The sequence below is a fragment of the Enterobacter sp. C4G1 genome (assembly GCF_052886895.1).
On sequence record NZ_JBQVVV010000001.1, the window covers coordinates 2531821 to 2645697 of the forward strand.

The 113877-nt window shown below is 53.4% G+C and carries 117 protein-coding genes and 1 pseudogene (1 of these 118 only partly in view); 83 read left to right on the plus strand and 35 right to left on the minus strand.

Translation table 11 applies throughout. The features are described from left to right. Positions 1–45: 45 nt before the first annotated feature. Positions 46–2478, minus strand: coding sequence for a formate C-acetyltransferase/glycerol dehydratase family glycyl radical enzyme (locus ACT9TW_RS12165; RefSeq protein ID WP_446492491.1), 2433 nt, complete (start codon positions 2476–2478; stop codon positions 46–48). Between the two features lie 4 nt (positions 2479–2482). Further along, a complete protein-coding gene (locus ACT9TW_RS12170) occupies positions 2483–3382 on the minus strand; it encodes a glycyl-radical enzyme activating protein (RefSeq protein WP_446492492.1) in 900 nt (299 codons plus the stop codon). A gap of 128 nt (positions 3383–3510) precedes the next feature. On the opposite strand from ACT9TW_RS12170, the gene fsa reads away from it, so the two are divergent. After that, positions 3511–4173, plus strand: coding sequence for a fructose-6-phosphate aldolase (fsa, locus tag ACT9TW_RS12175; protein ID WP_446492493.1), 663 nt, complete (start codon positions 3511–3513; stop codon positions 4171–4173). 89 nt (positions 4174–4262) lie between these two features. On the opposite strand, the gene moeB is transcribed toward fsa, so the two are convergent. Further along, on the minus strand, positions 4263–5015 hold the full coding sequence (gene moeB / locus ACT9TW_RS12180) for a molybdopterin-synthase adenylyltransferase MoeB (protein WP_446492494.1): 753 nt from the start codon (positions 5013–5015) through the stop codon (positions 4263–4265). Between the two features lie 2 nt (positions 5016–5017). Further along, positions 5018–6250, minus strand: a complete 1233-nt coding sequence (gene moeA / locus ACT9TW_RS12185; RefSeq protein ID WP_446492495.1) for a molybdopterin molybdotransferase MoeA — start codon at positions 6248–6250, stop codon at positions 5018–5020. A gap of 189 nt (positions 6251–6439) precedes the next feature. Between moeA and iaaA the strand changes: the two genes are divergently transcribed. Genes iaaA through gsiD form a run of 5 tightly spaced genes read left to right on the plus strand, consistent with a single transcriptional unit; the run spans position 6440 to position 12704 of the window. Continuing rightward, complete coding sequence (gene iaaA / locus ACT9TW_RS12190) at positions 6440–7378, plus strand: beta-aspartyl-peptidase (protein ID WP_446492496.1); 939 nt, start codon at positions 6440–6442, stop codon at positions 7376–7378. Positions 7379–7389: 11 nt separating this feature from the next. Continuing rightward, on the plus strand, positions 7390–9261 hold the full coding sequence (gsiA, locus tag ACT9TW_RS12195) for a glutathione ABC transporter ATP-binding protein GsiA (RefSeq protein ID WP_315688195.1): 1872 nt from the start codon (positions 7390–7392) through the stop codon (positions 9259–9261). 23 nt (positions 9262–9284) lie between these two features. After that, positions 9285–10823: a glutathione ABC transporter substrate-binding protein GsiB gene (gene gsiB / locus ACT9TW_RS12200; RefSeq protein ID WP_446492497.1), complete on the plus strand. Its 1539-nt coding sequence runs from the start codon at positions 9285–9287 to the stop codon at positions 10821–10823. Positions 10824–10870: 47 nt separating this feature from the next. Next, the gene (gsiC, locus tag ACT9TW_RS12205) at positions 10871–11791 is read left to right on the plus strand and encodes a glutathione ABC transporter permease GsiC (RefSeq protein WP_014069487.1); all 921 of its coding nucleotides are present in this window, start codon (positions 10871–10873) and stop codon (positions 11789–11791) included. Between the two features lies 1 nt (position 11792). Next, complete coding sequence (gene gsiD / locus ACT9TW_RS12210) at positions 11793–12704, plus strand: glutathione ABC transporter permease GsiD (protein ID WP_217186061.1); 912 nt, start codon at positions 11793–11795, stop codon at positions 12702–12704. Positions 12705–12769: 65 nt separating this feature from the next. Here gsiD and rimO read toward each other — a convergent pair whose 3' ends face one another. Then, on the minus strand, positions 12770–14095 hold the full coding sequence (gene rimO, locus ACT9TW_RS12215) for a 30S ribosomal protein S12 methylthiotransferase RimO (protein WP_014069489.1): 1326 nt from the start codon (positions 14093–14095) through the stop codon (positions 12770–12772). Positions 14096–14326: 231 nt separating this feature from the next. Here rimO and ACT9TW_RS12220 point away from each other — a divergent pair, with 231 nt between their 5' ends. Both ACT9TW_RS12220 and glgP read left to right on the plus strand, forming a co-directional pair. Next, positions 14327–14491: a hypothetical protein gene (locus ACT9TW_RS12220; protein ID WP_315688199.1), complete on the plus strand. Its 165-nt coding sequence runs from the start codon at positions 14327–14329 to the stop codon at positions 14489–14491. Positions 14492–14566: 75 nt separating this feature from the next. Then, a complete protein-coding gene (gene glgP, locus ACT9TW_RS12225) occupies positions 14567–17014 on the plus strand; it encodes a glycogen/starch/alpha-glucan family phosphorylase (protein ID WP_446492498.1) in 2448 nt (815 codons plus the stop codon). 30 nt (positions 17015–17044) lie between these two features. Here glgP and ACT9TW_RS12230 read toward each other — a convergent pair whose 3' ends face one another. Then, entirely contained in the window at positions 17045–17953 is a 909-nt protein-coding gene (locus ACT9TW_RS12230; RefSeq protein ID WP_446492499.1) for a LysR family transcriptional regulator, read from the minus strand. Between the two features lie 205 nt (positions 17954–18158). Here ACT9TW_RS12230 and bssR point away from each other — a divergent pair, with 205 nt between their 5' ends. Both bssR and ACT9TW_RS12240 read left to right on the plus strand, forming a co-directional pair. Further along, positions 18159–18542 carry a biofilm formation regulator BssR gene (bssR, locus tag ACT9TW_RS12235; protein WP_446492500.1) on the plus strand — a complete coding sequence of 128 codons (384 nt, stop codon included), beginning with the start codon at positions 18159–18161 and terminating at the stop codon, positions 18540–18542. 107 nt (positions 18543–18649) lie between these two features. Next, complete coding sequence (locus ACT9TW_RS12240) at positions 18650–19768, plus strand: PQQ-dependent sugar dehydrogenase (protein ID WP_446492501.1); 1119 nt, start codon at positions 18650–18652, stop codon at positions 19766–19768. Here ACT9TW_RS12240 and ACT9TW_RS12245 read toward each other — a convergent pair whose 3' ends face one another. After that, positions 19769–20395, minus strand: a complete 627-nt coding sequence (locus ACT9TW_RS12245) for a glutathione S-transferase family protein (RefSeq protein ID WP_446492502.1) — start codon at positions 20393–20395, stop codon at positions 19769–19771. Positions 20396–20652: 257 nt separating this feature from the next. Between ACT9TW_RS12245 and dacC the strand changes: the two genes are divergently transcribed. After that, positions 20653–21855, plus strand: a complete 1203-nt coding sequence (dacC, locus tag ACT9TW_RS12250; RefSeq protein ID WP_014069493.1) for a serine-type D-Ala-D-Ala carboxypeptidase — start codon at positions 20653–20655, stop codon at positions 21853–21855. Positions 21856–21923: 68 nt separating this feature from the next. On the opposite strand, the gene deoR is transcribed toward dacC, so the two are convergent. The 3 genes from deoR to ACT9TW_RS12265 form a co-directional block, all read right to left on the minus strand. Further along, positions 21924–22682: a DNA-binding transcriptional repressor DeoR gene (gene deoR / locus ACT9TW_RS12255; protein WP_446492503.1), complete on the minus strand. Its 759-nt coding sequence runs from the start codon at positions 22680–22682 to the stop codon at positions 21924–21926. 67 nt (positions 22683–22749) lie between these two features. Beyond that, positions 22750–23358, minus strand: coding sequence for an undecaprenyl-diphosphate phosphatase (ybjG, locus tag ACT9TW_RS12260; protein WP_446492504.1), 609 nt, complete (start codon positions 23356–23358; stop codon positions 22750–22752). Between the two features lie 7 nt (positions 23359–23365). Beyond that, positions 23366–24094 (minus strand): phosphatase PAP2 family protein, encoded by a 729-nt coding sequence (locus tag ACT9TW_RS12265; RefSeq protein WP_446492505.1) that lies wholly within the window; start codon positions 24092–24094, stop codon positions 23366–23368. 233 nt (positions 24095–24327) lie between these two features. On the opposite strand from ACT9TW_RS12265, the gene ACT9TW_RS12270 reads away from it, so the two are divergent. Further along, the gene (locus tag ACT9TW_RS12270; protein ID WP_446492506.1) at positions 24328–25560 is read left to right on the plus strand and encodes an MdfA family multidrug efflux MFS transporter; all 1233 of its coding nucleotides are present in this window, start codon (positions 24328–24330) and stop codon (positions 25558–25560) included. Positions 25561–26033: 473 nt separating this feature from the next. On the opposite strand, the gene ACT9TW_RS12275 is transcribed toward ACT9TW_RS12270, so the two are convergent. Further along, positions 26034–26846 carry a Cof-type HAD-IIB family hydrolase gene (locus tag ACT9TW_RS12275; RefSeq protein ID WP_446492507.1) on the minus strand — a complete coding sequence of 271 codons (813 nt, stop codon included), beginning with the start codon at positions 26844–26846 and terminating at the stop codon, positions 26034–26036. After that, on the minus strand, positions 26836–28050 hold the full coding sequence (locus ACT9TW_RS12280) for an MFS transporter (RefSeq protein WP_446492508.1): 1215 nt from the start codon (positions 28048–28050) through the stop codon (positions 26836–26838). Before ACT9TW_RS12280 ends, ACT9TW_RS12275 begins: the two co-directional genes overlap by 11 nt. A gap of 82 nt (positions 28051–28132) precedes the next feature. On the opposite strand from ACT9TW_RS12280, the gene ACT9TW_RS12285 reads away from it, so the two are divergent. Next, on the plus strand, positions 28133–28684 hold the full coding sequence (locus ACT9TW_RS12285; protein WP_446492509.1) for a TetR/AcrR family transcriptional regulator: 552 nt from the start codon (positions 28133–28135) through the stop codon (positions 28682–28684). On the opposite strand, the gene ACT9TW_RS12290 is transcribed toward ACT9TW_RS12285, so the two are convergent. From ACT9TW_RS12290 to ACT9TW_RS12310, 5 genes are all read right to left on the minus strand, one after another. Continuing rightward, entirely contained in the window at positions 28681–29457 is a 777-nt protein-coding gene (locus tag ACT9TW_RS12290; protein WP_446492510.1) for an SDR family NAD(P)-dependent oxidoreductase, read from the minus strand. The genes ACT9TW_RS12285 and ACT9TW_RS12290 overlap by 4 nt on opposite strands. Before the next feature lie 387 nt (positions 29458–29844). Beyond that, positions 29845–30705: a pentapeptide repeat-containing protein gene (locus ACT9TW_RS12295; protein WP_446492511.1), complete on the minus strand. Its 861-nt coding sequence runs from the start codon at positions 30703–30705 to the stop codon at positions 29845–29847. Positions 30706–30822: 117 nt separating this feature from the next. Continuing rightward, complete coding sequence (locus ACT9TW_RS12300) at positions 30823–31857, minus strand: phage integrase (RefSeq protein ID WP_446492512.1); 1035 nt, start codon at positions 31855–31857, stop codon at positions 30823–30825. Between the two features lie 82 nt (positions 31858–31939). Then, on the minus strand, positions 31940–33616 hold the full coding sequence (locus tag ACT9TW_RS12305; RefSeq protein ID WP_446492513.1) for a DUF4041 domain-containing protein: 1677 nt from the start codon (positions 33614–33616) through the stop codon (positions 31940–31942). A 20-nt stretch (positions 33617–33636) separates the two neighbouring features. Then, on the minus strand, positions 33637–34233 hold the full coding sequence (locus ACT9TW_RS12310; RefSeq protein WP_446492514.1) for a phage repressor protein CI: 597 nt from the start codon (positions 34231–34233) through the stop codon (positions 33637–33639). Between the two features lie 95 nt (positions 34234–34328). Here ACT9TW_RS12310 and ACT9TW_RS12315 point away from each other — a divergent pair, with 95 nt between their 5' ends. The 10 genes from ACT9TW_RS12315 to ACT9TW_RS12360 all read left to right on the plus strand — a co-directional run bounded on the left by ACT9TW_RS12315 (position 34329) and on the right by ACT9TW_RS12360 (position 42491). Continuing rightward, complete coding sequence (locus ACT9TW_RS12315; RefSeq protein WP_012016743.1) at positions 34329–34550, plus strand: hypothetical protein; 222 nt, start codon at positions 34329–34331, stop codon at positions 34548–34550. Between the two features lie 32 nt (positions 34551–34582). Further along, positions 34583–35092 (plus strand): phage regulatory CII family protein, encoded by a 510-nt coding sequence (locus ACT9TW_RS12320; RefSeq protein ID WP_446492515.1) that lies wholly within the window; start codon positions 34583–34585, stop codon positions 35090–35092. Between the two features lie 7 nt (positions 35093–35099). After that, on the plus strand, positions 35100–35300 hold the full coding sequence (locus ACT9TW_RS12325; RefSeq protein ID WP_446492516.1) for a phage filamentation protein Fil family protein: 201 nt from the start codon (positions 35100–35102) through the stop codon (positions 35298–35300). Further along, entirely contained in the window at positions 35264–35605 is a 342-nt protein-coding gene (locus tag ACT9TW_RS12330) for a DUF5347 domain-containing protein (protein WP_446492517.1), read from the plus strand. The genes ACT9TW_RS12325 and ACT9TW_RS12330 overlap by 37 nt, the downstream gene beginning before the upstream one ends. Before the next feature lie 67 nt (positions 35606–35672). Continuing rightward, positions 35673–35909, plus strand: coding sequence for a DUF2732 family protein (locus ACT9TW_RS12335; protein ID WP_224253545.1), 237 nt, complete (start codon positions 35673–35675; stop codon positions 35907–35909). Next, a complete protein-coding gene (locus tag ACT9TW_RS12340; RefSeq protein WP_446492518.1) occupies positions 35909–36136 on the plus strand; it encodes a TraR/DksA family transcriptional regulator in 228 nt (75 codons plus the stop codon). The genes ACT9TW_RS12335 and ACT9TW_RS12340 overlap by 1 nt, the downstream gene beginning before the upstream one ends. A 19-nt stretch (positions 36137–36155) precedes the next feature. Continuing rightward, complete coding sequence (locus ACT9TW_RS12345) at positions 36156–38537, plus strand: replication endonuclease (protein ID WP_446492519.1); 2382 nt, start codon at positions 36156–36158, stop codon at positions 38535–38537. A 385-nt stretch (positions 38538–38922) separates the two neighbouring features. Then, positions 38923–39213: a hypothetical protein gene (locus ACT9TW_RS12350; RefSeq protein WP_446492520.1), complete on the plus strand. Its 291-nt coding sequence runs from the start codon at positions 38923–38925 to the stop codon at positions 39211–39213. 10 nt (positions 39214–39223) lie between these two features. Continuing rightward, positions 39224–40306 carry an AAA family ATPase gene (locus ACT9TW_RS12355; protein WP_446492521.1) on the plus strand — a complete coding sequence of 361 codons (1083 nt, stop codon included), beginning with the start codon at positions 39224–39226 and terminating at the stop codon, positions 40304–40306. Beyond that, positions 40299–42491, plus strand: coding sequence for a S8 family peptidase (locus tag ACT9TW_RS12360; protein WP_446492522.1), 2193 nt, complete (start codon positions 40299–40301; stop codon positions 42489–42491). Before ACT9TW_RS12355 ends, ACT9TW_RS12360 begins: the two co-directional genes overlap by 8 nt. A gap of 47 nt (positions 42492–42538) precedes the next feature. On the opposite strand, the gene ACT9TW_RS12365 is transcribed toward ACT9TW_RS12360, so the two are convergent. Both ACT9TW_RS12365 and ACT9TW_RS12370 read right to left on the minus strand, forming a co-directional pair. Next, positions 42539–43579: a phage portal protein gene (locus tag ACT9TW_RS12365; RefSeq protein ID WP_446492523.1), complete on the minus strand. Its 1041-nt coding sequence runs from the start codon at positions 43577–43579 to the stop codon at positions 42539–42541. Beyond that, positions 43579–45345, minus strand: a complete 1767-nt coding sequence (locus ACT9TW_RS12370) for a terminase ATPase subunit family protein (protein WP_446492524.1) — start codon at positions 45343–45345, stop codon at positions 43579–43581. Before ACT9TW_RS12370 ends, ACT9TW_RS12365 begins: the two co-directional genes overlap by 1 nt. A 140-nt stretch (positions 45346–45485) precedes the next feature. Between ACT9TW_RS12370 and ACT9TW_RS12375 the strand changes: the two genes are divergently transcribed. The 11 genes from ACT9TW_RS12375 to ACT9TW_RS12425 all read left to right on the plus strand — a co-directional run bounded on the left by ACT9TW_RS12375 (position 45486) and on the right by ACT9TW_RS12425 (position 50918). Continuing rightward, entirely contained in the window at positions 45486–46319 is an 834-nt protein-coding gene (locus tag ACT9TW_RS12375) for a GPO family capsid scaffolding protein (protein ID WP_446492525.1), read from the plus strand. Between the two features lie 15 nt (positions 46320–46334). Beyond that, positions 46335–47399, plus strand: coding sequence for a phage major capsid protein, P2 family (locus ACT9TW_RS12380; protein ID WP_446492526.1), 1065 nt, complete (start codon positions 46335–46337; stop codon positions 47397–47399). A 3-nt stretch (positions 47400–47402) separates the two neighbouring features. After that, entirely contained in the window at positions 47403–48050 is a 648-nt protein-coding gene (locus ACT9TW_RS12385) for a phage terminase small subunit (RefSeq protein WP_446492527.1), read from the plus strand. 94 nt (positions 48051–48144) lie between these two features. After that, positions 48145–48609, plus strand: coding sequence for a head completion/stabilization protein (locus tag ACT9TW_RS12390; RefSeq protein ID WP_446492709.1), 465 nt, complete (start codon positions 48145–48147; stop codon positions 48607–48609). Then, on the plus strand, positions 48609–48812 hold the full coding sequence (locus tag ACT9TW_RS12395) for a tail protein X (RefSeq protein WP_446492528.1): 204 nt from the start codon (positions 48609–48611) through the stop codon (positions 48810–48812). The genes ACT9TW_RS12390 and ACT9TW_RS12395 overlap by 1 nt, the downstream gene beginning before the upstream one ends. 3 nt (positions 48813–48815) lie before the next feature. After that, complete coding sequence (locus tag ACT9TW_RS12400; protein ID WP_446492529.1) at positions 48816–49031, plus strand: HP1 family phage holin; 216 nt, start codon at positions 48816–48818, stop codon at positions 49029–49031. Next, positions 49012–49527 (plus strand): lysozyme, encoded by a 516-nt coding sequence (locus tag ACT9TW_RS12405; RefSeq protein WP_446492530.1) that lies wholly within the window; start codon positions 49012–49014, stop codon positions 49525–49527. The genes ACT9TW_RS12400 and ACT9TW_RS12405 overlap by 20 nt, the downstream gene beginning before the upstream one ends. Next, a complete protein-coding gene (lysB, locus tag ACT9TW_RS12410) occupies positions 49524–49952 on the plus strand; it encodes an Rz-like lysis system protein LysB (protein WP_446492710.1) in 429 nt (142 codons plus the stop codon). The genes ACT9TW_RS12405 and lysB overlap by 4 nt, the downstream gene beginning before the upstream one ends. Next, on the plus strand, positions 49837–50085 hold the full coding sequence (gene lysC / locus ACT9TW_RS12415) for an Rz1-like lysis system protein LysC (protein WP_446492711.1): 249 nt from the start codon (positions 49837–49839) through the stop codon (positions 50083–50085). Before lysB ends, lysC begins: the two co-directional genes overlap by 116 nt. After that, complete coding sequence (locus ACT9TW_RS12420; protein ID WP_446492531.1) at positions 50048–50479, plus strand: phage tail protein; 432 nt, start codon at positions 50048–50050, stop codon at positions 50477–50479. Before lysC ends, ACT9TW_RS12420 begins: the two co-directional genes overlap by 38 nt. Then, entirely contained in the window at positions 50472–50918 is a 447-nt protein-coding gene (locus ACT9TW_RS12425; protein WP_446492532.1) for a phage virion morphogenesis protein, read from the plus strand. The genes ACT9TW_RS12420 and ACT9TW_RS12425 overlap by 8 nt, the downstream gene beginning before the upstream one ends. A 10-nt stretch (positions 50919–50928) precedes the next feature. Here the strand turns inward: ACT9TW_RS12425 and ACT9TW_RS12430 are convergent, their stop codons facing one another. Next, complete coding sequence (locus ACT9TW_RS12430; RefSeq protein WP_446492533.1) at positions 50929–51798, minus strand: DUF2971 domain-containing protein; 870 nt, start codon at positions 51796–51798, stop codon at positions 50929–50931. 41 nt (positions 51799–51839) lie between these two features. Continuing rightward, positions 51840–52394 (minus strand): hypothetical protein, encoded by a 555-nt coding sequence (locus tag ACT9TW_RS12435; RefSeq protein WP_446492534.1) that lies wholly within the window; start codon positions 52392–52394, stop codon positions 51840–51842. Between the two features lie 76 nt (positions 52395–52470). On the opposite strand from ACT9TW_RS12435, the gene ACT9TW_RS12440 reads away from it, so the two are divergent. From ACT9TW_RS12440 to ACT9TW_RS12505, 14 genes are all read left to right on the plus strand, one after another. Further along, complete coding sequence (locus ACT9TW_RS12440; RefSeq protein ID WP_446492535.1) at positions 52471–53049, plus strand: phage baseplate assembly protein V; 579 nt, start codon at positions 52471–52473, stop codon at positions 53047–53049. Beyond that, on the plus strand, positions 53046–53405 hold the full coding sequence (locus ACT9TW_RS12445; RefSeq protein ID WP_446492536.1) for a GPW/gp25 family protein: 360 nt from the start codon (positions 53046–53048) through the stop codon (positions 53403–53405). The genes ACT9TW_RS12440 and ACT9TW_RS12445 overlap by 4 nt, the downstream gene beginning before the upstream one ends. Further along, entirely contained in the window at positions 53392–54300 is a 909-nt protein-coding gene (locus ACT9TW_RS12450) for a baseplate assembly protein (protein ID WP_446492537.1), read from the plus strand. The genes ACT9TW_RS12445 and ACT9TW_RS12450 overlap by 14 nt, the downstream gene beginning before the upstream one ends. Further along, positions 54293–54898 (plus strand): phage tail protein I, encoded by a 606-nt coding sequence (locus ACT9TW_RS12455; RefSeq protein ID WP_446492538.1) that lies wholly within the window; start codon positions 54293–54295, stop codon positions 54896–54898. The genes ACT9TW_RS12450 and ACT9TW_RS12455 overlap by 8 nt, the downstream gene beginning before the upstream one ends. Then, a complete protein-coding gene (locus ACT9TW_RS12460) occupies positions 54895–56295 on the plus strand; it encodes a phage tail protein (RefSeq protein ID WP_446492539.1) in 1401 nt (466 codons plus the stop codon). The genes ACT9TW_RS12455 and ACT9TW_RS12460 overlap by 4 nt, the downstream gene beginning before the upstream one ends. A gap of 2 nt (positions 56296–56297) precedes the next feature. Further along, positions 56298–56732 carry a tail fiber assembly protein gene (locus tag ACT9TW_RS12465; RefSeq protein WP_446492540.1) on the plus strand — a complete coding sequence of 145 codons (435 nt, stop codon included), beginning with the start codon at positions 56298–56300 and terminating at the stop codon, positions 56730–56732. Between the two features lie 132 nt (positions 56733–56864). Beyond that, positions 56865–58037, plus strand: a complete 1173-nt coding sequence (locus tag ACT9TW_RS12470) for a phage tail sheath protein (RefSeq protein ID WP_446492541.1) — start codon at positions 56865–56867, stop codon at positions 58035–58037. Positions 58038–58046: 9 nt separating this feature from the next. Further along, on the plus strand, positions 58047–58562 hold the full coding sequence (locus tag ACT9TW_RS12475) for a phage major tail tube protein (RefSeq protein WP_446492542.1): 516 nt from the start codon (positions 58047–58049) through the stop codon (positions 58560–58562). Between the two features lie 54 nt (positions 58563–58616). Continuing rightward, positions 58617–58919, plus strand: coding sequence for a phage tail assembly protein (locus ACT9TW_RS12480; protein ID WP_063135363.1), 303 nt, complete (start codon positions 58617–58619; stop codon positions 58917–58919). A gap of 14 nt (positions 58920–58933) precedes the next feature. Further along, a complete protein-coding gene (locus ACT9TW_RS12485; RefSeq protein WP_446492543.1) occupies positions 58934–59053 on the plus strand; it encodes a GpE family phage tail protein in 120 nt (39 codons plus the stop codon). Further along, positions 59046–62348 (plus strand): phage tail tape measure protein, encoded by a 3303-nt coding sequence (locus ACT9TW_RS12490; protein WP_446492544.1) that lies wholly within the window; start codon positions 59046–59048, stop codon positions 62346–62348. The genes ACT9TW_RS12485 and ACT9TW_RS12490 overlap by 8 nt, the downstream gene beginning before the upstream one ends. Further along, positions 62348–62833, plus strand: coding sequence for a phage tail protein (locus ACT9TW_RS12495; protein WP_154052041.1), 486 nt, complete (start codon positions 62348–62350; stop codon positions 62831–62833). Before ACT9TW_RS12490 ends, ACT9TW_RS12495 begins: the two co-directional genes overlap by 1 nt. Beyond that, positions 62830–63930, plus strand: coding sequence for a phage late control D family protein (locus ACT9TW_RS12500; RefSeq protein WP_446492545.1), 1101 nt, complete (start codon positions 62830–62832; stop codon positions 63928–63930). The genes ACT9TW_RS12495 and ACT9TW_RS12500 overlap by 4 nt, the downstream gene beginning before the upstream one ends. A gap of 67 nt (positions 63931–63997) precedes the next feature. Further along, positions 63998–64213 carry an ogr/Delta-like zinc finger family protein gene (locus ACT9TW_RS12505; protein WP_012016760.1) on the plus strand — a complete coding sequence of 72 codons (216 nt, stop codon included), beginning with the start codon at positions 63998–64000 and terminating at the stop codon, positions 64211–64213. A 288-nt stretch (positions 64214–64501) separates the two neighbouring features. Here the strand turns inward: ACT9TW_RS12505 and ACT9TW_RS12510 are convergent, their stop codons facing one another. After that, a complete protein-coding gene (locus tag ACT9TW_RS12510; protein ID WP_182060160.1) occupies positions 64502–66187 on the minus strand; it encodes an aspartate:alanine antiporter in 1686 nt (561 codons plus the stop codon). Positions 66188–66461: 274 nt separating this feature from the next. Here ACT9TW_RS12510 and ACT9TW_RS12515 point away from each other — a divergent pair, with 274 nt between their 5' ends. Further along, the gene (locus ACT9TW_RS12515) at positions 66462–66836 is read left to right on the plus strand and encodes an inner membrane protein YbjM (protein ID WP_182060161.1); all 375 of its coding nucleotides are present in this window, start codon (positions 66462–66464) and stop codon (positions 66834–66836) included. A gap of 30 nt (positions 66837–66866) precedes the next feature. On the opposite strand, the gene ACT9TW_RS12520 is transcribed toward ACT9TW_RS12515, so the two are convergent. Next, positions 66867–67136 carry a GrxA family glutaredoxin gene (locus tag ACT9TW_RS12520; protein ID WP_014069504.1) on the minus strand — a complete coding sequence of 90 codons (270 nt, stop codon included), beginning with the start codon at positions 67134–67136 and terminating at the stop codon, positions 66867–66869. A gap of 187 nt (positions 67137–67323) precedes the next feature. Here ACT9TW_RS12520 and nfsA point away from each other — a divergent pair, with 187 nt between their 5' ends. The 14 genes from nfsA to ACT9TW_RS12590 all read left to right on the plus strand — a co-directional run bounded on the left by nfsA (position 67324) and on the right by ACT9TW_RS12590 (position 82176). Beyond that, a complete protein-coding gene (gene nfsA / locus ACT9TW_RS12525) occupies positions 67324–68046 on the plus strand; it encodes an oxygen-insensitive NADPH nitroreductase (RefSeq protein ID WP_446492546.1) in 723 nt (240 codons plus the stop codon). 121 nt (positions 68047–68167) lie between these two features. Further along, complete coding sequence (rimK, locus tag ACT9TW_RS12530; protein WP_446492547.1) at positions 68168–69070, plus strand: 30S ribosomal protein S6--L-glutamate ligase; 903 nt, start codon at positions 68168–68170, stop codon at positions 69068–69070. A gap of 63 nt (positions 69071–69133) precedes the next feature. Further along, positions 69134–69610, plus strand: a complete 477-nt coding sequence (locus ACT9TW_RS12535) for a YbjN domain-containing protein (protein ID WP_182060164.1) — start codon at positions 69134–69136, stop codon at positions 69608–69610. 351 nt (positions 69611–69961) lie between these two features. After that, positions 69962–71074 (plus strand): spermidine/putrescine ABC transporter substrate-binding protein PotF, encoded by a 1113-nt coding sequence (gene potF, locus ACT9TW_RS12540; RefSeq protein ID WP_446492548.1) that lies wholly within the window; start codon positions 69962–69964, stop codon positions 71072–71074. Between the two features lie 106 nt (positions 71075–71180). After that, entirely contained in the window at positions 71181–72314 is a 1134-nt protein-coding gene (gene potG / locus ACT9TW_RS12545; RefSeq protein ID WP_182060166.1) for a putrescine ABC transporter ATP-binding subunit PotG, read from the plus strand. Positions 72315–72324: 10 nt separating this feature from the next. Next, complete coding sequence (gene potH / locus ACT9TW_RS12550) at positions 72325–73278, plus strand: putrescine ABC transporter permease PotH (protein WP_166717117.1); 954 nt, start codon at positions 72325–72327, stop codon at positions 73276–73278. Next, positions 73275–74120 carry a putrescine ABC transporter permease PotI gene (potI, locus tag ACT9TW_RS12555; protein ID WP_446492549.1) on the plus strand — a complete coding sequence of 282 codons (846 nt, stop codon included), beginning with the start codon at positions 73275–73277 and terminating at the stop codon, positions 74118–74120. Before potH ends, potI begins: the two co-directional genes overlap by 4 nt. Before the next feature lie 65 nt (positions 74121–74185). After that, positions 74186–74659, plus strand: a complete 474-nt coding sequence (locus ACT9TW_RS12560; RefSeq protein ID WP_446492550.1) for a YbjO family protein — start codon at positions 74186–74188, stop codon at positions 74657–74659. 40 nt (positions 74660–74699) lie between these two features. After that, positions 74700–75827: a 23S rRNA (uracil(747)-C(5))-methyltransferase RlmC gene (gene rlmC / locus ACT9TW_RS12565; RefSeq protein WP_446492551.1), complete on the plus strand. Its 1128-nt coding sequence runs from the start codon at positions 74700–74702 to the stop codon at positions 75825–75827. 72 nt (positions 75828–75899) lie between these two features. Beyond that, positions 75900–76607: a response regulator transcription factor gene (locus tag ACT9TW_RS12570; RefSeq protein ID WP_182060170.1), complete on the plus strand. Its 708-nt coding sequence runs from the start codon at positions 75900–75902 to the stop codon at positions 76605–76607. Then, positions 76591–78063 carry a sensor histidine kinase gene (locus ACT9TW_RS12575; protein ID WP_446492552.1) on the plus strand — a complete coding sequence of 491 codons (1473 nt, stop codon included), beginning with the start codon at positions 76591–76593 and terminating at the stop codon, positions 78061–78063. Before ACT9TW_RS12570 ends, ACT9TW_RS12575 begins: the two co-directional genes overlap by 17 nt. A gap of 58 nt (positions 78064–78121) precedes the next feature. Further along, complete coding sequence (locus ACT9TW_RS12580; RefSeq protein WP_446492553.1) at positions 78122–80380, plus strand: hypothetical protein; 2259 nt, start codon at positions 78122–78124, stop codon at positions 80378–80380. Then, the gene (locus ACT9TW_RS12585; RefSeq protein WP_446492554.1) at positions 80377–81267 is read left to right on the plus strand and encodes a formylglycine-generating enzyme family protein; all 891 of its coding nucleotides are present in this window, start codon (positions 80377–80379) and stop codon (positions 81265–81267) included. Before ACT9TW_RS12580 ends, ACT9TW_RS12585 begins: the two co-directional genes overlap by 4 nt. A 27-nt stretch (positions 81268–81294) precedes the next feature. Next, the gene (locus ACT9TW_RS12590; RefSeq protein WP_446492555.1) at positions 81295–82176 is read left to right on the plus strand and encodes a formylglycine-generating enzyme family protein; all 882 of its coding nucleotides are present in this window, start codon (positions 81295–81297) and stop codon (positions 82174–82176) included. 59 nt (positions 82177–82235) lie between these two features. Here the strand turns inward: ACT9TW_RS12590 and artJ are convergent, their stop codons facing one another. The 6 genes from artJ to ACT9TW_RS12620 form a co-directional block, all read right to left on the minus strand. Continuing rightward, positions 82236–82967: an arginine ABC transporter substrate-binding protein ArtJ gene (gene artJ / locus ACT9TW_RS12595; protein ID WP_446492556.1), complete on the minus strand. Its 732-nt coding sequence runs from the start codon at positions 82965–82967 to the stop codon at positions 82236–82238. A 177-nt stretch (positions 82968–83144) separates the two neighbouring features. Next, a complete protein-coding gene (gene artM, locus ACT9TW_RS12600; RefSeq protein WP_182060173.1) occupies positions 83145–83813 on the minus strand; it encodes an arginine ABC transporter permease ArtM in 669 nt (222 codons plus the stop codon). Next, a complete protein-coding gene (gene artQ, locus ACT9TW_RS12605) occupies positions 83813–84529 on the minus strand; it encodes an arginine ABC transporter permease ArtQ (RefSeq protein ID WP_182060174.1) in 717 nt (238 codons plus the stop codon). The genes artM and artQ overlap by 1 nt, the downstream gene beginning before the upstream one ends. A 6-nt stretch (positions 84530–84535) precedes the next feature. Then, complete coding sequence (gene artI, locus ACT9TW_RS12610; RefSeq protein WP_182060175.1) at positions 84536–85267, minus strand: arginine ABC transporter substrate-binding protein ArtI; 732 nt, start codon at positions 85265–85267, stop codon at positions 84536–84538. Between the two features lie 19 nt (positions 85268–85286). Then, the gene (gene artP / locus ACT9TW_RS12615) at positions 85287–86015 is read right to left on the minus strand and encodes an arginine ABC transporter ATP-binding protein ArtP (RefSeq protein WP_014069520.1); all 729 of its coding nucleotides are present in this window, start codon (positions 86013–86015) and stop codon (positions 85287–85289) included. 226 nt (positions 86016–86241) lie between these two features. After that, positions 86242–86760 carry a lipoprotein gene (locus ACT9TW_RS12620; protein ID WP_182060177.1) on the minus strand — a complete coding sequence of 173 codons (519 nt, stop codon included), beginning with the start codon at positions 86758–86760 and terminating at the stop codon, positions 86242–86244. Positions 86761–86867: 107 nt separating this feature from the next. On the opposite strand from ACT9TW_RS12620, the gene ACT9TW_RS12625 reads away from it, so the two are divergent. From ACT9TW_RS12625 to ACT9TW_RS12635, 3 genes are all read left to right on the plus strand, one after another. Next, complete coding sequence (locus tag ACT9TW_RS12625; protein ID WP_112012253.1) at positions 86868–87191, plus strand: heavy metal-binding domain-containing protein; 324 nt, start codon at positions 86868–86870, stop codon at positions 87189–87191. Beyond that, positions 87188–88018, plus strand: a complete 831-nt coding sequence (locus tag ACT9TW_RS12630) for an N-acetylmuramoyl-L-alanine amidase (RefSeq protein ID WP_446492557.1) — start codon at positions 87188–87190, stop codon at positions 88016–88018. Before ACT9TW_RS12625 ends, ACT9TW_RS12630 begins: the two co-directional genes overlap by 4 nt. A 274-nt stretch (positions 88019–88292) precedes the next feature. Next, a complete protein-coding gene (locus ACT9TW_RS12635) occupies positions 88293–88916 on the plus strand; it encodes a helix-turn-helix domain-containing protein (protein WP_182060179.1) in 624 nt (207 codons plus the stop codon). Here the strand turns inward: ACT9TW_RS12635 and ACT9TW_RS12640 are convergent, their stop codons facing one another. Beyond that, a complete protein-coding gene (locus ACT9TW_RS12640) occupies positions 88917–89543 on the minus strand; it encodes a hypothetical protein (protein ID WP_182060180.1) in 627 nt (208 codons plus the stop codon). Continuing rightward, positions 89543–91120 carry a peptidoglycan-binding protein gene (locus ACT9TW_RS12645; RefSeq protein ID WP_446492558.1) on the minus strand — a complete coding sequence of 526 codons (1578 nt, stop codon included), beginning with the start codon at positions 91118–91120 and terminating at the stop codon, positions 89543–89545. Before ACT9TW_RS12645 ends, ACT9TW_RS12640 begins: the two co-directional genes overlap by 1 nt. A 300-nt stretch (positions 91121–91420) precedes the next feature. Between ACT9TW_RS12645 and gspC the strand changes: the two genes are divergently transcribed. From gspC to ACT9TW_RS12720, 15 genes are all read left to right on the plus strand, one after another. Continuing rightward, the gene (gspC, locus tag ACT9TW_RS12650) at positions 91421–92152 is read left to right on the plus strand and encodes a type II secretion system protein GspC (RefSeq protein ID WP_446492559.1); all 732 of its coding nucleotides are present in this window, start codon (positions 91421–91423) and stop codon (positions 92150–92152) included. A gap of 13 nt (positions 92153–92165) precedes the next feature. Further along, entirely contained in the window at positions 92166–94094 is a 1929-nt protein-coding gene (gspD, locus tag ACT9TW_RS12655) for a type II secretion system secretin GspD (RefSeq protein WP_446492560.1), read from the plus strand. Between the two features lie 14 nt (positions 94095–94108). Further along, complete coding sequence (gene gspE / locus ACT9TW_RS12660; protein WP_446492561.1) at positions 94109–95587, plus strand: type II secretion system ATPase GspE; 1479 nt, start codon at positions 94109–94111, stop codon at positions 95585–95587. Continuing rightward, positions 95587–96795 (plus strand): type II secretion system inner membrane protein GspF, encoded by a 1209-nt coding sequence (gene gspF, locus ACT9TW_RS12665; protein ID WP_446492562.1) that lies wholly within the window; start codon positions 95587–95589, stop codon positions 96793–96795. The genes gspE and gspF overlap by 1 nt, the downstream gene beginning before the upstream one ends. A 4-nt stretch (positions 96796–96799) precedes the next feature. Continuing rightward, entirely contained in the window at positions 96800–97249 is a 450-nt protein-coding gene (gene gspG / locus ACT9TW_RS12670) for a type II secretion system major pseudopilin GspG (RefSeq protein ID WP_182060187.1), read from the plus strand. Continuing rightward, positions 97249–97734: a type II secretion system minor pseudopilin GspH gene (gspH, locus tag ACT9TW_RS12675; RefSeq protein WP_259836099.1), complete on the plus strand. Its 486-nt coding sequence runs from the start codon at positions 97249–97251 to the stop codon at positions 97732–97734. The genes gspG and gspH overlap by 1 nt, the downstream gene beginning before the upstream one ends. Then, complete coding sequence (gene gspI, locus ACT9TW_RS12680; protein ID WP_446492563.1) at positions 97727–98107, plus strand: type II secretion system minor pseudopilin GspI; 381 nt, start codon at positions 97727–97729, stop codon at positions 98105–98107. The genes gspH and gspI overlap by 8 nt, the downstream gene beginning before the upstream one ends. Beyond that, positions 98104–98766, plus strand: a complete 663-nt coding sequence (gene gspJ, locus ACT9TW_RS12685; protein WP_446492564.1) for a type II secretion system minor pseudopilin GspJ — start codon at positions 98104–98106, stop codon at positions 98764–98766. Before gspI ends, gspJ begins: the two co-directional genes overlap by 4 nt. After that, positions 98763–99773, plus strand: coding sequence for a type II secretion system minor pseudopilin GspK (gene gspK, locus ACT9TW_RS12690; protein WP_446492565.1), 1011 nt, complete (start codon positions 98763–98765; stop codon positions 99771–99773). Before gspJ ends, gspK begins: the two co-directional genes overlap by 4 nt. Before the next feature lie 15 nt (positions 99774–99788). After that, complete coding sequence (gene gspL / locus ACT9TW_RS12695) at positions 99789–100934, plus strand: type II secretion system protein GspL (protein WP_446492566.1); 1146 nt, start codon at positions 99789–99791, stop codon at positions 100932–100934. Next, entirely contained in the window at positions 100931–101416 is a 486-nt protein-coding gene (gene gspM, locus ACT9TW_RS12700; protein ID WP_182060193.1) for a type II secretion system protein GspM, read from the plus strand. The genes gspL and gspM overlap by 4 nt, the downstream gene beginning before the upstream one ends. Beyond that, entirely contained in the window at positions 101413–102210 is a 798-nt protein-coding gene (locus ACT9TW_RS12705) for a prepilin peptidase (protein WP_446492567.1), read from the plus strand. Before gspM ends, ACT9TW_RS12705 begins: the two co-directional genes overlap by 4 nt. Positions 102211–102466: 256 nt before the next feature. Further along, the gene (locus tag ACT9TW_RS12710; protein ID WP_446492568.1) at positions 102467–105196 is read left to right on the plus strand and encodes a glycosyl hydrolase family 18 protein; all 2730 of its coding nucleotides are present in this window, start codon (positions 102467–102469) and stop codon (positions 105194–105196) included. A 138-nt stretch (positions 105197–105334) separates the two neighbouring features. Continuing rightward, the gene (iagB, locus tag ACT9TW_RS12715; RefSeq protein WP_446492569.1) at positions 105335–105787 is read left to right on the plus strand and encodes a type III secretion system invasion protein IagB; all 453 of its coding nucleotides are present in this window, start codon (positions 105335–105337) and stop codon (positions 105785–105787) included. Between the two features lie 137 nt (positions 105788–105924). Beyond that, the gene (locus ACT9TW_RS12720) at positions 105925–107748 is read left to right on the plus strand and encodes a glycoside hydrolase family 19 protein (RefSeq protein WP_446492570.1); all 1824 of its coding nucleotides are present in this window, start codon (positions 105925–105927) and stop codon (positions 107746–107748) included. An 84-nt stretch (positions 107749–107832) separates the two neighbouring features. Here ACT9TW_RS12720 and ACT9TW_RS12725 read toward each other — a convergent pair whose 3' ends face one another. The 4 genes and pseudogenes from ACT9TW_RS12725 to poxB form a co-directional block, all read right to left on the minus strand. After that, complete coding sequence (locus ACT9TW_RS12725; RefSeq protein WP_446492571.1) at positions 107833–108846, minus strand: NAD-dependent epimerase/dehydratase family protein; 1014 nt, start codon at positions 108844–108846, stop codon at positions 107833–107835. A gap of 93 nt (positions 108847–108939) precedes the next feature. Continuing rightward, positions 108940–110376 carry a DUF2867 domain-containing protein gene (locus tag ACT9TW_RS12730; RefSeq protein WP_446492572.1) on the minus strand — a complete coding sequence of 479 codons (1437 nt, stop codon included), beginning with the start codon at positions 110374–110376 and terminating at the stop codon, positions 108940–108942. Between the two features lie 14 nt (positions 110377–110390). Continuing rightward, on the minus strand, positions 110391–111392 hold the full coding sequence (gene ltaE, locus ACT9TW_RS12735) for a low-specificity L-threonine aldolase (protein ID WP_446492573.1): 1002 nt from the start codon (positions 111390–111392) through the stop codon (positions 110391–110393). Between the two features lie 38 nt (positions 111393–111430). Then, positions 111431–113147 (minus strand): annotated as a pseudogene (gene poxB, locus ACT9TW_RS12740) (ubiquinone-dependent pyruvate dehydrogenase). A 152-nt stretch (positions 113148–113299) separates the two neighbouring features. On the opposite strand from poxB, the gene ACT9TW_RS12745 reads away from it, so the two are divergent. Continuing rightward, on the plus strand, positions 113300–113734 hold the full coding sequence (locus ACT9TW_RS12745) for a DoxX family protein (RefSeq protein ID WP_217186016.1): 435 nt from the start codon (positions 113300–113302) through the stop codon (positions 113732–113734). Positions 113735–113850: 116 nt separating this feature from the next. Next, on the plus strand, positions 113851–113877 hold the 5' portion of the coding sequence (locus ACT9TW_RS12750; RefSeq protein ID WP_315685889.1) for a DDE-type integrase/transposase/recombinase. The gene runs 1131 nt beyond the window's last position; the window shows 27 of its 1158 coding nt (coding positions 1–27); its start codon is at positions 113851–113853; the stop codon falls past the right edge of the window.

Below are 113877 nucleotides of genomic sequence, written 5' to 3' on the forward strand. Positions count from 1 at the left end.
GGAGAAGATGTAGGCCCGGTAAGCGCAGCGCCACCGGGCATTTTTTTACAGCGTATGTTCCGTACGCGCAATAATATCGTCCTGCGCATCCGGCGACAGGGCGGTAAAGAACGCCGAGTAACCGGCGACACGCACCACCAGGTCACGGTACTGATCTGGGTGTTTCTTCGCTTCCATCAGCGTTTCGCGCGACACGATGTTGTACTGAATATGCCAGCCTTTATGCACCTCGAAGAAGGTACGCAGCAGGACCATCAGTTTCTGGCGGTCGCTATCGTTTTCCAGCGTTGCCGGGTTCAGCTTCTGGTTTAACAGTACCCCGCCCAGAATCGCTTCAGTCGGCAGCTTGCCTACGGAGCCAATCACCGCCGTTGGGCCAAGATGGTCAGTGCCGGAAGCCGGGCTTGCGCCTTCCGCCAGTGGCGTATGCGCTTTACGACCATCAGGCGTTGCCATCGTCGCCGCGCCGAACGGTACGTTAGCCGAAATGGAAGATGTCCCGGCGTAGTAGTTACCGCCAATTGGGCCGCGGCCGTAGCGCGGGTTGTGGTACTGCTTAAGTTCCGCAATGTAGGTTTCATACGCACGGGTTAACAGTAAATCGACGCTGTCATCGTCGTTACCGTATTTCGGCGCACCGTTGATCAGGCGCTGGCGCAACTGCTCGTGGGTTAACCCTTCGTAATCGTCTGCAAGTGCTGCCGCCAGTTGCTGCTGGCCGATGACACCCTGCTCGAAGACCAGCTTTTTAACGGCTGACAGGCTGTTGCCGAGGTTGGCAATACCCACCTGTAGACCGGAAACCCAGTCGTACTTCGCACCGCCTTGCTTAATGCTTTTCGCGCGCTCGATACAGTCATCCACCAGGGCAGAACAGAGAATATCGTGGACGTTCTCCTCCAGCATGGTGTCTACCACATACTCAATCTCGATGGATTTACGGGTGTAGTAACGAATCTGGGTATCCCAGGCGGCCATCACTTCGTCGAAGTTGTTGAAGTTACCGGCGGAAAGCGCTTTTTCCTGCGGCAGGAATACTTTACCGCTGGTGGCATCACGACCGCCTTCCAGCGCGGCCAGCATCACGCGCGCAAAGTTAATAAAGCTCATCCCGGTGCAGCGATAGCCCCATTTGCCACCGACGGCGGTTTCGATACAGCCAATCGCTGCATAATCGTAGGCATCGTCTTTTTCAACGCCGAGTTTGATGAATTCCGGGATCACGATTTCATCGTTGTTAAAGGCTGGCATCCCGAAACCACAGCGGATCACCTGCACGCAGGCGTCGAGGAAATCGTTGCTCATCCCCGCATGGTAACGCACGCTCAGGTTAGGCTGGGTAGAGCGCAGACGGCCGCAGGATTCGAGAATGGCGTAAGAGAGCGGGTTCACCGCATCCATCGGCTCGCCGTTCACCAGTTTCTGACCACCGATGGTGACGTTCTGGTACAGCGGGCTGCCCGCAGACGCTTTCGAGTGCGAGCCAGAGCGGATCTTGTTCACTTCCAGCAGCTTCAGCCAGCAGCTGTGCAGCAGCTCAATGGCGTGCTCGCGATCGAGAGACTGGTTCAGTTCGACATCGCGACGATAGTAAGGGTACAGATACTGATCCATACGGGCGAACGACACGGAGTGGCCGTTGGACTCAATTTGCTGGATAAGCTGGATGAAATAGCACAGTTGCAGCGCCTGCCAGAAGGTTTTTGGCGGTTCGTGGGCAATCACATCGCAGTTTTCAGCCATTGCCAGCAGTTCGTCGCGGCGGCTTTCACGGGTTTCGGTTGACGCCATTTCACGTGCCAGCGCGGCAAAACGTGCAATGTGCAGGCTGACCGCTTCCAGAACAATATCAATCGCTTTCAGGAACTGATCGCCATGCAGATCGTCCAGTACGGTCAGGTTAATGCGGGTGCGGCGTTCGGCAACTTTGGCACGCATCCCGTCCAGGCCTTTCTCCAGCACCAGCGGGAAGTTCACGGCCAGGTGCGCGTCACCGGATGTCATATTGCCTTCTGCCTTGATGATGCCGGTTTCCAGCAAGCCTTTTTGCTCGTCGGTGAACATGCCGTAGCAGCGATCCTGCACCGTCTGCCCACGCCACCATGGGCAAATTTCATGCAGCACGCGTTTGTTCTCTTCGCTTACCGCAAAACCTGCCCCCGGACGATCCGCCAGGTCATCAATCTCTTTTTCAATCCAGGAAACGGTGTATTCCGGGAAGATTGGCGCCGCGCGGACTTCACTTGCCTGGTTACCGATGATCAGCTCATCGTGTTTGATCCAGATGGTGCGTTGCGCCAGGTGATGCGCCAGCGCCAGCGCACGACGTACCGGGATCGGCTTGTCCATGTGCTGCTGATATATCTCGGTGTAGTGCTGTGCGCGCTCGGTACAGACCGGCGGCTTAACAATGTGCACCAGTGCGGTTTTGTGTGCCTTAATACGGTCATTGAGGGTGTTGAGATTCAGGGTAGTCATAAGTTTATCCTCGTAAGGTCGCGGTTAACCCTTTCCGGCAGGCGTACTGTTGCGCGAAATCCAGCAGCGCAGGGTTATCCAGCGGTTTATCAGGGGCAGAGTAGGGTTGGCTGAGCAGGGTGTATTTGTTCATGCCCAGCGTGTGATACGGCAGAAAATGAATATCGCGGACGTTCAGTTCATCGGCGGCGAAATTTGTGATGGCGGTGATGGAGGCCTCATCGGCGTTAAAGCCCTGGATCAGCGGCACGCGAATGGTGAGCTGTTTTCCGGCAGCGGCAAGGCGCTTAAGGTTATCCAGCACGCGTTTGGCCGAGCCGTCCGTCCACTGTCTGAAGACCTCGCCATCCACGTGCTTCAGGTCAGCCAGGAACAGATCGACATAGGGTAAGGATGGCTCGATATAGTGCCAGGGCACGTGAAGACAGGTTTCAACCGCGGTATGAATTCCCTGTTCGTGGCTGGCTTTAAACAGTGTGTGCGCCAGCTCCGGGCTCATAAAGGGTTCGCCGCCAGAGAGAGTGAGCCCGCCACCGCTGCGGTCGTAAAAGGGTTTATCGCGCAGCACGGTCGCCATAATCTCCTCGACCTGCTGTTCTTCACCGCAGACGGTGAGAGCCTGAGTCGGGCAGCAATCGGTGAGGGCGTCCAGCGTTTCTGCGTTCAGTTTTTCGCGGTGAATGAGCAGCCCATTTAATGCCCGCTCAATATACCCCGGGGCAGCCTGCTGACACAGGTCGCAGCCGTCCAGGCACAGACGAGCGTCGAACAGCACGTCCCGGGTACGGGAGCGGCTTTCCGGGTTCTGACACCAGCGGCAGCCCAGGGAGCAGCCTTTCAGGAACACCACGGTACGAATACCAGGGCCATCGTGGGTAGAATAACGCTGTATATTGAAGATCATTGCTTCACCTCTCATCTTGCATATGAAGATTAAATTACTTTCGAATGAAAGTTATCTTGATGCAGGTCAACTCTTGAGCGGGTTTTGCCGTGGTAGGGTAAATGCAGGCTAATTTTGAGGGTTACATCATGGAACTTTATCTCGACACATCCGACGTTGCGGCAGTCAAAAAACTGGCCCGCATCTTCCCGCTGGCTGGCGTAACCACTAACCCGAGCATTGTCGCGGCAGGTAAAACACCGCTGGATGTTTTACTGCCCGAGCTGCACGACGCGCTGGGTGGCAAAGGTCGCCTGTTTGCACAGGTAATGGCGACTACCGCAGAAGGCATGGTGGAAGATGCGCGTAAACTGCGTGCCATTATTAATGATCTGGTGGTAAAAGTGCCGGTGACGGCAGAAGGGCTGGCGGCAATCAAAATGCTTAAAGCTGAAGGTATTCCAACGCTTGGCACGGCGGTATACGGTGCCGCACAGGGGATGTTGTCCGCGCTGGCGGGTGCTGAGTATGTTGCGCCTTACGTTAACCGTGTGGATGCGCAGGGCGGGGACGGTATCCAGACTGTTGTGGAGTTACAGCAGTTGCTGTCGCTTCATGCTCCACAGTCCAAAGTGCTGGCCGCCAGTTTCAAAACGCCGCGTCAGGCGCTGGACTGCCTGCTGGCGGGTTGCGAGTCAATTACGCTGCCGCTGGATGTGGCGCAGCAGTTTATCGCATCACCGGCTGTAGATGCGGCGATTGTGAAGTTTGAGCAGGACTGGCAGGGGGCATTTGGACGGACGTCTATCTGACGGGTGCGGCCTGATGCCCTCACCCCAACCCTCTCCCACAGGGAGAGGGAGCAAACATTAAAACGGCAACCTGAAGGTTGCCGTTTGCTTTAACCTCCGCAAACCTCACACCCCGGATTACGCATCAGCTTCATCTCGCGGAACTGGCAGGTCATCGCGTCATACATCACGATTTTGCCTGCCGCAGGCGTGCCGTAGCGGGTCAGTACCTTGATCACTTCCATCGCCTGCATTGAGCCAATTACACCCACTAACGGTGCCATCACTCCCGCTTCCACACAGGTGAGTGCATTCTCACCAAACAAGCGACTCAGGCAGCGGTAGCAGGGCTCGCCTTCGGCGTAAGTGAACACGCTGATTTGCCCTTCCATACGGATTGCCGCCCCGGAAACCAGCGGTGTTTTATGGGCAAAACAGCCCGCATTGAGCTGATTACGGATCGTCACGTTATCGGTGCAGTCCAGCACCAGGTCATGCCGGGCGATTTGCGCGAACAGCGCGTCTTCATCCAGCATGGCGTTAATAAGGGTGAACTGAACGTGGGGATTGATGCGTGTAAGTGCCGTTTTTGCTGATTCGACTTTGGCTTCGCCGAGCGTGGCATCGCTGTGCAGCGTCTGGCGTTGCAGATTTGACAGCGATACGGTGTCAAAATCCAGCAGCGTCATGTTGCCGACACCTGCTGCGGCAAGATACTGTGCGGCGGCACAGCCCAGACCACCCAGCCCCACTACCAGCACACTGGCGGCTTTAAGCGCTTCCTGGCCGTCGAAATCAAAACCGCGCAGCACAATCTGGCGGTTGTAGCGCAGCATCTCCTGATCGCTCAGTTCCATCGTCATGATTAGCCCCCGAACAGGTGGTTAAAGGTTTCCACCTCGACCCATTCACCCGCTTCCACATGACCGCGTTCGCTCTCGAGCACGATAAAGCAGTTGCCCTGGCTAAAGGAGCTGAAAATATGCGAACCCTGATGCCCCGTGGTGCTCACTTCCAGCTCGCCATCAGCGTTACGTGCCAGAATACCACGCTGGAAATCAAGACGACCCGGTGACTTCTTCAGACGGGTCGCCGCACGCACGCGCAGGCGTGCCGGAAGCGGGCTGGCGTTATTGCCCGACAGTTTTGCCAGCAGCGGCTGCACCAGCTGATAGAAGGTCAGGGCTGCGGATACCGGGTTACCCGGCAGGCCGCAGAACCAGCTGCGCTCCAGCTTGCCAAAGGCGAAGGGTTTACCCGGTTTGATGGCCAGTTTCCAGAAGCCGATTTCGCCCAGCTCTTCAAGAATGGTTTTGGTGTAATCCGCTTCGCCAACAGACACACCGCCGGAACTTATCACCACATCCGCGCATTTATCCGCTTCAATAAAAGCGGCTCGTAGCTTTTCGGGATCGTCAGGAATAATGCCCAGGTTGACTACTTCACAGCCAAGCTGTTCCAGCATCAGGTGCACCGCCAGGCGGTTGGTGTCGTAGATCTGCCCCTCCTGCAGCGGCTGACCTGGCAGTTGCAGCTCATCGCCGGTGGAAAAGACTGCAACGCGCACGCGACGGATAACGTCGATGTCGGCGATACCCAGTGACGCCAGCACGGGCAGCTCCGCTACCGTCAGTTTTTGCCCGGTGCTGAAAACGGTCGCGCCAAGCGTAATATCTTCACCCGTGCGGCGGATGTTCTGGCCTGCCTTGACGCTGGCGGTAAAACGCACGCCCTCGTCGGTTTGTTCTGTCTCTTCCTGCATCACCACAGCATCGCAACTGGCTGGCACTGGCGCGCCGGTCATGATCCGGATGCAGCTCCCGGCAGGCCATTCACCGTTAAACGGCTGGCCCGCAAAGGCTTTACCCGCCACCGGAAGCGCCAGACCCGTCTGGATATCCGCCAGGCGTACCGCGTAACCGTCCATCGCGGAGTTATCGAATCCCGGCACATTGAGCGGAGAAACGATATCGCGCGCCGCAATGCGACCGAAACAGCGTACTAAGGGCAGCGTTTCGTGGTCTTGCAGCGGGGAAATGCGGTCGAGCATCTGGGTCAGTGCCGTGTCGAGCGGCATCAGTCCGGCGGTAAAATCCATGGGTGGCTCCTGCGGAGTAACAACGAAAGCGCTCATTATGGCAGAAAAGTGCCACTAACTGTATGACCCGATGGGTGTACCCTTTACATCACCGTGGCGTCTTTCTATATTCAAAAATTATCTGAAGAATCAGCAACGATAATGATATTTATAGAAAAAGCCGCTGGTCAGGCGAGTGGGTGAGGCGAAATGGTTAATGCGGTAATCGCAATTCATGGCGGCGCAGGGGCAATCACCCGTGCGCAGCTCAGTCCCGAGCAGGAAAAGCGTTATATTGACGCGCTTTATAATATTGTGGAAACAGGGCAGCGAATGCTGGAAGCGGGCGAGAGCGCGCTGGATGTTGTGACCGAAGCTGTTCGTCTGCTGGAGGAGTGTCCGCTGTTTAATGCCGGGATTGGTTCGGTGTTTACCCGCGACGAAACGCACGAGCTTGATGCCTGTGTGATGGACGGCATCACCCTTAAAGCCGGCGCGGTTACCGGGGTAAGCCATCTGCGCAACCCTGTTCTGGCGGCGCGTCTGGTGATGGATAACAGCCCTCATGTCCTGCTGACAGGCGCAGGAGCTGAACAATTCGCTTTTTCGCACGGGATGGAATCGGTATCGCCTGACCTGTTTTCGACCCCGGAACGCTATCAGCAACTGCTGGATGCCCGCTCAGAGGGGATTACACAGCTTGACCATACCGCGCCGCTGGATGAGAACACCAAAATGGGTACGGTAGGCGCGGTTGCGCTGGATAAAGCCGGCAACCTTGCGGCTGCAACCTCTACAGGTGGCATGACCAATAAGCTGCCAGGGCGGGTAGGCGACAGCCCACTCCCTGGTGCGGGATGCTATGCCAATAACGCCACGGCGGCAGTCTCCTGTACCGGAACCGGTGAGGTGTTTATTCGCGCACTGGCAGCGTATGACATTACTGCGTTGATGGATTACGGCGGCTTGAGTCTGGCGGAAGCCTGTGAGCGTGTGGTGATGGAAAAACTCCCGGCGCTGGGCGGTGTGGGTGGGTTAATCGCTGTGGATCATGAGGGGAACGTGGCGTTGCCCTTTAACAGTGAAGGCATGTACCGTGCCTGGGGCTATGCCGGAGATGCACCCAGTACGGGGATTTATCGTGAATAAGGGGGTTATGCGTGCCGCACAGTGAAAAGCTGGACAGCCGCGAGGTTCTGGCGGTTCAACAACTGAATATTGCGTTTCAGGAAGAGCGGCAGTTCGTCCCCGCAGTAAAAAATCTATCGTTTTCACTTAATCGTGGTGAAACGCTGGCGATTGTAGGCGAGTCCGGTTCGGGTAAGTCGGTCACGGCGCTGTCATTAATGCGCCTGCTCGAACAGTCGGGCGGGAAGGTGGAGTGCGACACGATGCTGCTGCGTCGTCGCAATCGACAGGTTATTGATTTAACTGAACTCAGCGCATCGCAAATGCAGGGGGTACGCGGCGCGGATATCGCGATGATTTTCCAGGAGCCGATGACTTCCCTGAACCCGGTTTTCCCGGTAGGTGAGCAGATTGCAGAGTCTATCCGCCTGCATCAGGGCCTAAGCGGTGATGAAGCGCTGGCTGAAGCCAAACGGATGCTGGAGCAGGTGCGTATTCCGGAGGCTCAGGCTATTTTGTCGCGCTATCCGCATCAGCTTTCGGGCGGGATGCGCCAGCGCGTGATGATTGCGATGGCGCTGTCGTGTCGCCCTGCGGTGCTGATTGCCGACGAACCGACCACCGCGCTGGATGTGACTATTCAGGCACAGATCCTGCAACTGATTAAAGTGCTGCAACAGGAAATGGACATGGGGGTGATTTTTATCACTCATGACATGGGCGTTGTGGCGGACGTCGCCGATCGTGTGCTGGTGATGCACCAGGGCGTTGCCGTTGAAATGGGCAGTGTAGAGCAGATATTCCATGCCCCGGAACATCCCTATACCAAAGCGTTACTGGCTGCCGTGCCGCGTCTGGGCGCAATGAACGGCAGCGCATTACCGCGGCGTTTTCCGCTGATTTCGCCAGGGGATACCGGGCGTCAGGAGGCTGAAACAGAGCAGGACACGGTTGTGCCGGGTCAACCTGTTTTGCAGGTACGCAATCTTGTGACCCGCTTCCCGTTGCGCAGTGGGCTGTTTAACCGCGTGAAGCGTGAAGTTCATGCCGTAGAGAACGTTAGTTTTGATCTCTGGCCGGGTGAAACGCTGGCGCTGGTTGGGGAATCGGGCTGCGGTAAATCCACCACCGGGCGGGCGCTGCTGCGGCTGGTGGAGTCTCAGGAAGGGAGTATCACCTTTAACGGGGAACGTATTGATACCCTGCCTTCCAGTAAGCTCCAGCCGCTGCGTCGGGATATTCAGTTTATTTTTCAGGATCCCTACGCCTCGCTCGACCCGCGTCATACCGTTGGCTATTCGATAATGGAGCCACTGCGGGTGCATAACCTGCTCGATGGTGATGCGGCCCAGCGGCGGGTGGCCTGGTTACTGGAACGTGTTGGCTTGCTGCCTGAACACGCCTGGCGGTATCCGCATGAGTTTTCCGGTGGTCAGCGGCAGCGAATCTGTATTGCACGCGCGCTGGCGCTGAACCCGAAAGTAGTGATTGCCGATGAATCGGTGTCGGCGCTGGATGTCTCTATTCGCGCGCAAATCATTAACTTATTGCTCGATCTACAGCGGGATATGGGCATCGCTTTTTTATTTATCTCGCACGATATGGCCGTTGTTGAGCGCATCAGCCACCGGGTCGCGGTGATGTTACAGGGGCAGATTGTTGAGATTGGCCCTCGTCAGGCAGTATTTGAAAACCCGCAGCATCCCTATACCCGTAAGCTGATAGCGGCTGTACCGGTTGCTGATCCTACCCATCGCCACGCCCAGCGTGTGCTGTTGCAGGATGAGATGCCGGGCAATATTCGTAAACCTGGGGAATCGGTGGAGCGCGTGACGCTTCGCGAAGTCAGTCCGGGTCATTTTGTGGCACCTCCGCGTCAGGACAATGCATTCTCGCGGTTATAACTTACAACAGGCAGGAGAACACAATGGTTAAATTTGTTGCTCGTACATGGCTGTTAGCCGCGAGCGTGACGGCAGCCCTGGCCGCAGCCCCCGCGTTCGCTGCCAAAGATGTGGTTGTTGCGGTTGGCTCTAATTTCACGACCCTGGATCCGTATGACGCCAACGACACCTTATCGCAGGCGGTCGCCAAGTCCTTCTATCAGGGCCTTTTTGGCCTCGATAAAGAGATGAAGCTGAAAAACGTGCTGGCCGAAAGCTACACCGTATCGGACAACGGACTGGTGTATACGATAAAGCTCAAAACCGGCGTGAAGTTCCAGGATGGCACCGATTTCAATGCTGAAGCCGTCAAAGTTAACCTCGATCGTGCCAGCGATCCGGAAAATAGCCTCAAACGCTATAATCTGTTTAAAACCATCGCCAGCACAGAGGTCGTTGACCCTTCGACGGTGAAAATCACCCTGAAAGAACCGTTCTCCGCGTTTATCAATATTCTGGCGCACCCGGCAACGGCGATGATCTCCCCGGCAGCGCTGAAAAAATACGGTAAAGAGATTGGCTTCCATCCTGTTGGCACCGGGCCTTACGAACTGGTCACCTGGAATCAGATCGATTTTGTGAAGGTGAAAAAATTCGACGGTTACTGGCAGAAAGGATTGCCGAATCTGGACACCATTACCTGGCGTCCTGTTGTTGATAACAACACCCGTGCGGCGATGCTGCAAACGGGTGAGGCGCAGTTTGCCTTCCCCATTCCCTACGAGCAGGCGGCAATCCTTGTAAAAAACAGCAAGCTTGAGCTGGTGGCCAGCCCGTCTATCATGCAACGCTACATCAGCATGAACGTCACGCAAAAACCGTTTGATAACCCGAAAGTGCGTGAAGCCATCAACTACGCGATTAACCGCCAGGCGCTGGTGAAAGTGGCGTTTGCCGGTTATGCAACCCCCGCAACCGGCGTGTTGCCGCCAGCCATTGCTTATGCGCAAAGTTATCAGCCGTGGCCGTACGATCCGGCCAAAGCACGCGAGCTGCTGAAAGAAGCGGGTTACCCGAATGGCTTTAGCACTACGCTGTGGTCGTCGCATAATCACAGTACTGCGCAAAAAGTGTTGCAGTTCACCCAACAGCAGCTGGCGCAGGTGGGGATCAAAGCGCAGGTCACGGCGATGGATGCCGGGCAGCGCGCCGCAGAGGTGGAAGGTAAAGGGCAAAAAGAGAGCGGCGTGAGAATGTTCTACACCGGCTGGACGGCATCGACCGGCGAAGCAGACTGGGCGCTATCGCCGCTGTTTGCCTCCCAGAACTGGCCGCCGACGCTGTTTAACACCGCGTTCTACAGCAATCCGCAGGTGGACAAAGACCTGGCGGATGCCCTGAAAACCACAAAACCAGAAGAGAAAGCACGTCTCTATAAAGATGCGCAGGACGTTATCTGGAAAGAGTCTCCGTGGGTACCGCTGGTGGTAGAAAAGCTGGTTTCGGCGCATAACAAAGCGCTGACCGGGTTCTACATCATGCCGGATACGGGCTTTAGTTTTGATGACGCTGATTTGAAATAAAAGACTCATTCCCGCAGGCGACGGCCTGTGGGATGAGAGGGAAAGGCATGTTGAATTATGTATTTAAACGCCTGCTGGGGCTTATCCCGACGCTGCTGATTGTGGCGGTGCTGGTGTTTTTGTTCGTCCATATGCTGCCGGGCGATCCCGCGCGGCTAATCGCAGGGCCAGAAGCGGATGCGTCAGTGATTGAGCTGGTCCGCAAGCAGCTGGGGCTCGATCAGCCGTTGTATAAGCAGTTCCTGCACTATATCGGCAACGTGTTGCAGGGCGATTTTGGCATGTCGATGGTGTCGCGCCGCCCGGTATCGGAAGAGATTGCCAGCCGCTTTATGCCGACGTTCTGGCTCACTATCGCCAGCATGACCTGGGCGGTGCTGTTTGGCCTGGTGGCCGGGATTGTCGCGGCCGTGTGGCGTAACCGCTGGCCGGATAAACTGGGAATGGCGCTGGCCGTGACCGGTATCTCCTTCCCGGCGTTTGCGCTTGGGATGCTGCTGATGCAGGTTTTCTCCGTTGAGCTTGGCTGGCTGCCGACCGTAGGGGCGGATACCTGGAAACACTACATTCTGCCATCGCTCACGCTGGGGGCTGCCGTGGCGGCGGTGATGGCGCGGTTTACGCGTGCGTCGTTTGTCGATGTGCTGAGCGAAGACTATATCCGCACCGCGCGGGCGAAAGGGGTAAGCGAGAAGTGGGTCATCCTCAAGCATGGTTTTCGCAATGCGATGATCCCGGTCGTCACGATGATGGGGCTTCAGTTCGGCTTTTTGCTGGGCGGCTCGATTGTGGTGGAAAAGGTGTTCAACTGGCCAGGGCTAGGGCGCTTGCTGGTTGATTCCGTCGACATGCGTGATTACCCGGTTATTCAGGCCGAAGTGCTGCTGTTTTCGCTGGAGTTTATTCTTATCAACTTAGTGGTGGATGTGCTCTACGCCGCCATTAACCCGGCTATCAGGTATAAGTAAGATGCGATTGTTGAACTGGCGTCGTCAGGCCGTTTTGAACGCCATGCCGGGGTTAAAGCCGGACCATATCAGAACCCCGTGGCTGGAATTCTGGCGGCGGTTTCGCCGTCAGCCGGTCGCCATGACGGCAGGGTTGTTTGTGTTGCTGCTGATTGTGGTGGCGATCCTCGCCCCGTGGATAGCCCCCTTTGATGCGGAAAACTACTTTGATTACGACCGCCTGAATGACGGCCCCTCGATGCTGCACTGGTTTGGGGTAGATTCGCTCGGGCGTGATATTTTTAGCCGTGTGCTGGTGGGGACCCGTATCTCACTGGCGGCCGGGGTATTTGCCGTGTTGATAGGCGCAGCCATAGGCACGGTGCTCGGCCTGCTGGCGGGGTACTACGAAGGCTGGTGGGACAGAATCATCATGCGCATTTGCGATGTGTTATTCGCGTTTCCTGGCATCCTGCTGGCCATCGCTGTCGTGGCCATTATGGGTAGCGGGATGGCGAACGTGATTATCGCCGTAGCGGTCTTTTCCATCCCCGCGTTTGCCCGCCTGGTTCGCGGAAATACGCTGGTGCTTAAGCAGCAGACCTTTATCGAGTCGGCGCGCAGTATGGGGGCCAGCGATACCACCATTCTGTTCAGCCATATTCTGCCGGGTACGGTGTCATCCATCGTGGTCTATTTCACGATGCGTATTGGCGTGTCGATTATCTCTGCAGCGAGTCTGTCGTTTCTGGGGTTAGGGGCGCAGCCGCCAACACCGGAGTGGGGGGCAATGCTCAACGAGGCAAGGGCGGATATGGTGATAGCGCCGCACGTGGCGATATTTCCGAGTCTGGCGATTTTCCTGACCGTGCTGGCGTTTAACCTGCTGGGTGATGGGTTGCGTGATGCGCTGGATCCGCGGATTAAAGGGTAGTGCAGTGAAATGTGCCGGGTGGCGGCTATACGCCTTACCCGGCCTATAAAAGAGGAGTCGGGAGATTAAACCCGGCTACCCCACAGGTCATACTCGTCTGCGTTTTCGACTTTCACACGTACGATATCACCCGGCTTCACGTTGGTTTCACCGTTCAGGTATACCGCGCCGTCGATTTCCGGGGCATCTGCCATGCTACGGCCAATCGCGCCTTCTTCGTCCACTTCATCGATAATGACCAGAACTTCGCGGCCCACTTTTTCCTGCAAGCGTTCAGCAGAGATCTGCTGTTGCAGCTGCATAAAGCGGTTCCAGCGCTCTTCTTTCACTTCTTCCGGCACCTGATCGGCCAGTTCGTTTGCCGTCGCGCCTTCTACCGGGCTGTATTTGAAGCAGCCTACGCGATCCAGACGCGCTTCTTTCAGGAAGTCGAGAAGCATCTGGAAATCTTCTTCCGTCTCACCCGGGAAGCCAACGATAAACGTTGAACGCAGGGTCAGGTCCGGGCAGATTTCACGCCACTGTTTGATGCGCGCCAGCTGGCGATCAACAGAGCCTGGGCGTTTCATCAGCTTAAGGATTCGCGGGCTTGCGTGCTGAAGCGGGATATCCAGGTATGGCAGGATCTTGCCTTCAGCCATCAATGGGATCACGTCATCAACGTGCGGATAAGGGTAGACGTAGTGCAGACGCGTCCAGATACCCAGTTTAGAAAGCTGCTCGCACAGGCCAACCATGCTGGTTTTCACCGGCTCGCCGTTGTGGAAGCCGGAACGGTGCTTCACGTCAACGCCGTAGGCAGAGGTATCCTGAGAGATCACCAGCAGCTCTTTCACGCCAGCATCAGCCAGACGTTTGGCTTCCGCCAGCACTTCGCCAATTGGGCGGCTCACCAGGTCACCACGCATAGACGGGATGATGCAGAAGGTGCAGCGATGGTTGCAGCCTTCAGAAATTTTCAGGTACGCATAGTGGCGCGGAGTCAGTTTTACACCCTGTTCTGGCACCAGGCTCAGGAACGGGTTGTGCTTTGGTTTTGGCACATAGTGGTGCACGTGCTCCAGCACTTGCTCATAGCTGTGCGGGCCGGTGATCTCCAGTACTTTTGGGTGCACTTCGCGGATTTGATCCACTTTGGCACCCAGGCAGCCGGTAACGATCACTTTGCCGTTTTCAGTCAGGGCTTCACCAATGGCTTCCAGAGACTCCTGAACCGCGCTGTCGATAAAACCACAGGTGTTTACGATCACCATGTCGGCGTTGTCGTAGCTTGGCACCACGTCATAGCCTTCGGTGCGAAGTTCGGTCAGGATACGTTCGGAATCCACCAGGTTTTTCGGGCAGCCCAGGGAGACGAAGCCGATTTTCGGCTGGTGCGTAACATTGCTCATAGGTTAAAAATTCATCAATTATGGAGTTATCAGGGCGGGATTTTACAGCGTTCCGCGGGGGATTTATACAGATCTGTGTGCTGAAGTGGCCTTGTCTGTCTGCCGCAGGTTAACTGCTTTACTGCTGAACACTGTTTAGAATTACTTATCCCGGCTTTAAGCGTTGCTAATTGGCTAAAAAGTCACCAGACGATATCTTTCACCACATCAACTACACCTGTGAGGTTCTCAATGAAAGATATCTATGTTCAGTCAAAATTAGCAATGGCCAAAACGCTTCACTCTCATGGCGTCTCCGTTCCTTATATCGCTGTCGCGACCGGATTAACTCAGCGCAGAATTCGGGCTGAATTAAAAACAGCGGTCAAAAATCATATTAAAAAACATCAGGCGTAATATTTTAGTTTTATTTTAAATAACATTTTACCTGTTTATTTCTATAATTATTCAGATACCTGAAGAGGGTCGCTTATGCAAAATATCATCACACACACATCACACCATTGTGATATTGAAGCACTGAAAAAAACGATTATTGATAAACTGCTTTATACCGTCGGGAAAGATCCTGTTATCGCAACCAATCGCGAATGGCTTAATGCCACCCTCTATGCCGTGCGTGACCAACTGGTTGAGCGCTGGCATCGCTCCAACCGGGCGCAGTTCTCCCAGGACGAGCGCCAGGTCTATTATCTCTCGATGGAGTTTTTAATCGGCCGCACATTGTCTAATGCAATGTTATCACTGGGTATTTACGACGAAGTGAAAAGCGCGCTGGATGCTATGGGACTGGATCTCGAAGAATTAATTGATGAAGAAAATGACCCCGGTCTGGGGAATGGCGGTTTAGGTCGTCTGGCGGCCTGTTTCCTCGACTCTCTGGCGACACAAGGTCTGCCGGGCTGTGGTTACGGTATCCGATATAATTACGGTATGTTTAGGCAAAATATTATTGATGGGCGACAGAAAGAGACGCCTGACTATTGGCTGGAATATGGCAATCCGTGGGAATTTAAACGCCATAATACGCATTATAAAGTGCGCTTTGGTGGCCGGATCCAGCAGGAAGGTAATATTTCGCGCTGGATTGATACCGAAGAGATCCTGGCGGTGGCGCACGACCAAATTATTCCCGGTTATAAAATCGATACCACGAATACGCTGCGCCTGTGGAATGTGCAGGTGAATAGCGAAATTAATGCTGCACGCCTGGCGCAGGAAGAGGTGTCAGAGTCGGGAGAAAACACCTATCACTACGACAAGATCTCGCGCGTGCTCTATCCCGATGATTCAACGGAAGCCGGGCGCGAACTGCGTCTGCGGCAGGCCTATTTCCTGGCTTCGGCAACCATTCAGGACATCCTGAATCGCCATTATATGTTGCACAAAACCTATGACAATCTGGCTGAGAAGATTGCTATTCACCTCAACGACACCCATCCGGTGCTCTCAATCCCGGAACTGATGCGGGTATTGATTGATGACCATAATTTCAGCTGGGATAAAGCCTGGGACGTGACATGCCAGATCTTCTCCTACACCAACCATACATTGATGAGTGAAGCGCTGGAAACCTGGCCTGTGGCGATGCTGAGCCGCATTCTGCCACGCCATCTGCAAATTATTTTCGACATCAACGAGCGCTTCCTGAACAAGGTGCGTGAACAACATGGCAATGATGGTGACCTGCTGCGCCGCGTGTCGCTGGTGGATGAATCACATGGCCGCGTCGTGCGCATGGCCTGGCTGGCGGTTGTGATGAGCTATAAGGTGAACGGTGTGTCGGAGCTGCATTCCGATTTAATGTCACAGTCGTTATTTGCTGATTTTGCGCGAATTTTCCCAACACGCTTTACCAACGTCACCAACGGTGTCACCGCGCGTCGCTGGCTGGCGCTTGCCAACCCGTCGCTTGCCACAGTGCTGGACACGAATATTGGCCCGGCATGGCGAACGGACTTAAACCAGCTCAGCGAGCTGAAATGGTATATCGATTACCCGTCCGCGAATTCGGCAATTTACCGGGCGAAGCGGGCGAATAAAAAACGTCTTGCTGATTACATCGCCACGCAATTTAACATTGTCGTGAACCCGGGGGCATTGTTCGATGTGCAAGTGAAACGTATTCATGAATACAAACGTCAGTTGATGAATGTGCTGCACATTATCTCACGCTATAACCGCATTAAGGCAAACCCGGAGGCGAACTGGGTTCCACGGGTAAATATTTTCGCGGGTAAGGCGGCGTCGTCGTACTACATGGCCAAGCAGATCATCCACCTGATTAACGATGTGGCGCAGGTGGTGAATAACGATCCGCAAATTGGCGGCAAGCTCAAGGTAGTGTTTATCCCTGATTACAGCGTCAGCCTTGCGCAGATGATTATTCCGGCGGCCGATCTCTCAGAACAGATTTCACTGGCGGGGACAGAAGCCTCAGGGACCAGCAATATGAAATTTGCCCTGAACGGCGCGCTGACCATAGGGACGCTGGATGGTGCCAATATCGAAATGCGGGAGCACGTTGGCGCGAAGCATTTCTTCATCTTCGGGAATACGGCGCAGCAGGTTGAAGCATTGCGTTGCGGTGGTTATAACCCGCACAAAATCTTCGAACAGGATGAGGAACTGCGTCAGATACTGACGCAAATTGGCACCGGGCACTTTAGCCCGCAGGAGCCTGAGCGTTATCGTAACCTGCTGGATTCGCTGATTAACTTCGGTGATCACTACCAGGTACTGGCTGATTACCGTAGCTACGTTGAGTGCCAGAATAAAGTGGATCAGCTGTACCGTCATCCGGCGGAGTGGACATCCAGCGCGATGCATAATATTGCCAACATGGGGTATTTCTCGTCTGACCGCGCCATTCAGGAGTATGCCGACAACATCTGGCATATCGGTAAAACCCGGCTGTAAGCGCGTAACCCCCGACCTTCAGGAAGGGGGTTATTGCAACAAACCATCCAGTACAGAGGAGAGCAACGTGTTGTTCTCCTTTCTGTATGAGGAGTAAATGCTGAACTGTGGCAGCGGGAAATGCGTTTCGATTCGTTTGAGTTTATACATTTCCGAATAGGTGGCGAACGCCCGCTCAGGAATAATGCCCAGACATTCGGTTCTGGCAATGATGATTAAAATCGAGGCAAACGAGGTGGTCAGCAGACATCTCTCGCTGGAGCGAAATTTTTTATCCACGATGCTGCGATAATAAATAATCTTCTCATTGCGCGTGTTGTACCCCACCAGACTGGCATCGCGGAATAACGCCTCGGTGATCGTATCGCCATAACGAGGGTTATCCTGCGCCGCGACCAGTACCAGCTTCATATCGCACACTTTTTGACAGGCAATATTGCTGTTTTCAATGGCAAAGGTGGAGAACACCACGTCTGCCTGGCGCATATTCAGCAACTCTATTATTTTTTGCTCATTGAGGTCGGCGGTGCGGTGTAACAGGCTGATGTCGGAATTGGCCAGCAGCAGTTTTTCTGTTAGTTCAGGCACTACCAGTGGGGAGATAAAGGATTCGGTATACAGGGTCAGGCGCTTTTTGAGTGTCGGTGTCGAGCCTGGCAGTAGCGTCGAGAGACGGTCGATAATAGAGATGGTGTTGTCGTAAAGTTCATCTGAAAACACCGTAGGCAGCAGTATGTTCCCGCTGCGGACAAACAGGTTATCGCCCATCATTTCACGCAGTTTTCTCAGTGACTGACTCACCGCGGATGGTGAGATATTCAGCATGTCGGCCACTTTGGAAATACTTCCCACGCTATAAATTAAGCAAAAGATGGTCAGCAGGTTCAGGTCAATCTTTGATAATGAACATATTTTTTCTGACACTGGAATTGTCGACATATTCCCCTCAAGGTCTGCATGGTGACAGACAAAACAATCCTGTTAAAAAAATAGCATAGGCCTGATTGAAGCGCCTTACGGGGGGAGAAGTTGTAACATTGTAAATGATGTTAATCAGTTGCGTTTTATTGATCTGAGGCAGTAAATTGAACAAAAATTGTACTTATCCTGAAGGTGCACAAAGGCTGACAGAGGAGGAAATAGCATGTCCGTTGACAGACTGAAACGCGATCTGCTGAACAAGCTGATCAACGCCCGAATCGATCTTGCGGCTTACCTGCAACTGAGGACGGCGAAAGGGTATATGTCAGTCAGCGAAAGCGAACATCTGCGTGATAATTTCTTTGAACTTTGCAACTTCATGCGTGAAAAAGCACCCATCCTGAAAGCGGAGTACGCTGAAAGTGAGCTGTTGGCTCTGCGTCGTGCCGCCGAGGTGCTCTCCATCGCAGGGGTATGTTTGATGACCGGACGCCACGACTGCCCAACGTTTATTACCGTCAACGCGGAGAAGCTCGAACACTGCCTGACTACGATCTCTCTTTGCATCATGTGTCTGAACGAGCACGCCCAGCTCGAACAGCACTAAGCCCTGGGGGAGGCAACTCCCCCATCTGATTAAGCTTTTGTAAAAGTGATAACGCGCGCGGGCTGAGTAGCTAACCTTTATGCCATCTGCTGATAAAGGAGCGCGTTATGCATCGATCCTCGCTGATTTTCCTACCTGCATTGTTATTTCCCATTTCTCTGTTTGCTGCGCCCGGTGTGGTCAAGGTCGAGGTGTTGCAGAACAGGCTCGATCACCCCTGGTCGCTGGCATTTTTACCCAACAACAATGGCCTGCTGGTGACCTTACGTGGCGGGCAGCTCAGGCACTGGCAGGCAGGGAAGGGGCTTTCCGATCCGATTATTGGCGTCCCTAAGGTGTGGGCGAGCGGGCAGGGCGGCTTGTTGGATGTGGTACTGGCACCTGATTTCGCACAATCGCGGCGAGTCTGGCTAAGCTATGCCGAAGTGGGCCACGACGGGAAAGCCGGTACTGCGGTGGGGTATGGCCGCCTGAGCGACAATGTATCACGGATTGAAGGGTTCCAGGTGGTATTCCGCCAGATGCCAAAACTCTCGACGGGGAATCACTTCGGCGGAAGGCTGGTGTTCGACAACAAAGGGTATCTGTTTATCGGCCTTGGCGAAAACAACCAGCGACCGACCGCGCAGGCGCTGGACAAGCTACAGGGGAAAGTGGTGCGTCTGACGCAGGACGGAAAAGTCCCGCCAGATAACCCTTTTGTGAATACGCCCGGTGCGCGGCCTGAAATCTGGTCTTACGGCATTCGTAACCCGCAGGGCATGGCGATGAACCCCTGGAGCAACACGCTGTGGCTCAATGAACACGGCCCGCGCGGCGGGGATGAAATCAATATCCCGGAAAAAGGCAAAAACTACGGCTGGCCGCTGGCGACATACGGTATCAACTACAGCGGCCTGAAGATCCCGGAATCACAAGGCGAACAAGTTAAAGGTACTGAGCCACCGCTGTTTTACTGGAAAGTTTCGCCCGCCGTGAGCGGAATGGCGTTCTATAACAGCGATGTACACCCGCAGTGGAAGAACAAACTCTTTATTGGGGCGTTAAAGGAAAAGGCGGTGATTGTGCTGAGCGTTAAAAGCAACAGCGTAACCGAGGATGGCCGAATGCTGGAGGACAGAGGGCAGCGTATTCGCGATGTCCGCGTGGGGCCAGACGGGGCGCTGTATGTCCTGACGGACGAATCGGACGGGCAACTGCTGAAAGTCAGCCCGTCCGGGGGATAATCAGGAGACGGGCGTCATTACTGCATGTTGATAGGCCGGGCGCTCACTGAGCTGTTTGATCCAGCGTTCAAGGTGAGGACGTGGCGTCCACTTCAGCCCCATGTTGGTCAGATTCCAGACAAATGGTGCGACGGCAATATCGCCCACACCGAACGCGTCACCCGAGAACCATTTATGTTTCGCCAGTTCATCGTCCATTAACGCAAACAGTGTTTCGCAGGCGTCCTGCGCGGCGTGAATGGCCGGGTAATCACGTTCTGCTTCCGGGGTTCTGATAAGCCCCATCAGGATAACCCGGTGAGTTGGAGAGAGCGTCTGGTTCGCCCAGTCCATCCATTTTTCACCCTGGGCGCGTTTTGCCGGGCTTTCCACCCACAGGCGGCTCTGACCGTACTGGGCGGCAAGGTAACGCACGATGGTGTTGGATTCCCAGAGCGTAATGTTCGTTTCATCATCACGCAGCAGTGGCACCAGGCCGTTCGGGTTCATGGCCAGGTATTCAGCCTCTTTGTTCACCCCATACTGCAAACCCGCCATAATCTGCTTAAACGGTAAATCCAGCTCTTCCAGCGTCCAGAGGACTTTCTTAACGTTGGTTGAGTTGTTCCTGCCCCACAGCGTAATCATATTAACTCCCGAAATAGTCAAACAACCTGAGATGTGAATCAGAGCCAGCAATTCGACATGGTGAGATAAACCTAACAATTACGCAACAGAAGACAAAAAAATCACGCTGATCAAAGCGTATCCGGATGTTATTGCATAAACTTTAAAAACTTTACCTGGTTTAGGTTTCTTTAACAGATTTAGTGCGCTATTACTCATCGCTTCTTGCGACACGGTGATGTGACGTAATTTTTTGAATGGACACTCGGGTGGCATTTATGACGCAAAAAACTTCTTCTCTGCGCAGCCTGGCGGCAGGCTCTGCGCTTCTTTTTCTTTTTGCACCGACACTCTACGCAGCTGAGCAGGCGGCTCCTGAAGCCCCGCCTGTTGATGCGCGTGCCTGGATCTTAATGGATTACGCCAGCGGCAAAGTGCTGGCGGAAGGCAACGCCGACGAGCAGCTTGACCCGGCCAGCCTGACCAAAATAATGACCAGTTACGTGGTCGGTCAGGCGTTAAAAGCCGGTAAGATCAAGCTGGAAGATATGGTCACCATCGGGAAAGATGCCTGGGCGACCGGTAACCCCGCGCTGCGAGGCTCTTCGGTGATGTTCCTGAAGCCTGGCGATCAGGTTTCAGTCTCAGATTTAAATAAAGGGGTGATTATTCAGTCAGGTAACGATGCCTGTATCGCCCTGGCTGATTATGTCGCGGGCAGCCAGGACTCCTTCATTGGCCTGATGAACGGCTATGCCCAGAAGCTCGGGCTGAGCAATACCACCTTTAAAACCGTGCACGGCCTTGATGCGCCGGGTCAGTTCAGTACCGCGCGTGACATGGCGTTGTTAGGGAAGGCGCTTATCCACGACGTGCCGGACGAATACGCCATCCACAAAGAAAAAGAGTTTACCTTCAATAAGATCCGCCAGCCGAACCGCAACCGCCTGCTGTGGAGCAGCAACGTTAACGTTGATGGCATGAAGACCGGGACAACGGCAGGCGCGGGTTACAACCTTGTCGCTTCTGCAACTCAGGGCGATATGCGCCTGATTTCAGTGGTGCTGGGTACTAAAACCGACCGTATTCGCTTTAACGAATCGGAAAAACTGCTGACCTGGGGCTTCCGTTTCTTCGAAACCGTTACCCCTATCAAACCTGATGCCACCTTCATTAGCCAGCGAGTCTGGTTTGGCGACAAGAGCGAGGTCAACCTTGGCGCAGGCGAGGGTGGATCGGTAACCATTCCGCGTGGTCAGCTGAAAAACCTGAAAGCCAGCTATACCCTGACCGACAGCCAACTCACTGCGCCGCTGAAAAAAGGCCAGGTGGTCGGCACAATTGATTTCCAGCTTAATGGCAAATCGATTGAACAGCGTCCGCTGATTGTGATGGAAGCAGTAGAAGAGGGCGGGTTCTTTAGCCGGATGTGGGACTTCGTGATGATGAAATTCCACGGTTGGTTTGGTAGCTGGTTCTGATTTTTTTGCCGGGTGGCGGCTTCGCCTTACCCGGCCTACACTCTTCGCCCTTTCGCTGTGGGAGAGGGCTAATACATCAACCTAATCTGCTGTGCCTTCGCGTGGGCGACCAGCTCATCATCCGGGCGACAATCGCTTGCGATCGCGTCAAAGCGTGCCAGCTCGGCCATTCGCGCTGAACGGACCTTGCCAAACTTACTGTGATCAACCACCAGGACATGATACTGCGCTGCGTTTAACGCCCAGTGCTTCACCGGTAACTCTTCCAGGTTAAAACAGGTTGCCCCCTGCTGCACATTGACCCCGGCCGCGGAATAAAAGGCGATATCCGGGCACAGGTTACTGAGCGTGTCCTGGAGATTAAGCGGCTTGAAGATAGCATTGCTGGCGTGGAACTCACCGCCGCAGAGAATCACCCGACACTCGGGTTTTTCCTGCAAGGCAAGGAAGGTGTTCAGCGAATAGCAAACGGCGGTAAAAGGCAGGCTGCTGTCGATGGCTTCGATTATCCACGGGGTTGTTGTCCCGCAATCAAAGAATAACGTCTGATGAGGCTGTACCAGAGAGGCGGCCTGACGCGCGGCTTTACGCTTTTCTTCGACCAGACGCGTCTTTTGGTCGCTTATCAGATAATGGCTGGCGCTGCGGGGCTCAAGAACAATATACCCGCCCAGCAGCACGACGGGCGCGCTGTCGCTGTTCAGGTCACGACGAATGGTCATCTCAGAAACGCCAAGCAGGTTTGCGGCTTCTTTAAGATGCAGCTTATCACTGCGCTTCAGCGCCTGAAGCAGCTGAGCAATGCGGTCATCGCGACGTGTTTCCATAATTCCTCGGGGTAAAAAAGTGAGCCCCCGCAATGCGGGGGCTCAAGTGTAACCTGTTGGACTGGGGTTAGTCACGCACCCAACCCTTGCGGATCGGGATGGCAAAAAGCGTGCGATAAAGCTGCGACAGCCCGTTATAAAGCGCCTGACCAAACAGACTCCACAGGATCGCCGCGCTCACGCAGCCAATCAATCCAACGAGGAAACCGCCCACCATATCCAGCGGCCAGTGCACGCCCAGATAGATGCGCGACCAGGCGATAGCGACGGCAACAACCATCAGCACAGCGCCAGACCAGATGCGGTGCCAGAACAGGAACGCCAGCGCGAAGGTAAAGATCACAGTACCGTGATCGCTTGGGAAGGAGTCATCCGGCGCATGGTGCAGGAAGGTATAACCCACATGATCAACGAAAGGACGATCGTGAGGAAAAATATGCCCAAGCGCAAAGCTTGCCAGCACGCTCACCCCAAGCGCCATGGCAACTTTGATCACCAGTTGACGCTGGGAGTTGACCTGGCTGCGCGGGCCCCACAGCCAGAGGATCGCGGCAAGGAGTGGAACAATGCTAATCAGATCCTTTGCAAAAAAGGTGGCGATATCGATAGACCACTCCGGGGAAGCCGGTGTGGCGTTGATCAGATAAAACAGCCCGTAATTCAGATGTTCTAACATAGTGTCGTTACTCTTTAGCAAACCGGGTGGAAACAAGTCCGTAGACCACCACCTGAGAAAACCAGACCCACCACCCAGCCCACAGGTTGTGAGAGAAGAAATGCGCCCCGCGCATGACCTGGCCGTAACCCATTGCCAGACCTAACACAACGCCCAGCACAACGAAGCTCCATGCCAGACGAGGGCGCTCGCGCCAGAAGGCAAAAAACAGACCCATGACCATAAAACCGCTGGAGGCGTGTCCACCCGGGAAGCAGCGACCCGGGCCACTGTCTGCCGGAGCAGCGCTGAACAGGGGATAAGAGACTGCCTTACCGCCATATTCCACCAGATCCCACGGACAACTGTGATGGCTAACGCTTTTCAGCACGCCAACGACCAGTGCACCAAGCCCCATCAACAGCGCGGCGGTAACCAGCCTCGTGTTACGCTTGTACGCGCCGTAAAACAATGCCACCGCGCCTAAGGCAATGGCGATGTACTTCGCCAGCCGATGATTTAATAAATCCAGCAGCGGGTTTTGCTGCAACGGGAAGCGCTGCGCTGCGGCGTCATACCAAAAGCCTGTTATCCATCTGTCGAGCGTTTCATCGCGAGATAGCCAGGTAAACAAAACGGCAAGGACTATCAGCACGAAAAGCTGATAACCATAAAAGCGGCCCGGCAAACGGTAAAGTCGTTTTGTCTTATTTGTCGGTAACTTAGATAATTCTGAACGGCTGGAGGTTTGTGCCATAATTAAGGTCAGTGACGTGAAATGTGGCTATCATATTAGTGTCAACTTAAGGAAACCTTAAACAACGACGATATACTCGCCATACTCCAGGTTGCCTGTGCATCGCCGCCTTTATGCAATCTGAATTATTCAGGATAGAGGTGCTTTATTTCTGTTTCTCCTCGATAAATGACTATCTCAGGAAGCAGCATTTCATTACACTCACCGCGATTTTTTCATCATAAAGAGACTGCATGTTAAACCGTTCTTCTTCCGGTAATCGTCTGGGACGTCAGGCGTTACTTTTCCCTCTGTGTCTGGTGCTCTACGAATTCTCAACCTACATCGGCAACGATATGATCCAGCCGGGTATGTTGGCTGTTGTCGAACAGTACAACGCAGGTATTGAGTGGGTACCGACCTCCATGACCGCTTATCTGGCTGGCGGCATGTTTTTACAGTGGCTGTTAGGCCCGCTGTCAGATCGTATTGGCCGTCGCCCGGTGATGCTGACGGGCGTGGTGTGGTTTATCGTGACCTGCCTTGCCACGCTACTGGCGCAAAACATTGAGCAATTTACGCTGCTGCGTTTCCTGCAAGGGGTGAGCCTGTGCTTTATCGGTGCGGTGGGCTATGCGGCGATTCAGGAATCCTTTGAAGAAGCGGTGTGCATCAAAATTACTGCGCTGATGGCGAACGTCGCGCTGATTGCTCCCTTGCTTGGGCCGCTGGTGGGGGCTGCATGGGTGCATGTCGCGCCGTGGGAGGGGATGTTTATTCTCTTTGCAGTGCTTGCGGCTATCTCCTTCTTTGGCCTGCATCGGGCGATGCCGGAAACCGCCACCCGGTTGGGTGAAAAGCTGTCCCTTAAAGAGCTGGGACGCGATTACAAAGAAGTGCTGAAAAACGTCCGTTTTGTGGCGGGCGCGCTGGCAACGGGTTTTGTCAGCCTGCCATTGCTGGCGTGGATTGCGCAGTCACCGGTCATTATCATCAGCGGCGAGCAGCTCAGCAGCTATGAGTATGGCCTGCTACAGGTGCCGATTTTTGGCGCGCTGATTATCGGTAACCTGGTGCTGGCGCGTCTGACTTCGCGTCGTACCGTACGTTCGTTGATTATCATGGGCGGCTGGCCGATTGCGGCAGGGCTGATTGTAGCAGCTGTGGCGACTGTGGCGTCATCACACGCTTACCTGTGGATGACCGCCGGGCTGAGTCTTTATGCTTTTGGCATTGGGCTGGCGAACGCCGGGCTGGTTCGCCTGACGCTGTTTGCCAGTGATATGAGTAAAGGTACGGTGTCTGCCGCAATGGGCATGTTACAGATGCTGATTTTTACTGTCGGTATCGAGGTGAGCAAGCACGCTTACGCGTTGGGTGGCAATGGGTTGTTCAGCCTGTTTAACCTCGCCAACGGCGTGCTGTGGGTTGCCCTGATGGTAGTGTTCCTGAAGGATAAACGTGTCGGGAATGCGTTGCAGCCGTAATTTGTTGATTCCCTCTCCCTGAGGAAGAGGAGCCCCAGTTATTTTTTCGATATAAAGCGGTTAAATGATGTCATTAGATTAAACATCTTACAGCGGCTCCATGGTCCGGCTGAAAATCGCCGAAGCGTTTCCTGTAGGCCGGGGCGAGGCGCATGGATGCGCCGAGAGGGCGCGACTTGCATGGACGCTTCATCGCGCCCGACCCGAAAGCCGAAAGGAATAAGCTGAGGGTATCGCACAGCGACGATTTTCTTGCCGGGAGCCCGGGTCGCCAGGGTAGCGGCGGTGAGCTACCCTGGCACGTTCACCGGTATTGTGGTGACAGAGTAGCAAGGAACATAAAGTGAACGGAATAACCACCACAGCCGTATGTTCCCCCTCACCCCAGCCCTCTCCCCAAAAAGGAGAGGGAGCCGTCCGTGCTCGTATTTTTTGTGGTGATCCCTCAACCCTTTGGGAGAGGGAACATCAACTCAATTAAATGGCGCTTCGCCGTTCAACACTTTCTCAATCACATCCAGCACACCTTCATCGTTGTTGTGCGGCGCTTCAAACCGGGCGACCTCTTTAATGTGAGGTCTTGCATTGGCCATCGCAAAGCTAAAGCCCGACTGACGCAGCATTTCCACGTCGTTTCCGCTGTCGCCAAAGGCCACTACCTCACCGTTTTCGATACCCCAGTGCCGCTGTAAAATCCGCAGGCCATTGGCTTTATGCACGCCGGGGATAATCAGGTCGATACTGCCGTGGCCCGTGGTGACGGGCACCATGATATCGCCCAGCTTCTCATGCAGCATCGGCTGGATGCGCGGGATTTCGTCATCTGAAACATTAAGCCCAAATTTGAAGAAGATATCGTTCAGATTGTCGAAGTTATCAACCATTTCAAGTCGGTGGTAGTACTGGGCGGCAATCGCCTTGAAGCCGTCATTGTAGGATTTCAGTGTATAGGCGCTGCCTTTCCCGCAGGCGATGATCTCCACTTCCGGGACATCGCTTAACACGGCTGCCACGGTGGCGAAGTCGGCTTTCGACAGTTCACCGTTAAACACGTCTTCACCGGCATTCACCACCCAGCCGCCGTTTTCGGCCACAAAGGCTATCTCGCGCGCGATTTCCGGGAAGAATGAAATCAACTGGTAATACTGGTTTCCGCTGGCGACAACAAAGCGAATGCCTTGTTCTTTCATGCGCGCATATTGCGCCAGAAAACGCTCACGATTGTAGGTTTTCGCATCGCTCAGGAAGGTGCCATCCATGTCGACTGCAATCAGTTTAACGCTCATATCCCTTCTCCAGTGTCGTGTGTTCTGCTTCCGGTTTTGCCACCGCGCGCGCCACCAGCGCCGCAATCATGACCAACCCTAACACCACCAGCATGGCGCTACGCAACCCGTAGTGCTCACCCAGGAAACCGAGCAGTGGCGGGCCCACCAGGAAGGCGAGGTAACCTGTCGTGGCAACCACGCTGACGCGCGTTGGGGCATCCGGACCGGTGTCGCTGGCGGCGGAAATGGTCAGCGGGAAGCCCAGCGATGCGCCAAGCCCCCATAAAATCACCGAGACGCCGGCAATCCAGTCGACATCCACAAAGATGATCATCGCAATTCCCAGCCCGCCCAGCAGGGCACTGGCACGAACCACCGTCACGCGGCTGTAGCGGTCGATGAACCAGCCGCCGGTAAAGCGACCAACGGTCATACCCAGCGTAAACCCGGCGTAAATCAGCGAGCCGGAGGTTGGACTAAATCCGTGGCCATCTACCATCAGCAGCGGTAGCCAGTCATTTGCGGAGCCTTCGGCAAAAGCCATGGCCAGCACCACCACGCCTATCAGCATCAGCTGCATGTCGCGGTAAAACGGCAATCCTTTCTCCGCCGATTTTTGCTCGTCAGCGGTGTTTTTGCCCGTCCCACCAGGGATTGCTCTGATCCCGGTAAGAATGGGCACAATGCAGACCAGCGCAGCCAGTACAATATGCAGACTGGCGGCGATCCCGAACGCCGTGAGCGCCATCCCGACGCCAGCGCCTGCCAGCGTGCCGAGGCTGTAAAAGCCATGCATCATTGGCAGCACGGTTTTGTTCATTTCACGCTCAACGGCTGCCCCTTCAACGTTTATCGCCACTTCGGCTGCACCAAAACTGCCGCCAAACACCGTCAGACCCAGGGCAAACAGTACCGGGGAGGCGAACCACAACGCCAGGCTCAGTACCATCATCCCGAATACCGCGCAGCACATGGTGGTGCGAATGACTGCGCGCGTACCAAAACGCTTCACCAGCCATGCGGAGCAGAGAATACCGCTCATTGAGCCTACCGACAGGCCAAACAGCACAATGCCCATTTCCGCGGTTGATACCGACAAAATGTCGCGGATGGCGGGCGTGCGGGTCGCCCAGGATGCCATAAGCAGCCCGGGGATAAAGAAGAACATAAAGAGTGCCCACATGCGCAGTCGCAGGGCTTTACGGGGTGAGGTCACTGTCATTGAGGTAAGCACCAGAAGTACAACAATAGCGACAACACTACCAAGTTTGTGTACATTTGTACATAAACGAGATGAGGATTTTATGAGCAGACCACCGAACGATCCCAACCGCCGGGAGAAGATACTCCGGGCCACGCTGGATACCATTGCAGAACACGGGATCCATGCGGTTACGCACCGTAAAATTGCCAGTTGTGCAGGTGTGCCGCTGGGATCAATGACCTACTATTTTGACGGTAAGGAATCGCTGCTTGAAGAGGCGTTCACGTGGTTTACGCAGCAGATGTCGCAGCAGTATCGCGACTACTTTGCAGGCGTTAACGGCCCGGAAATGGCCTGTGAATCTATCACCACCTTAATCCACAGTTCGGAAGTCACCACGCCGCACAATATGGAGCTGATGTATCAACTGTATGCCTTTATGAACCGCAGCCCTGCGCTCAAAACGGTGATGCAGGACTGGATGAAAATGAGCCAGAACACGCTTGAGCAGTGGTTTGACCCGGTCACTGCCCGCGCGCTGGATGCGTTTATTGAAGGCATGACGCTGCACTTTGTAACAGACCGACAGCCGTTATCACGGGAAGAGATCCGTATGATGGTGGGGAGGATTGCGGGTGAGGGCAGGCGCTAGTAAGTGGTTGCGCCGGCCGTCATATTCACCACCGCGCCCGTCATCGCATTCGCTTCATCCGAGGCCAGAAACGCGATGGTGTTTGCCACCTGTGCCAGTGTCGGCAGGCGTTTTAGCATGGTGCCTTGTGCCGCACCACCTAAAAACGCATCCACCGAAATGCCCATTCCCTTTGCCTTTAGGGCAAACAATTCACCCACATACGAACCCGCCTGAACCGCATCGACAATGGCGTGGGAGCGTACGCACAGCACCCGGATATTTTTCGGCCCCAACTCACCGGCGAGCGCCCGTGTAAAAGCCTCTATTCCCGCACACCCCACGATATGCCCGAGATGGCCCGGCATGGACATATTCGCAGCCGGTGCGACGACAGTGATGATACAGCCTGCACGCTCGGTGCCCATTTTCGGTGAAACGGCTTTTGCGATGTTGAAGTACGCGGTGAGGAAAGGATCGAATCCCTGTCTGAATTCGGACAGAGTTAATTCATCGATGCGTTTACCCTGATCGTGCATAAAACCGGTGGCGTTAACCACCACGTCGATGCTGGTGATGGCCGGAAGCGGGTCGGAGCCATGGAGAGCATCGAAGATAAATGTACTGGCCGTGCCGCCTGCGGCGCGGATGCTTTCTGCTGTGGCGTCCAGTCTGGCCTGGTCACGCGCGCCGAGGTATACGTGCGCTCCTTCGCGTGCCAGAGCATGTGCCACCGCGCTGCCGATTGCGCCGCTGCCGCCAAAGATGAGCGCGGTCTGGTGTTTGAGTTGCATGTGTCCACCTTTGTCAGTCCGGGTGAACCAAAAGTATGTACGATGGGCGGTAAATTGACGAGGGAAGGGGAATTTCAGGCAACAAAAAACCCATTTATGTAAACGGGTTAGTGAAAACAACGACTTGCAATACTATCAATGAGTTAGGTTGGTGATAAGGAGTGGCGATTATGGGGCAATGCCAACCGCTGCCGCCACTTTGTCGCCATTTTCAAATGGGGGGGGAAGCACTAACTCTTGAAGCTGTTAAGTATGTCTCATCCGTTACTTAATCATCGAAACATTATTGACATCCAGAGAGCTTTATCATCAAATAGAAGACAGAGGAGATGTTGGTCAACTGAAGCTTGCTTCAGCCACGGGGTTCAATTCCCCCACTTCCTCATATCATTTGGAAAATTTTACATCTGGCCTCATTGTTTTAATTTGACTAATTATGCTTTGTTCCGCAATTATGTAATGTAGATCGGACGCCTTACATAGTTCAGTAATATCTATATTCGTAGCGTTTTTTAAGTTAGTACGACTTAAATTGCAACCTTCAAAATTTACACCTTCAAAACTCGAACCTGCAAAAATAGAACTTTTAAAGTTACTGTTTTTGAAGTTTGCATTTTTAAAATCACAATTATTGAATTTATTACCCACAGATATCGTTTTTTCAAAATTAGTATTTCTAAAGTTACAAGAGTCAAACCTTGCGTTTCTAATTTTGCTTTCTGAAAAGTCTGATGACCTTAACGAAGTTTCAATTACAGAAAGTGTGTTTATATATACTTTTTTCGCATTCAAAGCAGTAAAATCCGATTTTCTTATCTTAACATCACGAATTTCAACGCCAGCGCCTCCAATTGCGATTCGATGTAGTGTATATATATCATGACCAAGTGATGACAGCCTTTTTAATATTCCGACTTTCCTTAAATTTAGCTGGATGTCGTCGTACTTAGCAATGTCACTTAATTCATTAAGCATCGAGGATATAATCGAATTGCTCTCTCCCTTTTTGTGGAAATAGAATAAGATTACCCCAAACACAAAAAAGTCAACTACTGATGAGTTTAGGTTGACTAAAACCCCTTCCCAGAATTGTTTATTATAAAGGCCGGCGAAGGTATTTGGTAGTATATGAATGCTTAACCAAGGAAAGAAAGCTGTTAATAAAAATACTATCAATAAATAAATACTGAATGTACTTAATGCAGCGAACACGGGACGTTCATAAAAGTAGGCAAGAACTTTTTTCATAAATCGATGGTCCAGTTCCATTTAAAACTTTGTTTGATCACTATTATTGATAGCGTAAATGTAACAGTTAGTTGTGTGTTTTTAAATTGAAAATTAATTTCAATAAGAATTGTTTTTTCATATGCTTAGCACATCACTGGCCTTAAGGGTTGCCAAGGGATTGAAGCGTAAAGCGGTTTCAAGGTGGTCAGGTGCCAGGTGAGCATAGCGCATGGTCATTTTTATGTCGTGATGGCCCAGGATTTTCTGCAGGGCAAGGATGTTTCCACCGGACATCATAAAGTGTGCTGCGAACGTATGGCGCAGAACGTGGGTGAGCTGGCCACGCGGAAGGACGATGGAGGTTTTCTCCATCACGGATAGAAACTGGAAGTAGCAGTCAGTAAAGAACTTGAAGCCGTCCAGGGCAATTATTTCCTCGTACAGTTCTTTGCTAATTGGAATACTGCGGTTCTTCTTGCCTTTCGTTCTGACAAACGTGATTCGATACTTTGTAACCTGTGAGCGGGTGAGGTTCACCGCTTCACGCCAGCGCGCGCCGGTACTCAGGCAGATCTTAACGACCAGAGCGAGGAGGGCACTTTGGCGTTGGCAGTCGTACAAAAGCTCGGTGATCTGTTTATGCGTCAGCCAGGCCATTTCCTTCTCGGCAATGGTGAACTTGCGCATGTTCTCTAGCGGGTTCGGTGCTGTCCATTCGCCGAGACGGGCCAGTTCGCTAAAAACTCCGCTGAGATAGCTTTGCTCAAGGTTAATAGTTACCGGGCTGGCACCTTTCTTCCATTTCTCACTGAAATAGATTTCACCCGTCAGGCGTTTGTCACGATAATGCGCGAACAATTTCGAGCTGAGATCAGTAGCAAGAGGGTTTCCGAGTGCAGCTACCATCAGGACCAGCTTGTCGTAAACATGCTCGCCAGCGGTAAGGGATTTGCCATGCAGTTTGAACCAGAGTTCAACAACGTCTTTCAGAGTTCGACGGTCTACCGATTCACCCAGCCAAGGCTTAGCTTCTGCCTCATCCATCGTGTGACGCTCAAAAGCCAGAGCTTCGCCTTTGGTGGCAAACTGCTTACGCACACGACGCCCATTACGCCCGGCGGGGTAGCATTCGCAAATCCATTTTCCTGAGTCGAGTTTTCGTACTGCCATAAAAAAGCCCTCATGTCTGAGGGCTAAATTTAACTGTATATACAAACAGTGGTCAATGTATGATTACGTGAAATCACCTATGTCAGGCAACAACGAGTTCTTCGTTTGCAACCTGCGCGGCTGAGCGTTCATTCTCAATTGCGAGAGACTCTCTATATTCTTTGGCATCTGCAAACATCGTCCAATGTGCATCGATATTCAAATTGGCTACAGTTGATTTAATATCTTTAATTCCGACATTAAAGAATTCTTTCCGAGAATTAACCTTGTTAACCTGTTTTTCATTAAATACTTTATGCAAGTGATTCTCTAATGATGGTGCATCATCACTGTAGATCATTGCATGTACATCAAAGGCGAATGGAACACTGGCATCACCAAGTTCACGAACACGGTCTAGAGGTTCGAGGCGTCGCGTCATGCCAATTTTATAAACATTTTCGCCGAACGAGCCTATGTTACTAATTACATAGACATGACCTGAGCGTGTTTGTTGAGCCATTGAAATAGCACGCTGGTTTTTGGCCTCAGCCTCTTCGAATTTAATTTGTAATTCAGCCAGTTTCTGCTCAAGGGCGAGTCGTTGCTCTTCACCTGCAAGCATCAGCTCTTTAGTAGCCTTGTCTATAGCCTGCTGAATTGTTTTCTCTTCTTTCTCGGCTTCTTTTATCGCTCTTTCGTATTCTCGACGTGCTTTTTCTTCTTCGCGCAACTGCTCTTTGATGCGCCTTTGTTCTTCTTTTTCTTCGAGCATAATTTCATTAACTGCAACGCCCCATTTCAGTTCGTTGAGTCGGGCTTGTAAGAATATATCAGTAATCTTTGCCGACCTAAAAGCTGAGCCGTTATAATTCACAAGCTGAAATGCGTCTTTAATTTCCTGGGAAAGTTTACCGTAATTGTTATGTTTGATTTTAGAAAGTGTACTATCAACTTTGCCATTGAACGCATCTAATACAAATTTTATCGCAGTATTACGTCTATTAGGTTCGACATAATCACAACTTGCCGCTTTGCTCGTTTTGATTAGAGATTTTGTTAACTCTCTGGCTTTTTGTAGCTCTCTGCCTGCATCAGTAAATTCATAATTCTCTGCAAGTTCATCCAGGACGCTTCGGTTTGGAACAATCCATTCATCACCGTACCCTTCAATTTTATTTTTCATTGACTTGGCTACAGCTTGATAGGTTTCTGCAAATTCTTTTGCTTCATAAGCAGAGCCGGCGATTTCTTTTGCTCTAATCTCTGCATCAGCGACTATTTTCATTGCATTATCATTAGCATTGGAGATTAGCTCATCGGCCCTACTATTGGCGCTATCCAATCGTTCCTTGGCTTTTAAACGAGCATCGCGAGCATCTTTAGTTATTACAACTGCTTCGTTATTTGCATTACTTATCGTTAGTCGGGCTTGGTTATTTGCTTCAAAAACGATGTTGGATGCTAAAAGTTGTGCTTCATTCACTGTGCTTTTAGCAATCGAGTCTGCTGTTTTTATCGTCTTTTCTGCATCCAGAACGGCACTATGCAGTTCTTCATATTGCCACAAAGGAGCAGCTCTTCCTTCCAGCTCTGAGTGCTCTCTTATAGCGTTCGCTAAATGTTCTTGGCTTTCACTTAATTCATTCGAAAGAACTATCTTTTGATGATTAAGTGCCTCGATCTCTGTCTTATGTTGTTTGCTCTTCTTGAGCAAAATAACAGTAAGGATGGGGGCGAGTAAGGCCAACAGCAAAACTACAACAAGAAACAAATCCATTTCTAAATCCTTTTACCTAATCAGTGTGAAACTGTTGTGCTTCTTATACATGCAATAACTTCTATATCTGAAAAAGCACACTCAAAACTATTTTCTGCAGTAGAAACTTTAATCATGCCTTTCGGCAGCCTTGTAATCAGTCTAACGGAATAGGTCCCATCAATATTGATCAACCAGTGCCCATCTAACACTTCCGTGAAGTTTTGATCACAGATATATGTGGTACGGCCATCGCGAACAACCATGGGAGATGAAAGATTGGTGGGAAGAAATGATGTGTCAAAAACGCAAGAACCATCTTCAACCATTTTGCCAGCAGTGAAAGAAAACCGCGCCAGCTCTTCAGTAGTCGCTGTTTTCGAGCTTTGCTTTAGACCCTGCCCGGTGGTTAACCAATTGAGAGATACACCAGTTTCGAGGGCGCATTGGATTATCCAGTCAGCAGGGAACGTGTCCCGCATATACCGGTTAGCCAAAGTGCTTTTTGAGACATCTAGGTGATCGGCTAATGCCTGTCGTGTTGTAAAACCATACGCCTCTACCAATCGTTCAATCGCAGCTTTGCCACCCTGATTGGGATTTATCCTGGTCTCACTTGGGTACTTTGATGTTGACATATCTCTTATGCGATCCTAGTATCAGTTCTGTTCCCATTTGGGGACTTGTCACGATTACAAACGGCTCACCACAAGCCAATAGGAGATGTTGCATCATGACCCCTAATATTTCAATCACTCTGAACACACCGCACGTCACAATTGAACGCTATAGCGAGCTTACTGGGCTACCTGTTGACACCATTAACGACATGCTTGCAGATGGTCGGTTGCCTCGTCACCGCCTGCGCAAAGATAAGAAGCGTGAAAAGGTAATGATTAATATCGTTGCTTTAACCGTTGATGCACTCTCAGATTGCAACGTGACTATCAATTAGTTCCATTTTGAGACTTCACGGAGCAACTGACTATGTTTGACTATCGCATATCAAAACATCCCCATTTCAATGAGGCCTGCCGTGCTTTCGCGCTGCGCCACAATATGGCGAAGCTGGCTGAACGTGCAGGTATGAACGTTCAGACCCTGCGTAACAAGCTTAACCCTGAACAACCACACCAGCTCACAGCGCCAGATATATGGCTACTCACTGATCTCACCGAAGACTCAACGCTGGTTGATGGTTTTCTTGCGCAGATCCATTGCTTGCCATGCGTACCAACCAATGAAGTCGCGCGGGAGAAAGTGCCCCAGTATGTCCTGAAAGCTACCGCCGAGATCGGCCGTGTCGCTGCAAGTGCGGTTTCTGGAGTTCAGCTAAATGCGACCACCCGCCGTCAGGTTGTCGAAAGCGTCAACTCTGTTACTCGTCTGATGGCTTTAACTGCTATTTCACTGCAGGCGCGTTTACAGGCTAACCCCGCAATGGCAAGTGTCGTCGATACCGTAACGGGCGTTGGCTCCTCGTTTGGGCTGAGCTGAGGTGTTTATGCTGAACAATGAACCTTCATTTGCGTCTCTTCTCGTTAAGCAAAGCCCGGCAATGCACTGCGGCCATGGTTGGATCATCGGGAAAGATGGTAAGCGCTGGCATCCGTGCCGCTCGCAGGATGCACTTTTGGCCGACCTGTCCACTATTCAACAGGGGAAACCATGGCTATTGAAGGTCCTGCTGCGACTGTTCCGCTGAGTACCGGTCAGCGCCTGAATGGGCTGAACCATATTGCGGAGCTGAGAGCAAAAGTGTTTGGCCTGAATATTGAGCACGAGCTGGAACGGTTTATTAATGATATGCGCGATCCACGCGACATTAACCACAAACAGAATGAGAGGGCACTGGCCGCCATATTCTTCATGGCAAAAATTCCGGCAGAACGTCACAGCGTCAATATTAATGAGCTGACCACTGACGAAACGCGGGAGCTGATTAAAGCAATGAATCATTTTCGTGCAGTGGTGAGCTTATTTCCTAAACGGCTAACCATGCCGAATTAACCCAAAACAGAAATTAATGGCGTAAACCCGCCGGGCATTCTTTTGCCCAAATTCAGGAGAAATGATGATGCGAAATAGTGAAACCCGTACCACTAAAACCGGTCCAGATGATGCCGGTTTATTCCAGCTGTTTAACGAGACTCGTCTGGATGAGCGTAAAAGCTGTGCCTTTGCCGTTTCTATCCGCATGGAGGCACTGGCGCTCCATATCCTCCAGAAGGAAATGACCGGAATTGAGGCGGCGGAATTGCTACGCCGTGAAGTTACCCGTTATGAAGCTGAATCACGCGGGGACTGGCACTGATGGCTGATTCCATGGATCTCGTACAGCAGCGCGTCGAAGAAAATCTGCAGCGCCATATTCACAACGCCCGAAATAGAAAGCCGGGCGTTGCCCGCGTTCTTTGTATCGACTGTGATACGCCAATCCCTGCGGCTCGCAGACAAGCCATTCCAGGCGTGCAGTGCTGCGTCACATGCCAGGAAATCGCAGAGTTGAAAGGGAAGCACTACACCCGAGGCGCGCTGTGAGCTTCGGAGACTGTCAGTGATGTCTGAATTAACAAACGACAAAGGCGGCCTGAATGAGGCCGCCGGGGCTTTCCCATGGAACGCCCCGAAAAAAGCAGTAAACCCCTATCTGGACCCGGCGGATGTTGCGCCGGTGTCTGCGCTTTCAAGCCTGATCACTCTTTACGCTGCGGATAGCGAGCAGGAACAACTGCGCCGCGAGGCCCTGAGTGATGAGGTCTGGGAACGCTATTTCTTCAATGAGTCCCGCGATCCTGTTCAACGTGAACTTGAACAGGACCAACTCATCAGCCGTGCCAAAATGGCCCGTGAGCAGCAGCGCTTTAATCCCGATCTGGTCATTCTGGCTAACGTTAGCGCCGAACCCGCCCACGTCAGCAAACCACTGCTGGAAAGAATTAAATTCTTCCAGGGGCTGGGAAGGGCGAAGGCTTATTCCCGCTATCTGCGTGAAACAATCAGGCCGTGCCTTGATCGACTGGAACGCGTGCGTGAAAGTCAGGTGTCTGCCTCTTTCCGGTTTATGGCGAGCCATGAAGGACTGGAGGGGCTGCTGATTCTGCCCGAAATGAATCAGGAGCAGGTCAAGCGCCTGTCTACACTGGTTGCGGCACATATGAGCATGTGTCTCGATGCCGCCTGCAGCGATCTGTTTGTGACTGATAATGTGAAGCCGGAACAAATCCACCAGTCATGGGAAAAGGTGGCCGATGAAGCAATGCGCCTTGATGTGATCCCACCTGCCTTTGAACAGCTGCGCCGCAAGAAACGCCGTCGCAAGCCAGTGCCCTATGACCTTATTCCGGGTTCGCTGGCGCGAATGCTGTGTGCCGACTGGTGGTATCGCAAGCTGTGGCAGACGCGTTGCGAGTGGCGGGAGGAACAGCTGCGTGCTGTTTGCCTGGTCAACAAGAAAGCGTCCCCATATGTCAGCTATGAAGCCGTGATCCACAAACGCGAGCAGCGGCGCAAATCGCTGGAGTTTTTCCAGTCGCACGAGCTGGTGAATGCCGACGGTGACACGCTGGATATGGAAGACGTGGTGAACGCCAGCAGCAGCAACCCGGCGCACCGGCGCAATGAAATGATGGCGTGCGTGAAAGGCCTGGAGCTGATCGCAGAAATGCGCGGCGACTGCGCCGTGTTCTATACCATCACCTGTCCGTCACGTTTCCACGCCACCCTTAACAACGGCAGGCCCAATCCGAAGTGGACAAGCGAAACGGTCCGGCAGAGCAGTGACTATCTGGTCGATACCTTCGCCGCATTCCGCAAAGCCATGCACAAAGCCGGGCTGCGCTGGTATGGCGTGCGCGTTGCTGAGCCGCATCACGACGGCACCGTGCACTGGCACATGCTGTGCTTCATGCGCAAAAAAGACCGTCGCACCCTTACTGCACTGCTGCGTAAATTCGCCATTCGTGAAGACCGCGCCGAGCTGGGCAACAACACCGGCCCGCGCTTCAAATCTGAGCTTATCAACCCACGTAAAGGCACGCCGACCAGCTATATCGCCAAATACATCAGCAAGAACATCGACGGGCGCGGACTGGCGAAAGAGATTAGCAAAGAAACCGGCAAATCACTGCGCGACAGCGCCGAGCACGTTAGCGCCTGGGCATCCCTGCACCGCGTTCAGCAATTCCGCTTCTTCGGTATTCCAGGACGTCAGGCTTATCGCGAGCTCCGTTTGCTGGCCGGACAGGCCGCGAAAGCGCAGGGCGATAAAAAAACCGGTGCGCCGGTGCTGGAAAATGCGCGACTGGATGCGGTACTGGCCGCCGCTGATGTGGGCTGTTTTGCCACCTACATCATGAAGCAGGGCGGCGTACTGGTTCCCCGCAAAAACCACCTTATCCGAACCGCATACGAGCTTAACGACGAGCCGGGCACCTACGGCGATCACGGCATCCGCATCTATGGTATCTGGTCCCCGATTGTTGAGGGCCGGATCTGCACGCACGCGATGAAGTGGAAAATGGTTCGTAAGGCCGTTGAAGTTCAGGAGGCGACAGCCGACCAGGGCGCTCGCGCCCCTTGGACTCGTGGCAATAACTGTCCCCCTGTTGATAAAACGTACCAGACAGGGGGCGAACTACCGGGCAGCGAAGAACCTGCAGCGCTGCCGGACTTCGAAAACATGAGCAAAAAGGAACTGCGCGAGCTGACGGCAAGGCTGCGGCTGGTTAAACCGAAGCGCCGAAAAGGCTACAAACAGGAAATTACGGAACACCAACGGCTACAGCTCGATGTGGAGTTGCTGTCCAGAGGCTTTGACGCCAGTGAAACGGAAGTGGATCTGCTTCTGCGTGGCGGCAGCCTGCCATCTGGAGCCGGGCTGCGCCTGTTCTACCGGAACCAGCGCCTACAGGAGGATGACAAATGGCGTCAGTGGTACTGACGGCTCAGAGAAATAGCATATCTATTAATCAAAGAGTTAGCTGAGTAAAAAACTATTTCAGCTTTAAAATCATATGATGTACTGTATATATAAACAGTAATATTGGGAGGGAGTTGTGAACGATTTGTTCATGGAGTCACTTGCACTGCAGCGGATAGAACTTATGGCCCGGCTGGTTGCCAGCTCAGATTGTAGCGATGACGACAAGGAGGTTGCGATTTCGTGGCTTTCGGAGCTGACGAGCGACCTGGTTACCAGGCTGAATGAGTATGGAGTGAGGCAAGATGAAAGTACGCATTAGTGATTCCGCACCATGGGAAACTCCCTCCCATACGGCATCCTGCGGTTTGAGAACGCAGTGCATGTCTATGGTGCATGGATTCGCATGATCCAAAAAGGATCGCAACGGGTCGGAGCCGCCAGAACTGGTGCGCTTTCCGGCCTGTCATGCACCTGCATGAAAACCACTACACAAAGCGGGCAGGCGTGGCGGGGATACGAGCGCGCGGTGGTGGTAATAATTGAGGGCAATTTTCAAACCATTCTCGATGCATCTGTGATGTGGTTCGGTTTTTGGTCAAACTGGTTCAATTATTCGGTTTTTTGGGTATGTTGTGGCTGCTATTTAGCATTATTGGTGTATGATTGTTTTCATTGTGGTTGGTGTTTGCCGTAAAGGTGGTTGAATGATTAATGTGACGAATGAAATGCTCATTGATGTAGTCAGTGATGCACTTGCAGGGAAGAGAGAAAGTCTTCTCATGCGACTGAGAGTTATGGCAAAAAAACTCAAGAAAGAATCTCCTGAGTTAGCGAACAAACTTGAAAGCCTGCTTCTGCATACCAGCGGTGCTGTCGCTGTTGAGCGCGCCCAGCCTCTGATACCTAAAGCAGCTCCAGTTGATGCTGACAGTAGGCAAAAGTTGTTAGTTGAAACTTATCCTGTGGTTATTGATGTAGAACCTGTTTGGCCAAGCAAAACTGATGTGCAATTAAATCGATTTGTGATCGAATGGGAAATGAAAGAACGTCTTTATAAGGAGGGGCTTCACCCTTCCAGGTCTCTTCTTATGGGGGGGCCTCCGGGAGTTGGAAAGACGTTAGCTGCAAAATGGCTGGCTAGTAAGCTTGATATGCCGCTTCTTACACTGGATCTTGCGAGTGTAATGAGCAGCTATTTAGGTAAAACGGGAAATAACATAAAAGCGGTTCTTAACTATGCTTCGTCATTTCCATGTGTGCTGTTACTTGATGAATTTGATGCAATTGCTAAAAAAAGAGATGATGCAACGGATGTAGGAGAACTCAAGCGATTAGTTACTGTGCTTTTACAAGCTATTGATGAGTGGCCTAATACCTCTGTACTAATTGCTGCTACAAACCATTCAGAATTACTCGATCCTGCTGCATGGAGACGATTTGATAGGGTGATTGATTTTGACTATCCAACAAAAGATCTAATTCAAAAATATTTAATATCTAAAGATATTGGCGATGATTTGGCTGGGTATATTTCGGCCAGATTGGATAAGGTATCTTATGCTGTAATTGAAAGAGCTATCAATCAGGCTAAGCGTAATTCTATTATAGAAAACTCTCCTTTAAGTTCATCGTTGATTGATGAGTTATTAGAAGGGGAGTCTATTGAAGATGTTATTAGAACAATGTTAGCTGAAAATGTTGCGCAAAGGAAAATTTCACGCGACCTAGGCATACCTAGAACTCAGGTCAGTAAATTTGTGAAGACAGAGGACGAAGGAAATGAATGACAAGAATATGTTGCTCGGATATGGGGAAACTCTTACTGGTTCAATAAAATTGAATCGGGGTGGCGGTGGTAAAAATAAACCTTATACCTACTCTGAAAATAAACCTGTTATTTCCGAGCAGTTGAGTGAGTTAATTGCTGAAATCAATAAAATCCCGCTTTCAGCAATGCCTGAGGGCAAGGCTGTGGCAAAATTTGTACTGCATCCAACATTTCTAGCTAAAAGCTATTTCCCTGTAGGACTGCTGGATAGATTTTCTCTTGGTAGTATCGGTAGTAAAGCTATTAAAATTAAGCCTAGAAAGGATATCAAAAAGAAAGGCCGGAAAGATGAATATACAACGGCCTGTATTTATGTTTCTGGTAAGCAGGAAAGCTTTCAGCAATTCCTTGATGCTGTCAATAAAGATGCGCTAACGAAAGGACAGCAGGATGACTTTATTACGCTGGAAAGCATTTCAATGCTTGAAGTGTCTGATAAAGTAAAATCAATCAATAATCATGAAATGATGAATATTGAGGTGGCGCTTCATACTCCAGAAAACACCTCAAACGTAATTGATACTTTTGAATCCTTCGCTTTGCAAAACGGTGCTGTCATTGATACAGCAAGAAGTATAAAGGTTAAAGGCTTAACCTTTATGCCAATTAAGGCAAGTAAAGATGTTGCTTTAAAATTGGCTGAGTTTTCTTTCCTTAGAACGCTTAGAGAGCTTCCTGAATTAAGATTAAGCGAACCAGTTATAGCGCGCTCTGTGGCACAAACTTCGCATCTTAGTTTGCCTACTGAGGGGGCTGTGAATCCACATTTAAAGGTAGCTATATTCGACGGCGGTCTAGGTGTGGATGATTTCAGCCCATGGGTTACTGAGTACACCTTTAATGGCAACTCTGCCACAAGTGCTAAGCTGCTTTCTCACGGGCAGGATGTAACGTCCACAGTTCTGTTTGGCGTTCTGGGTGCGGACACCGAGAAATTGATGGTGCCCTTTTGCAATATAGATCATTACCGTGTTTTGGATTCGAATGTTAATAATACGGATGTTGATCTCTTTGATGTTTTGATTCGAATTAAAAGTGTTTTAGAACAAAATCATTATGATTATGTGAATTTAAGTTTGGGGCCAAGATTACCAGTTGATGATGATGATGTTCATGTGTGGACTTCTACGCTAGAGGAAATTCTTGCAACTGGTGAAACGCTTTGCACTATTGCAGTAGGCAATGATGGTCATCTCCCTGCTCAATTAAACAGAATCCAGCCTCCAGCAGACTTGGTTAATGGGTTGTCTGTCGGTGCGGCGACATCTTTATCTGAAGACTGGGAGCGGTGCTCCTACAGTTGCATTGGGCCAGGACGAAGCCCCGGTTTTGTAAAACCAGATGGGGTCGCATTTGGTGGGAATGAGGATGAACCTTTTCAGGTATACAGTCCAATGCTGAATGGGCTTGCCAGCACTGCCGGAACGAGTTTTTCAGCACCGTTGGTATTGCGACAGGCGATAGCGTTAAGTTCATCGCTGCAATATAACATCACGCCTCTGACTGCTAAGGCACTCCTTATACATCACGCTGAATGTAAAAAACTTAACCGTCACGAGGTAGGTTGGGGTCGTTTCCCTCATGAGTTGAGTGAAGTGATATTCTGCGGGGATGATGAGGTAAAAGTTATCTATCAGGGAAAACTGAAGCCATCCCAACACATGCGAGCGCTTATTCCTGTTCCCGAAATTCTGATGAAAGGTCGTGTGAATTTGAGGGCAACATTCTGCTTCTCAAGTCCAGTAGATGCTGAGCATCCTTTAAACTACACCAGAAGTGGATTGGAAGTGACTATGCGTAAGGGCATATCGGATAGTGATGGACTCACGTTCCCTCTTTTCAACCTGAAAAATGTTTATGCTGATGAAAATGAGCAGCGCATTGATGCCCATAAATGGGAGACGACGCTAAGAAGCGAACATACCTTTAAAGAAGGTGAGTTAACTAATCCTTGCTTTGACATCGCTTATTATGGTCGCGATTGCGGGATGCCTGTTGATGTGGATGAGTTAGATGAATTGCCTTATGTTCTTATTGTAACTTTATCAGCTGAGGAAATGCCTGATTTATATAACCTGATAAGGCAAAAATATCAGACATTGCAGCCTATCCAGGTTCAGCAGCAAATTATTTTGCGTGCTTAATGTAAAAGGGGCTTATGCCCCTCTTTTTTAATGTCGATTGTTTTTTATCATTCGCTCTGAATGTCCAAGGTATAAGGCTCAAAGCGGAGTACCTCCTCCCCAATCCAGTCATTCAGCCCCTGCAGCCGTTTCTGTAATGGCATCAGTTCGTTCCTTACAAAAACCTTACTTGCCTTCTCAACGTCCCCAAACCCCCCTACATTACTCGGCATGATACCCATCATCTGTGGCGGAACGCGGTGCGCTGCCATCATGTCGTCCCGGCTCACGTTCTTGATGTTCAAAAACTCATCCTTTGCCGCTACCTCTGACAGCGGGATAATTTGAATCCCGTCCTTTTTGCCGTTGGGAGAATACATAAATAGGTTGCGGAAGTTGCCCGGCCCTTTGGCGCTTTTCATGGCCTGACGGATATTGTTCACGTCCTCCTGATTCTGCGCGGCGTCGGTCATGTACATGATAAAACCCGCATGGCTGCCGTTGATGTAATACTTGCGACGGAACAGCGTGGCTGACTCGTTCAGCAGGGCGGAAGGGATAGCGGAAAGGTATTCCGGCAGGCCGTAAATCTCCTGGTTAAGATCCGGCTCCATCAGGTGAAAGATACTGCCTCTGGTGAATTCATACGGCTGCGTGGTCATGCCGTACTGCACAAACCAGTAAGTATCCAGATCCACACCGCGACGGGTGTATTTCGCCAGCGATGGCTCCAGTGAAAGAATGCCGCCGAGCCGGTTGGTGCGTTTCTCCAGATAGGCGTTACCAAACACAAGATAGTCCTGCACAAAACGGCTGAACGCCTGCTGGCTCAGCAGTGGATGCGGGATAAAGGTGCTGGTCAGAATGTTGCGCTTCACGGCAATCGGCGAGCTGTGGTGTACGGCGGCGCGGTAGGTGCGCGCGAGTCCGTCAAAACTGACCGGCGGCTCATACCAGCGGTCCATCTGCACGCATTCCACGTAATCCAGCAGCTCGCGGCGGTCCAGTACTGGGATCGGGTCGCCAAAGCTGAAGGCTTCTGCTCTTGTCGCGCCGCTGTGCTGAACGCTTTGCGCGGCTGCGGCACGGTTTTTCTTGCTCTTGCCCATCAAAAAATCTCCACAATATTGCTGGTATTGGCGGATTCGCCCTGCAGCGGTTCGTTAAACAGCGCGTGCATCGTCGCCCACGCCAGATCGGCATGGCTGGCTTCTTCACTGCGGCTGGCTTCGTAGGTTGGGCGGTTGCCGCTGGCGGTGGTGGTGCGGCGGATTGCCATAAAGGACTGCGCGATGTCGGTGTGCCCGGCGTCGAACTCCAGGCGGCGGTGGCTGATAATGTCGTACGCCTTGAGCACTAGGGCGTTTTTGACGTTGGGGTTGTAAACGAACTCGCGAACGGCAGGGAAGAACGCCTTCACATTCTCATACACACCGTGGCCGACGCCGGTGGAGTCGATGCCGATATAGGTCACGTTGTACTGCTGCGTCAGCTTTTTGATGGCGTCGGCCTGGGCGCGGAAGTCCATGCCGCGCCACTGGTGACGCTCCAGAATGCGGAACTTGCCTCCCGGCACCGTTGGCGGAGCCATGACCACGCAGCCCGCGCTGTCACCGTTCTGGGTGCCCTTCGCAGGGTCGTAGCCGATCCACACTTCGCGCCAGCCAAACGGACGCAACGCCAGCGCGTGAAAATCTGACCAGACTTCCCAGCTGTCTACCATGCACGCCTGCAACTCGCTGAGCGGAAACACGGACGCCAGATCATCGATAAACTCACACATCAGCAGGTTCTGGTACTCGTCCGGGCTGTACTCCATGCGCAGCTGGTCGATATCGAACAGGTTACACCCGCCGCGCACCGCGTCTTCCACGGTGACAATCTGGCGGTATTGCCCGTCCGGGCAGAGCAGGCCGGGGGCCAGGCTGCCGTGAGTCAGGTCGATATCCACCTTGTCCGCTTTCGCGCGGCCCCGGTTAAACAGCGCACCGGACCAGAACGGATACGCGCTGTGGGTCAGGCTGGACGGCGTGGAGAAGTAGGTCTGTCGCCATTTTTTGTGGATGGCCATCCCGGAGGCGACCTTGCGCAGCTCCTGGAATTTCGGTATCCAGAAATATTCATCCAGGTACAGGTTGCCGTGGTAGCTCTGCGCCGTGCGGGCGTTGGTGCCGAGAAAGTACAGACACGCGCCGTTGCTGAGCGTCATCGGGTCGCCTTTCAGCTCCACATCGACCTCTTTGGCAAAGTCGATGATGTACTGCTTGAAGACGTGCGCCTGCGCCTTGCTGGCGGAGAGGAAAATCTGGTTTCGCCCGGTGGTGATGGCGTCAATCAGCGCCTCGCGGGCAAAGAAGAAGGTCGCCCCAATCTGGCGTGACTTGAGCAGGTTGCGGATACGATGCCGGTTGCCTGCCTCCCACCAGTGGCGCTGGTAGGCAAACATCGACTCGTGGAAGACCTCCTGCAGTTTCTCGATCTGCTCGTCGGTAAACAGGTTCTTTTCCGGTGGCTTACGCGGGCCTTTGTTGCGGTTAGCAACGTTGGGGTTGAGGTCGGCTTCGTTGCCGCCGTCGTTGAATTTGCCGATCCGGGCGTGGCGCTCTGACTGGCGCGCCAGCAGGTCAATCTCCTTGAAGTCTTTCCCTTCTTTCTGCTCCTTCATGATGAGCTGGCAGTAGCGCGCGGCGGTGGTGAGCTGCATCTGATCCAGAGGACCGTACTCGCCCCATTTGTCGCGCTTCTTCCAGCTGTGAACGGTTGCAACTTTCTCGCCCAGCATTTCAGCAATGCGGGCTACGCGGTATCCCTGGAAGTACAGCAGCATGGCCTGCCGACGGGGATCGAGGTCTGCGGGGGTCAGTGTCATATCCATGGCACAAGCCTACGGCCTTGACTGACCTCTTTCTTCGGCTTCGTTTTGTATGGCGAAAGGCACAAGCGCCGCGCGTTGTCTCACTCCCCCCATCCCCGCAACCATAAGGCTCCAGACAGTTTTCTAACGGAGCACGGCTCATGACAGTGAAAGCAAAGCGTTTCCGCATCGGGGTGGAAGGTGCCACCACCGACGGACGCGAAATCCAGCGTGAATGGCTGGAACAGATGGCGGCGAGCTACAACCCGACGGTCTACACCGCGCTGATTAACCTTGAGCACATCAAGTCTTACTCCCCGGACAGCGCCTTTAACCGCTACGGCCAGGTGACGGCGCTGGTTGCCGAAGAAATCAAGGACGGACCGCTGGCAGGAAAAATGGCGCTGTACGCCGATGTGGAGCCGACCAGCTCCCTGGTGGAACTCGTCAAAAAAGGCCAGAAACTGTTCACCTCCATGGAGGTCAGCCCGAAATTTGCCGACACCGGCAAAGCCTATCTTGTTGGTCTGGCCGCAACCGACGATCCGGCGAGCCTCGGCACGGAAATGCTGGCGTTCAGCGCCAGTGCTGCCCACAACCCGCTGGCGAACCGTAAGCAGAAACCGGACAACCTGTTTTCTGCCGCTGAAGAAACGCTGATCGAGCTGGAAGAAATCCAGGACGACAAACCCTCCCTGTTTGCCCGTGTCTCCGCACTGTTTACCAAAAAAGAGCAGACCGACGATGTGCGTTTCTCTGACGTGCATCAGGCCGTGGAACTGGTCGCCACCGAGCAGCAGAACCTGAGCGAGCGCACCGCGAAATCCCTTTCTGAAAATGGCGAACGTCTGTCCGCGCTGGAATCTTCCCTGCAGGAGCAGCAGGCCGCCTTTGCCGAACTGGAGCAAAGGCTCAACCGCGAAGACAGCCGCAAGGATTACCGCCAGCGTGCGCCGGGCGGTGACGCACCGGCAGGCACCGTGACCAATTGCTGAGGAGCAAACCAACACATGAAACAGAAAACCCGCTTTGCCTTTAATGCCTACCTGCAGCAGCTGGCGCGCCTGAACGGTGTGGCCGTGACCGAGCTTGCCAGCAAGTTCACCGTCGAGCCGTCGGTATCCCAGACGCTGGAAGATGAGATCCAGCAGTCCGCCGCGTTTCTGACGCTGGTTAACGTAATGGGCGTAGCTGAACAGTCCGGCCAACTGCTTGGCCTGGGCGTCGGCAGCACCATTGCTGGAACGACGGACACCACCACCAAAGAGCGCGAACCGACTGATCCGACGCTGATGGCCGACGTGGAATACAAATGCGAGCAGACCAACTTCGACACGGTGCTGACCTACGCGAAGCTGGACCTGTGGGCTAAGTTTCAGGACTTCCAGGTGCGTATCCGCAACGCCATCGTGAAGCGCCAGGCGCTGGACCGCATCATGATCGGCTTCAACGGCGTGAAGCGCGCCAAAACCTCCAACCGTGGCGAGAACGTGCTGCTGCAGGACGTGAACAAGGGCTGGCTGCAGAAAATCCGCGAAGACGCGCCGGACAACGTGCTGGGCACTAAAACCGCAGACGATGGCACCGTGACCGTTGAACCGGTGAAAGTTGGGAAGGGTGGTCTTTACGCCAACCTCGACGCGCTAGTGATGGATGCGGTCAACGAGCTTATCGATCCGATTTTCCAGGACGATGATGAGCTGGTTGTGGTCTGCGGCCGCGAGCTTCTGTCTGACAAGTATTTCCCGCTGGTCAACAAAGAGCAGGAGAACAGCGAGAAAATCGCCGCCGATCTGATCATCAGCCAGAAACGCATGGGCGGCCTGCAGGCCGTGCGCGCGCCTTACTTCCCGGCGAACGCCGTGCTGATCACCCGCCTGGATAACTTGTCCATCTATTGGCAGGAAGACACCCGCCGCCGCTCGGTTATCGACAACCCGAAACGTGACCGCATCGAAAACTTCGAATCGGTAAACGAGGCCTATGTGGTTGAGGATTACCGCTGCGCGGCTCTGGTGGAAAACATCGAAATCGGTGATTTCAGCGCGCCAGCTGCACCGGACACCGGGGAGTAACCCATGAGCCTGAGTCCCGCACGGCAGCACCGCCTGCGCATTCAGGCTGAACAGGCCGCCCGCGAGGGCGGCAGTGTTCGCCATGCCTCGGGCTATGACCTGATGCTGTTGCAGCTGGCAGAAGATCGCCGCCGCCTTAAGGGCATCCAGTCCACGGTGAAAAAGGCGCAAATCAAGGTGGAGCTGCTGCCGAAATATTCCACCTGGGCGGACGGCGTGCTGGCGGCCGGAGGCGCGCAGCAGGATGACGTCCTGATGTACGTGATGTTGTGGCGTATCGACGCCGGTGACTATGACGGTGCGCTGGAAATAGGACGACATGCTCTGCGCCATGGCTGGGTGATGCCGCTCGGTAACCGCAACGTGCAGACCGTGCTGGCCGAGGAAATGGCCGACGCGGCGCAAAGCGCGATGCTGGCGGCAGCCCCATTTGATGCGGATCTTCTGCTGCAGGCGCTGGACCTGACCACCGGGCAGGATATGCCGGACCAGTCACGGGCGCGCCTGCACAAGGCCATCGGCGCGGTGCTAAGCGATAGTCATCCGGCATCGGCCCTGAATCACCTCACTCATGCGCTCCAGCTGGATTCCCGCTGCGGTGTGAAGAAAGACAAAGAGCGGCTGGAGCGCAGACTGCGCAACGACCGCTGACGGAACGTGCCCCGCGCACGGGCGGCACGGGATGGCGACAGGCATGGCCTCATCAAAATCCCGTCCACCGCCCACTTATTCAGGAGAACACCGCATGAAGTTTGTTGCGCCCGAACCGGCACCGGAACAGGCGGAGGTCATCAAAAATACGCCGTTCTGGCCGGACGCGGATCTGTCGGAGTTTCGCAGCGTGATGCGCACTGATGGCACGGTGACGCAGCCGCGCTTAAAGCAGGTGCTGCTGACCGCTATTTCCGAAGTGAACGCCGAGCTGTTCGACTTCCGCAACCGCCAGCGAATGCTCGGCTTTCAGGCACTGGCTGACGTACCGGCGGACGTACTCGACGGCAAAAACGAGCGTATCCAGCACTATCACAACGCCGTCTATTGCTGGGCGCGCGCCGTGCTCAACGAACGCTATCAGGACTATGACGCCACGGCGTCCGGCGTGAAGCGCGGGGAAGAGCTGGCGGAGGCCAGCGGCGACCTGTGGCGTGATGCCCGCTGGGCCATCAGCCGGGTGCAGGATGCGCCGCACTGCACGGTGGAGCTTATCTGATGAAAGTGCGTGCGCACCAGTATGACACGGTGGATGCCCTGTGCTGGCGTCACTACGGGCGCACGCAGGGTGTCACAGAGCAGGTATTACGTGCCAATCCAGGGCTGGCTGAACACGGCCCCTTTTTACCGCACGGGCTGCAGGTGGAACTGCCGAATCTCCCGGCATCGACCACCGCGCAGACCGTCCAGCTATGGGACTGAATCATGACGCTTGAGAGAGTCAGCGCCTTTATCACTTACTGCATCGCCGTGCTGCTGGCCTGGTTGGGTGACCTGTCGCTCAAGGATGCCTCCACGGTCGGCGGCGTGCTCATTGGTGTGCTGATGCTGGCGATCAACTGGTACTACAAACACCAGTCTTTCAAATTGCTGCGCGGCGGCAAAATCTCGCGGGGGGAATATGAATCCTTCAATCATTAAGCGCTGCCTGGTCGGAGCGGTGCTGGCTATCGCCGCCACGCTGCCCGGCTTTCAGTCTCTCCACACCTCAGTGGAAGGGCTGAAACTGATTGCCGATTATGAAGGCTGTCGCCTGCAGCCGTACCAGTGCAGCGCGGGCGTCTGGACCGACGGGATCGGCAACACGTCCGGCGTGACGCCCGGCAAAACCATCACCGAACGGCAGGCTGCGCAGGGACTTATTACTAACGTGCTGCAGGTTGAGAGGGCGCTGGAGAAGTGCGTGGTGCCATCCGTACCGCAAAAGGTCTATGACGCTGCGGTGTCGTTCGCCTTCAACGTCGGCAGCAATAATGCCTGCAGCTCCACGCTGGTGAAACTGCTCAATCAAAAGCGCTGGGCGGATGCCTGCCGCCAGCTGCCGCGCTGGGTGTACGTCAAAGGCGTGTTTAATCGGGGACTGGACAACCGCCGCGCGCGGGAAATGGTCTGGTGCCTGAAAGGGGCTGGGGAATGACGCGCACGCTGGCGGTCATGCTCGTGGTTGTACTGGCGGCGCTGGCCTGGCAGTCGTGGCGGCTGAACAACGCCCGCCACACCATCGATACACAGGGCGAACAGCTGGCGACCAGCGCCCAGGCACTGGCGAAGAAAAACAGCCAGCTGATCGGCCTGTCCATTCTGACCGAAACCAACAGCCGGGAGCAGATGCGGCTTTATGCTGCAGCGGAGAAGACCGCCGCGCTGTTGCGTCACCGGCAGCACCGGATCGAGGAACTGAAACGTGAGAACGAAGATTTACGCCGCTGGGCTGACACTCCTTTGCCTGCTGACATTATCCGGCTGCGGGAACGTCCGGCCCTCACCGGAGGTGTATCTTACCGTGAATGGCTGTCCCAGAGTGACGCCGTGCAGTCTGAACCCGTCAGCGCCAGACACTAACGGCGACCTGAACGCGATGCTGGATGAAACCGAGGCCGCCTGGGCGGTCTGCGCTGACAAAGTGGACACGATAGTGGCGTGCCAGGAGCGAAACAGTGAACAAGCCGCAGTCCCTACGCAGCGCCCTGAATAAGGCGGTGCCCTATGTGCGCGATAATCCGGACAAGCTGCACCTGTTCGTGGATAACGGCTCACTGGTGGCAACCGGTGCGCTATCGATGTCGTGGGAATATCGTTACACCCTGAACGTGGTGATCGAGGATTTCAGCGGTGACCAGAACCTGCTGATGGCCCCGGTCCTGCTGTGGCTGAAAGCGAATCAGGCGGATGCCATCAACAATCCGCAGCTGCGTGAAAAGCTGTTTACCTTTGAGGTAGATATTCTGCGCAACGACGTGTGTGATATCAGCCTGAACTTGCAGCTGACGGAGCGCGTGCTGGTCAGCACCGAGGGTGGTATCTCGACGGTTGAGGCGGAGCCAGAACCTTACGAGCCAGAAGAAATGTGGACGGTGAAACGTGGATAATCTGCACAAGGTCGATGAATGGTTAGCAGCACTGCTGGCAAATCTGGAGCCAGCGGCACGCAAGCGCATGATGCGGGAGCTGGCGCAGGAGCTGCGCCGGAATCAGCAGCAGAACATCCGCCTGCAGCGCAACCCTGACGGCAGCGGATACGATCCGCGAAAGGTCACTGCCCGGACTAAAAAGGGACGCATTAAGCGGCAGATGTTCTCCAAACTACGCACGGCGAAATACCTGAAAACTGCAGCCAGCGCGGATTCTGCCAGCGTGCAGTTTGTGGGGAAGGTGCAGCGCATTGCGCGGGTGCATCATTATGGATTGCGCGATCGGGTTAGTCACAAAGGACCTCAAATTCGGTATGCGCAACGTCGTTTAATAGGTAAAAATAAAGCTCTAAATAATGCCATGCAAGATATATTGTTGGATTCATTAATACCTTAATAGTGTAATTTCAATAAAGGCTCATCAATGATTTATCTACTTGCAATAACTTTGAGGTTTCAATGATATCTTTATTAAGGCCGAATTTTTCTGCAATAGAGTTTACGGCATTTGGAAATGGTTGGGAAACATAAGGTGAAATATAAATTTTTTCTATTAACTTTAGAGGGTCAATCTTTACTCTAACTCCAATTGGTTTGTGGCTTTCAACGTTCTTATGATCAAATGGCGGTGATATTGTCATTCTAACTTCATTTTCGTGTGCAAAAGACAGTCTCTTTAAGTAAGGGCCAAAATTGCCATTAACAATACAGTCTTGAGGTGTGAGATTTGGATCTAAGTAGTCTATATATTTGACTTCGCTTATAACAATGTAATTGTCTGAGATAATTGATTCTGTGAGTTTTGCTAAGTTGGTTTGTATTGCTATGCCTTTATTTAAATCGGAATATAAGCGCCACATACCTTCTGATTCGGTTTCATTTTTATGCCAGCAGTTAACAGTCACGGATTTCATTATAGCAAAATAAACTTTCTCCATCATTGGAAGATATGCGTTTATTTTTTCATTGAGTATTTCTAAATCACGTCGTGCATTTTCTTGATTAGGGCCTTGGCTAACATTACTGGCGTTGACCATTATCTTTAGTGGTTTAATCGCTTCATTGAAATCTTCAACACTATCTTTGAATATGCCAGCCATTGCACTTTGAGCAACTTTAGGCAAAAGTCCTTCGAAGGGATCTGAGTTTATATATGAACTTACAGGGGTAAAATAAAGTTCTCCAGTAGAAAGTAAATCTATAAATTTATCTAAGGACATGTAGCGCCATAACATTGTATCAGGTTGTAAATTTGGACTTATTCTAAAGTTATCCATGACTGTCTCCTCGGGGATTGTTTTTGGCGAGTTTGATATTTTTATTTGTTGAGTTTTTTTGAAAGATAAAATAAAGCCCCAATGCATCCTATCAGCACGGCTACTGAGAGAGAGTTATCAACACTCCACTTTTGAGGTTCTACCGCGGAAAGCATTAGTAAAATAACCGAAGCAATACCTAGCATTATAGGTTCTATTGCTTCATCTGGACCTTTGGTAATAAGCATAAACGCTAATTGAAATCCACATGATATTGCTAAGGCATTTGCAACATAACTTAATGTTTTAATTCCTTTTAAATGCGTTACAAAATGGTTGGTTGTGTCTTTTAAAATTGAGAGGCTATCGGCTAACTCAATTAAACCTTTTAATAATAGGAGTGTGGTAAGTGAGGCGAAAACTAATCGCTGGCAAAAGAACTGAATTCTATCAGCAGCAGACTCACTATTTTCTTCACTTTCATCTCCTTTTTTCTCTTTGGCTTCATATCTAAATATATTTGCTAAATCACCTCTGAAACGATGATTGAATATACAGAATATCGAAATCAGCAAGAACAATGATATAGAACTTTTGATTATTAAGTAGATATCCATTTCTCGATGATTTGTGTGAGTGAGTAAACAATGGATTCAGCTTACAACAGATAAGAAGCGTTGACATCATAAATTCATGAATGCACAACTCACAGAAATCATGCGCCTTATCACCAACCTGATCCGCACCGGCACCGTGACTGTAGTGGACCGGGAGAACTGGCTGTGCCGGGTAAAGGTTGGCGAGCTCGAAACCAACTGGATTAACTGGCTGACGCTGCGCGCCGGTGGTGCCCGCACATGGTGGTGCCCATCGCCGGATGAGCAGGTGGTGGTCATTAGCATGGGCGGCAATCTCGAAACTGCGTTTGCGTTGCCTGCCATTTACTCCAGCCAGTTTGCACCGCCGTCGGATTCTATGGATGGGTGTGTGACGCAGTACCCGGACGGGGGCTGGTTTGAGTATGAACCCGCCACCGGGCGCTGGCACGTCAGGGGTATCAAATCCATGGTGATTGAGGCGGCTGACCATATCACCCTCAAAACCTCTCAGTTTGTCGTAGAAGCCGACACCACGCGCATCAACAGTAACGTTGTGATCAACGGTGCAGTCACCCAGGGCGGCGGCCCGATGAGTTCCAACGGGATCGTGGTGGATGACCACGCGCACAACAAAGTTAAATCAGGCGGCGACACGTCGGGAGGCCCGGTATGACGCTGTATATCGGTATGAGTCAGCGCAACGGCAAGACCATCACGGACACGGACCATCTTCGCCAGTCGGTACGCGATATTCTTGTTACCCCGCAGGGCAGCCGCATTGCCCGCCGGGAGTATGGTTCCCTGCTGTCCGTCCTGATTGACCAGCCGCAGAACCCGGCGCTGCGCCTACAGATCATGTCGGCGGTGTATATGGCCCTGAGCCGCTGGGAGCCACGCCTGACGCTGGACTCCATCACCATCAGCAGCAATTTTGACGGCTCCATGGTGGTTGACCTTACCGGGCTGCGTAACAACGGCGCGCCGGTTTCCCTTTCCGTATCAACAGGAGCAGACAATGGCGGTCATTGACCTTTCACAGCTCCCCGCGCCGCAGATTGTGGACGTGCCGGATTTTGAGACTCTGCTGGCCGAGCGCAAGGCCGCCTTTGTGACGCTGTATCCGGCGGATGAGCAGGCTGCCGTCACGCGCACGCTGGCGCTGGAGTCTGAACCCATCACTAAACAGCTGCAGGAAAGCACGTACCGCGAGGTACTCTTGCGCCAGCGTATCAACGAGGCCGCGCAGGCAGTCATGGTGGCGTATGCCCTCGGTGGCGATCTGGACCAACTCGCCGCCAATTACAACGTCAACCGCCTGACGGTTACGCCTGCCGATAACGACGCGGTGCCACCGGTTGCTGCTGTGATGGAAAGCGACGACGCTCTGCGTCTACGTGTGCCTGCTGCATTTGAGGGGCTGTCGGTAGCCGGTCCGACGGCGGCGTATGAGTTTCACGCCAGAAGTGCGGACGGGCGCGTGGCGGATGCCAGTGCAACCAGCCCGGCCCCGGCGGAAGTGGTTCTGACTGTACTGAGCCGCGAGGGTGATGGTGCGGCAGAAAATGACCTGCTGGCAGTGGTCGAAAAGGCGCTGAACAACGAGAGCGTGCGACCGGTAGCGGATCGTCTGACGGTCCGTAGCGCCGAAATTATCCCGTACAGCGTGGAAGCAAACATCTTTCTCTATCCTGGACCGGAGGCTGAGCCGGTAATGGCGGCCGCAAAAGCCAGCCTGCAGAAATACATCGCCAGCCAGACACGGCTCGGACGCGATATCCGCCGCAGTGCCATCTATGCTGCGCTACATGTCGAAGGTGTGCAGCGTGTGGAGCTGGCATCCCCGATGAATGATGTGGTGCTGGACAAAACGCAGGCTGCATCCTGCACGCAGTGGAATGTGACCAACGGGGGCACGGATGAATAGCTTGCTGCCGCCTGGCTCAACACCGCTTGAGCGCCGACTGGCGCAGACCTGCAGCGGGATTTCCGATCTGCAGGTGCCGCTACGCGATTTGTGGAACCCGGCAACCTGTCCGGTCAGTTTACTGCCGTATCTGGCGTGGGCGTTTTCTGTGGACCGCTGGGACGAGAGCTGGACGGAAAGCGTTAAGCGCCGGGTGGTGCAGGATGCGTTCTATATCCATCAGCACAAAGGGACAACCAGCGCGGTGCGTCGGGTAGTGGAGCCGTTCGGCTTCCTGATCCGCATTATCGAATGGTGGCAGACCGGTGAACAGCCAGGCACGTTCCGCCTGGATATCGGCGTGCAGGACCAGGGCATCACGGAAGAAACCTATCTGGAGTTGGAGCGCCTCATCAGTGACGCCAAGCCCTGCAGCCGTCATCTGATCGGCATGTCCATCAACCTGCAGACCGGCGGGCCGTATTTCGTCGGCGCAGTCATCTACACCGGCGAAGAAATCACGATTTACCCGTATATCAACGACACCATTATTTCTGGCGGCAGCGCTTATGAAGGCGGTGCCGTCCATGTTATTGACACAATGAGAGTGAACCCATGAGCGCAAAATTTTATACCCTGCTGACGGATATCGGCGCGGCGAAACTGGCAAGCTCCGCCGCGCTCGGTGTGCCACTGAAAATTACCCAGATGGCTGTAGGGGATGGTGGCGGTGTGCTGCCAACACCAAACGCTCAACAGACAAAGCTGGTTGCCGAAAAGCGCCGCGCTGACCTCAACATGCTGTATATCGATCCGCAGAACAGCAGCCAGATTATTGCTGAACAGGTGATCCCCGAAACCGAGGGCGGTTGGTGGATTCGTGAGGTCGGTCTGTTCGATGAAACCGGCGCGCTGATTGCTGTGGGCAACTGCCCGGAGAGCTACAAGCCGCAGCTGGCGGAGGGGAGCGGTCGCACACAGACCGTGCGCGTGGTGCTGATTACCAGCAGTACCGATAATATCACCCTGAAAATTGACCCTTCGGTAGTTCTGGCAACCCGCAAGTATGTCGATGACAAGGTGCTTGAGCTTAAGGTGTACGTGGATGACCTGATGGCGGCGCATATTGCTGCAGCTGATCCCCATACGCAGTATGCGCCAAAGGCAAGCCCGACGTTCACCGGCACGCCGAAAGCACCGACAGCGGCGGCAGGTAACAATACCACTCAGCTTGCTAACACTGCTTTTGTGCAGGCGGCGCTGGTTGCCCTGGTTGGTGGTGCGCCCGCTACACTGGACACTCTGAAAGAAATTTCAGCAGCAATCAGCAATGACCCCAATTTCAGCACCACCATTAATAACGCGCTGGCGCTGAAAGCACCACTTGCGAGCCCGGCCCTTACCGGAACGCCAACGGCACCTACTGCGTCACAGACGGTGAACAACACCCAGGTTGCCACCACGGCATTTGTTAAATCAGCCATCGCGGCGCTGGTAGCATCATCCCCGGCAGCGCTGGATACGCTGAATGAACTGGCTGCGGCGCTGGGTAACGATCCGAACTTTGCCACCACTGTGATGAATGCGCTGGCGGGAAAGCAGCCTCTGGATTCAACACTTACTGCTCTGGCGGGTAAGAACATTGCCGGACTTCTCGCCTATCTTGGTCTGACGGATATTGTGCAGTCAGGTGTAGGGACTGGCCTGCTTGGCCCGGCAGGCTATATCAAAATCCCGTTAATCATTGATGGCGGGAAACAGATATTTATTATGCAGTGGGGTTTAGTTACGGATAACTCACAGGCAACCGTAAACTACCCGACAGCGTTCCCAACCAGGGTGGCTTTGGCTCTGGCTACCCCGCTAACATCATTTACTGCCGGGGTTGCCTCCGTCTCGATGGCAAACGTGGACACTATTAGTCTTACACAGTTAAACATCATTGTTGCCAAAACGGTGAGCGGATCGCAGGTAGCATTTCCCCGCTCTGTGTTATGGCTGGCTTTAGGATACTAACGATGAATGCATACTTTTTTAGCGCCTCTGCACCTGGATTTTTCGCGCAGGATTTGAAAGATGTTTATGATTCTGCCGGAACCTGGCCTGACGATGCAGTGAGCATTGACAATGACACCTGGCGACAATTTATCTTCACGCAGCCCCCGGGAAAACAACTGGGTGCGGACGTACAGGGGATGCCTGTCTGGATTGATAATCCTGAGCCTTCGGCAGAAGAGCTTATAGCTGCTGCCAGTAAGGAAAAACAAGAGCGCATAGAGCAGGCGAATTTTTACATCAATAGCAGGCAGTGGCCTTCAAAGCTTTCATTGCAGCGTTTATCTGATGATGAAAAGGCGGCCTTTAATACCTGGCTTGATTACCTTGATGCACTGGATGCTTTAGATATCTCAGCAGCGCCGAATATTCACTGGCCGGAAAAACCCGCTGAATAACCAATCCCCCGCAATTGCGGGGATTTTTATACCTTTCCATTGTGTCATTTTCCTCACATCTTGCAGCACGTGCGCCAGGCGCATATCACCCTGAACATAGGCATACCCCCTGTAAACCGGAGAGACTGCCTTATGGCTCAGGATTACCACCACGGAGTGCGCGTTGAAGAAATCAACGATGGCACCCGGTCCATTACCACGGTTAGTACCGCTATCGTCGGCATGGTCTGCACCGGCGATGATGCCGATGCATCCATGTTTCCCCTCAATAAACCGGTCCTGCTCACCGACGTGCTGACCGCCAGCGGTAAAGCAGGCGAGTCCGGCACGCTGGCCCGCTCGCTGGATGCCATTGCCGACCAGGCTAAACCCGTGACCGTCGTTGTGCGTGTTGCCCAGGGTGAAACCGAAGCGGAAACCACCGCGAATATTATCGGCGGCGTGACAGCCGACGGCAAAAAAACAGGCATGAAAGCACTGTTATCTGCGCAGTCCCAGCTCGGCGTTAAGCCGCGTATTCTTGGCGTGCCGGGGCACGACACGCAGGCGGTTGCCACTGAGCTGCTGAGCGTGGCGCAGAGTCTGCGAGGATTCGCCTATCTGTCAGCCTACGGCTGCAAAACGGTAGAGGAGGCCATTGCCTACCGCGATAACTTCAGCCAGCGCGAGGGGATGCTGATCTGGCCTGACTTCATCAAGTTTGACACGGTGCTTAACGCAGACGCGACTGCCTATGCATCCGCCCGTGCGCTTGGCCTGCGTGCCAAAATTGACGAGCAGACCGGCTGGCACAAAACCCTGTCCAACGTGGGTGTGAACGGCGTCACCGGCATTTCTGCTGATGTGTTCTGGGATTTGCAGGACCCGGCAACCGATGCGGGGCTGCTGAACCAGAACGATGTCACCACGCTGATCCGAAAAGACGGCTTCCGCTTCTGGGGTTCGCGCTGCCTCAGTGACGATCCGCTATTTGCCTTTGAGAACTACACTCGCACGGCGCAGGTGCTGGCTGACACCATCGCTGAAGCGCATATGTGGGCGGTGGATAAGCCGCTCAACCCTTCACTGGCCCGCGACATTATTGAAGGCATTCGCGCCAAAATTCGCAGCCTGGTGAGCCAGGGTTACCTCATTGGCGGTGACTGCTGGCTGGATGAGTCCGTGAATGATAAGGACACGCTCAAGGCCGGGAAGCTGCTGATCGATTACGACTACACGCCAGTACCACCGCTGGAAAATCTGCTGCTTCGCCAGCGTATCACCGATCAGTATCTGATTAATTTCGCCAGCCAGGTCAGCGCATAAGGGGGCAGCATGGCTTTACCACGCAAGTTAAAACACCTGAACCTGTTCAATGACGGGAACAACTGGCAGGGGATCATTGAATCTCTGACCCTGCCTAAATTTGGTCGAAAGTTTGAAAAGTATCGCGGCGGCGGTATGCCCGGTTCGGCGGATGTTGATCTGGGGCTGGATGATGGCGCGCTGGACACGGAATTTTCAATCGGTGGCACCGAACTGCTGTTATTCAAGCAGATGGGAAAAGCCACCGTCGATGGTATCCAGCTGCGTTTCACCGGCTCCATTCAGCGTGACGATACCGGCGAAGTGCAGGCCGTGGAGCTGGTTGTGCGCGGGCGACATAAAGAAGTCGATTCCGGCGAATGGAAAACCGGAGAGAGCAACACCACAAAAGTCAGCAGCACCAACAGCTACGCGAAGCTGACCATCAACGGCGAAGTGCTCTATGAGGTTGATGTAATCAACATGATTGAAATCGTTGATGGCGTGGACCTGATGGAAGAGCACCGCAACGCCCTGGGCCTCTGACCTACTTTAAAGGCGCGGGCAGCCGCGCCAGTCCATTATTAACAGGAAATGACAATGAGCGAACAACTGACTGAAAAAACCGTACAGCTGGACACCCCAATCAAGCGTGGTAAAACCGAAATTGCCGAAATTGTGCTGCGCAAGCCGCAGTCCGGCGCGCTGCGTGGCACCCGCCTGCAGGCGATCATGGATATGGACGTCGGCGCGATGATGACGATTATTCCCCGCATCTCCACGCCCGCGTTGACCGCTCAGGAGATGGCAGAACTGGACCCTGCCGATCTCACCGCATTGTCTGTAGAGGTGGTGACTTTTTTGTTGAAGAAGTCGGTGCTTGCCGGTTTGCCGACAGCCTGACGGTAGAAGATCTGGTGGCTGATATCGCCACCATTTTTCACTGGCCGCCGTCCGTCACTGACATTATGCCTCTGACTGAAGTGCTGGAGTGGCGGCACAAAGCGATACAGAGAAGCGGGGCCAGCGATGAGTGATAACAACCTGCGCCTGCAGGTAATTCTAAATGCGGTTGATAAGCTCACCCGCCCATTCCGAACAGCGCAGGCCAGTTCAAAAGAGCTGGCTACCGCCATTCAGCAAAGCCGCGCAAGATTAAAAGAACTGGACGCCCAGGCGGGTCGTATTGATGGCTTCCGCAAGGCAAGCGCGCAGCTGGCCGTCACCGGCAACAGTCTTAAAGCCGCACGCGAAGAAGCGGCGAAGCTTGCCACGCAGTTCTCGGCCACTAACCGCCCGACGGCGGCACAGGCTCGTCTGCTTGAGCAGGCAAAAAACCGCGTTAACGAGCTGCAGAGCAAATACAACGGCCTGCGTCAGTCGGTACAGCGTCAGCGTCTTGCGCTCAATGAGGCCGGACTGGACACCAAAAAGCTGAGCAGTGCGCAGCGGGAGCTGCGGCAGAATACCGACGAAACCCGGCAGGCGCTGGACCGACAGCAGAAATCCCTTAAGCGCCTGGGCGAGCAGCAGGCCCGAATGAACGCCATCCGCGATCAGTATTCGCGGCGCCTTGAGGTGCGGGATCGTATCGCGGGCGCCGGAGCAACGACTACTGCCGCCGGGCTGGCGATGGGCGCGCCGGTGATGGCTGCCGTTAAAAGCTATGCCAGCATGGAAGATGCGATGAAAGGCGTGGCAAAGCAGGTTAACGGGCTGCGGGACGACAACGGCAACCGCACAAAACAGTTTTACGACATGCAGGATGCCATCAAGGCCGCCAGTGAACAGCTGCCGATGGAGAATGGCGCCATCGACTATGCCGCGCTGGTTGAAGGTGGCGCCCGCATGGGCGTGACAAACCAGAACGATTCTTACGAAGACCAGAAGCGTGACCTGCTGGCCTTTGCATCCACTGCAGCAAAGGCCGCAACGGCATTCGAGCTGCCCGCTGATGAGCTGGCGGAGGGGCTGGGGAAAATCGCGCAGCTGTATAAAGTGCCGACCCGCAATATTGAACAGCTTGGCGATGCCCTGAATTACCTGGACGATAACGCCATGTCTAAGGGCGGCGATATCATCAATGTGCTGCAGCGCATGGGGGGCGTGGCAGACCGGCTTGATTTCCGAAAGGCTGCCGCGCTGGGTTCCACCTTCCTGTCTCTGGGCGCCGCGCCTGAAATCGCCGCCAGCGCATCAAATGCGATGGTGCGCGAACTGTCGATTGCGACCATGCAGAGCAAGCGGTTCATGGAAGGTATGGATCTGCTTAAACTCAATCCAGAAGAGATTGAAAAGCAGATGACAAAGGACGCAATGGGAACCATTCAGCGCGTGCTGGAGAAGGTCAACAAGCTGCCGCAGGATAAACGCCTGTCCGCCATGACGATGATATTTGGCAAAGAGTTTGGCGATGATGCAGCGAAGCTTGCAAACAACCTGCCGGAGCTGCAGCGACAGCTGAAACTCACCTCAGGCACTGAGGCTAACGGCTCCATGCAGAAAGAATCCGATATCAATAAGGATTCACTTTCCGCGCAGTGGTTGCTTGTTAAAACGGGCGCGCAGAACGCTTTCAGTAGCCTGGGGGAAACACTGCGCCAGCCGCTGATGGATATCATGGGGTACGTCAAAAACGTGACCGGGGCACTGCGTCGATGGGTTGAGGCTAACCCGCAGCTGGCGGGCACGCTGATGAAAGTGGCGGCGGCCACTGCCGCGATCACCGTTGTGCTCGGCACGCTGGCTGTGGCCGTGGCTGCCGTGCTGGGGCCACTGGCGGTGATCCGTTTAGGCCTGTCCGTACTGGGTGTAAAAACACTCCCCTCCGTTATGTCTGCAGTGACCCGCACCGGCGGCGCGCTGTCCTGGCTGGTAAATGCGCCGCTTTCCCTGTTGCGCCGTGGCATGGCGGCATCCGGCAGTAGCGCCGGATTGCTGGCATCTCCCCTTAACTCCCTTCGCCGTTCTGCCGGGCTGGCTGGCAATGCGCTGAAAGCGCTGGCCGGTGCTCCGGTTGCTGTCCTTCGCAGCGGAATGTCTGGTATTCGCAACATTATCGGCATGGTAATGAATCCGCTGGCCGCGTTGCGCGGGGGGTTATCCGCAGCCGGTGGCGTGCTTCGTTTTCTGGCGTCCGGCCCGCTGGCCCTCCTTCGCGTCGCGCTGTACGGGATTTCTGGATTGCTGGGCGCCCTGCTTAGTCCGATAGGGCTGGTTGTGGCGGCTCTGGCTGGCGTGGCGCTGGTTGTCTGGAAATACTGGCAGCCGATAAGCGCATTTTTAGGCGGAGTGGTTGAAGGGTTCAAAGCTGCAACTGCGCCTGTCAGTGCGGCTTTTGAGCCACTGCAGCCTGTTTTCCAGTGGATAGGTGACAAGGTCCAGGCGTTGTGGGGCTGGTTTACTGATCTGCTGACGCCGGTTAAGTCCACATCTGCAGAGCTGCAAAGCGCGGCATCGATGGGGCGGCAGTTTGGCGAAGCGCTGGCAGAAGGGCTGAACATGGTCATGCACCCGCTTGATTCGCTTAAATCGGGCGTGTCCTGGCTGCTTGAAAAACTCGGCATTGTCAGCAAGGAGGCGGCAAAAGCGAAGCTTCCTGAGAAGGTCACGCGGCAGCAGCCAGCCACTGTAAACACAGACGGTAAAGTGGTGCTGCCCCCTGGCGGATTCCCGACGATGGGTTTTGCTGGCATGTACGACAGCGGCGGTACCATTCCGCGCGGCCAGTTCGGCATCGTGGGCGAGAATGGCCCTGAGATTGTTAACGGGCCTGCCAATGTCACCGGCAGGAAACGGACTGCTGATCTGGCAAGGGTGGCGGCAACGCTCAATCCTTCCCGGACGGAACCGGCCAGCGCTAAACAACGTCCTGAGCGCGGGATTATTCTGCCACCTGAGATTGTTAACGCCCCGGTAAATCTTCCAGGTCGGGAGCGTGCTGCGGAGCTGGCAGATATCGCTGCAGCCGTCATGCCAGCACCGGCCATTACGCAAACCACGGATAACAGGGCTGACCCGATGGCTATGCGCCAGAAGGTGTTCGCTTCCGTCGTCGCTGGCGTAATGGGCCTTGCGGCAACCCCGGCAGAAGCCGCACCACTTCATCCGTACAGTGTACCTGTCAGGACGCAACCGGCGCAGTCGGCGAAGGCAGAGAGACAGCCGCAGGTAATTCAGTACGAGATAAGCGCGCCAATTCATATCGTCGCCCAGCCAGGGCAAAGCGCACAGGATATCGCCCGCGAGGTGGCCCGGCAGCTTGATGAGCGTGAGCGCAGGGCCAGGGCAAAAACACGCAGTAATTTCAGTGACCAGGGGGGATACGAATAATGATGATGGTGCTGGGGTTGTACGTATTCATGCTGCGCACCGTGCCCTATCAGGAGCTGCAGTATCAGCGCAGCTGGCGGCACGCAGCCAACAGCCGGGTTAACCGGCGCCCGGCAACGCAGTTTCTTGGGCCGGATAACGATTCGCTTACGCTGTCCGGCGTCCTGCTGCCGGAGATTACCGGCGGCAGGCTGTCTTTGCTGGCGCTGGAGCAGATGGCGGAGCTGGGTAAAGCCTGGCCTTTGATTGAGGGGAGCGGGACGATTTACGGCATGTTTGTGATCGAGAGTCTGAGCCAGACAAAAACAGAATTTTTTGAAAGCGGTATGCCCCGACGCATTGAATTTTCGCTGAGCCTAAAACGGGTGGATGAATCGCTGTCTGATATGTTCGGCAGCCTCAGCGATCAGCTCAGTAATTTGCAGGACTCCGCCACTTCTGCGATAGGCAATATGAAAAATACGGTTGGAGGGTTACTGCAGTGAATTTCAGCTCTGATCTCCTGAACCTGAACAGCAAAACCCCCGGTTTCAGCATCATCATTGAAGGTAAAGATGTGACTACCGTGCTGGATGCGCGCCTGATGAGTCTGACGCTGACGGATAACCGGGGCTTTGAAGCGGACCAGCTTGATCTGGAGCTGGACGACTCGGACGGGCAAATCGTTCTGCCGCGTCGGGGGGCAATTATTCAGTTTGCGCTGGGGTGGAAAGGTCAGCCGCTTTTTCCGAAAGGGGCTTTTACTGTCGATGAGATTGAGCACAGCGGCGCGCCAGACCGTCTCACAATTCGCGCGCGTAGTGCAGATTTCCGTGAAACCCTGAACACGCGGCGTGAAAAGTCCTGGCACCAGACAACTGTGGGCCAGGTGGTGCAGGATATTGCCGCCCGCCATAATCTGAAACTGGCGCTGGGCAAAGACTTGACGGAAAAGACGCTGGATCATCTGGACCAGACCAACGAAAGTGATGCGAGTTTCCTGGTAAAGCTGGCGCGCCAGTTTGGGGCGATTGCCTCCGTGAAGGACGGGAACCTGCTGTTTATCCGCCAGGGACAGGGTAGAACGGCCAGCGGCAAGCTGCTGCCGGTCATCACCATCACCCGCCAGGCCGGTGACGGTCATCGTTTTACCCTGGCTGATCGCGATGCCTATACGGGGGTAATTGCCAGCTGGCTGCATACCCGTGAGCCAAAGAAAAAAGAGACAGCAAAGGTTAAGCGCCGTCGAAAGAAAACAACCGCGGCAAAGGAGCCGGAAGCAAAACAGGGAGATTACCTGGTTGGAACGGATGAAAACGTGCTGGTACTCAACAGAACTTATGCAAACCGCAGCAATGCAGAGCGAGCGGCAAAGATGCAGTGGGAACGCCTGCAGCGCGGGGTTGCAACATTCTCCCTGCAGCTCGCAGAAGGCCGGGCAGATCTCTACACTGAAATGCCGGTGAAGGTTAGCGGCTTCAAGCAGCCTATTGATGATGCGGAATGGACCATCACCACGCTAACGCATACCGTCAGCCCGGATAACGGATTTACGACCAGTCTGGATCTCGAAGTGAAAATAGATGAGTTCGAAATTGAATGATTAGTTCCAAATTGAGAACAATGATGTATCATTATTGCGAACTGGTTAAGAGTGAGGGCTAAACGAAATGATGAATTGTCCGATGTGTGGTCAGGCCGCGCATACACGCAGTAGCTTTCAGGTTTCCAGTGAAACCAAAGAACGATACAACCAGTGCACCAACATTGAGTGTGGGCATACGTTCGTGACACATGAGACTTTTGTTCGATCTGTCTGCCGCCCGCAAAAAATCAGCGCCGCACCGCCTCATCCGAAGGGAATGCAGGAACAATTAGCTTACTGATACTGACCCGCCGCTGGCGGGTTTTTTATTGCAAGTTGTCGCCATAGCAAAAGCGCTGTCGCCACTTTGTCGCCATGTATGGATAATTAGTGTTGTAAGTGATTGATTTTATGGGTGGTAAATTTCAGGCAACAAAAAACCCATCAACCTTGAACCAAAACGGCGGGGTTGATGGGCTCCACAAATTGGGGACATCAAAGAAAAGCAGTGGCACTAATTATGACTACCCCCTGAAAGAAAAGTTCTGCGCATATCTAAAATATTTTCGACTATGCGCAAATTTTCTCTTTATCCCAGTCCTGGCCAGATGATGATGATGAGTGTACCGGCGAGTGTCAGCAGGACGTTGGCGATAGCGTAGGTGCCCGCGTAACCCAGCGCCGGGATGTTGCTGCGCGCGGTGTCGCTGATGATTTCCATCGCCGGGGCGCAGGTACGCGCACCCATCATGGCGCCGAACAGCAGGGCGCGGTTCATGCGCAGCACGTAAGCACCAAACAGGAAACAAATCACCACCGGCACCAGGCTGACGATAAGTCCGGAAACCAACATTTGCCAGCCGACAGAGCCCAGGCTGTGGCCAATGCCACTACCGGCGCTTAAACCCACGCCGGCCATAAACACCATCAGACCAAACTCTTTCACCATGTTCAGCGCACCCTGTGGGATATAACCGAAGGTCGGGTGGTTAGCTCGCAGGAAGCCAAGCATAATCCCGGCGAACAGCAGACCTGCAGCGTTACCGATGCCAAAACTAAAGTTGCTGAACTGGAAGGTGATCATCCCGATCATCAGGCCAACAATAAAGAAGGCGCAAAATGCCAGCAGGTCGGTCACCTGGCTGTGAATGGAGATAAAGCCGATGCGGTCAGCAACGGTTTTCACGCGACGCGCATCACCGCTCACTTGCAGCACATCACCTTTGTTCAGTACCACGTTATCGTCGATTGGCATCTCAATCTGGCTGCGGATCACGCGGTTTAAGAAACAACCGTGATCGGTCAGCTTCAGCTGCGCCAGGCGGCGGCCAACGGCATTATGGTTTTTCACCACAATCTCTTCGGTGACGATACGCATGTCGAGCAGATCGCGGTCGAACACCTCTTTACCGTTACGGAAGCTGGGGTCGAGGCGCGCGTGGGCATCAGGGTAGCCTACCAGAGCGATATCATCGCCCATCTGTAATACGGCATCGCCGTCGGGGTTTGCCAGAATGCCGTTACGGCGGATACGTTCGATGTAACAACCTGTCTGGCGGTAAATGCCCAGCTCGCGCAGATTTTTACCGTCGGCCCAGGCAACCAGCTCTGGCCCCACGCGATAGGCGCGAATAACCGGGAGATAGACTTTACGTTTGCTGTCGGTGTCCAGACCGCGCTCGCGGGCAATTTGCTGCGCGCTGGTCTGCAAATCCTGGTGCTGGAGTTTTGGCAGGTAACGCGCGCCAACAATCAGGCTCACCAGGCCAATCAGATAGGTCAGGGCATAGCCCAGGCTCAGGTGATCGAGTGCGGTTGAAAGGGAATCGCCCGCCATACCGGAGTGGCGAAGGGTATCGCCCGCACCCACCAGCACCGGCGTGGAGGTCATGGAGCCTGCCAGCATACCGGCCGTTAAGCCGATATCCCAGCCAAACAGTTTACCCAGACCTAACGCTATCAGTAGCGCGCTGCCGACCATCACCAGGGCCAGCATCAGGTAATTCTTACCGTCACGGAAGAAAATTGAAAAAAAGTTCGGGCCTGCTTCCACGCCAACACAAAAAATAAACAGCATAAAACCTAAGTTGAGCGCGTCCGTGTTAATGCTGAAATGCTGCTGACCTAATAATAAAGAAACGACTAAAACGCCAATCGAATTACCAAGTTGAACTGAACCCAGGCGTAATTTACCCAGGCAAAGGCCCAGTGCCAGTACCACAAATAATAACAGGATGTAATTCCCGTTTAACAAGTCTGCGACGTTTATATTCACGGAGGCTAACTTCTTGTTTACCAGTAAGTTGTTGAATGAAGAGGCTATTTGGGCTACTGTTTTGGGCGTCAGGGAAAAATCCTAAATCCCATACACCCTTAATTAATTCCGTAAAACAATAGCCGCGGGTTAGTTTAATCGTATTAACGACAGGCGGCTACCTATTATCGCATTACCCTGTGCGGGCTTCGGCAAGGATTGCCACACTGCTTTATCTGACTGGGCGTCCACTGGACGAAAGTGTATTTGATAGAGAAGAAGTCAGGAGGATAGTTTGAACATTAAACGAAACTGGGCGGGCGTGATCAGCTGTTTTTTGCTCTTCACGGTGGTTTGCCTGTCTTTGGCCTTTAATGTGAAAGGGGCATTCAGGGCCTCAGGCCATCCGGAACTGGGTTTGCTCTTCTTCACCCTTCCGGGGGCGGCGGCCAGTTTTCTCTCTCGCCGGGGAGAGGTGGTCAAGCCGTTGTTGGGGGCAATGCTGGCCGCACCGTTGTGCCTGTTACTGATGCGTCTGCTGTTTGTCACGACAAGAAGCTTCTGGCAGGAGCTGGCCTGGTTACTGAGCGGGGTTTTCTGGTGTGCGTTGGGCGCGCTGTGTTTCTTATTTGTTCGCAGCCTGATGCGCCAGCGGCGTCACCACAAATAAAAACGCCCTCGCGCTGAGGGCGTCTTACCATTACTGGGCGGCAAACAGGCCCAGGTTTTCTTTGGCGTAAGCTTCGAAATCAGTGCAGCCGCCAATGTGTTTCTGATCGAGGAAAATCTGCGGTACGGTTTCAACCGGTTTACCTACGGTTTTTTCCAGATCGGCTTTGCTGATCCCTTCCGCATGGATATCGACATAACGGAAGTTAAAGTCATCACGCTCTTCGGTCAGTTTTTCTGCCAGTTCTTTAGCGCGCACACAGTAAGGGCATCCTGGACGACCAAAAATTACTGCAAACATTTCTCTCTCCTCAAAAAACAAGCCTGACGGCGAATGACGCTTATATTGCACGATAACCTGCCGGAATGAAAAGAAGGTTTCACCTGTCGCTTTAATATCTTCAGGCTATGTTTGGCCAATTACATGCCCGGCATCTTTGCCTATACTGGCTGCCATACCGCGTACAGACCGACCAAAGAGAGACACCATGACGCCAACGATTGACCTGCTGCGTTCCCACCGCTCAATTCGCCATTTTACTGATGAACCCATTACCCAGGCGCAGCGCGAGGCGATCCTCGACAGTGCAAGAGGCACCTCAAGCTCCAGTTTTTTGCAGTGCTCCACCATTATCCGCATCACCGATGCACAACTGCGTGAACAACTGGTCACGCTGACGGGCGGGCAGAAGCACGTCGCCCAGGCGGCGGAGTTCTGGATCTTCTGCGCTGATTTCAACCGCCACCTGCAAATCTGCCCGGAGGCCGAACTGGGTCTTGCCGAACAACTGTTGCTGGGCGTGGTGGATACTGCGCTGATGGCGCAAAACGCGCTGACGGCGGCTGAGTCTTTAGGGCTTGGCGGCGTGTACATCGGCGGCCTGCGCAATAACATTGAGGCCGTCACTGAACTGCTACATCTGCCAAAACATGTGTTACCGCTGTTTGGCCTGTGCCTTGGCTGGCCTGCTGATAACCCGGATGTGAAGCCACGCTTGCCTGCAGCCATGATCATGCATGAAAACCGCTACCAGCCTGTCGCTCAGGAATTACTGGCGCAATATGATGAAGAGCTGGCGCACTACTACATGACGCGCGGCAGCAATACGCGTCGTGATACCTGGAGCGACCATATTCGCCGCACGATCATCAAAGAAAACCGCCCGTTTATTCTCGATTATTTGCATAAACAGGGTTGGGCGACGCGCTAGCACATTCATCCTGTGCCTCTCTGCCGCTATACACGTCATCCTTCAGGCTGCCTTGATTCAACTTGAATGATTTTGTGTATATGATACGCAGGCTTTTCCCATGTCTTTAGAGAGGTGCAGGGTGAAAATTGCCATTTTGTCCCGGGATGGAACGCTCTATTCATGCAAACGTCTGCGAGAAGCAGCGTCAATGCGGGGCCATCAGGTTGAAATCCTCGATCCGCTGTCCTGTTATATGAACATCGATCCGGCGGCGTCGTCCATTCACTATAAAGGCCGTCAGCTCCCGCTTTTCGATGCGGTGATCCCGCGCATTGGATCTCAGATTACCTATTACGGCACCGCTGCGCTTCGCCAGTTCGAAATACTCGGCAGCTACCCGCTTAACGAATCCGTCGCGATTTCCCGCGCCCGCGATAAGTTGCGTTCTCTGCAACTGCTGGCCCGCCAGGGCATCGATCTGCCCGTTACCGGGATTGCCCACTCGCCGGACGATACCAGCGACCTGATCGACATGGTGGGCGGCGCGCCGCTGGTGATCAAGCTGGTGGAAGGTACTCAGGGTATTGGCGTGGTATTGGCCGAAACGCGGCAGGCGGCGGAAAGCGTGATTGATGCGTTTCGCGGCCTCAATGCGCATATTCTGGTGCAGGAATATATTGAAGAAGCCAAAGGTTGCGACATCCGCTGTCTGGTGGTTGGCGATGAAGTGGTTGCGGCCATCGAGCGCCAGGCGAAAAACGGGGACTTCCGTTCAAACCTGCACCGTGGTGGCGTAGCGCGGGTAGCCAACATCAGCGAACGTGAACGTGAAATCGCCGTTAAAGCGGCGCAGACGTTAGGTCTGGACGTAGCCGGTGTCGATATTCTGCGTGCCTCACGCGGCCCGTTGGTGATGGAGGTGAATGCATCCCCTGGGCTGGAAGGCATTGAGAAAACCACTGGCATTGATATCGCCGGGAAAATGATCGCCTGGATCGAACGCCACGCGACCCCTGGGTATTGCCTGAAAACGGGCGGTTAAATGGATTCGCACGCACTTTTTGCGTACTCTATGCGAAGTTATTTTTAAAGAGGCTGCACAGCTATGGATTTACAGGTCGTTCCTACACTGGATACGTTACGTCAATGGCTTGATGATGCGGGTATCACGTACTTTGAGTGCGATTCCTGCCAGGCACTGCATCTGCCGCATATGCAAAATTTCGACGGCGTGTTCGATGCCAAAATCGATCTGATCAACGACGTGATTCTTTTCTCGGCCCTTGCTGAAGTTAAACCTTCTGCGCTACTGGCGCTGGCTTCCGATCTTTCGGCGATCAATGCCAGTTCTTTGACGGTGAAAGCATTTCTCGATATTCAGGATGATAATCTGCCAAAACTGGTTGTTTGCCAGTCTTTATTCTCCGGGGCAGGGGTGTCCTTCAAGCAATTTTCCTGGTTTATGCGCCTGAGTGAAGAGCAGATCTCTATGGTCATGCTGGAAGCCAGCGCACATCATCTGCTCTTTAGCAGTGAAGAGGAATCAGAGAATGATGATGCATCTCCCAATTTTCTCCACTAGTGCTGTCTGACTTTTGCGCAGTCGCTGCCAGAGCGGCTGCATAACACCATTTTTTCTGCTGCCATTAACCTTTTTTTAAAGAATATTTCACCTCCCCGAAGGCCATTTCGGCTTATCACGTAGACATAACCTGCATAAAAAATTGATAAAAGGCGTTTTTTCGTCTGGGCTATAGCCGGAGACACGGGCTACAGTTATTCTTGCGATGCTTAAAAAAGCGAGCGGAATCTGCCGGGTAAAGAGATTTCTTTTTATTTTGAGCAGAGCGACAAACTATGCATGATTATTGCATATCTTCAGATTGCACAGTTTTAGTTCGTTTGTTAACGAGCTTTCAGAAGGAATAAAGATATGATCGCCTTGAATAAAAAATGGTTATCGGGTCTGGTTGCGGGTGCTCTGATGGCCATCTCTGCCGGCACGCTCGCTGCGGAACAAAAAACGCTGCACGTTTACAACTGGTCTGACTATATTGCGCCAGACACGGTCGCGAATTTTGAAAAAGAGACCGGCATTAAAGTGGTCTACGACGTTTTCGATTCCAACGAGGTGCTGGAAGGAAAACTGATGGCGGGCAGCACCGGTTTTGACCTGGTGGTTCCTTCTGCAAGCTTCCTGGAGCGTCAGCTGACGGCAGGCGTCTTCCAGCCACTGGATAAGAGCAAGTTACCGAACTGGAAAAATCTCGATCCAGAAGTCCTGAAACTGGTGGCCAAACACGACCCGGACAACAAATACGCGATGCCATATCTGTGGGCGACTACCGGTATCGGCTTTAACGTTGATAAAGTCAAAGCGGCGCTGGGCCCGGACGTCAAGCTGGACAGCTGGGACGTGGTGCTGAAGCCGGAAAACCTTGAGAAGCTGAAAAGCTGCGGCGTTTCTTTCCTCGATGCACCGGAAGAGATTTTCGCCACCGTGCTGAACTATCTGGGCAAAGATCCTAACAGCAGTAAGGCTGATGACTACACCGGCCCGGCAACCGATCTGCTGCTGAAACTGCGTCCAAATATTCGCTACTTCCACTCCTCTCAGTACATCAACGACCTGGCAAATGGTGACATCTGTGTGGCAATTGGCTGGGCAGGGGACGTGTGGCAGGCGGCTAACCGCGCGAAAGAGGCGAAAAACGGTGTGAACGTGTCTTACTTCATTCCGAAAGAGGGGGCGCTGGCCTTCTTTGACGTCTTCGCGATGCCGGCTGATGCAAAAAACAAAGACGAAGCGTATCAGTTCCTCAACTACCTGATGCGTCCTGACGTGATCGCCCACATCAGCGACCACGTTTATTACGCTAACGGTAACAAGGCTTCTGTGCCGCTGGTGAGTGAAGCGATCCGCAATAACCCGGCTATCTATCCGCCAGCGGATGTCTTCGCCAAGCTCTTCACCCTGAAAGTCCAGGATCCAAAAATTGACCGCGTACGTACCCGTGCGTGGACCAAGGTGAAAAGCGGTAAATAACATTTAGCGCGTCTGATGTAAGCCGGGCAAGCGTAGCGCGCCCGGCAACCGGCGCACCGATATGGTGCGCCTGCACCATGATTTGATTTATGCCGGAGAGCACCCCGTGAATGATGTGATCCCCCGCCCGCAGGCGAAAGTCCGTAAAGCGCTGACCCCGCTTCTTGAAATCCGCAACCTCACCAAATCCTTTGACGGCCAACATGCCGTAGACGATGTCAGCCTGACTATCTATAAAGGCGAAATTTTTGCTCTGCTCGGTGCATCCGGCTGCGGTAAATCTACGCTGCTGCGAATGCTGGCGGGTTTCGAGCAACCCACTGCCGGGCAGATTATGCTCGATGGTGTCGACCTCTCCAGCGTGCCGCCGTACCAGCGCCCAATCAACATGATGTTCCAGTCTTACGCCCTGTTCCCGCATATGACGGTAGAGCAGAATATCGCGTTCGGCCTGAAGCAGGACAAACTGCCTAAAGCCGAAATTACCGCGCGTGTGGCCGAAATGCTGAGCCTCGTACACATGCAGGAGTTCGCGAAGCGTAAACCGCATCAGCTCTCTGGCGGGCAACGTCAGCGTGTGGCGCTGGCGAGAAGCCTGGCGAAACGTCCGAAACTGCTGCTGCTCGATGAGCCAATGGGGGCACTGGATAAAAAACTGCGCGACCGGATGCAGCTCGAAGTGGTGGATATCCTTGAACGTGTGGGCGTGACCTGCGTAATGGTGACCCACGACCAGGAAGAGGCGATGACCATGGCCGGGCGTATCGCGATCATGAATCGCGGTAAGTTCGTGCAGATTGGCGAGCCGGAGGAGATTTACGAACACCCGACTACCCGCTACAGCGCGGAGTTTATCGGTTCGGTCAACGTCTTTGAAGGGCTGCTGAAAGAGCGCCAGGAAGATGGCCTGGTCATCGAATCGCCTGGGTTGCAGCATCCGCTTAAGGTCGACCCGGATAACTCCGTCGTGGATAACGTGCCGGTGTATGTCGCGCTGCGTCCTGAGAAGATTATGCTCTGTGAAGACCCACCAGCCGATGGCTATAACTTTGCCGTGGGTGAAGTGGTGCACATTGCCTATCTGGGTGATCTCTCCATCTACCATGTTCGTCTGAAGAGTGGACAGATGCTCAGTGCCCAGTTGCAAAACGAACATCGCTACCGCAAAGGGTTGCCGACCTGGGGCGACGAAGTGCGTCTTTGCTGGGATGCGGATAGCTGCGTCGTGCTGACGGTATAAGGAGCGGACAATGAGTACACTTGAACCTCCAGCCCGCGTACAAAAACCGGGTGGTTTTGCGCACGGACTGACGCGCTTTAAGATGGCGCATGGGCGCAAGCTGGTGATCGCCATGCCTTATATCTGGCTGATCCTGCTGTTCCTGATGCCGTTTTTGATCGTTTTCAAAATCAGCCTGGCAGAGATGGCGCGGGCGATCCCGCCTTACACCAATCTGATGGATTGGGCTGACGGGCAACTGACCCTGACGCTGAATCTTGGCAACTTCCTGCAACTTACCGACGATCCGCTCTACTTTGAGGCCTATTTGCAGTCATTGCAGGTGGCGGCGATCTCGACGATCTGTTGCCTGTTGTTGGGGTACCCGCTCGCGTGGGCAGTGGCGCACAGTAAGCCATCGACGCGTAATATTCTGCTGTTGCTGGTGATTTTACCGTCGTGGACCTCGTTCCTGATCCGCGTGTATGCGTGGATGGGGATCCTGAAAAACAACGGTGTCCTGAACAACGTCCTGATGTGGCTTGGGGTTATCGATCAGCCGCTGACCATTCTGCATACCAACCTCGCGGTCTATATCGGGATTGTCTACGCCTACCTGCCATTTATGGTGTTGCCAATTTATACCGCGCTGACGCGTATTGATTACTCGCTGGTGGAAGCCTCCCTTGATTTGGGCGCTCGTCCGCTGAAAACCTTCTTTAGCGTGATTGTGCCGCTCACCAAAGGCGGGATTATTGCCGGTTCGATGCTGGTGTTTATCCCGGCGGTAGGGGAGTTTGTTATCCCTGAACTGCTCGGTGGCCCGGACAGCATCATGATTGGTCGCGTGCTGTGGCAGGAGTTCTTCAATAACCGTGACTGGCCGGTGGCGTCTGCGGTGGCGATTGTGATGTTGCTGCTGCTGATTGTGCCTATCATGTGGTTCCACAAGTATCAGCAAAAACAGATGGGGGATCACGGATGAACAACTTACCGGTAGTACGCTCCCCGTGGCGAATTCTGATCCTGGTGATCGGGTTTACCTTCCTGTATGCGCCGATGCTGATGCTGGTTATTTACTCCTTCAATAGCTCGAAGCTGGTGACGGTGTGGGCGGGCTGGTCGACGCGCTGGTACAGCGAGTTGTTCCACGATGATGCAATGATGAGCGCGGTGGGGTTAAGCCTGACCATTGCGGCGTGCGCCGCCACAATGGCCTCGATCCTCGGCACTATTGCCGCAATGGTGATGGTTCGCTTTGGGCGTTTTCGTGGGTCCAACGGCTTTGCGTTTATGATAACCGCGCCGCTGGTTATGCCAGACGTGATAACTGGCCTGTCGTTGTTACTGCTGTTCGTTGCACTGGCTCATGCAATTGGCTGGCCTGCGGACCGTGGAATGCTGACTATCTGGCTGGCTCACGTCACCTTCTGTACCGCCTACGTGGCCGTGGTTATCTCCTCGCGCCTGCGGGAACTGGATCATTCTATTGAAGAGGCAGCCATGGATCTTGGCGCCACGCCGCTGAAGGTATTTTTCATCATTACCTTGCCGATGATTATGCCTGCGGTGATCTCCGGCTGGCTGCTGGCGTTTACCCTGTCTCTGGACGATCTGGTGATTGCCAGCTTTGTTTCCGGGCCGGGGGCGACAACCCTGCCGATGCTGGTCTTCTCCAGCGTGCGTATGGGGGTTAACCCCGAGATTAACGCCCTGGCTTCTATCATCCTCGGTGTGGTCGGTGTTGTCGGTTTTATCGCCTGGTATCTGATGGCGCGTGCTGAAAAACAACGCGTGCGTGATATCCAGCGTGCAAGACGCAGCTGAAGCATTTAAAATTTCCAGTGAAGTGCCGCGCGTGTCGCGGCACTGTTTTTCAGGGAAGTAAAACATTGGGATTCTTAAAAAAGTCACGTCAAACGCACGCCCGTCTGAACGTCCCTGCGCTAGTGCAGGTGGCGGCGCTCGCCATTATTATGATCCGCTGTCTTGATGTGCTGATGATTCTGAATACGCTGGGTGCGCGTGGTATCGGTGAGTTCATCCACCGCAGCGTGCAGACGTGGAACCTGACGCTGGTTTTTATGAGCAGTCTGGTGCTGGTGTTTGTTGAGATTTACTGTGCGTTTTCTCTGGTTAAAGGGCGTAACTGGGCGCGCTGGGTTTACCTGCTGACGCAAGTGGTGGCCACGGGTTACCTGTGGGCGGCCTCTCTGGGTTATGGCTACCCGGAGCTGTTCAGCATCGCAGGGGAATCCAAACGCGAGATTTTACGCGCGCTGTTTATGCAAAAACTGCCGGATATGCTGGTGCTCTGTTTACTCTTCGTTCCGGCCTCCAGTCGACGGTTCTTCCGCCTGCAATAATGTGTATAATCGCAGCCCTCGTTATTCTTAAGGTTTTCATATGCAGTGCGCACTCTATGACGCGGGTCGCTGTCGCTCCTGTCAGTGGATAGAACAGCCCGTCTCTCAACAACTCACCGCCAAAATGACCGATCTGCAACAGCTACTGGCTGAACACGCGGTGGGCGAGTGGTGCGCACCGGTCAGCGGGCCGGAACAGGGTTTTCGCAATAAAGCCAAAATGGTGGTCAGCGGCAGTGTCGAAAAGCCGCTGCTGGGGATGCTGCACCGCGACGGTACGCCGGAAGATTTGACCGATTGCCCGCTCTATCCTGCTTCGTTTGAACCGGTTTTCGCCGCGCTGAAGCCTTTTATCGCCCGTGCCGGATTAACGCCCTATAACGTGGCCCGCAAGCGCGGCGAACTGAAATACCTCTTACTCACTGAAAGCCAGCGTGATGGCGGCATGATGCTGCGTTTTGTGCTGCGCTCAGAAGCCAAGCTGGAACAGCTGCGCACGACGCTGCCGTGGCTTCAGGAACAGTTACCGCAGCTTAAGGTGATTACGGCAAATATTCAGTCGGTGCATATGGCAATCATGGAAGGGGACAAAGAAATCTTCTTCACCGAACAGCTCGCACTGGCCGAAAGCTTTAACGATGTACCGCTGTGGATCCGCCCGCAGAGTTTCTTCCAGACTAACCCGGTAGTGGCGAGCGCCCTGTACGCCACCGCCCGCGACTGGGTACGGGCGCTGAACATCAACCATATGTGGGATCTGTTCTGCGGGGTAGGCGGGTTTGGCCTGCACTGCGCTACGCCAGAGATGACGCTGACCGGGATTGAGATCTCCGCTGAGGCTATCGCCTGTGCAACGCAATCGGCGGCCGAGCTTGGGTTAACGAATCTTCATTTCCAGGCACTGGACTCCACGCAGTTTGCCACCGGCCAGGGCAAGGTGCCGGAGCTGGTGCTGGTGAATCCTCCGCGTCGTGGCATTGGTAAAGCGCTGTGCGACTACCTGAGCCAGATGGCGCCGGATTACATTGTCTATTCCAGCTGCAACGCACAGACCATGGCGAAAGACATTGCTCATCTGCCGGGTTACCGCGTTGAACGCGTTCAGCTTTTCGATATGTTCCCGCACACCGCGCACTATGAAGTGCTGACGTTGCTCGTTAAATCTTAAACAAAATGTGAACTCTTCCTCCCCGCGAAATCAGGTAAGCTTAAGTCATCAGAATTAAATAAAGGCTTACCGATGAAGCAGATCCTGCTGGTGGAAGATGACCACGATATCGCCGCGCTCCTGCGCCTGAATCTGGAAGATGAAGGTTACGCCATTACCCACGAGCCGGACGGGGGGAAGGCGTTGCTGCGCCTGGAACAAACGCCCTGGGATGCCGTTATCCTCGATCTGATGCTCCCGACGGTCGACGGCCTTGAGATTTGCCGCCGCATTCGCCAGATGACCCGCTACCTGCCCATTATTATCATCAGCGCCCGCAGCAGTGAAACTGACCGTATTACCGGGCTTGAAACCGGGGCGGATGATTACCTCGCCAAACCGTTTTCGGTGCAGGAGCTGATTGCACGTATTAAAGCGCTGTTTCGTCGCCAGCAGGCGATGGGCCAGGCGCAAACCACCGGCAACATTCAGGCGCACGGCCTGACGCTCGAACCACTCAGCCGCAGTGTGCGTCTGCACGGGCAGGAGGTCGATCTCACACCACGCGAATTCGAGCTGCTGTACTTTTTTGCCCGTCATCCGGGGGAGGTATTCTCGCGACTGGCGTTGCTGGAGCAGGTCTGGGGATATCAGCACGAAGGCTACGAGCATACCGTTAACACCCATATCAACCGCTTGCGGATCAAGATTGAAAAAGATGCCGCAGAGCCGGAGATAATCCGAACGGTCTGGGGCAAAGGCTATAAATTTGCGGAGCAAAACGATGATGCGACGTTTTAGCCTGGGTCAGCGCCTGACGCTGCTGTTTGTTTTGCTCTTGCTGCTCTGTGCGGCGGTGGCCTGTCTGGTGCAAATGTACAGTAGCCAGCAATATGGCAACGCCATGGTACAGCGTCTTTCCAGCGGCCTGGCGCAACAGATTGTGCAGCGTGAGCCGATTCTGGATGCGCAGGGTAGGGTTGACCGCCGGGCGCTGAAACCCCTGTTTGACCGGCTGATGACTTTTAACCCGAGCGTAGAGCTGTATGTGGTTTCACCTGAGGGAGAGTTGCTGGCAGATGCTGCGCCTGCGGGACATATCCAGCGGCAAAAAATCGACATCGCGCCGGTGCAAACCTTTCTTAGCGGGGCCGTGATGCCGGTGTATGGCGATGATCCGCGCAGTACCGATAAACAGAAAGTCTTCAGTGCGGTGCCGCTGCGTCAGGACGGGGAGTTACGCGGTTATCTGTACATTATCTTGCAGGGCGAAGAGTCGAACATTCTGGCGGATATTGCCTGGCATAAGGCGTTGTGGAGCACAGCGCTGTGGTCGTTGTTGCTGGTGGCGCTGTTTGGCCTGCTGGCGGGATTACTGGTCTGGTATTGGGTGACGCGCCCGGTGAAGCGCCTGACGGTGGAAGTAGCCGGGCTGGAGCAGGACAGTATCAGTGCGATTAAACAGCTTGCTGCGCAGCCGCTGGCGCCGGCCACGGGTGATGAAGTGGCGACACTGCGTAATACCTTTATCGAACTGGCACGCAAAATCACCTCCCAGTGGGATCAACTGGCCGACAGCGACCGCCAGCGTCGGGAGTTTATCGCCAATATCTCTCATGATTTACGCACGCCGCTGACCTCGCTCCTGGGCTACCTGGAAACGTTGTCGCTGAAATCCGCCACCCTGACCCCGCAGGAACATCAGCAGTATCTGACGACCGCGTTGCGTCAGGGGCAGAAAGTGCGCCATCTCTCTCAGCAGCTGTTTGAACTGGCGCGTCTGGAGCATGGTGGCATCAGGCCACAGCGCGAGCGCTTCGCAATGGGGGAGCTTATTTCTGATGTCGCGCAAAAGTTTGAGCTGACTGCGCGAACCCGTGCGCTTCAGCTGCATATTGATGTGCCAGGCCCCTTGCCGCTGGTGAACGCCGACGTGTCGATGATTGAGCGCGTGGTGACCAATCTGCTGGATAACGCTATCCGCCATACGCCAACTGGCGGGGAAATTCGCCTGGCGGTTTGGCAAGAAAATGAACAGTTGCAGGTTGAAGTGGCGGATAGCGGCATGGGTGTGGATGCAGCGTTGCGTGATGATCTGTTTGTACGGCCTTCGGCGTTAAACACGCAGGCATCGCGGGATAACCGTGGCGGGCTGGGGTTGTTGATTGTTAAGCGAATGCTGGAGCTACACGGGGGGGGGATCAGGCTGATGGAAGCAAAGAAAGGGGCGATATTTCGCTTTTATGTACCGCTTTGAGATGGTGTTTGTAAGAAGTATGATAGAGAAGAATAACCACTCAATTTAAAAGGATTTAATGATGACTGTAAAAGTCATACCCTGGGATGGGTGCTACAGCGTGATGACACGCCCCGGAGGGGTCTGCAAAGAAGTTGTTGCCCCCTCTTATCCCCGTCTTTATTTTCACCCCGACAGTGAAACCCTTTTAGCAATTGACCAATGCGACTGGCACGATCTTGAGCAGGAAAGTAACCGACTCACTCACTGTCTGGCGCAGAGAGCGGACGCGTTACAGCGTATTGAACAACTCCAGAAAGACGTGACTACTCTGGGCTGGAGCGATGTACCAGAGCGTAATCGCTTTCAGAATCTGTTAAAGGAAGAGTATCGACATCTTGATGAAGCCTGTAAGACCTTACGTGCTGAACTGGCAGAATTGACCCCTACAGAAAACCTCCCCGCCGCAACATTACTGGATGAAAATAGCAAAAAGAATGCACTTGGGCTGATGGAGCTTGTAGAGGTTAAGGGTGGGAAAAGCGGAGCCAAATTTGTCTACGTTCGTTCAGATAAAATTCGTAGCCACTGGCGTCGATACAGGTTGAACAGCGCGGAAACGAAAAGCGGCAATAAAAGCTTTTTGAAGGTGGTTGAATATACCGGCAAAGATGGCCAGACGCATACCCGCCATGAAATCGATCCGGAAAAACTGAAAGGACAGCTGGCAAAGCTGAAGCCGTCAATGAAAGCGTGGGAAGTGAAACTGCTGGATGACAACTCTGGCGTCTGGAGCGTATGGGCACAAGAATTTAACCGAAGTCTGGAACTCTCACCCTTGAAAGATCCCCGCATGAAATTTGATGCACAGGCCCAGTTATTGCGTTGGGCATATGGTGCGAGCATGAAAGGCGTATTGAATCCGTTCGAAATTGACATCCGCACCGGACAATACAAGCCAAAAGCAGAGTTGCAAGGTAAGACTAGCGTTTACGCCAACCTTTCGCTTGCAGAGGCAAAAAGCAGCGGCAAGCTTCACCTGCCGGATAATGTCGGTGTAAAAATTTGCTATCCGTTAGATCCGGCAAAAATCCCCGGTGGAGGCATGGGGATACTGGGTACGTTCCGTTTTGATATTGAGCTGATATTGTCGGGGAGCGTTGGTGCAAGTCTGGGCATAGAGGCGGGGGTTAGTATCTCCAACAATCGGGCTAAAGGACTACCAGTAAAAGCCATGCCGGATGAAGGCTACGGATTTTGGCGGCAGATAGATGTCACTAAAGAAGGACATATGCCCTTAGGCGGCGGTGCGGAGTTGGGCGTATTTGTCGGGGCAGAAGCCGGGGCTAATGTGTCTGGTGCACTGGTTTGGCTCAATCCTGATCACGACGGCAAGTACAGTGCGCTGGCGAAGGTAGGGGTGGGTGCTGCAGTTCAGGCTGGTGGTGGTCTTAGCGGGCAGCTTAAGTTTAGATGGCAAGATGGTAGGGTTCGTATAGAGGTTAGCGGCGGGTTGTGCTGGGGGACGGGTGGTAAAGGCTCGATGAGCTTTGAGGTTGACGGACCCGCGATTATGTCTGAGTTTATGCCTTGCCTGATCTACATGTTACGTAATGCGGATTATGTCCGGCTGATGCAGATTATGATGGCTGACGATTATTATGCTTTCTGTGCGATTCCATTACTGGTGGGGATGTATGGGATTAATAGTGTGATTGATGCAGGGGGAAATATAGCCGCTGAACTTAAAAAAAGTTGGGATGAAAAAGAATCCCGTGTGGCGCTGATGGCTAACATCCTGAACACAAAAGGAGATTGTTTAAAGTTTGCTCCGCCAGAGAGCAAGGGCGCAGTCATTGCCGCACTGATAGAAACAAACCTGTGGGATAATGTCGCCAGTCCAGTGAGCCATGAAGAGACGACCTGTGAGGGGGGAACTGTTTTTAGCGCCCGTAAACGAGCCATTATTTATGCTCTTCGCTGGGTACAGTCTCAGCGAGAGTATGAAAATGTGATGCAACATCTCTCGAAAATGCCTGGAGAAGGAAAAAGTGACTGGCAGTTTAACGAAAAAAAAGTCATCGCTTTTCTGGCCCAGGGTGAAACACCCAAAACCTATGGTTACGCAGGCTCCCTGGTTCCCAGTGCTCTGAACATCACGATTGAACCCAGCCATTATGCCGATAATCTCAGAAACCTCTATCTCCACCTGCCTGAAGCCCCGGCAATTCCTCCTGGGCACGTCAATATGTCTACTTTGCCATTGAGAGAAGTGCTGCCAATGTATCTCTATAGCTGTACACGGCTTATTCACTCCATGCACGGAGATACAGCATGACGCACACAGGTTATGGTGTGACAGGATTGCTGATTACTGTGGCGCTGACTGGCTGCCGGGATGAGCAAAAAATAAAGGCTGAACAGACCGATTTGGTTAACACGACGCTGGAAAATATGGTCACAGTAAAAGGTGGCCGTTTTCAGATGGGAGATTTTGGTGCTCTTATCGGCGAGAAACTGTCATTCAGCGCAGACGCGGACAATAAACCGCTGCATTGGGTAACGTTGTCTGATTACCGTATCAGTAAGTACCGCGTCACATGGGGAGAATTTAACCGCTGGCTGGAGATCCAGGGGCGTGAGCCAAATGATTATTTTCAGGAGACGGTAAGTGATAGCGATCCTGATTATGCCTCACTAAAAATTGCGCTTGGTGACAATTATCCGGCATCAGCTAACTGGCAGGATGCGCAGGCCTACTGCCAGTGGCTGGGGCAGGTCAGCAAGCGCAATATTGACCTGCCAACAGAAGCCCAATGGGAGTACGCGGCACGCAGCGGGGGACAGTTTCTGATTATGGCGAACAGTGATAACCACTGGTATTACGAAGATAATAAAGCCAGCAATTTCGCCCCGTCGGCAGAGAATCGCCCGGTGGGAAGTTACCCCCCGAATCCATTGGGACTCTACGATATGCTGGGAAATGGTACTGATTGGGTCAGGGACTGGTATACGGCAGATTATTACCGCCACTCCCGGGAAAAAGACCCTCAGGGACCAGAGGGAGGGGCAAATAAGGTGATTAGAGGCTGGCTGGGAGCACCCTCGGATTCACTCACTGTGACCCGGGACTCCCTGAAACCAGATACCGTTCAGGGCCCGCCCTCACGTTCAACTGGCTTTCGCTGTGTTGAAAACACTCCACTCGCAAACACTAACGGATAGTTAAAAAATCAGGTAAAGGACTATGGCATGACGCTGACAGGTTATTGCGTAACGGGTGTTCTGGTGTTGCTGGCACTGACGGGCTGCCGGGATGAACAGAAGAGACAGGCAGAGCAGGATGCTCTTGTTAACAGCGCGTTGGAGAATCTGGTCACGGTAAAGGGCGGGCGTTTTCAGATGGGGGATTTTGGTCCTCTCATTGGTGAAAAACTGCCGTTCAGCGCAGACGCGGACAATAAACCGCTGCACTGGGTGAGGTTGTCTGATTTCCGTATCAGTAAGTACCGCGTCACATGGGGAGAATTTAACCGCTGGCTGGAAATTCAGGGGCGAGAGACGAATGATTATTTTCAGGAGACGGCGAATGATAGCGATCCTGATTACGCCTCACTAAAAATTGCGCTTGGTGACAATTATCCGGCATCAGCTAGCTGGCAGGATGCGCGGGCCTACTGCCAGTGGGTGGGGCAGGTCAGCAAACGCAATATTGACCTGCCAACAGAAGCCCAATGGGAGTACGCAGCACGCAGCAGAGGTCAGTTCCTGATTTTTGGCAACAGTGATAACTGGTATCACTACGAAAATGACATCGCACGTAATATCGCTCCCTCTACGGAAAACCGTCCGGTGGGGAGCTATGCCCCGAATCCGCTTGGGTTATATGATATTCAGGGAAATGGGGCTGACTGGGTCCAGGACTGGTACGCGGCGGATTACTACAGTGATTCTCCTGAGCAAGATCCTCAGGGGCCAGAGAAAGGTGATAAACGGGTTATCCGGGGACTACCCAGAGATGCCGGAGAGGGTTACACCATTACCAGAGGAAGCATGAGACCTGAAACCGTTCAGGGCCCACCCTCGCGCTCAACGGGTTTTCGCTGTGTTGAAAACAGTCCGTTAGTTAAATAAAAAAAGACTACGCCGGAGGCGTAGTCTTTGTAGGTGTTTGTTAACAAACCATTCTGAGATTACTGCGGGAACCACTGCTCGCTGATTTTCTGATAAGTGCCGTCAGCTTTAATCGCTTTCAGGGCGCCGTTCAGTTTTTCCAGCAACGCTTTGTTATCCGGGCGAACTGCGATACCCAGACCGGTGCCGAAGTATTGTGGATCGGTCACTTTCTCGGTTGCGGTGCCCAGTTGCGGGTTGGTTTTCAGCCACTCGTTTACCACGGCGGTGTCACCAAACACGCCATCAATACGGCCGTTTTTCAGGTCGATAATCGCATTCTGGTAGCTGTCATAGGCCACGGTTTTCACTTCAGGATGTTTGTCCTGAAGGTATTTCTGGTGCGTGGTGCCGTTTTCCATACCGATGCGTTTGCCTTTCAGCTCGTCAAAGGATTTATAAGCGCCTTTCTTCGCAATCACCACGGCGGAGTTCGCGTAGTACGGGTCGGTAAAGGAAACCTGCTTGCTACGCTCTGGCGTGATATCCATACCGGAGATCACCGCGTCGTATTTTTTGAATTTCAGCGACGGGATCAGGCTGTCAAAGGCGTGGTTAGTGAAAGTGCAGTTGGCCTGCATCTGTTTGCACAGCGCTTTTGCCAGGTCGATATCGAAACCGACGATCTGGTTGCTGGCATCCAGTGATTCAAAAGGTGGGTAAGTGGCAGATACGCCGAAATTGATTTTATCTGCGGCTGCTGCGCCAGCGGCGAAAGTTGCCAGTAATGCGGCCAGAACTAACTTTTTCATTTTAATACTCCCGTCTGTCAATCTGTCTTATGCGCCGTGTCTGCGGCATGGACGTACAATGCCAGTGATTGAATTTATATGCAATAAAAATGATTAAATATTATTTTATAAATAAAAAAAGACGGGCAGTGTTTAGACTTGCCCGTCTTCTTGATTTGTGATTATGCAAAAGTTGATTTAATTGCGGCGTTCAAACGCCAGCGCTTTGCGCTCGATTAAACGCATCATCAACGTCAGCAAACCATTCACCACCAGATACACCAGGCCCGCTGCGCCAAACACCATGACATCGTAAGTGCGTCCATACAGGAGCTGCCCGTGGCCCATCACTTCCATCAGCGTGATGGTGTAGGCCAGAGAGGTACTCTTGAATACCAGCACCACTTCGTTGGAATACGACGAGAGCGCACGTTTAAACGCATACGGCAGCAGGATAGCCAGCGTGTCTTTCTTGCTCATCCCCAGCGCACCGCAGGATTGCCATTGTCCTTCCGGGATCGCACGGATCGCACCGTAAAACAGCTGCGTGGTATAGGCCGCGCTGTTCAGCGAAAGTGCAATCAGGGCGCACAGCCACGGTTCGGAGAGCAGATGCCAGATAACCGGATAGTCCTGTAATGACGGGAACTGCCCTGGCCCGTAGTAAATCAGGAAGATCTGCACCAGCAGCGGCGTACCGGTAAACAGGGTGATGTAGCCGCGCACAATCCACACCAGCACTGGCGTTTTCAGCGTCAGGATGATGGTAAAAATAAGCGCCAGGATCAGCGCCACGATGATGGACGCCACCGTCAGCGTCAGGCTGGTGTGCAGCCCTTTCATCAGCTCGGGTAAATATTCAAGCATCAGCCTGGTCTCCGTTCAAAACGCGTTGCACGCAGGTCAATACGCTTAAGGATGTACTGACTCAGCAACGTGATCACCAGGTAGATAGCGGCGGCCACAATGTACCAGGTAAACGGCTCCTGGGTACGGGTCGCGATACTTTTGGTTTGCAGCATCAAATCGTTCACGCTGATAAGGCTCACCAGCGCCGTATCTTTCAGCAGAACCAGCCACTGATTACCCAGCCCCGGCAGGGCATGGCGCCACATCTGCGGCATCACCAGACGGAAGAAGATGGCGGATTTCGACAACCCCAGTGCCTGGCCGGATTCCCACTGCCCCTGAGGCACCGCTTTTAGCGCACCGCGCAGCGTCTGCGACGCATAGGCAGAGTAGAGCAGGGAGAGCGCGATCACGCCGCACAGGAACGGGCTGACGTCAAAATTCTCAATCTGCATCTGAATCGGGATCTGTACCACACCAAGATTGATGGTGAAGCCATCTGACAGCATCAGCAGCAGTTGCGAGGAGCCGAAATAGATGAACAGGACCACCAGAATCTCGGGTAGTCCACGCAGCACGGTCACCAGCGCTGAGCCCGTCCAGGCGACGGGGAACCATTTAGCTGATTCCCACACCGCGAAGAACATCGCCAGCACCAGGCCGATAATGAGTGCGCAAACGGCAAGGCCGACGGTCATCCCGGCGGCGCTTGCTAAAGGAAAAATTTCATTCATCAGGAATTACTTCTGGAACCATTTTTTGTAGATGGTTTCGTAAGTGCCGTCTTTTTTCACTTTTTCCAGAGCGGCGTTGAATTTCTGCTGCAATTCGGTGTTGCCCTGGCGAACTGCGATACCCAGGCCGGTGCCGAAGTAATCTTTATCCGTCACTTTGTCGCCCACAGAGGCCAGCTTGTCGTTCGCTTTCAGCCACTCAGTTACCACGGCGGTATCACCAAATACGCCATCGATGCGGCCATTTTGCAGATCCAGCTTCGCGTTCTGATAGCTATCGTAAGGAACGGTGGTGATTTCCGGATGTTTATCCATGATGAATTTCTGGTGAGTTGTGCCGTTCTGCACGCCCACTTTCTTGCCTTTCAGCTGATCAACGGAGGTGTATTTTCCTTTTTGACCAATGAACAGGGCAGAGTTGTCATAGTAAGGGGTAGAAAACAGAACCTGTTTTTCACGCTCAGGGGTGATGTCCATGCCCGCCATTACGGCATCAATACGGCGGAACTTCAGGCTTGGGATCAGGCTGTCGAACGCCTGGTTGCTGAAGGTGCAGGTTGCGTCGATCTCTTTACACAGGGCGTTAGCCAGATCGACATCGAAGCCAACAATTTTGTTGTTCGCATCGATGGATTCAAACGGAGGATAAGACGCTTCAGTGGCGAAACGAATAGTCTGGGCTGCGGTAGCGGAAAGGCTGACGCTCGCAAGCAGTGCTGCAATCAATACTTTTTTCATTATCATTTTCCCTAACACATCAGTGAGATAAGTAATTTTTAAAGGCATCGGTTTGCGGATTTGTGAAGCAGCTCGCATCGCCTTGCTCGACGATAAATCCGTTTTCCATGTAGACCACGCGGCTGGCGGTTTTGCGCGCCACTTCCACTTCATGGGTTACGATAACCTGCGTAATGTTGGTTTCCGCCAGTTCACGGATGATGCTCACGATCTGGGCGGTGATTTCCGGGTCGAGTGCCGCCGTCGGCTCATCAAACAGCAGCACGGCCGGTTCCATCATCAGTGCGCGGGCAATGGCCACACGCTGCTGCTGACCACCGGAAAGGTGCAGTGGATAACGATCGCTGTATGGCTTAAGACGCAGACGTTCCAGCAGTTTTTCGGCACGAGCCATCGCCTGATCTTTGCTTAAACCGAGCACGCGACAAGGCGCTTCAATCAGGTTTTGCAGTACGGTCAGGTGCGGCCAAAGATTGTATTGCTGAAACACCATTCCCACGTTCTGACGCAGTTCGCGAATGGCTTTATCAGACGGCGTTTTTGCGAAATCAAAGTGGTTACCGGCAATCGCCAGCGTACCTGAACGAGGCATTTCAAGCAGATTGAGGACACGCAGAAGGGAGCTTTTGCCTGCGCCGCTTGGGCCGAGCAAAACCAGCGTTTCGCCCTCTGGGCAGTTCAGCGTGATGTCGAACAGCGCCTGGTGTGCGCCGTAGAAGCAGTTAATGCCGTTTAGTTTAATACTCATCGGGGCAGTCTTTACTCATCCAGGCAATCTATAGCAATTGAGGCCGCAGATAGTACCGTTGACAGAATAGTTATGCAATATTTATGCGTTAAAAGTTAAATATAACCCGTAATGCCTTCTAAACATAGCACAAAATAGCGAAGGGCAATGGCGGCGAGTATAAATGTCGGCATTCCGCATGAAATGCCGCACATTTTACGGGGTTAACAATTTTGTAACGGATGGTTTAGCGGTTCTCAATCGACTGGCGCAGCGTGCCTGCCGGGGCATGAACACTGCCGCCCACGTAGCGTACGTCGTCGATAGCCCAGCACTGTCCTTCGCGGATCATCAGCACTTCATCCTGCCAGGATTGGGTTCCCTGGGTAAGTTTCACGCGCAGAGGAATGTTTCGTGCATCGGTATTAGGAATGGTGGATGCGCTGGCGACTTCGGCGCTGTCAGGGAGCGTTGTGCGGCTGGAGAACGGATCGTCTTTCAGCAATGTATTATGCTGTGGATCGCGACTTGCATCATTCAGCAGTTTCGCCAGACCATCGCTCAGATACGGGCGCAGCGCGGTAATGTCATTATTGCGGTGCTGAATACGATAATCATAGAACTGCTGTGCCACAGTATCCGGACCACCGTCTATGCAGGGGCCGCTGCGCGTTCCGATATCCTTAAAAGCCGGTGTAACCGTCGTGGTGCAGGCGCTGAGCACCAGCGCGCATGGCACTAAAAGCGTTAAAGCAGAGTAGCGCATGTTGATTTCCTTATTTATTAACTATCCTTTCAATCATAGCGTAACGAACCGATAATGCTGGCTGAGTTGCACCCTAAGGCATTGAACGCTAAAGAAGGAGAGAAAAGATGCAGTTTTCAACAACGCCAACCCTGGAAGGGCAGCCGATTATCGAGTATTGCGGTGTGGTAACGGGCGAAGCCATTCTGGGCGCGAATATCTTCCGCGACTTTTTTGCCGGTATCCGCGACATCGTCGGCGGGCGCTCTGGCGCATATGAAAAAGAGCTGCGTAAAGCGCGCGAAATTGCGTTCAAAGAGCTGGGCGAGCAGGCCAAAGCGCTGGGCGCTGATGCGGTTGTCGGGATTGATATCGACTACGAAACGGTAGGCAAAGATGCCAGTATGCTGATGGTGAGCGTCAGCGGCACGGCGGTGAAAACCCGTCGATGAAGCGTTTGCTATCCACGCTCCTGCTGGCGCTGTTGCTGGCAGGGTGTGCCACGGAAAAAGGCATTGTCGATAAAGGCGCATATGAGCTGGATACCCGCCACCAGGCGCAGGCCGCGTATCCGCGTATTAAGGTGTTGGTTATTCACTACACCGCCGATGATTTTGACAGCTCGCTGGCAACACTGACGGATAAAAACGTCAGCTCACATTATTTGATCCCCGCACATCCTCCCGCACCTGACGGTAAACCGCGCATCTGGCAACTGGTGCCGGAGAGTGAGCTTGCCTGGCACGCGGGTATTAGCTTCTGGCGTGGCACGAACCGTATAAATGATACCTCTGTGGGGATTGAGCTGGAAAACCGCGGCTGGCAGAAAACGGGCGGAAATAAAACGTTCACGCCGTTTGAACCGGCGCAAATTGCCGCGCTTATCCCGCTTGCGAAAGACATTATTGCCCGTTACCACATCAAACCGGAAAACGTGGTCGCGCATTCCGATATCGCCCCACAGCGCAAAGACGACCCAGGCCCGCTGTTCCCGTGGCGTGAGCTCGCGCAGCAGGGTATTGGCGCATGGCCCGATCCGGCGCGCGTCGCGTTCTATATCAATGGGCGGCCACCTTCTCAGCCAGTGGAAACTACCGCATTGCTGGATGTACTCGCGCGTTACGGTTATGAGGTCCCGGAAAATAGTACCGAGGCTCAGCAAAAACGGGTGATTACGGTATTTCAGATGCATTTCCGCCCACAACGCTGGGATGGTGTAGCTGATATAGAAACAATGGCTATTGCCGAAGCGCTTTTAGAGAAATACGGGCAGGTGTGATCCTTCGGTATCACCCGAATTCTTACACTTTTCCATCACTTGCTTGAGATTAATCTTAAGTTCAATCTCAATTAATTTATAGTTAATTGACTTAAAATTACCCGAGTTTAATATAGACACATAGCTTGCTAAGCATCTTCAGGGATTACGTTAATACTGATTGTCTATTTTCAGTAACTGATCCTGGTTTTGATTCAATAATACGCCGGGTAATTTAATTCACTGGCATGTGTATTCTATATTAATAATTTAATCATCTTAAACGGGTATAACAATGTTAAGCATTTACGGTAAAAAACTGCGTCCACACGATGAAATGGAAACCATTATTTCTGCAACGTCATCGTATGAAGAAAAAACGTTAAAGAAATGGCAGAAAATCTCGACGGTAGATTCTGAGTATATTCATGTTATCGTCAGCGGTGAAGTTGAGTTCCGCCGTGCATCTGACGAGCTGTGCATGTTTACATTACAAGGGCAGTGCATTTTTGGTCTGTCAGCTATTTTTTATAACTCCTCTCATATGTACGGCCTGGTGCGAGCAAACACGGTAGTGCGCTCTATCAAAAAAGACGATTTTGCACGCCTGATGACAGAGAAAAACCTGTGGCCTGAGCTTACCAAAGTGCTCTCATGGTATATCTGCCTGCTGAGCAAGCGCGATGACGTGCTGGTTGCCCGCAGTGCCTATTCCGTTGTCCGCGAATTTTTACTTGAGATCAATGAACTGATTGTAAATCATCAACGTGATATCAACGTTTATGATTACATTCAGGAATACACCAACCTGGCGCGGAGTACCATTATTAAAATCCTCTCAGACCTGAAAAAAGGACAATATATTGTTGTCGAGAAAGGTCGCCTGATTAATATGACATCATTGCCAGAAAAATATTGATTATTCCAGCCGATCTCCTTTCTTAACTAAAGGAGACTGTTTTATCTCTTTATTAATGCTGTGTTTTTGTGAAATATCCTGCGTTTCGTCAACGGGCGGCGCGGGAATTTTCCCCTGCGAGTAATCCTGCTGTTGTTCCTGCAATGCCTGCTTAAATAATTCTTTTAATGATGCATCGTTATTATCCGCACTGTCGGAGGCAATATCATGCGCTTCTGTTCCTGGCAAGGTATCCCGTGAAGTGTCATGAGCAACATTGCCATCCGGTGCTTGTTGCCAGTCGGCATCATCGCTATTGAGCGGCAGATCCTGCATTGCCGGCAGATGCGCACTTTCATGCTGAGGTGCCGGTTTCGGTTGCGGGAACGGTTTGCTTACATACACATAATGCATATCTGAAAGTTGGGTTTCCGGCTTTGCGATGCTCACTTTTACCGGCTCAGGTGCCGGGTGTCGCAGGTTCCAGTAAGTGTGGGCATAAAGCCCGGTTATCAGCATGGCGCACAAACCCACTATCCATAACAGGAACAGGCCAGCGATCTTTTTAACGTCGGGGAAACGATACGAAAACCAGACGGCTTCCCCGGTGGTGTAACTGCGCTGGGCCGCAAGACATATCGTGGACATTATGATTGTTTCTCCTGCGTTTTCGCCCCGGCGGCTGGCTGAGATGCCTGAATAAGTACGCTTGGGGTCGTGTTGGTCACACGCATCAGTTGCATCAGCGTGTCTTCACCTGGAATACCATCTACGTGCAGGTTCATTTGTTGCTGGAAAATACGGGTGCGTTGCATTAGTTCTGCCGTCCAGCTTTGGGCTTGTGTTTCCGGGCGGGAAAGCGCCTGGCTCAGCTGGCTGTCGAGCCACGCAATATCTTTATTGCTGCTGGCCGCGCTGATCTCATCTTTACCTGCGGGCGTCAGACGATGCAGCTGGGTGTAATTCCCGGTGGCATGTTGGTTGAACCAGCTGCGGCTCACCTGCCAGGTGCGGTTATTCATTAACAGATCCATGGAGTCATTCCCGGCGCGGGCAACAACGGCATAGTTAAGATGATTGCCGGTTTTCAGTTCGCTCACCCACGGGTAACCTTCCTGTGCCAGCTCTGCCACCGGGGCACTACCTTGTTTGCACATCAGATTCACCTTCGCCGCGTTCTGGCAAAGCGCATCCTCCGCCGAGGCATCGTAACCCCACATGAGATACAGCTGATGCATGGCATCCGGTTGGTTAACCATTTCGTCATCAATAGCAGGTATCACAGGTGCCTTCACCTGCGGTTTTTGCTGTTTCCAGCTTGCCGGAACCGGCAACTGAACAGGCAGTTTTGCGCTAAGGGTGGAGGTCAGATACCAGCCGCAGGCGGCAAACAGCACTGAGGCAAACAATCCAACGGTGGCCAGCTGTTTACGGTGGCTCACTGGCGGAAGGACTTCGCCTGCCGCGAGGCGTAAATGGCGCGGCCCAACCATCGGAGCGCGTTCTGTCCATGCGGCCAGCATCGACAGATGGGCAAGTTCATTCAGTTTACTGATGTTGCCTTTGGTCAACGCGTGTAGTTTACGCACGCGGGCAGGAGCCAAAGGGGATGTTTCAGCGCCATGCTCTTCACACTGAGCCTGCACATAACTGAGAAATTCGCGGCAGGTCAGCGCCCGGATAGCGTGGTGCGTATGCACATATTCCCGAAGACCGGACTGCGACAGCAGGTGAGCTTCCTGTTCGGCTGCACCCATCAGTACCACTGACAACGAAATCTCGCGCTCCTGAGCACGGGTCAGCAACATAGCGAGCAGGTCATGACAGCTCTCTTTCATTGCTTCGATATGCGAAATCACCAACACCTGATGCGTTGCTCTGCGCGAGGATGACGCCTGCTGCCAGTGGCCCAGTACCGTATCAATCGCCTGAATACGGGACGCACTCTCTTTGGTGCCAGGGTTGAGTTTATACAGCAGGCTGCTGGCGCTCAGTTTCGGGAAGGCATTAATTGCCAGGACTGTCTGGTCACCTTTCTTTAAGGCATCACCAAACTGACGGGTCAGTTGAGCATCGTTGCAAAAGAGTCCAGTTACCCCCACCTGCCGGGTTTTTTCTTTCAACAGGTTAAATACATCCTGGTGATAGGGAACGAAAAAGTCGCCTGACAGGCGAGTGACTTTTCTGAATGGCGGAGTGTGAAAGTTGAAATGACTCTGATACATAACGTCTTACCGGCTCTTTATATGAATAGCAATGGTGCGAAAAGTAAGATAAGCCAGGATTTTGGGCAATGAATATACAGGGTAAAAATAACCTCCCGCCACGCCTTAACATCTGGTTTTTTAACGGTCAATATTTTTCTGTATGAAAGTTAATGGCAACGCCAGTAGTCGATAACGAACCGCCTGACTATTATTTGCATCACATATTGGCGCAGCACGCTGCTGCTTATTTTCGCTTTGCTAAAGGCCAGATGAATAATGAGGTTCTCATTTCTTTCCCGGTTGATTACGCCCTGTATTATGTTTGTATTGCTGATTTTTTGTGGTCAGCAAGGGTATGTCATCATTAAAGATTATAAAAAAGTTACCACCAAGTTAGCTAATGCTGATAAACAGCCCAAAAAAAGTCGCCGTGAAGATAACAACTTTGCACTTTTTACGGCTGCGATACGCCAGGTTAACCAGTCGCAAGCGGTAAAAACACCGCTGGCCGCAGAGGTTGAAGGCATCGTAAGCAGTGACGACGCCTGGCTTTCCTTTGCCATGATCAAGACATCTGGCGGGCAAAAAAGCTACCGAGAAGGCGAGACACTCAGCGGTTTTAATGGTGCTTTTATCGAAGAGATTAATAAAGATAATGTGGTGGTTAATTACGAAGGTACTACGCAGGTATTGGCATTAAAGAAACCTGATTACTTTAAAGGGGGCGTAGATAGCGGCCCGGTAACCAAATCGACAAAAGATGCTGGCGCTGACAGCCTGCATCTTGATGATTATCTGGTATTAAAGCCGTTAATCGAAAAAGGCCAACTGGAAGGCTATAACCTTAATCCACGGAACGTATCCTCTTTCTACAGCCATACCGGGCTGGAAAAGGGAGATGTGGCGGTGGAAATTAATTCAGTCGATATGACCGAAGCGTCACAGGCGAAAAGTATTATTGCTAACTGGTCGAAAATGAAAGAGGCGGAGGTCGTCGTCAGGCGTCATGCTCACCTTGAAAATATTCGGATTAATGTTCTAAACAATTAATAAGTGTACAGACATGAAGAAATTTCCATGGGCGTGCGTGGCGCTTACCGCATTGTCGTTATATTCCGGTTCGCTGTTTGCAGCAAACTTTAGCGCCAGTTTTAAAAATACCGATATTCGTGAATTTATCGATACGGTAGGTCGTAATTTAAATAAAACTATTCTGGTCGATCCTTCCGTTCAGGGAACGGTATCCGTCAGAACCTATAACGTGCTGACGGAAGATGAGTACTACCAGTTCTTCCTGAGCGTGCTGGATCTGTACGGTTTGTCGGTGATCCCGATGGATAACGGTATGGTGAAAGTGGTGCGCTCAAGCGTGGCGCGTACCGCAGGGGCCCCGATTGCCGACAGTAAAAATCCGGGCAAAGGGGATGAAATTATCACCCGCGTTGTGCGCATGGAAAATGTGCCTGTGCGTGAACTGGCTCCGCTTCTGCGCCAGCTCAACGATGCCTCGGGCATTGGAAACGTGGTGCATTTCGAGCCGTCTAACGTGCTGTTATTAACCGGTAAAGCCTCGGTGGTGAACCGCCTGGTGGATCTGGTTGAGCGCGTCGATCGCTCCGGAATGCAGCGCCGTGAAATTGTCCCACTGCGTTATGCCTCGGCCAAAGAGCTTTCCGACATGTTGAATAACCTCAACAACGAAGAGCAGAAAGGGCAAAACGCGCCACAGTTGGCGACCAAAGTGGTGGCAGATGACGAAACCAACAGTCTGGTTATCAGCGGGTCGGAAGATGCACGGGCACGTACCCGCTCGCTTATCGGCCAGCTGGATCGCGAGCAGAATAACGAAGGTAACACGCGTGTGTTCTACCTCAAGTATGCCAATGCCGCCAAAGTGGTTCCGGTTTTAACCGGGATTGGCGAACAGCTGAAAGACAAAGCGGGGGCGGCAAAAGCGAAAACCGCTACTGCGACAACAGATCTGAATATTACGGCTGATGAATCCACCAACTCGCTGGTGATCACCGCCCAGCCAAATGTTATGAGCTCGCTGGAGAAGGTGATCGACAAGCTCGATATTCGTCGTCCACAGGTACTGGTCGAGGCGATCATTGCTGAAGTCCAGGACGGAAACGGACTGGATCTTGGCGTGCAGTGGACGGGTAAACACGGTGGGGTGCAGTTTGGGTCCACGGGCTTACCGATAAGCCAGGTGAAGAATGGCAACCTGAAAGGGGTGAGCTTCACCGGTATGGCAACCGGATTCTTCAACGGCGATTTCGGTGCGCTGATGACGGCACTGTCTACCGAAGGCAAAAACGACATTCTTTCCACACCGAGCGTGGTGACGCTGGATAACAAAGAAGCCTCGTTCAACGTCGGCCAGGATGTACCGGTGCTTTCCGGCTCGCAGACTACCAGCGGCGATAATGTCTTTAACTCCGTTGAACGTAAAACGGTCGGCACCAAGCTGAAGATTGTTCCGCAAATCAACGACGGCGACATGATTCACCTGAAGATTGAACAGGAAGTGTCCAGCGTGGATAACAGCGCCACGGAAGATGCCAGCCTCGGCCCAACCTTCAACACGCGCACCATCAATAACGAAGTGATGGTGCACAGTGGCCAGACGGTTGTACTGGGCGGTCTGATGGAAAACGTCACCAAACAGTCGGTATCGAAAGTGCCGCTGCTGGGCGATATCCCGCTGGTGGGGCAGCTTTTCCGCTACACCTCGCAAGATACCTCTAAGCGCAATCTGATGGTCTTCATCCACACCACCGTTCTGCGTGATGACGACAACTACAGCGCGGCAACCAAAGAACGTTACGACCAGATGCGTGCGCGCCAGCAGCAGCGTATTGAAGAGAAGAAACTGGGCATTGTTGCCCCCACGGATAACGCCGTGTTGCCTTCCTTCCCTGAACAGAGCGGCGTTGCACCGGTGAAAACCAGTAGCACCACTACCTCGCGCAATCCGTTTAAAGAGTAAGGCAGGGGCGTAACGTGGACGAACTGAGTAAATTTCTGTGCAGCGGCAGCTACGCGAAAGACAACGGCATCCTGTTTTACAACGACGATGTCTATGTCCGTGACGATGTACCGGCGTTTGCGCTGCTGGAAATGCGCCGGGTACTGGGACGTTCTTTTGTTCCCGTGACCCTGACGCCGGAATCATTTGAAGAGATGCTGGCGAAAATCTGGCAACAGAACAGCGGTGTCTCACAGCAGCTGGTTGACGACATGGATGCGGATATCGATCTGATGGCGTTAACCGAGGAGATCCCCGATAACGAAGATCTGCTGGATAACGACGAAAACTCGCCGGTGATCCGCCTGATCAACGCCATTCTTGGCGAGGCGGTAAAAGAGGGCGCGTCGGATATTCATATCGAAACCTTCGAACGCACGCTGAGTATTCGTTTTCGTGTCGACGGCGTGCTGCGACCGGTGCTGCAACCTGCTCGTAAACTCGCGCCGCTGCTGGTGTCGCGTATCAAGGTGATGTCAAAACTCGATATCGCGGAAAAACGCCTTCCGCAGGATGGCCGTATTTCGCTGCGCATTGGTCGCAAGGCTATCGACGTGCGTGTTTCCACCATTCCGTCGCAGTATGGCGAGCGCGTGGTCATGCGTTTACTCGATAAAAGTAACCTCAAGCCGGATATCAACAAGCTCGGCCTGATTGATGAAGAGCTGGAAAAGTTAAAAGGGCTGATTGACCGCCCGCACGGCATTATCCTGGTCACCGGGCCGACAGGCTCCGGTAAAAGTACCACTCTGTACGCTATTCTTTCGGCGCTCAACGGCCATGAACGTAACATTCTGACCGTAGAAGACCCGATTGAATATGAGCTGGAAGGGGTGGGACAGACGCAGGTTAACCCGCGCGTGGACATGATCTTTGCCCGCGGGCTACGCGCAATCCTGCGCCAGGACCCGGATGTGGTGATGATCGGGGAAATTCGTGACGGCGAAACTGCGCAAATTGCAGTGCAGGCGTCGCTAACCGGTCACCTGGTCATGTCTACGCTGCACACCAACAGCGCCGCAGGGGCGATTACGCGTCTGCGGGATATGGGGCTGGAGTCGTTTTTAATTGGTTCATCGTTGCTCGGTGTCATTGCCCAGCGTCTGGTGCGTCGGCTGTGTACTCACTGCCGCACGACCAGTCCGCTGGACGACAATGAAAAAGCGCTGTTCAGCTTTATGGACACTCCGCCAAAGGCAATTTATCGCGCCGTGGGGTGTGAACATTGCCGCCAGAGCGGCTATCAGGGACGTGCGGGCATTCATGAATTCCTGGTGGTAGATCGCACCATGCGTCGTGCCATTCATGAAGATAAAGATGAAATGTCCATTGAAACGCAGCTCTTTAAGCAGGCCTATAGCCTGCGGGAAAACGGCCTGCTGAAGGTGATTAGCGGCGTCACTTCACTTGAAGAAGTGATGCGGGTCACCGCCGAACGTGGAGGCGATGACTGATGGCGTTCTACGCATGGACGGCAACGGACGCAGCGGGGAAAACCCGGCGCGGCACGTTGCAGGCCGAGGGGCAAAAGCAGGTTCGCCAGATGCTGCGTGAACAGAAGCTAATGCCCGTAAATATTACCGAAACCCGCGAGAAGGCGGCGGCGGGGAAAGCCGCAACCGGCGCCAAACTCTCCACGCCTGTGCTGTCGATGTTTACCCGCCAGCTCTCTACGCTGGTCAATGCCGCATTGCCGCTGGAAAGCGCGCTAAAGGCTATTTCGAAACAGACGGAAGACAAAAAGCTGGCGTCGATGGTGGTGGAGATCCGCGAAAAAGTGGTGGAAGGGCATACGCTGTTTGACGCTTTTAGCCAGTTTCCGCGCACCTTCGACAAGCTCTATTGCACGCTGGTTATGGCAGGTGAGAAAACCGGGCATCTGGGCGATGTGCTGGAAAAGCTGGCGGAATACAACGAACAGCGCCAGAAAATGAAAAGTAAGCTAACGCAGGCGATGGTCTACCCGATCACCCTGACGGTGGTGGCGATTGCGGTGATCAGTATTCTGCTGGTGGCGGTGGTTCCGCAGGTGATTGAACAATTCACCCATATGAAACAGCAACTGCCGATAACCACCCGCACGCTTATCGCCGTGAGTGATTTTTTGCAGGCCTACGGGATCTATATCGCCGGCAGCCTGGCGGGAGCGTTTGTCGGGTTTAAAGCCTGGATCAGAAACGGCAAAAACCGCTTTCTGTGGCACAGCTGGCTGGTGAATGGCTCGCCGATTAAAAAGCTGGTGTGCGCCATTAACAGCGCCCGCTACATCCGCACGCTGAGTATTTTACAGGCGAGTAGTGTCCCGCTGCTGGAGGGGATGTATATCGCGATGGATGGTATCGAAAACCTCCGCGCGCGACAGGTCCTGGAGCAGGCGGCTGATACCGTTCGCCAGGGGGCGTCATTATATGCGGCACTGGAACAGGCGAAACTCTTCCCGCCAACCATGCTGTATATGATTGCCTCCGGTGAAGAGAGCGGTGAATTAGGCAACTTAATGGATCGCGCGGCAGAAAACCAGGAATCCGCGTTACAGCACCGCATTACATTAACACTGTCGGTTTTTGAACCGGCGCTGGTGGTATCAATGGCGACGATAGTTTTATTTATCGTGCTGTCAATATTACAACCGCTTCTGCAACTTAATAACATGGTAGGTTAATTAAATGGCTATAAAACGTAAAAACCTGGCTCGCCAGGCGGGCTTCACTTTGCTCGAATTAATGGTGGTAATTGTTATTCTCGGCGTTCTGGCGAGTATGGTCGTACCCAACTTAATGGGCAATAAAGAAAAAGCGGATGCCCAGAAAGCAACCAGCGATATTGTTGCGCTCGAAGGTTCACTCGATATGTATAAGCTGGATAACCACCGTTATCCAACCACCGAACAAGGCTTGCAGGCGCTGGTGACAAAGCCTGAGATTGCGCCAATCCCAAATGGCTACCGCGCTGATGGCTATATCCGCCGCCTGCCACAAGACCCGTGGGGAAGTGATTATCTGCTGGTCAGCCCGGGTGAACACGGCGCTGTAGACGTATTTTCTGCGGGCCCGGACGGTGAAGCGAACACCGCGGATGACATTACAAACTGGTCACTCGACAAACAAGCAAAATAATGAAAAAGCAACGCGGCTTTACATTGCTGGAAATTATTCTGGCGCTGGTGATATTTGCCAGTTGCGCCATGATGGTGGTGTCAACAATACCGTCACGCAGCGGTGCGGATATATTTGGCCAGCAATTAAAAGCCCTTGTTGATTATGGGTCCGATCGTGCAGTGATGGACGGAAATATCGTCGGGCTGGTTATCACGGCTGAAAAATATCAGCTGGTGACGCTTGAAGATAAAAATGGCGAGCGGCACTGGGTGCCATTATCTGCCGGGCGAATTACCACCCGTGGGGATTTTCCCGAAGAGATGCACGTTTCGCTTTCCCCGCAGCGACTGGCCGCCACGACAGATGCCGAGCCGCAAATCGTCTTTCTGCCTGACGGGGAGATCGGCCGTTTTACGCTTGCGTTGCAAAGTTACGATAAACAGCACCATTTCCGCGTGGTGTCGCAGGGCGCGGCGCCCGTTTCGGTGGAGAACGATGACTAAACGTAGAACGACGCAAAAAGGCATGACGCTGCTGGAGGTGATGGTCGCGCTGGTTATCTTCTCCACCGCCGCGCTGGCGCTGATGAACTCCGTCTCCCTTAACGTGCGCTTTACCCACGGCCTTGCCGAAACATTGCAGGCCAGCTGGGTTGCCGAAAACCAGCTGGCGGAAGCACAGCTCAGCAAAAGCGATTTCCCGGATGCTGAAGAACAGGGCACGGAGCTGATGGGCGGGCGCAGCTGGAACTGGCACAAGCAGCGGGTAAAAACCGCCAGCAATGTCTGGGCCAACGAAATCCGCGTCTATGCCGAAGGCGATGAAAGCCAGCCGGTGATAGCGCTGCGTATTATTCCGCCAGGAGAGATCAAGTGAAAAACACGCAACGTCAGCGCGGTTTCACCCTGCTGGAGATCATGATTGCACTCACTATTTTTGCGGTGATCAGCACGCTCGCCTGGCAAATTCTGGACGGCGCGATGCGTACCAGCTCGGCAACAGATGCCAGCGCGGCAAAGCTTAACCAGGTTCAGCGCGCCTGGAGCCTGATGGAGCGCGATTTCTTTCAGCTTCAGGCGCGCGCGCCGCGTAATGAGCCGGATGTGTTCCGGCAGGATGAGAACGCCATCGAATTGACCACGCTCAACGGCGTGAGCGGAACGGTGCAGCTGGAGCGTGTGCGCTGGCGGCTGGAAGAGGGGGTTTTGTACCGCGATGTCTGGCCCGCTATCGATGGCCCGGAAAATATAAAACCGGATGAAGTGCCCGTTGTGCGTGAGGTGAAGTCGATGCAGTGGCGTTTTTACCTTAAGGGCTGGCAGAAAAGCTGGATGGATAACACCCATCAGCCGGAAGGGGTTGAGCTGAGCCTGACGATGGAAAATGGCGATACCTGGCGCTGGGTATTCACCACCCCCGGGGATATGCCTGAGGTCGCGGCTGCCCCGGAGAAAAAAGATGAGCAAGCACCGGCAGCACCTGGCACAGTGCCAGCACCAACGGCGCCGCCGGTTGCCACAGGAGCACAACCATGAGCCGGGTGAACAAACAGCGAGGCGTTGCCCTGCTGGTGGTGTTGATCCTGCTGGTGATGATGTCAGCGCTGGCGGCCAAAATCAGCCAGCAGTTCTGCCGCAATCTGCAAAAAACGCACTACCAGGTGAGTCAGCAGCAGTTGCGCTGGGCCATGCTGGCGCAGGAGAAGGTGGTCAAAGACACCCTGCAAACCGATGACAGCGGTGAAAGTAAAGCGCTGGCACCTGAGGGTGACTGGCATCAGCCGCTGGAGACCCAGGGCGATAACTACACGGTGGTGAGCCAGGTTGACGATGCGCAGGACTGTTTCAACGTCAATAACCTGCTGGCCGCCGACACATCCGCTCAGGCGCAAAACGCGCCTGCTGTGGTGGAAAAGCCGCGCAAAGAGCAGATTGTTGAGCAAATTCTGACCGATGGCGGTATCGGCCAGACCACTGCCGAAGAGGTCTATCTCCAGCTGGCGGATTACCTCGATGGCGATAGCACCACGGTTAAAGAGGGTGCAGAAAGTGACGCCTGGGCAGGGGTTGTCCCGGCGCGGCAGCCCGCGAATCAGATGATGCGCAACATTGCAGAAATTAAGCTGCTGCCGGCGTTCCCCGCATCGGCGTATTCGAAAGTCAGCACGCTGTTGTGCGCGCTGCCAGACATGGCCGCGAAGGTGGACGTGAATACCCTCAAACCGGAAAAAGCAGCCGTTCTGGCAGCGCTCTTCCCGGGGAAGTTAACGGAAGATGACGCCGCCCGACTGCTTGATGCCCGTCCCGAAGGGGGCTGGGAAAGCGTTGAGGCGTTCAGCAAAGCACTGGAGCAAAACTTCCCGCAGTTAAAAGACGATTTGCCGCAGGTTGCAGAGCAGATAGCCATCAATAGCCGCTATTTTCGCGTCAACTATACCGGCAACACTGACGATTTAACGCTTCGCGTGGTCAGCCAGCTTCAGGTTAATAACGAAGCCGGCGAGATTGTGACGTGGCAACGTCGTTACCGAATGATTGAATAACAAAAGTCGATATCTATGAAACAGGTACTTTTTATTCGTCCCGACAGCCGCGAGGACGGGAAACTATGGTGGTGCGAATCCGGTAGCCAGCAGGTTGAAGCGCTGGATAACCTGGCAGCACTCAGCTCACTTGCCAGTCATACTCTGGCCACCCGCGTGTGTTTGTTGCTCCCGGCGAGCGAGATGATCTTCCGTCACTTTACGCTACCTAAAAAAGGCATGGCATCGCCGGGCACGGCGTTCTCATGGATGGCGGAAGAGACATTAATTGGCGAGGTGGACAACCTTCACTGGACGGTGCTTAACAAAAAAGGGCGTGAAGTGGATGCCGTGGCGATCGATGCCGCGCGCCTGCGCCAGTGGCTTGCCTGTTTTCGCGAAGTGGGCTTAAACGTCATCCAGGCGTTACCGGATGCCTGGCTGCTGCCTTGCACCACGGGCGGCAGCACGGTTGTTGCACTGGAAGATAACTACTGGCTGCGTCTGGCTCCGGCTTCTGCCAGCGAGGTTGACGGCGCACTGCTCCCGATGCTGATGCAGAAAACGGGCGAAGGCGAAGTGCGTTGCTACGGTGATGTTCCGCACGGTATTGACGTGGATGAATCTTTGCCGTGGCAGCACCCGCTGGCGCTGATCCAGCCCCAGTGGCAGGCTTGTAAGATCAATGTGTTGCACGGCGAGTTCAGTTCGCGGGGCGCGCAAAAAGGGGTAACGAAAGGCGTAAAGGCGATGATCGTTGCCGCCGGTTTGCTGTCGCTCGGCTTGCTGTTAGGCCCGCGTGTGGCGATGGCCTGGATGCTGGTGCAGGAAGAAAACCAGGTTCAGCAGGAGATTGTGCAGGTTTACCAGCACCACTTCCCCAGTATGCGTCAGCAGACCAACATCAAATACCATTTTGGCCAGAATATTAAGAAACAGCGTAAGGGGATCTTCCTGCAACTGGATGAGCTGGAAAAAGCGAAACAGGCCGTGCCGTCGCTGGAAATTAATGCACTGGAATATGATGCGACGCAAGGCGTTCTGACCCTGAGCGTCAGTGCGGAAAGCCCGCAGGCATCACAGGAGTTCGTTAACCAGACGCGCGCTAATTTTGATTTTGCTCTACAGCCAGTTTCAAAAGAGACGCCTTATACCGCGATGATCACAGGGAAATATAAATGAAAGAACGAATCGCGCAGCTGAAATCGCGTTACCAGAATTACAGCGCCAGAGAAAAAATAATCTTAAAAGTGTGTGCCGCCGCAATAGGCTGCGCCGCGGTGTACTACGCCGGAGTGATCCCGCTGGATAATATGATTCAGGGCAGTAAATCAACACTGGCCCGACAAACGGAAACCCTGAACTGGATGCGTGTCGAAATTGATAAAAACCATCTTCAGATGCTTCAGGTTAAAACGGATAACCCACGCAGTGTTGTGGAAAATAGCGCTCATGAGATTAATTTATCGCTCAGTGATGTGCGCCAGGATGGGCAGACATTATCGTTCGTGGTGAGCCGGGTGAATGTTTATGAATTAAAAAACTGGTTGCGTGAAATCAATCAGACTTCGGGAGTCCGGTTGCAGAAAATGAACCTTACCCCTGTTGACCATATCAGCGATGTCAAAGCCGAAATTCAACTGACCTGGATGAAAATAACATGAATACCTTCGCACTGATCCGGGAGGTTTACCCTGTTGGGTTTCCCGTAATGAGTGCGGTGTTAGGCGCAATTACGGGCAGTTTTCTGGGGGTTGTGGCAGAGCGCGTGCCGGCAATGGTGATGGAAGACGAGGGATGCGGCAATCTACTGTTCCCGGGCTCTCACTGCCCGGTGTGCCAGCATTCGCTGAGGGTTTGGGAGAATATTCCGCTGCTGAGCTGGCTGTTTCTGCGCGGACGTTGCAGCCAGTGCCGCACGGCGATCCCGCTGCGCATCTTCCTGATTGAGCTTTTCACCGCGCTGTTTTTTGGCACAACGGCCTGGTGTGTACCTGATGTGCAGGCACTGCTCGCGCTCTGGCTGCTGGCCGCATTTCTCCTGCCGCTGGCAATGATTGACGCGCAGCATCAGTTACTGCCCGATTGCCTGACGCAGCCGCTGCTGTGGGCGGGGCTCCTCTTTCATACGTTCGACCATTCTTTGCCATTGCGCGATGCGCTTTTTGGCGCAGTGGCGGGATACCTTTCGCTGTGGCTGGTGTACTGGGCTTTTCGCCTGGCGACGGGGCGCGAAGGGCTGGGATACGGTGATTTTAAACTGCTGGCGGCGCTGGGGGCATGGTGTGGCTGGCAGGCATTACCTTCTGTTGAGCTGATCGCGGCAGTAAGCGGTATTGTCGGTTATTTCATATTTAATAATTTAAATAAAAATAACCAAACTATTTCTTTTGGCCCTTATTTATCTGTTGCAGGCATGATTGTTTTTATCGGGCAGGTATTCTCTGTCACATTCTAAATGTACAGGTCAAGATTTTTTGAAATTTTTTTCGACGGGGAAATGAAAGGCATCTGCTTTTTATTCCGTGTATCGTAATAAACATAAAATAGATGGAGTGGAGCGTGTCTCTTTAACAGAGGGATTTTTCAGGTAGTAAATATTTATAGTAATACCCCGCAAGTTATATTGTTTTAACTATTGCATGTAGAAAATTCCATGTCTTAAAGGAAGATATGGGTCATTTAATTACGAATAAATTTATCAGGAAACAAAAATGAAATTTATGAAGCCTAAATATCTGGCACTTTTTGTTGCAGCGGCATCCGGCTCTGTATTTGCCGCCGCGCCAGGTACGCCTTCAATCAGCAGTGGCAATGATAAGTTTGCTATCGTTGAAGTTGACCAGGCCGCACAGGATTACGGTACTCTCGTTAAAGTGCACAACGATGGTGTGGATGTGAAGGTTGAGTGGAACGTCTGGAGTGGCGATGCGCCGACCACCGGTAAAGTTCTGCTGGACGGTCAGACCGTTTGGTCTGGTGCAGCCGGTGCGTCTGGCTCTGCAACCTTTAAAGTCAAGAAAGGTGGCCGCTATCAGGAACAGGTTGAACTCTGTAACGCCAGCGGGTGCTCCAAAAGCGCAAGCAAGCTGATCATCGTTGCCGATACTGACGGCAGCCACCTGCTGCCGCTGAATGTTCCTCTGCAAGAGAACAACAAAACCTTCGCGCAGCACACCGATAAAGTGGTGGGGGCGTATTTCCCCGAGTGGGGCGTGTACGGTCGTGAATTCCCGGTGGACAAAATCCCGGCATCTAACCTGAACCACATCCTGTATGGCTTCATTCCAATCTGCGGCGGCGACGGCATCAACGACGGTCTGAAAACCGTAGAAAATGGTAACAGCTTCGCGGCCCTTCAGCGCGCCTGTGCGGGCCGTCAGGACTTCACCGTGGCCATTCACGATCCGTGGGCTGCTCTGCAAAAACCGCAGTCTGGCGTGACGAACTGGGACGACCCGTACAAAGGTAACTTTGGTCAACTGATGGCGCTGAAAAAAGCCCATCCGGATCTGAAAGTGCTGCCATCCATCGGCGGCTGGACCATGTCCGATCCGTTCTACAAAATGAACGACACGGCGATCCGTGCACGCTTCGTGGCCTCTGTTAAAGACTTCCTGAAGACCTGGAAATTCTTCGACGGCGTAGATATCGACTGGGAATTCCCGGGCGGCGGCGGCGTGAACGAAACGTTGGGTAATCCTCAGCAGGATAAAGCCACCTACACCGCAGTGATGCATGACCTGCGCACCATGCTGAACGAATTGTCAGCAGAAACCGGTCGTACCTATGAGCTGACCACCGCAATTGGTTCCGGTAAAGATAAGATCGAAGACGTTGACTACAACACGGTACAGCAGTACCTCGACCATATCTTCCTGATGAGCTATGACTTCTACGGCGCGTGGAGCAACACCGAACTCGGTCACCAGGCGGCGCTGCACGCACCAGCATGGCGTCCGGACACCAACTACACCACCTCTAACGGCGTCGATGCGCTGCTGGATCAGGGTGTGCAGCCAGGTAAAATCGTGGTGGGTGCGGGCATGTATGGCCGCGGCTGGACAGGTGTGCATGGTTACACCGGCGACAACCCGTTCACCGGTACCGCAACGGGCGCAGTGAAAGGCACCTGGGAACCGGGCGTAGTTGACTATCGTCAGATTGTGAACGAATACAAAGGCAAGCCAGGCTGGGAATACGGTTATGACGCGGATGCGGAAGCACCATACGTCTTTAACAAATCTACTGGCGACCTGATCTCTTATGAAGATGCCCGTTCGACGACTGCGAAAGGCAAATACGTGCTGGCAAAAAGCCTGGGCGGCCTGTTCTCCTGGTCTATCGACTCTGATAACGGCGACATCCTGAATGCGATGAACGAAAGCCTGATGGGAGGCTCAACGCCTGTTGAACCTGTCGTCACCAACCATGCGCCAGTGGCTGCGGCAGCGGATCAGTCCGTGACCGGCCCGGCAACGGTAACCCTGGATGGCTCTGCATCCACCGATCCAGATGGCGATGCAATCACCTACAAATGGACTCAGATTTCTGGCTCCAGTGTAACCCTGGCCAACAGCAACAAAGCGAAAGCGAGCTTCTCTGTTGGCGCTGTGACCAGCAACCAGACTCTGGCGTTCCGCCTGACCGTGACTGATGCCAAAGGCCTGAGCAGCACCGCTGACGTCCAGGTTCTGAACAAAGCACCGAAAGCCAACCAGGCACCGGTTGTTAACCAGATGCAGACGGTGAATCTGGAAGCAGGTCAGTCTTTCGCGCTGAACGTTCAGGCTGCGGATCCAGATGGCGATGCCCTGACCTATGCGTGGAGCGTTCCTGCTGATATGAATGCGACCGGTACTGACACCGCGAACGTGAACATCACTGCACCGGAAGTCACCTCTGATTCTTCCTACACCCTGAGCGTGGTGGTGAGCGATGGTAAAACCAGCGTTCAGTCCAACGTACAGGTTAACGTGGCGCCGAAAGCGACCCCGGTCGTTCCATCTGACGAAGGCACTACGCCATCTGATGAAGGCACGACTCCGGCAGATGAAGGCACTACCCCAGCAGACGAAGGTACCAAACCGGCTGATGAAGGCACTGCGACCGGCAGCTGTGATACCCCGGTTGATGCCAACGCCAGCAAATATGCTGCGTGGGAATCCAGCAAAGTCTACAACAATGGCGATATGGTAAGCGCTGATAATCTGGTATGGAAAGCGAAATACTGGACTCAGGGCAACAAGCCAGGCTTTAGTGCAGATGCATGGGAACTGGTAAGCCAGGTGAAAATGAACTGGCGCGCTGACACCGTCTACAACGGCGGCGACAAGACGACCTACCAGGGCTTCGAGTATCGCGCGAAATGGTGGACTCAGGGCGACAAACCAGGCAACAGCGATGTATGGGTGAAAGAAGGCGCGTCAGCAGACTGCAAATAATCTTCTGAGCCTGAAATTGTGGGTGTGATATCCGCCCACAATCACTGACCACGCCCCGCTTCGGGTGTGGTCAGTAAATTCAAATACGTTAACAGGATGTGTGTAAGGAGAATAACGATATACCACGCCGGGTGAATAATGAAGCGTTTACTGTTGCTGTTATTAATATTGAGTCAAAGCGCATGTGCGAATTGCTGGAATAAGGCAGCCCATTATTATCATGTCGATCCTTATCTACTTTACGCCATCGCCAATGTGGAATCAGGAATGAATCCATATGCTGTCGGGAATAATCATGACGGGACGCACGACGTTGGATTAATGCAAATTAACAGCTCACATTTCCCAGAACTGGAACGGCAAGGCATTGATGAATACCGCCTGATGACGGAGCCCTGTACCTCCATTATGGCTGGTGCATCTATTCTCTCAGGAATGATAAAGGTTTATGGATATAACTGGGAAGCTGTGGGAGCGTATAACGCCGGGCTTAAAAAGGAAAATTATCCCAAGCGTATGATGTACGCCCATAAAGTCTGGTCGAAGTATCAGCAATTAAAATCTGAGACACACGAGAGAAATAACTGGTGAGTTTTTTCTTTTTTGAAGCGTACTCCTCAGTATTCTTCAGAAAATGAAAAGCAGCTGTCTGGAGCTTATTTATTAATGGATTAATAAATAAGCTGGGATTTTAACTAACATAATCGTATTTAACAGGAATAACCGAGATGAATAAAAGGACATTACTGAGCGTATTGATTGCAGGGGCTTGCATAGCACCTGTTATGGCTCAGGCCACCATGCTGAAGGCAGAAAGCAGCGAGCCTTACACCATGAAAGCCAGCGATCTGGCGAAAAAAGAGAAAGAACTGACGGATTTTCCGCTGATGCAATCTGTGAAGGATACTATCCGTACGCTGGACAACGCTTCAGTTGAGCAGATTGAGCCAGGCCGCGCTTCCAACCCGGAAAACGTTAAACGCGTAGAAGGGATCCTGAAAGAGAGCGACTGGGAGTACTTGTTCCCGCTGCGCGCCAAAGATTATAGCTACAGCAATTTCCTGAAAGCCGTTGGTAAATTCCCGGCGCTGTGCGACACCTACAAAGATGGTCGTGATAGCGACGCCATCTGCCGCAAAGAGCTGGCAACCATGTTTGCCCACTTTGCCCAGGAAACGGGCGGCCACGAAAGCTGGCGTCCTGAAGCCGAATGGCGTCAGGCATTGGTTTACGTGCGTGAAATGGGCTGGAGCGAAGGCCAGAAGGGCGGTTACAACGGCGAATGTAATACCGACGTCTGGCAGGGTCAGACCTGGCCGTGCGGGAAAGACAAAGACGGTGATTTCCTGAGCTACTTTGGTCGCGGTGCGAAGCAGTTGTCCTACAACTATAACTACGGTCCGTTCTCCGAAGCGATGTATGGTGATGTTAAAGTTCTGCTGGAAAAACCAGAGTTGGTTGCGGATACCTGGTTGAACCTGGCGAGCGCCATCTTCTTCTTCGCTTACCCACAGCCGCCAAAACCAAGCATGTTGCAGGTGATTGACGGTACCTGGCAGCCAAACGATCACGATAAAGCGAATGGCCTGGTCCCTGGTTTCGGCGTGACGACCCAAATCATCAACGGTGGCGTTGAGTGCGGCGGTCCGACTGAAATTGCGCAGTCTCAGAACCGTATTAAGTACTACAAAGAGTTCGCTAACTATCTGAACGTTAAGGTTCCGGCTGACGAAGTACTTGGCTGCGCCAACATGAAGCAATTCGATGAAGGTGGCGCGGGCGCGCTGAAGATTTACTGGGAACAGGACTGGGGATGGAACGCAGATACACCAGACGGCAAGACCTATGCCTGCCAGCTGGTGGGCTACCAGACACCATTCAGTGCGTTTAAAGACGGCGACTACACCAAGTGTGTGCAGAAGTTCTATAACGTGAACATCGTGAATGACGACGGTTCAGCGAGCACACCGGATGAAACCCCGACGCCAGTACCGGATGAAACCCCGACGCCAGTACCGGATGAAACCCCAGCGCCAGTACCTGATGAAACCCCGGCAGCGGTAAACCACGCGCCAGTGGCGCAGATTGCGGGTCCAATTGGTGCCGTTGAAGCGGGTGCGCAGGTTTCTCTGAGTGCTGAAGGTTCTACTGACGAAGACGGTAACAAACTGACCTACACCTGGCGCTCTCAGGATGGCCAGACCGTGACCGGTGAAGACAAAGCGGTTGTGACCTTTACCGCGCCAGAAGCGGCGACAGCGCAGCAGTACGAAGTGAGCCTGACCGTCAGCGATGGTGAGCTGAGCAGCAGCACCACCTACTTGCTGAACGTGAAAGCGAAAGCGGCAACGCCATCACAGGATGAAGGGACTTCCGGCTCTTACGCTGCATGGAGCGCGAACAGCAAGTACAAGGCAGGCGATATCGTGAACAACCACGGTAAACTGTTCCAGTGCAAACCGTTCCCGTACAGTGGCTGGTGTAACAATGCCCCGGCATACTATGAACCAGGCGCAGGTCTGGCATGGTCTGATGCCTGGACGGCTCTGTAAAAAACAAACGGCAACCTTTGGGTTGCCGTTTTAGTGTTTGTACCCTCTCCCCGTGGGAGAGGGCATCAGGCCGCACCCGTTTAACTACCGATGCAATTTCCCGTGATCCCGCAACCATGCCGCCGTACGGATAATCCCTTCATCCAGCGTCACAATCGGCTTATAACCCAGTTCGTTCTCTGCGCGCGAAATATCCAGCGTAAAATCAAAGTTCAGCTTAGACACGCCGTAATGCGTCAGGGCAGGCTCTTTGGCGGATTTATTCCCAAAACGCTCCATACTGCGGGCAATCATATCCAGCATTGGGTACGGCACAGAGCGAATACGGCAGTTGATTTGCAACTCGTCAATCAGCCGCTGAACAATGCTGCGAAGTGTGCAGGGCTCACCGTTGGTGATGTTATACGCACGGCCAGACACCAGCTTATCGCTATCCGACTGGCTTGCCAGCCACATGGCGTGAATGGCGTTTTCGTAGTAGGTCATGTCCACCAGCGCATCGCCGCCACGTGGCAGCAACACGCTGCCGTAGTGGTGCATCATCTGCGCCAGGCGCGGGATAAACACTTTGTCGTGTGGCCCGAACAGGCTTTGCGGGCGCAGTACGGTAAACCGCGTATGCGGGTTAGACTGCGCCAGCAGGTCGATCACCTCTTCACTGGCCGCCTTGCTGCGGGCAAACTCACAGGCAAAACGTGCCGGACGGAAATCTTCCTGAATATCGCGATGATGGTGATAATCGAAATAGAGCGACGGCGAGGAGATATGAACAAAGTTACGCACGCCCCAGGCAACGGCCCATTCGCCCAGACGACGCGTGGCGCGTACGTTGGCAAGATCAAAGGCCTCCTGCGTACCCCAGGGAGAGGTAAAGCTGGAGCAGTGCCACAGCGTATCGATACCGGCGAGCATCACTTTCGCCTGTGAGGAAACCAGTTCCGTCAGGTCGGCATGAACAAATTCTGCGCCCATTTTTTGCAGCAGCTTGCCCATCGCCTCGTTGCGGCCGGTAGCTCTGACGCTAACGCCTTTGTTGCGCAGAAACTCGACCGCGTTTCGGCCTAAGCCGCTGGTTGCACCGGTAACCAGTACCTTCATATCGATCCACTGTGTTGAAAAAGAATTTCGTGCGCATTCTTCCGTGAATTACGCCTGTATGCAATGGGAAAGGTGAAAGAATAAGACTTTTATTTAGATCTTTTCCTTCTTTTGTTCTGCAAGTTGCGCAATGCGTTTTGCCATTCCCCGGAAGATAAACAGATGCGCCGGGATCATCAACAACCAGTAGAACAGGCCCGGCATTCCATGCGGATGCCACCAGGCCCGAACGTCCAGTTCACGGTGGCTGCCTTTATCTTTCAGGGTAAAACAGAGCCGCCCAAGCCCGGGCGCTTTCATGCCAAACAGCAGCGCCAGCTGCTTTTCGGGTTCAACGATGATTACCTTCCAGCTGTCCACGGTATCGCCCACGTTAAGGTACGGATGAGCCGGGCGACCTTTTGCGAGCTTATGCCCAATCAACAGATCCATTGCGCCACGGGTTTGCCAGAGAATATTGCCAAAGAAATAGCGCTCTTTGCCGCCAATCTGGTTAATCACTTCCCAAAGGGCTTCCAGGCTGGCGGCGGTTTTCACCGTACAGCCAGCCTGTTTCGGGTAGTAGCCGTACTCCGGGCGCCAGCGGGCGAAAGCCTGGGCGTCGTAGCCCCAGTCGCTGGAGTTCACCAGTTTTTCTTCTTCTTTGAGTGTGTTGCGTACAGCATCATCAAAACGGATCAACGTTTGCGGGATCAGCGCGCGAAGCTCTCGATCGTCAGCCAGAAGATCGTGTTTTAGCCCCTGGATCAACGCTTTTGCCGTGGTTGGCGGCACTGAGGTAATGACATTCAAAAACCACACGGAGATCCAGCGGGTCGGGAAGGGGATGGGGACCAGCCAGCGATGGCGGCCGCTGACCTGCATGAAATGTTCGAATTGTTCCTGATAGCTCAACACTTCCGGGCCTGCGGCTTCCAGCACCCGATGCTGGTCAGCGGGGTGCTCCAGCAGAGACACCAGATAATGCAGCAGGTTTTCCAGCGCAATGGGCGTGGTACGTGAGCGCACCCAGCGTGGGGGGGTCAGCACCGGCAGGTTATAGACCATATCACGCATCACTTCGAAGGCGGCTGAACCGGCGCCGACGATGATCCCGGCCCGCAGTTCGGTCACGGAGATCCCGGCGCTGCGCAATGTTTCCGCAGTCAGTTGACGCGCGCGCAGGTGATCGGATTGCTCATGAACAGGCGCCTGGAGAGAGCTTAAAAAAATCACCTGTTTAACCGGCGTTTGCAGCAGGGCATCGCGAACGTTCATCGCTACCTGGCGCTCATGGGCGATAAAATCACCGCCTTCGCCCATGCTGTGCACCAGATAATAGAGCGTGTCGACACCTTCCAGCAGCGAAGTCAGGCCTTGCGGCCAGTTTAAATCTACGCTGTGGCAGGTGACGTTCGGCAGGTTTTGCTTTTGCAGGCGTTCAATACTGCGTGCCGCAGCCAGCACCTGATGACCCTGCTGGCTTAATACCGTCGTCAGGTGCTGGCCGATATAGCCACTGGCACCCAGCACCAGAATACGTTGCGGCACGTTACGCTCCTTTGTTAACGCTGTAAAAATGCCTGCCAGTGGCTCACCACCTGGGCAAGCTGCTCACGGCTAACATCAAGATGCATCACCAGGCGCACAATCGGAGAGGCATTCAGCAGAACGCCGCGCGCCTTCATAAATTCGCCCAGCGCGGCCGCGTTATCCTCGCCTACACGAACAAACAGCATATTGGTGTCGTGACGCATCACGTCTGCGCCAATTTCACGCAGTTGCGAAGCCATCCAGGCCGCATTGTCGTGGTCGTCTTTCAGACGCGCGACGTTGTTTTTCAGCGCATACAAGCCTGCGGCAGCCAGGATCCCGGCCTGACGCATTCCGCCGCCGGTCATTTTACGCCAGCGATTTGCACGCTTAATGTAATCCGCATTGCCCACTAACAGTGAGCCAACCGGCGTGCCCAGACCTTTGGAGAGGCAGATAGTGAACGAGTCGCAATATTGCACGACCTCTTTCAGTTCACAGCCATACTCCACGATGGCGTTAAAAATACGCGCGCCATCAACGTGCAGGCCGAGCTTGCGCTCGCGGGTAAATTCCCACGCCGCTTTCAGGTATTCACGCGGCAGGACTTTGCCGTTATGGGTGTTTTCCAGGCTTAGCAGTTTTGTGCGCGCGAAGTGGATGTCGTCGGCTTTGATTTTTGCGGCGACCTTATCGAGCGGCAGGGTGCCGTCAGGCGCAGCATCGATCGGCTGTGGCTGAATGCTGCCGAGCACCGCCGCACCGCCCGCTTCATACAGGTAATTATGTGCACCCTGACCGACGATATACTCTTCACCACGCTCACAGTGGCTCAGTAGCGCCACCAGGTTTGCCTGGGTGCCGGTTGGCAGGAACAGCGCGGCCTCTTTACCGCTTAAATCCGCCGCGTAGCGTTGAAGTTCGTTTACCGTCGGGTCATCGCCGTACACATCGTCCCCGACCGGGGCGGCCATCATCTCTTCGAGCATGGCGCGCGTCGGGCGGGTAACGGTATCACTGCGTAAATCAATCATGGCAAGTCCTTATATTTAAACAGGCGATGCCAGATGTTTTACCTGAGCCAGTTGGTTTTTGCCAGTTCGATTACCTCGTCACCACGGCCATTAATGATGGCGCGCAGCATATAGAGACTAAATCCTTTGGCCTGCTCCAGCTTAATCTGCGGCGGAATCGCCAGCTCCTCTTTGGCGACCACCACGTCCACCAGTACAGGGCCATCGAGTGAAAATGCGCGTTGTAGCGCCTCGTCCACGTCGGCGGCTTTTTCCACCCGAATACCGGTAATGCCGCAGGCTTCGGCGATGCGGGCGAAATTGGTATCATGCAGTTCAGTGCCATCCGTCAGATAGCCACCGGCTTTCATCTCCATCGCCACAAAACCCAGCACGCTGTTGTTAAAGACCACAATTTTGAGCGGCAACTTCATCTGTACCACTGACAGGAAATCCCCCATCAACATGCTGAACCCACCGTCACCGCACATTGCCACCACCTGACGTTCCGGCGCAGTGGCTTTGGCGCCCAGCGCCTGTGGCATGGCGTTGGCCATAGAACCGTGGTTAAACGACCCCAACAGACGCCGCTTGCCGTTCATTTTCAGGTAGCGTGCTGCCCAGACGGTAGGCGTGCCCACATCGCAGGTAAAGATGGCATCGTCGTCGGCGAAATGGCTGATCTGCTGCGCCAGATACTGCGGATGAATGGCTTTGTCGCTCGGTTTCGCCAGGTCGTCCAGCCCTTTACGCGCATCGCGGTAATCGCTCAGGGCTTTATCAAGGAACTTACGATCGGATTTCTTCCAGGTGGGGCAGCAGCGCGGCAAGCGTCGATTTGATATCGCCCACCAGTGCCATATCTACCTTGCTGTGCGCGCCAATACTCGCCGGGTTGATATCAATCTGAATGATTTTGGCATCCGACGGATAGAACGGACGGTAGGGGAACCGGGTGCCAAGCAAAATCAGCGTGTCGGCGTTCATCATGGTATGGAAACCGCTGGAGAAACCAATTAGCCCGGTCATGCCCACATCGAACGGGTTATCGTACTCCACGTGCTCTTTGCCGCGCAGGGCGTGGACAATCGGCGCTTTGAGTTTGCCGGCAAATTCCAGCAGCTCTTTATGCGCGCCCGCACAGCCGCTGCCGCACAGCAGGGCGATATTACTGGAGTAACGCAGCAGTTGAGTCAGCTTTTTCAGCTCTTCTTCGGTGGGGGTAACAACGGGCTGTGGCGCGTGATACCAGTGGGTGCTGGCGCTTTCAGGCGCGGCTTTCAGCGCAACGTCACCGGGTAGAACCACCACCGATACCCCGCGATTTAGTACCGCTTTGCGCATGGCAATCGCCAGCACCTGAGGGATCTGTTCCGGGGTGGAAACCAGCTCGCAGTAATGGCTGCATTCACGGAACAGCTCCTGAGGATGCGTCTCCTGAAAATAGCCGCTGCCAATCTCTGTTGACGGAATATGTGCGGCAATCGCCAGCACCGGAACATGGTTACGATGACAGTCAAACAGACCGTTGATCAGATGCAGGTTTCCTGGCCCGCAGGAGCCTGCGCAAACGGCAAGCTCGCCGGTCAGCTGTGCCTCTGCGCCTGCGGCAAATGCAGCCACTTCTTCATGACGGGTTGGCATCCATTCGATGGTTTTCATCTTGTTCAGGCTATCGCTTAACCCGTTCAGGGAATCCCCGGTAACACCCCAGATACGTTTTACGCCAGCCTGTTCAAGGGTTTTTGCGATGTATGCAGCCACAGTTTGTTTCATGGTGATCCTTCTCCTGTTTGTGATACCGCCTACAAGCTTAGATGAAACTCGCCGCAACGCCCGATGGATCCCCCTTATTTAAAGGTGCTTTTCATTGGTTACTATTCGTCATAATCTGATGATACCTCGGGTAAAAACAGGAATAATTTCAGATGGTTAAAACAATGTTAATTGCTGTTAATAAAAAGCTAGCGTGCGACGATCTCGGCAAACTCTTGTTACGACTTGCCGTGGGTGGGCTGATGCTGTTTCACGGCCTGCATAAGCTGTTTGGTGGCGTGGGATTCATTAGCGGGATGCTGGTGGAAAAAGGGTTACCAGGGTTTATCGCCTACGGTGTGTTAATTGGTGAAGTGGTGGCCCCGGTGCTGATTGTTCTGGGTCTTTTCACGCGTCCGGCGGCACTGGTGCTGGCGTTTACTATGGTGATTGCGTGGCTGATGGTGGGAACGGGTAAAACCTTCGCGCTGGATGCGGTTGGCGCATGGGCCATTGAAAGCCTGGTGTACTTCTTTATCGGCGCACTGGCAGTGGCATTTTTAGGGGCAGGGCGTTACGCAGTGGGGAAAGACCCCGCGTATAAGTAATCGGGGTTTGATGTTGTAGGCCCGGTAAGCGCAGGGTATGAACCGGAAACATGGGTAACACTTTAGACCGGATACATGGGTAACAGTTATAACTGGCATAGAAGAGGAGACTCGCTATGCCCTGGACTGAGACCCAACCTATG

Bases quoted from the DNA above. Each gene is read 5' to 3' on its own strand.
- ACT9TW_RS12230 (WP_446492499.1), bottom strand. From the start codon at position 17,953: ATGTCGACAATTCCAGTGTCAGAAAAAATATGTTCATTATCAAAGATT.
- gsiC (WP_014069487.1), top strand. From the start codon at position 10,871: ATGTTGAATTATGTATTTAAACGCCTGCTGGGGCTTATCCCGACGCTG.
- ACT9TW_RS12305 (WP_446492513.1), bottom strand. From the start codon at position 33,616: ATGGATTTGTTTCTTGTTGTAGTTTTGCTGTTGGCCTTACTCGCCCCC.
- iagB (WP_446492569.1), top strand. From the start codon at position 105,335: ATGAAGCGTTTACTGTTGCTGTTATTAATATTGAGTCAAAGCGCATGT.
- potI (WP_446492549.1), top strand. From the start codon at position 73,275: ATGAACAACTTACCGGTAGTACGCTCCCCGTGGCGAATTCTGATCCTG.
- ACT9TW_RS12270 (WP_446492506.1), top strand. From the start codon at position 24,328: ATGTTAAACCGTTCTTCTTCCGGTAATCGTCTGGGACGTCAGGCGTTA.
- gspH (WP_259836099.1), top strand. From the start codon at position 97,249: ATGAAAAAGCAACGCGGCTTTACATTGCTGGAAATTATTCTGGCGCTG.
- ACT9TW_RS12405 (WP_446492530.1), top strand. From the start codon at position 49,012: ATGAATCCTTCAATCATTAAGCGCTGCCTGGTCGGAGCGGTGCTGGCT.
- artM (WP_182060173.1), bottom strand. From the start codon at position 83,813: ATGCTTGAATATTTACCCGAGCTGATGAAAGGGCTGCACACCAGCCTG.
- ACT9TW_RS12725 (WP_446492571.1), bottom strand. From the start codon at position 108,846: ATGAAGGTACTGGTTACCGGTGCAACCAGCGGCTTAGGCCGAAACGCG.
- ACT9TW_RS12625 (WP_112012253.1), top strand. From the start codon at position 86,868: ATGCAGTTTTCAACAACGCCAACCCTGGAAGGGCAGCCGATTATCGAG.
- ltaE (WP_446492573.1), bottom strand. From the start codon at position 111,392: ATGATTGATTTACGCAGTGATACCGTTACCCGCCCGACGCGCGCCATG.
- iaaA (WP_446492496.1), top strand. From the start codon at position 6,440: ATGGTTAATGCGGTAATCGCAATTCATGGCGGCGCAGGGGCAATCACC.
- potH (WP_166717117.1), top strand. From the start codon at position 72,325: ATGAGTACACTTGAACCTCCAGCCCGCGTACAAAAACCGGGTGGTTTT.
- ACT9TW_RS12290 (WP_446492510.1), bottom strand. From the start codon at position 29,457: ATGCAACTCAAACACCAGACCGCGCTCATCTTTGGCGGCAGCGGCGCA.
- ACT9TW_RS12245 (WP_446492502.1), bottom strand. From the start codon at position 20,395: ATGATTACGCTGTGGGGCAGGAACAACTCAACCAACGTTAAGAAAGTC.
- ACT9TW_RS12490 (WP_446492544.1), top strand. From the start codon at position 59,046: ATGAGTGATAACAACCTGCGCCTGCAGGTAATTCTAAATGCGGTTGAT.
- ACT9TW_RS12265 (WP_446492505.1), bottom strand. From the start codon at position 24,094: ATGGCACAAACCTCCAGCCGTTCAGAATTATCTAAGTTACCGACAAAT.
- ybjG (WP_446492504.1), bottom strand. From the start codon at position 23,358: ATGTTAGAACATCTGAATTACGGGCTGTTTTATCTGATCAACGCCACA.
- ACT9TW_RS12390 (WP_446492709.1), top strand. From the start codon at position 48,145: ATGAAGTTTGTTGCGCCCGAACCGGCACCGGAACAGGCGGAGGTCATC.
- ACT9TW_RS12365 (WP_446492523.1), bottom strand. From the start codon at position 43,579: ATGGGCAAGAGCAAGAAAAACCGTGCCGCAGCCGCGCAAAGCGTTCAG.
- gsiD (WP_217186061.1), top strand. From the start codon at position 11,793: ATGCGATTGTTGAACTGGCGTCGTCAGGCCGTTTTGAACGCCATGCCG.
- ACT9TW_RS12385 (WP_446492527.1), top strand. From the start codon at position 47,403: ATGAGCCTGAGTCCCGCACGGCAGCACCGCCTGCGCATTCAGGCTGAA.
- ACT9TW_RS12170 (WP_446492492.1), bottom strand. From the start codon at position 3,382: ATGATCTTCAATATACAGCGTTATTCTACCCACGATGGCCCTGGTATT.
- ACT9TW_RS12585 (WP_446492554.1), top strand. From the start codon at position 80,377: ATGACGCACACAGGTTATGGTGTGACAGGATTGCTGATTACTGTGGCG.
- rlmC (WP_446492551.1), top strand. From the start codon at position 74,700: ATGCAGTGCGCACTCTATGACGCGGGTCGCTGTCGCTCCTGTCAGTGG.
- gspL (WP_446492566.1), top strand. From the start codon at position 99,789: ATGAAACAGGTACTTTTTATTCGTCCCGACAGCCGCGAGGACGGGAAA.
- gspD (WP_446492560.1), top strand. From the start codon at position 92,166: ATGAAGAAATTTCCATGGGCGTGCGTGGCGCTTACCGCATTGTCGTTA.
- ACT9TW_RS12495 (WP_154052041.1), top strand. From the start codon at position 62,348: ATGATGATGGTGCTGGGGTTGTACGTATTCATGCTGCGCACCGTGCCC.
- ACT9TW_RS12480 (WP_063135363.1), top strand. From the start codon at position 58,617: ATGAGCGAACAACTGACTGAAAAAACCGTACAGCTGGACACCCCAATC.
- ACT9TW_RS12450 (WP_446492537.1), top strand. From the start codon at position 53,392: ATGGCGGTCATTGACCTTTCACAGCTCCCCGCGCCGCAGATTGTGGAC.
- ACT9TW_RS12435 (WP_446492534.1), bottom strand. From the start codon at position 52,394: ATGGATATCTACTTAATAATCAAAAGTTCTATATCATTGTTCTTGCTG.
- ACT9TW_RS12505 (WP_012016760.1), top strand. From the start codon at position 63,998: ATGATGAATTGTCCGATGTGTGGTCAGGCCGCGCATACACGCAGTAGC.
- ACT9TW_RS12400 (WP_446492529.1), top strand. From the start codon at position 48,816: ATGACGCTTGAGAGAGTCAGCGCCTTTATCACTTACTGCATCGCCGTG.
- lysB (WP_446492710.1), top strand. From the start codon at position 49,524: ATGACGCGCACGCTGGCGGTCATGCTCGTGGTTGTACTGGCGGCGCTG.
- gspM (WP_182060193.1), top strand. From the start codon at position 100,931: ATGAAAGAACGAATCGCGCAGCTGAAATCGCGTTACCAGAATTACAGC.
- artQ (WP_182060174.1), bottom strand. From the start codon at position 84,529: ATGAATGAAATTTTTCCTTTAGCAAGCGCCGCCGGGATGACCGTCGGC.
- ACT9TW_RS12350 (WP_446492520.1), top strand. From the start codon at position 38,923: ATGATCCAAAAAGGATCGCAACGGGTCGGAGCCGCCAGAACTGGTGCG.
- ACT9TW_RS12640 (WP_182060180.1), bottom strand. From the start codon at position 89,543: ATGTCCACGATATGTCTTGCGGCCCAGCGCAGTTACACCACCGGGGAA.
- ACT9TW_RS12720 (WP_446492570.1), top strand. From the start codon at position 105,925: ATGAATAAAAGGACATTACTGAGCGTATTGATTGCAGGGGCTTGCATA.
- ACT9TW_RS12465 (WP_446492540.1), top strand. From the start codon at position 56,298: ATGAATGCATACTTTTTTAGCGCCTCTGCACCTGGATTTTTCGCGCAG.
- gspK (WP_446492565.1), top strand. From the start codon at position 98,763: ATGAGCCGGGTGAACAAACAGCGAGGCGTTGCCCTGCTGGTGGTGTTG.
- ACT9TW_RS12285 (WP_446492509.1), top strand. From the start codon at position 28,133: ATGAGCAGACCACCGAACGATCCCAACCGCCGGGAGAAGATACTCCGG.
- ACT9TW_RS12460 (WP_446492539.1), top strand. From the start codon at position 54,895: ATGAGCGCAAAATTTTATACCCTGCTGACGGATATCGGCGCGGCGAAA.
- nfsA (WP_446492546.1), top strand. From the start codon at position 67,324: ATGACGCCAACGATTGACCTGCTGCGTTCCCACCGCTCAATTCGCCAT.
- ACT9TW_RS12580 (WP_446492553.1), top strand. From the start codon at position 78,122: ATGATGACTGTAAAAGTCATACCCTGGGATGGGTGCTACAGCGTGATG.
- ACT9TW_RS12315 (WP_012016743.1), top strand. From the start codon at position 34,329: ATGACCCCTAATATTTCAATCACTCTGAACACACCGCACGTCACAATT.
- ACT9TW_RS12440 (WP_446492535.1), top strand. From the start codon at position 52,471: ATGAATGCACAACTCACAGAAATCATGCGCCTTATCACCAACCTGATC.
- dacC (WP_014069493.1), top strand. From the start codon at position 20,653: ATGACGCAAAAAACTTCTTCTCTGCGCAGCCTGGCGGCAGGCTCTGCG.
- fsa (WP_446492493.1), top strand. From the start codon at position 3,511: ATGGAACTTTATCTCGACACATCCGACGTTGCGGCAGTCAAAAAACTG.
- moeA (WP_446492495.1), bottom strand. From the start codon at position 6,250: ATGGATTTTACCGCCGGACTGATGCCGCTCGACACGGCACTGACCCAG.
- gspG (WP_182060187.1), top strand. From the start codon at position 96,800: ATGGCTATAAAACGTAAAAACCTGGCTCGCCAGGCGGGCTTCACTTTG.
- ACT9TW_RS12335 (WP_224253545.1), top strand. From the start codon at position 35,673: ATGCGAAATAGTGAAACCCGTACCACTAAAACCGGTCCAGATGATGCC.
- artI (WP_182060175.1), bottom strand. From the start codon at position 85,267: ATGAAAAAAGTATTGATTGCAGCACTGCTTGCGAGCGTCAGCCTTTCC.
- ACT9TW_RS12430 (WP_446492533.1), bottom strand. From the start codon at position 51,798: ATGGATAACTTTAGAATAAGTCCAAATTTACAACCTGATACAATGTTA.
- ACT9TW_RS12295 (WP_446492511.1), bottom strand. From the start codon at position 30,705: ATGAAAAAAGTTCTTGCCTACTTTTATGAACGTCCCGTGTTCGCTGCA.
- ACT9TW_RS12375 (WP_446492525.1), top strand. From the start codon at position 45,486: ATGACAGTGAAAGCAAAGCGTTTCCGCATCGGGGTGGAAGGTGCCACC.
- gspC (WP_446492559.1), top strand. From the start codon at position 91,421: ATGTTTGTATTGCTGATTTTTTGTGGTCAGCAAGGGTATGTCATCATT.
- potF (WP_446492548.1), top strand. From the start codon at position 69,962: ATGATCGCCTTGAATAAAAAATGGTTATCGGGTCTGGTTGCGGGTGCT.
- glgP (WP_446492498.1), top strand. From the start codon at position 14,567: ATGCAAAATATCATCACACACACATCACACCATTGTGATATTGAAGCA.
- ACT9TW_RS12575 (WP_446492552.1), top strand. From the start codon at position 76,591: ATGATGCGACGTTTTAGCCTGGGTCAGCGCCTGACGCTGCTGTTTGTT.
- ACT9TW_RS12630 (WP_446492557.1), top strand. From the start codon at position 87,188: ATGAAGCGTTTGCTATCCACGCTCCTGCTGGCGCTGTTGCTGGCAGGG.
- ACT9TW_RS12240 (WP_446492501.1), top strand. From the start codon at position 18,650: ATGCATCGATCCTCGCTGATTTTCCTACCTGCATTGTTATTTCCCATT.
- ACT9TW_RS12330 (WP_446492517.1), top strand. From the start codon at position 35,264: ATGGCTATTGAAGGTCCTGCTGCGACTGTTCCGCTGAGTACCGGTCAG.
- ACT9TW_RS12710 (WP_446492568.1), top strand. From the start codon at position 102,467: ATGAAATTTATGAAGCCTAAATATCTGGCACTTTTTGTTGCAGCGGCA.
- ACT9TW_RS12455 (WP_446492538.1), top strand. From the start codon at position 54,293: ATGAATAGCTTGCTGCCGCCTGGCTCAACACCGCTTGAGCGCCGACTG.
- ACT9TW_RS12470 (WP_446492541.1), top strand. From the start codon at position 56,865: ATGGCTCAGGATTACCACCACGGAGTGCGCGTTGAAGAAATCAACGAT.
- ACT9TW_RS12645 (WP_446492558.1), bottom strand. From the start codon at position 91,120: ATGTATCAGAGTCATTTCAACTTTCACACTCCGCCATTCAGAAAAGTC.
- ACT9TW_RS12635 (WP_182060179.1), top strand. From the start codon at position 88,293: ATGTTAAGCATTTACGGTAAAAAACTGCGTCCACACGATGAAATGGAA.
- ACT9TW_RS12310 (WP_446492514.1), bottom strand. From the start codon at position 34,233: ATGTCAACATCAAAGTACCCAAGTGAGACCAGGATAAATCCCAATCAG.
- ACT9TW_RS12220 (WP_315688199.1), top strand. From the start codon at position 14,327: ATGAAAGATATCTATGTTCAGTCAAAATTAGCAATGGCCAAAACGCTT.
- ACT9TW_RS12395 (WP_446492528.1), top strand. From the start codon at position 48,609: ATGAAAGTGCGTGCGCACCAGTATGACACGGTGGATGCCCTGTGCTGG.
- ACT9TW_RS12570 (WP_182060170.1), top strand. From the start codon at position 75,900: ATGAAGCAGATCCTGCTGGTGGAAGATGACCACGATATCGCCGCGCTC.
- ACT9TW_RS12275 (WP_446492507.1), bottom strand. From the start codon at position 26,846: ATGAGCGTTAAACTGATTGCAGTCGACATGGATGGCACCTTCCTGAGC.
- gspI (WP_446492563.1), top strand. From the start codon at position 97,727: ATGACTAAACGTAGAACGACGCAAAAAGGCATGACGCTGCTGGAGGTG.
- ACT9TW_RS12345 (WP_446492519.1), top strand. From the start codon at position 36,156: ATGTCTGAATTAACAAACGACAAAGGCGGCCTGAATGAGGCCGCCGGG.
- artP (WP_014069520.1), bottom strand. From the start codon at position 86,015: ATGAGTATTAAACTAAACGGCATTAACTGCTTCTACGGCGCACACCAG.
- ACT9TW_RS12325 (WP_446492516.1), top strand. From the start codon at position 35,100: ATGCTGAACAATGAACCTTCATTTGCGTCTCTTCTCGTTAAGCAAAGC.
- moeB (WP_446492494.1), bottom strand. From the start codon at position 5,015: ATGACGATGGAACTGAGCGATCAGGAGATGCTGCGCTACAACCGCCAG.
- ACT9TW_RS12280 (WP_446492508.1), bottom strand. From the start codon at position 28,050: ATGACAGTGACCTCACCCCGTAAAGCCCTGCGACTGCGCATGTGGGCA.
- ACT9TW_RS12320 (WP_446492515.1), top strand. From the start codon at position 34,583: ATGTTTGACTATCGCATATCAAAACATCCCCATTTCAATGAGGCCTGC.
- ACT9TW_RS12340 (WP_446492518.1), top strand. From the start codon at position 35,909: ATGGCTGATTCCATGGATCTCGTACAGCAGCGCGTCGAAGAAAATCTG.
- deoR (WP_446492503.1), bottom strand. From the start codon at position 22,682: ATGGAAACACGTCGCGATGACCGCATTGCTCAGCTGCTTCAGGCGCTG.
- gspF (WP_446492562.1), top strand. From the start codon at position 95,587: ATGGCGTTCTACGCATGGACGGCAACGGACGCAGCGGGGAAAACCCGG.
- ACT9TW_RS12165 (WP_446492491.1), bottom strand. From the start codon at position 2,478: ATGACTACCCTGAATCTCAACACCCTCAATGACCGTATTAAGGCACAC.
- ACT9TW_RS12360 (WP_446492522.1), top strand. From the start codon at position 40,299: ATGAATGACAAGAATATGTTGCTCGGATATGGGGAAACTCTTACTGGT.
- gsiB (WP_446492497.1), top strand. From the start codon at position 9,285: ATGGTTAAATTTGTTGCTCGTACATGGCTGTTAGCCGCGAGCGTGACG.
- ACT9TW_RS12380 (WP_446492526.1), top strand. From the start codon at position 46,335: ATGAAACAGAAAACCCGCTTTGCCTTTAATGCCTACCTGCAGCAGCTG.
- ACT9TW_RS12705 (WP_446492567.1), top strand. From the start codon at position 101,413: ATGAATACCTTCGCACTGATCCGGGAGGTTTACCCTGTTGGGTTTCCC.
- artJ (WP_446492556.1), bottom strand. From the start codon at position 82,967: ATGAAAAAGTTAGTTCTGGCCGCATTACTGGCAACTTTCGCCGCTGGC.
- ACT9TW_RS12300 (WP_446492512.1), bottom strand. From the start codon at position 31,857: ATGGCAGTACGAAAACTCGACTCAGGAAAATGGATTTGCGAATGCTAC.
- ACT9TW_RS12445 (WP_446492536.1), top strand. From the start codon at position 53,046: ATGACGCTGTATATCGGTATGAGTCAGCGCAACGGCAAGACCATCACG.
- ACT9TW_RS12370 (WP_446492524.1), bottom strand. From the start codon at position 45,345: ATGGATATGACACTGACCCCCGCAGACCTCGATCCCCGTCGGCAGGCC.
- bssR (WP_446492500.1), top strand. From the start codon at position 18,159: ATGTCCGTTGACAGACTGAAACGCGATCTGCTGAACAAGCTGATCAAC.
- ACT9TW_RS12590 (WP_446492555.1), top strand. From the start codon at position 81,295: ATGACGCTGACAGGTTATTGCGTAACGGGTGTTCTGGTGTTGCTGGCA.
- ACT9TW_RS12475 (WP_446492542.1), top strand. From the start codon at position 58,047: ATGGCTTTACCACGCAAGTTAAAACACCTGAACCTGTTCAATGACGGG.
- ACT9TW_RS12745 (WP_217186016.1), top strand. From the start codon at position 113,300: ATGGTTAAAACAATGTTAATTGCTGTTAATAAAAAGCTAGCGTGCGAC.
- ACT9TW_RS12620 (WP_182060177.1), bottom strand. From the start codon at position 86,760: ATGCGCTACTCTGCTTTAACGCTTTTAGTGCCATGCGCGCTGGTGCTC.
- ACT9TW_RS12355 (WP_446492521.1), top strand. From the start codon at position 39,224: ATGATTAATGTGACGAATGAAATGCTCATTGATGTAGTCAGTGATGCA.
- ACT9TW_RS12535 (WP_182060164.1), top strand. From the start codon at position 69,134: ATGGATTTACAGGTCGTTCCTACACTGGATACGTTACGTCAATGGCTT.
- ACT9TW_RS12520 (WP_014069504.1), bottom strand. From the start codon at position 67,136: ATGTTTGCAGTAATTTTTGGTCGTCCAGGATGCCCTTACTGTGTGCGC.
- rimO (WP_014069489.1), bottom strand. From the start codon at position 14,095: ATGAGCAATGTTACGCACCAGCCGAAAATCGGCTTCGTCTCCCTGGGC.